Annotated in this window: 81 protein-coding genes and 8 tRNA genes (1 of these 89 cut by a window edge); 28 read left to right on the top strand and 61 right to left on the bottom strand. The window is 40.5% G+C overall.

Features of this window, described 5'->3' with window-relative positions; all coding sequences use genetic code 11:
• Positions 1-438: 438 nt before the first annotated feature.
• From J2S11_RS14720 to J2S11_RS14680, 9 genes are all read right to left on the bottom strand, one after another.
• Positions 439-514, bottom strand: a tRNA-Ala gene (locus J2S11_RS14720).
• A gap of 47 nt (positions 515-561) precedes the next feature.
• A tRNA-Pro gene (locus J2S11_RS14715) sits at positions 562-638 on the bottom strand.
• Between the two features lie 3 nt (positions 639-641).
• Positions 642-718, bottom strand: a tRNA-Arg gene (locus tag J2S11_RS14710).
• A gap of 10 nt (positions 719-728) precedes the next feature.
• Positions 729-817: transfer RNA gene (locus J2S11_RS14705), tRNA-Leu, on the bottom strand.
• A 6-nt stretch (positions 818-823) separates the two neighbouring features.
• Positions 824-898, bottom strand: a tRNA-Gly gene (locus J2S11_RS14700).
• 116 nt (positions 899-1,014) lie between these two features.
• Positions 1,015-1,099, bottom strand: a tRNA-Leu gene (locus J2S11_RS14695).
• A 122-nt stretch (positions 1,100-1,221) separates the two neighbouring features.
• Positions 1,222-1,297: transfer RNA gene (locus J2S11_RS14690), tRNA-Lys, on the bottom strand.
• 16 nt (positions 1,298-1,313) lie between these two features.
• Positions 1,314-1,389: transfer RNA gene (locus tag J2S11_RS14685), tRNA-Thr, on the bottom strand.
• Between the two features lie 78 nt (positions 1,390-1,467).
• Positions 1,468-2,343 (bottom strand): nucleotidyltransferase-like protein, encoded by an 876-nt coding sequence (locus J2S11_RS14680; RefSeq protein WP_307395798.1) that lies wholly within the window; start codon positions 2,341-2,343, stop codon positions 1,468-1,470.
• Positions 2,344-2,583: 240 nt separating this feature from the next.
• Here J2S11_RS14680 and J2S11_RS14675 point away from each other — a divergent pair, with 240 nt between their 5' ends.
• The 3 genes from J2S11_RS14675 to J2S11_RS14665 all read left to right on the top strand — a co-directional run bounded on the left by J2S11_RS14675 (position 2,584) and on the right by J2S11_RS14665 (position 4,905).
• Complete coding sequence (locus tag J2S11_RS14675; protein ID WP_307395797.1) at positions 2,584-2,910, top strand: DUF2614 family zinc ribbon-containing protein; 327 nt, start codon at positions 2,584-2,586, stop codon at positions 2,908-2,910.
• Positions 2,911-3,153: 243 nt separating this feature from the next.
• Positions 3,154-4,014: a helix-turn-helix domain-containing protein gene (locus J2S11_RS14670; RefSeq protein WP_307395795.1), complete on the top strand. Its 861-nt coding sequence runs from the start codon at positions 3,154-3,156 to the stop codon at positions 4,012-4,014.
• 93 nt (positions 4,015-4,107) lie between these two features.
• Positions 4,108-4,905 carry an SDR family NAD(P)-dependent oxidoreductase gene (locus tag J2S11_RS14665; RefSeq protein WP_307395793.1) on the top strand — a complete coding sequence of 266 codons (798 nt, stop codon included), beginning with the start codon at positions 4,108-4,110 and terminating at the stop codon, positions 4,903-4,905.
• A 265-nt stretch (positions 4,906-5,170) separates the two neighbouring features.
• Here the strand turns inward: J2S11_RS14665 and J2S11_RS14660 are convergent, their stop codons facing one another.
• The 5 genes from J2S11_RS14660 to J2S11_RS14640 all read right to left on the bottom strand — a co-directional run bounded on the left by J2S11_RS14660 (position 5,171) and on the right by J2S11_RS14640 (position 9,608).
• Positions 5,171-5,731: a GNAT family N-acetyltransferase gene (locus J2S11_RS14660; RefSeq protein WP_307395791.1), complete on the bottom strand. Its 561-nt coding sequence runs from the start codon at positions 5,729-5,731 to the stop codon at positions 5,171-5,173.
• Between the two features lie 170 nt (positions 5,732-5,901).
• Positions 5,902-7,710: a glycosyl hydrolase family 18 protein gene (locus J2S11_RS14655; protein WP_307395789.1), complete on the bottom strand. Its 1,809-nt coding sequence runs from the start codon at positions 7,708-7,710 to the stop codon at positions 5,902-5,904.
• A gap of 224 nt (positions 7,711-7,934) precedes the next feature.
• The gene (perR, locus tag J2S11_RS14650; RefSeq protein ID WP_307395788.1) at positions 7,935-8,372 is read right to left on the bottom strand and encodes a peroxide-responsive transcriptional repressor PerR; all 438 of its coding nucleotides are present in this window, start codon (positions 8,370-8,372) and stop codon (positions 7,935-7,937) included.
• An 83-nt stretch (positions 8,373-8,455) separates the two neighbouring features.
• Positions 8,456-8,761: a cyclic-di-AMP receptor gene (locus J2S11_RS14645; RefSeq protein ID WP_307395786.1), complete on the bottom strand. Its 306-nt coding sequence runs from the start codon at positions 8,759-8,761 to the stop codon at positions 8,456-8,458.
• Positions 8,762-9,182: 421 nt separating this feature from the next.
• Entirely contained in the window at positions 9,183-9,608 is a 426-nt protein-coding gene (locus tag J2S11_RS14640; RefSeq protein ID WP_307395804.1) for an ion channel, read from the bottom strand.
• 287 nt (positions 9,609-9,895) lie between these two features.
• On the opposite strand from J2S11_RS14640, the gene J2S11_RS14635 reads away from it, so the two are divergent.
• The 4 genes from J2S11_RS14635 (at position 9,896) to J2S11_RS14620 (ending at position 17,652) form a co-directional block, all read left to right on the top strand.
• Positions 9,896-11,191, top strand: coding sequence for a glutamate-1-semialdehyde 2,1-aminomutase (locus J2S11_RS14635; RefSeq protein ID WP_307395784.1), 1,296 nt, complete (start codon positions 9,896-9,898; stop codon positions 11,189-11,191).
• Positions 11,192-11,466: 275 nt separating this feature from the next.
• Positions 11,467-15,996 carry a glutamate synthase-related protein gene (locus tag J2S11_RS14630; RefSeq protein WP_307395783.1) on the top strand — a complete coding sequence of 1,510 codons (4,530 nt, stop codon included), beginning with the start codon at positions 11,467-11,469 and terminating at the stop codon, positions 15,994-15,996.
• A gap of 264 nt (positions 15,997-16,260) precedes the next feature.
• The gene (locus J2S11_RS14625; protein ID WP_307395781.1) at positions 16,261-17,322 is read left to right on the top strand and encodes an FUSC family protein; all 1,062 of its coding nucleotides are present in this window, start codon (positions 16,261-16,263) and stop codon (positions 17,320-17,322) included.
• A 48-nt stretch (positions 17,323-17,370) separates the two neighbouring features.
• Positions 17,371-17,652 (top strand): hypothetical protein, encoded by a 282-nt coding sequence (locus tag J2S11_RS14620; RefSeq protein ID WP_307395776.1) that lies wholly within the window; start codon positions 17,371-17,373, stop codon positions 17,650-17,652.
• A 38-nt stretch (positions 17,653-17,690) separates the two neighbouring features.
• Here J2S11_RS14620 and J2S11_RS14615 read toward each other — a convergent pair whose 3' ends face one another.
• From J2S11_RS14615 to J2S11_RS14585, 7 genes are all read right to left on the bottom strand, one after another.
• Positions 17,691-19,463: a copper resistance CopC/CopD family protein gene (locus J2S11_RS14615; protein ID WP_307395775.1), complete on the bottom strand. Its 1,773-nt coding sequence runs from the start codon at positions 19,461-19,463 to the stop codon at positions 17,691-17,693.
• Positions 19,453-19,998, bottom strand: a complete 546-nt coding sequence (locus J2S11_RS14610; protein WP_307395774.1) for a hypothetical protein — start codon at positions 19,996-19,998, stop codon at positions 19,453-19,455. The genes J2S11_RS14615 and J2S11_RS14610 overlap by 11 nt, the downstream gene beginning before the upstream one ends.
• Before the next feature lie 90 nt (positions 19,999-20,088).
• The gene (locus J2S11_RS14605; RefSeq protein ID WP_307395773.1) at positions 20,089-20,718 is read right to left on the bottom strand and encodes an SCO family protein; all 630 of its coding nucleotides are present in this window, start codon (positions 20,716-20,718) and stop codon (positions 20,089-20,091) included.
• Between the two features lie 45 nt (positions 20,719-20,763).
• Positions 20,764-21,411, bottom strand: coding sequence for a response regulator (locus tag J2S11_RS14600; protein ID WP_307395772.1), 648 nt, complete (start codon positions 21,409-21,411; stop codon positions 20,764-20,766).
• A complete protein-coding gene (locus tag J2S11_RS14595) occupies positions 21,404-22,258 on the bottom strand; it encodes a sensor histidine kinase (protein WP_307395771.1) in 855 nt (284 codons plus the stop codon). Before J2S11_RS14595 ends, J2S11_RS14600 begins: the two co-directional genes overlap by 8 nt.
• A gap of 169 nt (positions 22,259-22,427) precedes the next feature.
• On the bottom strand, positions 22,428-24,179 hold the full coding sequence (locus J2S11_RS14590) for an ABC transporter ATP-binding protein (protein ID WP_307395770.1): 1,752 nt from the start codon (positions 24,177-24,179) through the stop codon (positions 22,428-22,430).
• A gap of 25 nt (positions 24,180-24,204) precedes the next feature.
• Complete coding sequence (locus J2S11_RS14585; protein ID WP_307395769.1) at positions 24,205-24,732, bottom strand: DUF402 domain-containing protein; 528 nt, start codon at positions 24,730-24,732, stop codon at positions 24,205-24,207.
• Positions 24,733-24,958: 226 nt separating this feature from the next.
• Here J2S11_RS14585 and J2S11_RS14580 point away from each other — a divergent pair, with 226 nt between their 5' ends.
• Positions 24,959-25,669, top strand: coding sequence for an AzlC family ABC transporter permease (locus tag J2S11_RS14580; protein ID WP_307395768.1), 711 nt, complete (start codon positions 24,959-24,961; stop codon positions 25,667-25,669).
• Positions 25,666-25,971, top strand: a complete 306-nt coding sequence (locus J2S11_RS14575) for an AzlD domain-containing protein (protein ID WP_307395767.1) — start codon at positions 25,666-25,668, stop codon at positions 25,969-25,971. The genes J2S11_RS14580 and J2S11_RS14575 overlap by 4 nt, the downstream gene beginning before the upstream one ends.
• 88 nt (positions 25,972-26,059) lie before the next feature.
• Here J2S11_RS14575 and J2S11_RS14570 read toward each other — a convergent pair whose 3' ends face one another.
• The 3 genes from J2S11_RS14570 to J2S11_RS14560 all read right to left on the bottom strand — a co-directional run bounded on the left by J2S11_RS14570 (position 26,060) and on the right by J2S11_RS14560 (position 28,067).
• Entirely contained in the window at positions 26,060-26,233 is a 174-nt protein-coding gene (locus tag J2S11_RS14570; RefSeq protein ID WP_307395766.1) for a gamma-type small acid-soluble spore protein, read from the bottom strand.
• Between the two features lie 345 nt (positions 26,234-26,578).
• The gene (mutY, locus tag J2S11_RS14565; protein ID WP_307395765.1) at positions 26,579-27,697 is read right to left on the bottom strand and encodes an A/G-specific adenine glycosylase; all 1,119 of its coding nucleotides are present in this window, start codon (positions 27,695-27,697) and stop codon (positions 26,579-26,581) included.
• 52 nt (positions 27,698-27,749) lie between these two features.
• The gene (locus J2S11_RS14560) at positions 27,750-28,067 is read right to left on the bottom strand and encodes a hypothetical protein (RefSeq protein ID WP_307395764.1); all 318 of its coding nucleotides are present in this window, start codon (positions 28,065-28,067) and stop codon (positions 27,750-27,752) included.
• A gap of 169 nt (positions 28,068-28,236) precedes the next feature.
• Here J2S11_RS14560 and J2S11_RS14555 point away from each other — a divergent pair, with 169 nt between their 5' ends.
• Positions 28,237-28,428 carry a hypothetical protein gene (locus J2S11_RS14555; protein WP_307395763.1) on the top strand — a complete coding sequence of 64 codons (192 nt, stop codon included), beginning with the start codon at positions 28,237-28,239 and terminating at the stop codon, positions 28,426-28,428.
• A gap of 139 nt (positions 28,429-28,567) precedes the next feature.
• Here the strand turns inward: J2S11_RS14555 and J2S11_RS14550 are convergent, their stop codons facing one another.
• From J2S11_RS14550 to J2S11_RS14535, 4 genes are all read right to left on the bottom strand, one after another.
• The gene (locus J2S11_RS14550) at positions 28,568-28,744 is read right to left on the bottom strand and encodes a hypothetical protein (RefSeq protein WP_307395762.1); all 177 of its coding nucleotides are present in this window, start codon (positions 28,742-28,744) and stop codon (positions 28,568-28,570) included.
• A gap of 101 nt (positions 28,745-28,845) precedes the next feature.
• Positions 28,846-29,769 (bottom strand): TIGR01777 family oxidoreductase, encoded by a 924-nt coding sequence (locus J2S11_RS14545; protein ID WP_307395761.1) that lies wholly within the window; start codon positions 29,767-29,769, stop codon positions 28,846-28,848.
• Between the two features lie 50 nt (positions 29,770-29,819).
• On the bottom strand, positions 29,820-30,149 hold the full coding sequence (locus tag J2S11_RS14540) for a DUF1811 family protein (RefSeq protein ID WP_307395760.1): 330 nt from the start codon (positions 30,147-30,149) through the stop codon (positions 29,820-29,822).
• Between the two features lie 106 nt (positions 30,150-30,255).
• Positions 30,256-32,055 carry an SLC13 family permease gene (locus J2S11_RS14535; protein WP_307395759.1) on the bottom strand — a complete coding sequence of 600 codons (1,800 nt, stop codon included), beginning with the start codon at positions 32,053-32,055 and terminating at the stop codon, positions 30,256-30,258.
• 327 nt (positions 32,056-32,382) lie between these two features.
• On the opposite strand from J2S11_RS14535, the gene J2S11_RS14530 reads away from it, so the two are divergent.
• Both J2S11_RS14530 and J2S11_RS14525 read left to right on the top strand, forming a co-directional pair.
• Positions 32,383-32,949 carry an RNA polymerase sigma factor gene (locus J2S11_RS14530; RefSeq protein ID WP_307395758.1) on the top strand — a complete coding sequence of 189 codons (567 nt, stop codon included), beginning with the start codon at positions 32,383-32,385 and terminating at the stop codon, positions 32,947-32,949.
• Entirely contained in the window at positions 32,930-33,829 is a 900-nt protein-coding gene (locus J2S11_RS14525; protein WP_307395757.1) for a DUF4179 domain-containing protein, read from the top strand. The genes J2S11_RS14530 and J2S11_RS14525 overlap by 20 nt, the downstream gene beginning before the upstream one ends.
• Positions 33,830-33,931: 102 nt before the next feature.
• Here J2S11_RS14525 and rpmG read toward each other — a convergent pair whose 3' ends face one another.
• The 3 genes from rpmG to ytxJ form a co-directional block, all read right to left on the bottom strand.
• The gene (gene rpmG / locus J2S11_RS14520; protein WP_307395756.1) at positions 33,932-34,081 is read right to left on the bottom strand and encodes a 50S ribosomal protein L33; all 150 of its coding nucleotides are present in this window, start codon (positions 34,079-34,081) and stop codon (positions 33,932-33,934) included.
• Positions 34,082-34,120: 39 nt separating this feature from the next.
• Entirely contained in the window at positions 34,121-35,323 is a 1,203-nt protein-coding gene (locus J2S11_RS14515) for a GTP-binding protein (RefSeq protein ID WP_307395755.1), read from the bottom strand.
• A 213-nt stretch (positions 35,324-35,536) separates the two neighbouring features.
• On the bottom strand, positions 35,537-35,875 hold the full coding sequence (gene ytxJ / locus J2S11_RS14510) for a bacillithiol system redox-active protein YtxJ (protein ID WP_307395754.1): 339 nt from the start codon (positions 35,873-35,875) through the stop codon (positions 35,537-35,539).
• 148 nt (positions 35,876-36,023) lie between these two features.
• Here ytxJ and J2S11_RS14505 point away from each other — a divergent pair, with 148 nt between their 5' ends.
• Together J2S11_RS14505 and J2S11_RS14500 are read left to right on the top strand one after the other, a co-directional pair.
• Positions 36,024-36,851, top strand: a complete 828-nt coding sequence (locus J2S11_RS14505) for a YihY/virulence factor BrkB family protein (protein ID WP_307395750.1) — start codon at positions 36,024-36,026, stop codon at positions 36,849-36,851.
• A 158-nt stretch (positions 36,852-37,009) separates the two neighbouring features.
• Positions 37,010-37,762 carry a YheC/YheD family protein gene (locus J2S11_RS14500; RefSeq protein ID WP_307395749.1) on the top strand — a complete coding sequence of 251 codons (753 nt, stop codon included), beginning with the start codon at positions 37,010-37,012 and terminating at the stop codon, positions 37,760-37,762.
• 173 nt (positions 37,763-37,935) lie between these two features.
• Here J2S11_RS14500 and odhB read toward each other — a convergent pair whose 3' ends face one another.
• From odhB to phnF, 14 genes are all read right to left on the bottom strand, one after another.
• The gene (gene odhB, locus J2S11_RS14495; RefSeq protein ID WP_307395747.1) at positions 37,936-39,309 is read right to left on the bottom strand and encodes a 2-oxoglutarate dehydrogenase complex dihydrolipoyllysine-residue succinyltransferase; all 1,374 of its coding nucleotides are present in this window, start codon (positions 39,307-39,309) and stop codon (positions 37,936-37,938) included.
• Between the two features lie 45 nt (positions 39,310-39,354).
• Complete coding sequence (locus J2S11_RS14490) at positions 39,355-42,279, bottom strand: 2-oxoglutarate dehydrogenase E1 component (protein ID WP_307395745.1); 2,925 nt, start codon at positions 42,277-42,279, stop codon at positions 39,355-39,357.
• Between the two features lie 372 nt (positions 42,280-42,651).
• Entirely contained in the window at positions 42,652-43,050 is a 399-nt protein-coding gene (locus J2S11_RS14485; RefSeq protein ID WP_307395743.1) for a hypothetical protein, read from the bottom strand.
• A 105-nt stretch (positions 43,051-43,155) separates the two neighbouring features.
• Positions 43,156-43,818 carry an MOSC domain-containing protein gene (locus tag J2S11_RS14480; protein WP_307395742.1) on the bottom strand — a complete coding sequence of 221 codons (663 nt, stop codon included), beginning with the start codon at positions 43,816-43,818 and terminating at the stop codon, positions 43,156-43,158.
• A 4-nt stretch (positions 43,819-43,822) separates the two neighbouring features.
• Positions 43,823-44,797 (bottom strand): 2-hydroxyacid dehydrogenase, encoded by a 975-nt coding sequence (locus J2S11_RS14475; protein ID WP_307395741.1) that lies wholly within the window; start codon positions 44,795-44,797, stop codon positions 43,823-43,825.
• A gap of 343 nt (positions 44,798-45,140) precedes the next feature.
• Positions 45,141-45,986 carry a PHP domain-containing protein gene (locus J2S11_RS14470; protein WP_307395740.1) on the bottom strand — a complete coding sequence of 282 codons (846 nt, stop codon included), beginning with the start codon at positions 45,984-45,986 and terminating at the stop codon, positions 45,141-45,143.
• 24 nt (positions 45,987-46,010) lie between these two features.
• The gene (locus J2S11_RS14465; RefSeq protein ID WP_307395738.1) at positions 46,011-46,757 is read right to left on the bottom strand and encodes a phosphonate C-P lyase system protein PhnL; all 747 of its coding nucleotides are present in this window, start codon (positions 46,755-46,757) and stop codon (positions 46,011-46,013) included.
• A 93-nt stretch (positions 46,758-46,850) separates the two neighbouring features.
• Positions 46,851-48,041 (bottom strand): alpha-D-ribose 1-methylphosphonate 5-triphosphate diphosphatase, encoded by a 1,191-nt coding sequence (locus tag J2S11_RS14460; RefSeq protein WP_307395736.1) that lies wholly within the window; start codon positions 48,039-48,041, stop codon positions 46,851-46,853.
• Between the two features lie 65 nt (positions 48,042-48,106).
• Positions 48,107-48,973, bottom strand: coding sequence for an ATP-binding cassette domain-containing protein (locus J2S11_RS14455; protein WP_307395734.1), 867 nt, complete (start codon positions 48,971-48,973; stop codon positions 48,107-48,109).
• A 14-nt stretch (positions 48,974-48,987) separates the two neighbouring features.
• Positions 48,988-49,830: an alpha-D-ribose 1-methylphosphonate 5-phosphate C-P-lyase PhnJ gene (locus J2S11_RS14450; RefSeq protein ID WP_307395732.1), complete on the bottom strand. Its 843-nt coding sequence runs from the start codon at positions 49,828-49,830 to the stop codon at positions 48,988-48,990.
• A complete protein-coding gene (locus J2S11_RS14445) occupies positions 49,814-50,947 on the bottom strand; it encodes a carbon-phosphorus lyase complex subunit PhnI (RefSeq protein ID WP_307395730.1) in 1,134 nt (377 codons plus the stop codon). The genes J2S11_RS14450 and J2S11_RS14445 overlap by 17 nt, the downstream gene beginning before the upstream one ends.
• 1 nt (position 50,948) lies before the next feature.
• On the bottom strand, positions 50,949-51,578 hold the full coding sequence (gene phnH, locus J2S11_RS14440) for a phosphonate C-P lyase system protein PhnH (RefSeq protein ID WP_307395728.1): 630 nt from the start codon (positions 51,576-51,578) through the stop codon (positions 50,949-50,951).
• The gene (gene phnG, locus J2S11_RS14435; protein ID WP_307395726.1) at positions 51,565-52,002 is read right to left on the bottom strand and encodes a phosphonate C-P lyase system protein PhnG; all 438 of its coding nucleotides are present in this window, start codon (positions 52,000-52,002) and stop codon (positions 51,565-51,567) included. The genes phnH and phnG overlap by 14 nt, the downstream gene beginning before the upstream one ends.
• 67 nt (positions 52,003-52,069) lie before the next feature.
• Complete coding sequence (gene phnF, locus J2S11_RS14430; protein ID WP_307395724.1) at positions 52,070-52,792, bottom strand: phosphonate metabolism transcriptional regulator PhnF; 723 nt, start codon at positions 52,790-52,792, stop codon at positions 52,070-52,072.
• A 409-nt stretch (positions 52,793-53,201) separates the two neighbouring features.
• Between phnF and J2S11_RS14425 the strand changes: the two genes are divergently transcribed.
• From J2S11_RS14425 to J2S11_RS14400, 6 genes are all read left to right on the top strand, one after another.
• Positions 53,202-54,305, top strand: coding sequence for a PhnD/SsuA/transferrin family substrate-binding protein (locus J2S11_RS14425; RefSeq protein ID WP_307395723.1), 1,104 nt, complete (start codon positions 53,202-53,204; stop codon positions 54,303-54,305).
• 118 nt (positions 54,306-54,423) lie between these two features.
• Complete coding sequence (phnC, locus tag J2S11_RS14420; RefSeq protein ID WP_307395722.1) at positions 54,424-55,239, top strand: phosphonate ABC transporter ATP-binding protein; 816 nt, start codon at positions 54,424-54,426, stop codon at positions 55,237-55,239.
• The gene (locus J2S11_RS14415) at positions 55,220-56,014 is read left to right on the top strand and encodes a PhnE/PtxC family ABC transporter permease (protein ID WP_307395720.1); all 795 of its coding nucleotides are present in this window, start codon (positions 55,220-55,222) and stop codon (positions 56,012-56,014) included. Before phnC ends, J2S11_RS14415 begins: the two co-directional genes overlap by 20 nt.
• On the top strand, positions 56,014-56,862 hold the full coding sequence (locus J2S11_RS14410) for a PhnE/PtxC family ABC transporter permease (protein ID WP_307395718.1): 849 nt from the start codon (positions 56,014-56,016) through the stop codon (positions 56,860-56,862). The genes J2S11_RS14415 and J2S11_RS14410 overlap by 1 nt, the downstream gene beginning before the upstream one ends.
• A 247-nt stretch (positions 56,863-57,109) precedes the next feature.
• Positions 57,110-57,502, top strand: a complete 393-nt coding sequence (locus tag J2S11_RS14405) for a GntR family transcriptional regulator (RefSeq protein ID WP_307395716.1) — start codon at positions 57,110-57,112, stop codon at positions 57,500-57,502.
• A gap of 3 nt (positions 57,503-57,505) precedes the next feature.
• Entirely contained in the window at positions 57,506-58,609 is a 1,104-nt protein-coding gene (locus J2S11_RS14400) for a DUF1648 domain-containing protein (protein WP_307395714.1), read from the top strand.
• Positions 58,610-58,633: 24 nt separating this feature from the next.
• Here the strand turns inward: J2S11_RS14400 and J2S11_RS14395 are convergent, their stop codons facing one another.
• Together J2S11_RS14395 and rarD are read right to left on the bottom strand one after the other, a co-directional pair.
• On the bottom strand, positions 58,634-59,077 hold the full coding sequence (locus tag J2S11_RS14395; RefSeq protein WP_307395712.1) for a MarR family winged helix-turn-helix transcriptional regulator: 444 nt from the start codon (positions 59,075-59,077) through the stop codon (positions 58,634-58,636).
• Positions 59,078-59,122: 45 nt separating this feature from the next.
• Entirely contained in the window at positions 59,123-60,037 is a 915-nt protein-coding gene (gene rarD / locus J2S11_RS14390; protein ID WP_307395711.1) for an EamA family transporter RarD, read from the bottom strand.
• Positions 60,038-60,156: 119 nt separating this feature from the next.
• On the opposite strand from rarD, the gene J2S11_RS14385 reads away from it, so the two are divergent.
• Positions 60,157-61,035: a LysR family transcriptional regulator gene (locus J2S11_RS14385; protein ID WP_307395709.1), complete on the top strand. Its 879-nt coding sequence runs from the start codon at positions 60,157-60,159 to the stop codon at positions 61,033-61,035.
• A gap of 271 nt (positions 61,036-61,306) precedes the next feature.
• On the opposite strand, the gene J2S11_RS14380 is transcribed toward J2S11_RS14385, so the two are convergent.
• Positions 61,307-61,924, bottom strand: a complete 618-nt coding sequence (locus J2S11_RS14380; RefSeq protein ID WP_307395707.1) for a 3'-5' exonuclease — start codon at positions 61,922-61,924, stop codon at positions 61,307-61,309.
• Positions 61,925-62,237: 313 nt separating this feature from the next.
• Between J2S11_RS14380 and J2S11_RS14375 the strand changes: the two genes are divergently transcribed.
• Positions 62,238-63,425, top strand: coding sequence for a MalY/PatB family protein (locus tag J2S11_RS14375; RefSeq protein WP_307395706.1), 1,188 nt, complete (start codon positions 62,238-62,240; stop codon positions 63,423-63,425).
• A gap of 108 nt (positions 63,426-63,533) precedes the next feature.
• Here the strand turns inward: J2S11_RS14375 and J2S11_RS14370 are convergent, their stop codons facing one another.
• Complete coding sequence (locus tag J2S11_RS14370) at positions 63,534-64,439, bottom strand: HAD family hydrolase (RefSeq protein WP_307395702.1); 906 nt, start codon at positions 64,437-64,439, stop codon at positions 63,534-63,536.
• 253 nt (positions 64,440-64,692) lie between these two features.
• On the opposite strand from J2S11_RS14370, the gene J2S11_RS14365 reads away from it, so the two are divergent.
• Complete coding sequence (locus J2S11_RS14365; protein ID WP_307395701.1) at positions 64,693-65,349, top strand: GDSL-type esterase/lipase family protein; 657 nt, start codon at positions 64,693-64,695, stop codon at positions 65,347-65,349.
• Positions 65,350-65,452: 103 nt separating this feature from the next.
• Here J2S11_RS14365 and J2S11_RS14360 read toward each other — a convergent pair whose 3' ends face one another.
• The 3 genes from J2S11_RS14360 to J2S11_RS14350 are packed head-to-tail and all read right to left on the bottom strand — an operon-like array spanning position 65,453 to position 67,464.
• Positions 65,453-66,715 (bottom strand): PTS ascorbate transporter subunit IIC, encoded by a 1,263-nt coding sequence (locus tag J2S11_RS14360; protein WP_307395700.1) that lies wholly within the window; start codon positions 66,713-66,715, stop codon positions 65,453-65,455.
• Between the two features lie 9 nt (positions 66,716-66,724).
• On the bottom strand, positions 66,725-67,000 hold the full coding sequence (locus J2S11_RS14355; protein ID WP_307395699.1) for a PTS sugar transporter subunit IIB: 276 nt from the start codon (positions 66,998-67,000) through the stop codon (positions 66,725-66,727).
• Entirely contained in the window at positions 66,997-67,464 is a 468-nt protein-coding gene (locus J2S11_RS14350) for a PTS sugar transporter subunit IIA (protein ID WP_370875526.1), read from the bottom strand. The genes J2S11_RS14355 and J2S11_RS14350 overlap by 4 nt, the downstream gene beginning before the upstream one ends.
• Positions 67,465-67,655: 191 nt before the next feature.
• Here J2S11_RS14350 and J2S11_RS14345 point away from each other — a divergent pair, with 191 nt between their 5' ends.
• Positions 67,656-69,728, top strand: a complete 2,073-nt coding sequence (locus J2S11_RS14345; RefSeq protein ID WP_307395697.1) for a 5'-nucleotidase C-terminal domain-containing protein — start codon at positions 67,656-67,658, stop codon at positions 69,726-69,728.
• 111 nt (positions 69,729-69,839) lie between these two features.
• Here the strand turns inward: J2S11_RS14345 and J2S11_RS14340 are convergent, their stop codons facing one another.
• The gene (locus tag J2S11_RS14340; RefSeq protein ID WP_307395695.1) at positions 69,840-73,280 is read right to left on the bottom strand and encodes an RCC1 domain-containing protein; all 3,441 of its coding nucleotides are present in this window, start codon (positions 73,278-73,280) and stop codon (positions 69,840-69,842) included.
• 159 nt (positions 73,281-73,439) lie between these two features.
• Between J2S11_RS14340 and J2S11_RS14335 the strand changes: the two genes are divergently transcribed.
• The gene (locus J2S11_RS14335) at positions 73,440-76,043 is read left to right on the top strand and encodes a winged helix-turn-helix domain-containing protein (protein WP_307395694.1); all 2,604 of its coding nucleotides are present in this window, start codon (positions 73,440-73,442) and stop codon (positions 76,041-76,043) included.
• Positions 76,044-76,131: 88 nt separating this feature from the next.
• Positions 76,132-76,617, top strand: a complete 486-nt coding sequence (locus tag J2S11_RS14330) for a hypothetical protein (protein WP_307395692.1) — start codon at positions 76,132-76,134, stop codon at positions 76,615-76,617.
• Positions 76,618-76,748: 131 nt separating this feature from the next.
• Here the strand turns inward: J2S11_RS14330 and J2S11_RS14325 are convergent, their stop codons facing one another.
• The 6 genes from J2S11_RS14325 to J2S11_RS14300 all read right to left on the bottom strand — a co-directional run bounded on the left by J2S11_RS14325 (position 76,749) and on the right by J2S11_RS14300 (position 84,158).
• Complete coding sequence (locus J2S11_RS14325; RefSeq protein WP_307395690.1) at positions 76,749-79,274, bottom strand: right-handed parallel beta-helix repeat-containing protein; 2,526 nt, start codon at positions 79,272-79,274, stop codon at positions 76,749-76,751.
• Between the two features lie 231 nt (positions 79,275-79,505).
• Positions 79,506-80,213, bottom strand: a complete 708-nt coding sequence (locus J2S11_RS14320) for an ABC transporter ATP-binding protein (RefSeq protein ID WP_307395688.1) — start codon at positions 80,211-80,213, stop codon at positions 79,506-79,508.
• Positions 80,213-81,013, bottom strand: coding sequence for an ABC transporter ATP-binding protein (locus J2S11_RS14315; protein ID WP_307395686.1), 801 nt, complete (start codon positions 81,011-81,013; stop codon positions 80,213-80,215). Before J2S11_RS14315 ends, J2S11_RS14320 begins: the two co-directional genes overlap by 1 nt.
• Positions 81,013-81,963 (bottom strand): branched-chain amino acid ABC transporter permease, encoded by a 951-nt coding sequence (locus J2S11_RS14310; protein ID WP_370875529.1) that lies wholly within the window; start codon positions 81,961-81,963, stop codon positions 81,013-81,015. The genes J2S11_RS14315 and J2S11_RS14310 overlap by 1 nt, the downstream gene beginning before the upstream one ends.
• Positions 81,964-81,972: 9 nt before the next feature.
• On the bottom strand, positions 81,973-82,851 hold the full coding sequence (locus J2S11_RS14305) for a branched-chain amino acid ABC transporter permease (protein WP_307395683.1): 879 nt from the start codon (positions 82,849-82,851) through the stop codon (positions 81,973-81,975).
• A 128-nt stretch (positions 82,852-82,979) separates the two neighbouring features.
• Positions 82,980-84,158, bottom strand: a complete 1,179-nt coding sequence (locus J2S11_RS14300; protein ID WP_307395681.1) for an ABC transporter substrate-binding protein — start codon at positions 84,156-84,158, stop codon at positions 82,980-82,982.
• A gap of 318 nt (positions 84,159-84,476) precedes the next feature.
• Between J2S11_RS14300 and J2S11_RS14295 the strand changes: the two genes are divergently transcribed.
• Complete coding sequence (locus tag J2S11_RS14295; protein ID WP_307395679.1) at positions 84,477-85,211, top strand: class I SAM-dependent methyltransferase; 735 nt, start codon at positions 84,477-84,479, stop codon at positions 85,209-85,211.
• A 120-nt stretch (positions 85,212-85,331) separates the two neighbouring features.
• Here J2S11_RS14295 and J2S11_RS14290 read toward each other — a convergent pair whose 3' ends face one another.
• Positions 85,332-85,898 (bottom strand): hypothetical protein, encoded by a 567-nt coding sequence (locus J2S11_RS14290; RefSeq protein ID WP_307395677.1) that lies wholly within the window; start codon positions 85,896-85,898, stop codon positions 85,332-85,334.
• Positions 85,899-86,120: 222 nt separating this feature from the next.
• Here J2S11_RS14290 and J2S11_RS14285 point away from each other — a divergent pair, with 222 nt between their 5' ends.
• Positions 86,121-86,654: a DinB family protein gene (locus J2S11_RS14285; RefSeq protein WP_307395675.1), complete on the top strand. Its 534-nt coding sequence runs from the start codon at positions 86,121-86,123 to the stop codon at positions 86,652-86,654.
• A 69-nt stretch (positions 86,655-86,723) separates the two neighbouring features.
• Here J2S11_RS14285 and ytvA read toward each other — a convergent pair whose 3' ends face one another.
• Positions 86,724-86,937 carry the final stretch of a YtvA family blue-light photoreceptor gene (ytvA, locus tag J2S11_RS14280; RefSeq protein ID WP_307395673.1) on the bottom strand. It continues 560 nt past the right edge of the window, so the window shows 214 of its 774 coding nt (coding positions 561-774); its start codon lies beyond the right edge, outside the window — the gene reads right to left on this strand; the stop codon is at positions 86,724-86,726.

The following is an 86,937-nucleotide window of genomic DNA, read 5'->3' as shown; positions in this document are numbered from 1 at the left end:
GTTCGTCCTGAGCCAGGATCAAACTCTCCATAAAAGTTTTATGAAATAGCTTGAAATAAGCTCTCATTACGTTGTTCATTCAAAAGAATTGGACCCGTTCCTTGTTTCCTCGAAAGGAAGGCAAGCAACAGATTTTTTTACGCTTGGCTATTCTTTGTTCAGTTTTCAAGGTTCTGAATTGCAGTATGCACAAATGCCTACGTTTCAACAGGACGTTGAGTATTAGTAGGCCTTCCTTATAGAAGGTGCTAGTGTCGACGTTATCACAGGACGTGATGCTTTTAGTCGACGATTCATTTTTTTGCTTCACCCTTTGATGGGCTTGGCTTATTCAACATGTGTTTCATGTCATTTAGTATGTTGCTGTCTCAGCAGCGACAAGATTCATCTTATCACGAATCACAATGCCTAGTCAACAACTTTTTTAAAAACTTTTTTTGGTGGAGCCAAGCGGGATCGAACCGCTGACCTCCTGCGTGCAAGGCAGGCGCTCTCCCAGCTGAGCTATGGCCCCATAGTCTATTTTCCTCCCTAGCTCTAACGAGCTTGAGTGAAAAAAGATGGTCGGGAAGACAGGATTTGAACCTGCGACCCCCTGGTCCCAAACCAGGTGCTCTACCAAGCTGAGCCACTTCCCGAGATGGCGTGCCCTGAGAGATTCGAACTCCCGACCTTTTGATTCGTAGTCAAACGCTCTATCCAGCTGAGCTAAGGGCACATCCTTATAATGGTGCCGAGGGCCGGACTTGAACCGGCACGATTGTCACCAACCGCAGGATTTTAAGTCCTGTGTGTCTGCCAATTCCACCACCCCGGCATACGATGGAGCGGAAAACGGGGGTCGAACCCGCGACCTTCGCCTTGGCAAGGCGACGCTCTACCACTGAGCTATTTCCGCATGTCACGTATACACTGTATTCAGTTTAAATTGTAATGGTGCACCTGACCGCTTCGCTAGGTACAACGGTTTACGCTCGCTATGAAGTAAATCAACGTAGTATCGCTAGATAATAATGGTGCGGGTGAAGGGAGTCGAACCCCCACGCCGTAAGGCGCTAGATCCTAAGTCTAGTGCGTCTGCCAATTCCGCCACACCCGCATGTTATGGTCGTGAGCCATGAAGGACTCCGACGCGTCAGCTAGTCTCGTTTCCTTACCTTCCCTTATTCAATCAATACGAGGGAACCTGTAAGAAGAGTCCTGCTTACGCTGCTTTGTAAATGGTGAGCCATGAAGGACTCGAACCTTCGACCCTCTGATTAAAAGTCAGATGCTCTACCAACTGAGCTAATGGCTCATGCTTTAAAAAAATCTGGTGCCGGCGAGAGGACTTGAACCCCCAACCTACTGATTACAAGTCAGTTGCTCTACCAGTTGAGCTACACCGGCACATGTTTTTTATCGTCTCATTTTTATGAGGACAAGTGATATCTTAACACGTCTACTTTTGAAAAGCAATAGCTTTTTTTAAGAAGGTTTTACAACTTGATACGCCCTTAAATAAAAATCACCTGTTTGGCTTTCTATGTGTACTTCCTTCACAATTTGTTTTTTAATAAGATGCTCAAGAAGGATACTCAGATCAAAGGAATACTCCACAAGATCTGTTTCAATAAGAAGCTCTTGAATTTCCCAAGGAGTGACCTTCTTATCCATAACTTCAATAAGATGTGTACAAGCTAGGTTTGTTTTTGAAGCCAAGGAAAATTCACTAGCAATAAGTAACAGATCAATTTTTTTCTCCAGAGATTCTTCACCACTCACCAGTTCATCATAAAGCTTATAGACTTCGGCATCAATACTTTTAACCTGTCTCCATAATGTAAGCTCAGGGTGAAAGCCATTCTCAATAACAGCGAGTCTAGCCCAATGATGCAAAGCATGAAGTATATGATTAAAAGCATCTAAATAATGACCAGCCAAATAAAGATCCTTGCCCTCCTGATACCTACGAATAAGATGAGCAAACTCAATACATAGCCTCTTCTTTCTAAGCTCAAAAGGAAAGGCTTCAAGCCTGTCTTTTATAGATGAAATATATTCATTACGGTCAAACAAAATTTTCCCTTGCAGGATCCATTCCACAGCACGACGGTTACTGCCTGCTGCTAGCCAAGTATTAAGCTCTTCTTTGTTAACGGTGATGACCTGTGTTCTTTGTTCCTCATGACGGTAATGGTGTACATACCATTGCTCTTGTATGTTTTGAGAAATCACTAAGAGGATGGCATCAAAGCCGTCTGTGAGAGGGCTCATTGCTTCTTTTTTTTGAATGAGCAGGATTCCTAGCGTGTCGCTTTCTCTTGAGCGTTCCTGATATAAGCTTCGCAGTTGATTATCCATCTTATCCACCAATCCTTCAGCCTTAAATTTAATTTTGTTTATTTTTGTTTATAATGCTAAGACATTGTTAACATAGAATTTAAGTTCTACACATCTGCTAAGAAATCCTTTTCATTTCTAAAAGTTATTCTACAGATTTCTTCATTAACGTCTTTTTCTTTCGACATAAATGTTTCGAATTTATCTCTGCTTTTCATTGAGCCAAGTATGCTATACTATGGTTTCAAGGAGGAATGTACGATGTTTAAGAAGGGAAAAATTAATCTAATCCGCTCGTTTGCTTTAGGATTAGTTTTTGGTGGGATTATTGTTACGTATGGTTCATTTCTAACAAATTCTCCCCTTATATCAGGGTTATTTATGGGACTTGGACTACTCATGGTGTTGTTGAGTACGGTTGTTTATTTCTGGATCGGATTTCTTTCCGCCAAATCAGCTTATATCACCTGTCCCAATTGTGAAAAACCGACGAAAATGTTGGGAAAAGTTGATGCCTGTATGCATTGTAAGCAGAAGCTTACTGTAGATAGAAGCCTGGCAACCGATAACCATTCAGATCAGGCATAGTGATTTTATAAAAAGAAGATTCAAATGAACGCTGGAATTATTGAATGCTAAGAGAACAAAACAGTTATATGCACCTTCCAAATCACCTGAGAAGATGCTATGCTGTTTTTTTTCGCAAATAAAGTCTGATCACCTCTATTTTTGATATAGGAATCTTTTTTTTAAAGAAGGAGAAGAAAAATTATCATTGAATTACTATAATTGATTAAGAATATCGGACGAAAAAAAGGAGACATGGGTTGTATGGAAAATCGTCATACTTCATCCGCATTGGGAGAATTCATTAAATCGCGTCGATATCGGCTTCAGCCTGAAGAAGCAGGGATCAAGTCATTCCCTGGGCGAAGGCGTACCCCAGGACTTCGAAGGGAAGAAGTCGCCTATCTGGCCAATGTGAGTGTAACTTACTATACCTGGTTGGAGCAGGGCAGAGAGAGAAACCCTTCCCTTGAGGTGTTGTCCCATATCAGCCAAGCACTCCAACTGGACGAGGACGAGCGGAAGCACTTGTTCGACCTAGCCACACACAATCCAGTTAGTACCAGTAAGACACCGAAACCAGAAGAAGCCGATGCCAGTTTTCTACAAAGCCTTGTAAATCAATTGCGTTATCCTTCTTTTATCGCGAATGAGGTTGCCGATTTGATTGCCTGGAATCGGGGGGCAGAGCTCGTTGTTGCGGATTTCGGCCGCCTACCGGAAAGTGAACGAAACATGGTGATGCTGTCGTTTCTGGATTCGGAGTACCGAAAAAGGTTGGTCAATTGGGAAGACTTTGCTCGTTACATGACGGCATTGACCCGGGCAAGCTTCGATCGCCACAAAGACAACCCGTCGTACACGGAACGATTGGACCGTTTGAAACGGAACAGTGAGGACTTCGTACGTTTGTGGGATCAGCATGAAATTAGGCAAAAAAGCACGATCCCGATTCGTTATCGCCTTCCCGGCGGACAAGAGCTGGCGTTTACACTCCATTGTGCACCCATCGACAACGATCCTGGACTGCAATGGTGCTTTTTTGTTCCGACTCCAAGTTCGGGCACAGAGGAGAGACTGGCACTCCTGCTGGCACAAGACAGCAAATTGTCAGCGCAATCTTAGCCTGTTAGTTCTATTACTAGTATGAATACACTGTGGTTATCCCCCTCCTGTCGTTGGTATGATCAAGACATTCAACGACAAGGGGGTTTTTTCATGAACCAATATCAATATCAAGGCAAGCTGGCTGTGGTCACCGGCGCTTCCTCTGGAATCGGAAAGGCGTATGCCATAGAGTTGGCGGCACGAGGCTGTCATATTGTACTGGTCGCACGTTCCAAAGATAAGCTGGAAGCGTTGGCTGACGAAATCAAGAGCAAGCATCTCGTACAGGCGTATGCCCTGCCCAGCGACTTGTCCAAAGCTGGTAGCCCACGACAACTGGCGGAATCCATCGCCGAACTTGGCCTGACGGTTGATATTCTCATCAACAATGCCGGCATTGGTACGTATGGTCGCTTTGAGGATATGGACCCGGAGCGCGAGCAGGCAGAGATTATGCTGAACACCGCTGCGCTTGTCGACCTGACGCATCATTTTCTACCCGGCATGCTTAAGCGCAAGGATGGAATCGTCGTAAACGTGGCTTCGATGGCAGCGTTTGTGCCTTGCGCCTACTCGGCCGTTTACGGTGCCACCAAAGCGTTCGTGCTGTCCTTCTCCGAAGCGCTATGGGCAGAAACCCGCGGACGCGGTGTCCGCGTGCTTGCCCTGTGCCCTGGGGCAACTGATACAGGCTTTTTCGATGCGGTTGGCAGCCATGACATGGCGGCAGGCAGCGCGTTATCCGCCCCGGAGAGCGTGGTACAAGCTGGGTTTCGTGGAATCGACCGGGGAAGCAGTTATATCGTCGACGGACGCAACAATTACATGGCTGCCCAGATGGGTCGTTTTCTTCCTCGCCCCAGAGTAGCTCTGATCATGGAACGCGTATCGCGCCCAAAAGCAAACTGAAGGATGTAAGTGGCTAAATACCATTAGCTTTTAGGATACATAAAACAGAGGAGATTTATGAAGCTAAGAAAAACAAGGCGCTTAACATAAAAGCTGCCTTGTTTTCGTTCTCTTGCAATTCTACCTGAACTAAACTAATCCCATACAATACTCTATGAACAAATTGATTAGTCGTTTGTGTCAAAGTGTACCGTGTATAGTCCCCTTGCGTTGTGTTGTAACTATTGTAACAACAGGATGGCAGTCCGTTAAGCATATGACTGGACTAAGTTTGCTTATAGAGCTGTCTAAATTCATCCTCCAAGATACTCATAAAAATAGTGTCATGATAGGCGTGATCATAATACAAAGCATCTCTTAACCTACCTTCAACTTTAAAGCCAACTTTTTCATAAACATGAATCGCTCTTTCATTGTAATCATAAACCGTTAGCTCAATCCTATGAAGGTTCAGCTGCCCAAAGCCATAATCAAGCATAAGCTTTAAAGCTTCTGTTCCGTACCCCCGTCCCTGATGATTATGTTTGTTAATACTAATCCGTATCCCACCACTACGGTTCGTTGTGTCAATATCTTGGAGAGCGATGTCACCAATAATTTCATCGTTTTTTTGCAAGACAATAAAGCATAGGACGGAAGTTGAACTCATGGATCTATCTTTCAAGTATTGGACTACCTGGTCAAATGTAAAAAGAACTTTAGTTCCTGTTAGCTTTCTAGCCTCTGGATCAAATAGTTCATCATAGTATAGATTGGCGTCTTCGCTACTAACTGGACTTAAATAGACAAGTTCTCCTTCCAGCCCCTTCGGTTTTCTTTTATTCATGTTTTCACTCCTTTATTTTAAACAGAAATCCTTCTTCAACTATAACGGTAAGGATATCTGCACTCTAGGTAGAGAACGATTAGAATTATTCTTACCATAATAGCTTTCATTAAAAAAGTCTCTAATCGTAGGAATACTCCCGATTAGAGACTATTGTAACAGGGTGCATTTTATTGAACAGAATGTAACCCCTCTTCAATCACTTCCCAGATCACTGGCTTTTCAAAGCCTCTACGCCAAGACGCCACACCAGCTAAATCATATTTGTGCACCAGCTCGATCCGCTGAGCAACGGAGCGCTCATCCTCTAGCCATATTTTGTAGACAGCCTTCTCTTCTGTATCCTCATATTCGGCATAATGCTGACCGGTTGCCTCATCAAACGTAAAATCAACATCTCTTTCAGCCATCCAATTTTCGATTCCAGACATGGAGAAAGCTCTTGAACTGACCTTTGTTTGACCGTCTTCGCCCTGTTCTTCCTTCCATAGCCTTGTATAGAAAGGAATCCCTAAAAGCACCTTCTCATTAGGCACTTCTTCTAAGACTCCTCGCAGACCATTTTCAACCCAAGGGAGGGAGGCTACTGAGCCAGCTACTGGACTTGATCCCCAGTGCTCATCATAGGTCATGATCATCATGTAATCTACGATTTCTCCTAACGCTGGTCGATCAAGAAACATAGACCACATTTCACTTGTTGATTTGATTGTTACGTCGATAGATACAACCAAACCTAAATCATGCATGTAAGGGGTAAGCTCCCTCATAAACTGGACTACATTTTCTTTATCGGCTAAGTACACATTTTCAAAATCGATGTTAATTCCGTCAAGATCGTATAGCTCAGAAAAGTAAACAAGCTGACGAATCACATTCCTTCGTTTCTCATAGCTAGATAAAATGGTAGTCGTTAGATCAGGATCAAACTCATTCGTCACCAACGCCCACACCTGATAGCCTTGCTGGTGAGCCCAATCCACATAGCTTTTATCCGCGAAATTGCTTAAGCTACCATCCTCATCTTGAAAATGGAACCATGTCGGAGATACTACATTAACTCCGGGCATAGGATCGATGTTGTCAGGATTCGGAGTTCGGCTGACCACATGCTCCCAAGTCATATTAATTTTAGAGCCAATCGGATTCCACGCTTGGAAGGACTCCTTATCTCCATCAAAGCCTGAACCACTTAAATCTGCAATTGGAAGCTTCATGATTCCTGTAAAAACAGCATCTTCTTTAGGAACAAAGCCTAATGCTCCCGCTTCTGTTTGAACATAGTACCAACCACTCTGTTCTGTAATCATTTCAATTTCTGTGTCATGAGCAAGAGCCTCAACGTATGGAGCTTCGACAGTAGGCTCCGTCCGTACATACACATATTCTGGCTCTTTGCCTTCAGCCACCGGAGCATAGGCTCTGCCCTGAACAGGGACATGCAAATTAGAGCGAAGCTCAAGAACATTGGTCTGCTCATGTAAAGTAAACGAAAATGGATAAACGTCGGTAAACGGAGAATATGGAACATAGACCTCACCATCAGCCTCTAAAATAGGAAATTGGAGCTCTGTTGTCTCCCCTTTAATTTCGTTAGTTAAAGCGTTGCTCTTTAACGTAATAACATTATGCTCTGTGGTAAGTATTAAAACCTGCTCCCCAGCATCATAATGTAGCGTTGGATCAATATAAGTAACAAGCATGTCTAAAGGAATGTAAAACTCTTCTCCTTGATGCAACACTTTGTCTTCCTCTAAGACACCTTGATAAATTACGGGATAAAAGGTCCCCAGTTCGTCATGCAGCTCCGGCTCCGGGTACGGGAGCACCCTTTCATCATTCACCTTAACCTGTTGGATAACGATGTACAGAATAAGGATACTTGCCGTTAAAAACAAAGCGATAAGCAGGGCAAGGAATAATTTGAAGCTGACTGAGGATTTTTTTGCTTTTCGTGATGGAAGCTTTTCAACCTGCAACGTTCGTTTCCCCCTCTCTTTCTCACCTTTAATTGTAGCAATGTTTGGAGGAAATGGGGAAATGAATTTTTTTTGACATGTACGAATGGAGCAAAATATTAGGCAATGAATCAAAAAAATAAAAAAGCCTATCTCGAATCCCTCTAGAGATGGGAAATCCTTCACTAGATGTGGGTTCAAGATAGGAATGTTATCAGCTTTTCTAAGCTGTATGTGATATTGAATTAATTAGCCTTTCTTACGGAATGACACTCTTCACATAAGCCATAAACTTCTAAGCGATGGGAATCTACCTGAAAACCAGTTTCCTTTGTAGCCGCTGTTTGAATCTCATCCAAAAAAGGATAATCGAAATCAGCAATTTTACCACATTGGCGACAAATCGCATGGTAGTGATCAGAAACATTGGCATCAAATCGGCTAGAAGCATCGCCATAAGTTAGCTCACGAACCAGATGCGCTTCTTTAAAAAGGCGTAGATTGTTGTAAACCGTAGCTACACTCATGCTTGGAAACTTCTCCTCAAGCGCTTTATAAATATCATCCGCCGTGGGGTGCTCCATCGTTTCAAATAAATAGGCTAATATGGCATGACGCTGAGGAGTCATTCTGACACCAGTGGCTTTCAACTTATCCATGGCCAGACCCAAATGATTTGTCATGTCCATATCCCTCCAATCTTAAGGTGAATTTATTATTACTTTATAATGTTTATAAATAAGTTTAGCTATCAGGAGCTAAATTGTCAATCGTTATGCTTATTCTTGTGGAGCAAGGGCAAAAAATTCTGTCCATTGATCACAAAAGAGGTGAAACGATGTTCTTTAGGCTTCCAGCCTTTCTGTTTCTCTAGCTCCTCCACTGAAGCCTTCATTAACTGTTTCAATTCACTAACATCTTGATTACCTACACCAATCAGTAGTGTATCGTTCCCTTCCTTTAAAAAGCCACCCGTGCTTGCCAGCTTTGTTACTCCATATCCATTTTTACCTAGAGTCTTAATTAAGCTAGAGCCATACTTCTTATTCGTGATGCAAATCATAAGCTTCATGCTACCGTCTCCCCCTTTCTATTTTTATTCTGCCTTATTCTTCTCCATCGAGGACAAAAATTCCTGCAAATCCGCACTCCGAATCTTGCAAATCAGCATTTCAAACCTTGCAAAACCACGCTTCTTACTCATATTATGTACCTTACTCTGCATCGTTCCCCAAAGTATATCACTCTATGCTAAATGAGGCTGTTCCAAAGGAGTTCTACAGCGAAGACTCCATTTCACCCCATTTTCATGTGTGTAGACGGCGTCTTTCAATTGTCTATTTAACTTAATCAAAATTACTCACCTGCAAAAAAAGACACGTTCAACATGAACGTGTCACAAATGGAGGAGGTAATCGTTATTCCCACTTTTAGTTTATGCCGAGAAGTAGCCAAGGTATAGACCTTTACCTAGTCTAATAAAAAATCCACATTTATCCCGATCGACTCCATTTTTGTGTTGATTTTGCTATACCGGATGCTAAGAAAGCAGCTGGCAATAAGTACCCGATTAACGCTTGGGTACTAGCAATAAATTTCCCCAGACCTATGGGGGTTATGTCTCCATAGCCTACCGTCAGCATAGTGACCAAGCTAAAGTAGATTAAGTTGCCAATATATGAAATGGATCCGGGAGTTACACTATAGTTAAAGGCCAGAATCGGATTGCCTAGAAACTCTAAACTGAGATATATAAGAGAAAAACCAACGGTCAAAATTAAATAAGCCCAGATTAACAATAAAAAGTGGGTCCAAGAGAACACAGGACATTGTTCCGTGTTAAAACGAAAAAGTCTTGTAAAGCTAATCGTCATAACACCGATGCAAAGCAACAATATGATATATACAATAAGCTTCATCACCCTCTTGTCCCCCTTCTATGTCATTGTATGAGCAAGAAGGACAGCTTATGTATGACATATCTGTGGGTAACGTGATATACTTTTGATGCTAAAAACATGGTAAACATTTAAACTAGCAGCTTACGTTAGCTTGCATATTAATTAGAAGGCGTTAGCACAATTGTAATTTGTCAGCTGGATCACAGCTAAGTCCTGAGGGAATAGCTAAACTAAAAGGCCATTCCTATTTTAATGAACATTCAATATTATTATTAATACATAATAAACCGAGGAGGAACTACATAATGAAGCATTCTACATCTGAAGAGCTATATGAGAAAGCGTTGGACGTAATTGTTGGAGGCGTTAATAGTCCTTCACGCTCCTATAAAGCCGTTAGTGGAGGAGCCCCTGTTTTTATGGCTAAGGCAGACGGTGCTTATTTTTGGGATGTTGATGGAAACCGGTACATTGATTATTTAGCGGCATACGGGCCTATTATCACAGGACATGCCCATTCACATATCACTGCAGCTATAACTACGGCGGCTCAAAATGGGACACTTTATGGAACACCTACTGAGCTTGAGGTTCGCTTTGCTTCCATGCTTAGAGAAGCCATCCCTTCAATGGAAAAGATTCGTTTTGTGAATTCAGGTACAGAGGGAGTAATGACCACCATTCGAGTAGCTAGAGCCTACACGAAAAGGGATAAGATTATTAAGTTTGCTGGCTGCTATCATGGTCATTCCGATTTAGTATTAGTGGCGGCTGGATCAGGTCCCTCTACTTTAGGAATTCCTGATAGTGCTGGTGTTCCTAGCAGCATTGCAAGCGAGGTCATTACGGTTCCTTTTAACGACATAAAGAGCTTTAGGGCTGCATTAGAACGTTGGGGCCAAGAGATTGCTGCTGTGTTAGTAGAGCCGATTGTTGGTAATTTTGGTATCGTTCAGCCTGAAGCTAATTTTCTGCAGCAGGTGAATGAACTAACTCATAGCGCAGGAGCACTTGTTATTTATGATGAGGTGATTTCTGCCTTTCGCTTTAAGTATGGAGGAGCACAGAATCTCCTTGGCGTCGAGCCCGACATGACCGTTCTCGGAAAAATCATTGGTGGTGGACTACCCATTGGTGCGTATGGCGGTCGTAAGGAAATTATGGAGCAGGTTGCCCCGTTAGGTCCTGCTTATCAGGCTGGAACAATGGCAGGAAATCCAGCTTCAATCTCTGCTGGAATTGCATGTTTAGAGGTTCTACAGGAAAAGGATACGTATGCTTATCTAGATCAACTTGGTCAAAAGCTTGAGCAAGGTATAAATGAATTAGCGCAAAAACATGATATTCACATCTGCCTCAACCGCTTATGTGGAGCCCTCACCGTTTACTTTGGGGTGGATCAAGTAACGAATTATGAAGAAGCAGAACGGAGTGACGGAGAAGCGTTTGCTACCTTCTTTAAAGGAATGCTTATGCACGGCATTAATCTCGCTCCATCAAAATACGAAGCATGGTTTCTTACTATTAAACATACCGAGCAGGACGTTCGAGAAACATTAGAAGCGGTAGACAAGGTCTTCCAAGGCATGTCTCGACGTTAAGAAGAGAAACATTTATGGTTTAAAAAACTACACCTTTTCGAGAAATCGTTGAAGTGTAGTTTTATTATTTTTTAGATTTTTTTATAAAAGCGCTTTCATCCTTGTATAGTGTATACATTCATATAATTGAAATAGCTTGTTTCCTTTGTATAAAAACGCTTACATTTGAATATTCAGTCATATTATCTTGTTTGGTCTGAATTTTCATGCTATTATTGAATTACTTGTCAATAAATCTAACAGGAGGTGAAGGTCAGATCAGCTGACCAGTTGATATGAGAAAATGGACACCAAGTGAATTTAAAAACTTCCATCATGCAGAGCATGATAGCTGTGGGATTGTAGCGATTGTGAATAAGGATAACGCCCCCACACACCAAAACATTTTAAACGCGGTTGACGCGCTGATTAAGATGGAGCATAGATCTGGTTTCATTAATGGCGAAGGTGATGGCTGTGGTCTGTTAACAGATATCCCACGCTCACTGTGGTCAACACGTTTTGAACAAGCCGACTTGCCAGCTAATCTGGTCTACTCCGAGGAGTTTTTTGTTGCTCATCTGTTTATTCCTACACATGTTGATGTAAGGCAAACACAGAAAGAGATTCGTGAACTCTTTGATACTCAGCAAGCAAACATATACTTAGAATTAGAGAATCAAGTGGATTCCTCTGTTTTAGGTCCTAATGGGAAGCAGGATGAGCCGTTATTCTGGCAAATCAGTGGATCTCTATCTTCATCAGGGCATACTAGCGTTGCCCACTCTCTATTTGAGCTACAGATTAGCATTGAGGAAAAGTATGACGTTCATGTCGCTTCATTAAACAATCAATCTTGTGTCTACAAGGTGATGGGAGCTGCAAATATTTTACCTAAGTATTTTAAGGATTTAGGTAATGCTCAGTTTGAATCTACTGTATCTATCGGGCACAATCGTTACTCTACGAATACCTTGTCTAACTTTTTCAGAGTACAGCCCTTTAGTTTGCTAGGGCATAACGGTGAAATTAATACGGTGAACCAGCTACGCCAGGAGGCTCAAATGATTGGAGCACCTTTGGATTCAGCAGGAAGTGACTCACAGGATTTAAATCGTACGATTGAAACGTTAATCCATCGTTATCATTTTAGTTTATTTGAAGCATTAGAAATGGTTTTCCCACCTATTATTAATGAGATTAAGAATCTGAACCCTAAGCTTCAGGATCTCTATGTGGACATTCGTCAAACATGGGGCCACTTTGCTCAGGGACCAGCAGGAATCGTTTCGCGCTATCAAGATGAGTGCGTGTTCAGTATTGACTCTCTAGGCTTAAGACCCCTATGGGTCGTTGAAACAGATGAGCAATTGTTCTTCTCCTCAGAGCAAGGACTTGTACCAGCAACAGAAATGATTGCCGAGCCCAAATCCTTAGCTCCAGGTGAAAAGGTAGGTGTAAAGCTACAGGATGGAATGGTTGTCGTTTACCAGCATCACGAGCTACAAGAGGAGGTCTATGATCGTTATACACAGCGCAAGGCGGTTGATAACTCTCGAAAAATGATCCAGGTTCCTTCCCTACCTTCGACTACAGATGTTGAGGAAGATTTGATTTTTACAGATCAATGGTATGGAGCGTTTGGCTGGGACAGAGACCATATTCAGCTCGCCGAGCAGATGGCTTCTAATGGGGCAGACCCGGTTCGCTCTCTAGGGCATGACGGTCCTCTAGCTGCTTTAACGAAGGAACGCCAGAATATCGCAGATTACCTTAAGGAAAGTGTAGCGGTTGTGACAAATCCAGCAATCGATAGAGAGCGAGAAATGGAGCATTTTTCTACCCGTGTTGTATTGGGCTCACGCTCTGTCATTGAGGAGGAAAGCTCAGAACAACAAACGGATAAGCGAGTTGAGCTCTACTCTCCTATCCTCCTTGAAGGTGTAGTGGGGGAAGCGGCTTCTCCTGAGCTAGAAACGCTTTCCTATGAGCAAGTGATCGCCTACTTTGAAGGACATGTGCACACGTTGGATGTGACCTGTCAGGAGGGTCAAGAATCCTTAGCTCAAGCGATTCAACGTCTACAGCAGGAAGCTGCCTCTGCCGTTATAGATGGAGCACAGATTCTCATACTAGATGATCGCAAGTCTCATGCTGACGGACATTTATGGATTGATCCACATTTAATCGTGTCAGCCATAGATCAGCATCTCGTTCATACAAGGAATGAGCTTGGTATCTCTTTACGTAGAAAAACGAGTATTATTCTACGTTCAGCAGCGATTCGATCTCTCCATGATATTGCTGTGGCCAGTGGTCTAGGAGCTAATGCCGTTAATCCGTATCTTCTATTTGCAACGGTCTCTTCGGCAGAAAATGCGGACGGGGCTCGTCATCTGTTTTCTGCTCTTAATAAAGGCTTAGAAAAAGTGACATCAACAATTGGTATTCATGAGCTGCGAGGCTACAATCGAATTTTCTCAGGGATTGGATTACGTCAAGAGATAGCGGATCTCCTGCAGGTTGTATCCTTCTGTGGATCAGAGCAGATCGGTCTAGGTTTTGAGCAGCTAGAAGAGGATGCTCGCAAACGTGCTTTAGATTTTGCTGATGATAAAACACGTGCTGGGCGTACGTTTAGAATATTCCCTCGTGTATGGAAACCGATTGGTCAAATCGCTAAAGGTGAGCTTGATTATAGTGAATACGCAGAAAAAGTAGCTGAAATCGAGGAAGCGACACCTATTTCTATTCGTCACGTTACAGATCTCAACTTTGAAAAAGCAAATCAAGAGAATTCTCCAGTTTCCGCTGATGACGTCAGTGTAGGTGTCGGTGAGCATGATTTACCGTTTGTGATTAGCTCCATGTCCTTTGGTTCACAGAACGAAACGGCATACCGTGCTTATGCTGAAGCAGCTGAACAGCTGAATATGATCAGTATCAACGGTGAGGGTGGAGAAATTAAGGATATGCTTGGCAAATATCCTCGTACCAGAGGACTACAAGTAGCGTCTGGGCGCTTTGGGGTAAATGTAGAGCTGGCTAACTCCTCCAATTTACTTGAGATTAAAATTGGTCAGGGAGCTAAGCCTGGCGAAGGCGGACATCTTCCTGGTTCTAAGGTAACAGCTAAAATTGCTGCAGCTCGTAATGCTACGATTGGCTCAGACCTTATTTCCCCGTCAAATAATCACGACATCTACTCGATTGAGGATTTAGCTCAAATTATTACAGAGCTTAAGACAGCAAATCATGAAGCAAAGGTGATTGTAAAGGTTCCTATCGTTCCAAATATCGGGACGATCTCTGTGGGGATAGCAAAGGCTGGAGCTGACGTTGTAAGCTTAAGTGGCTTTGACGGAGGCACTGGAGCAGCTCGTATTCACGCCTTACAGCATGTCGGACTGCCAGTAGAGCTTGGTGTTAAGCTAGCTCATCACGCCTTAATTGAAGCTGGATTGCGTGACCAAGTTGAGGTTTGGGGCGATGGTGGAATTAAGAGCTCACTTGATGCCTTAAAGGTTATGCTGTTAGGGGCAAACCGTGTGGGCTTCGGAACGTTATCTATGATCGCTGTTGGATGTACAGCTTGTCGAGGCTGTCACCTTGATACGTGTCATGTAGGGATTGCTACACAAATTGATTCTCAGGATGAAGCGGCAGAAAAAGGCTTGAAACGCTTTATTCCTAGAGAGCTTGATTTAGCTGTTAGCGGGCTAAAAACGATGTTCAGTACGTTTGGTCAGGAGCTGCAGCGCTTGACCGGGTTGTTAGGCTACAAGCATGCTCAGGAGCTTGTTGGACGCTCTGATCTTCTGCAGCAGGTTAGAGAATTGGAGAAGCTTGATTTAACGGCTTTATTAGCAGCTGCTCAAGAAAAGCAAGCTAAGGTTGCAAAGCTCCAGAAGGTAGAGAAAAAGCAGGAGCAGAAGCTAGCTCTTGCTGCTGGAGCAGAACATCAAGTGGAATCCAACCCATATGTTTCCTTTGATCAGCCTCTTGTTCGTGACTTCTCGGATGTCCTCGCCGATCAGAGGGTTCTAGGTAGTCGCTACGCTGGTGAAAGAGTGAAAAATCGCCTAGACGGCAGTTATCTATCCTTACCAAAGGTAGAGCTAAACTTTGATGCTGGGTCTGTACCTGGAAATGGATTAGCCGCCTTTAATGTTGAAGGCATTCATATTCGCGTTCAGGGTGGAGCTCAAGACGGGGTAGGAAAAACCTCCTTCGGTGGAGTAACAAGCATTCTGAAAGCTAAAAACAAAGTGGGGCAATTTATTAATGGATCTGTGGGGAAAGGCTTCTGTTACGGTGCTCAAAAGGGATTATTTATCGTCCAAGGCAATGCCGACTCTAGAGCAGGAATTCGTTTATCCGGAGCAGATGTCATTATTGCTGGCGAAGTAACTTCTCCTCTCCAGGATGAACTTGGGGGAATCGGAGCAAGAGCCAACATCAAAGGATTTGCCTTTGAATATATGACCAACGGACGTGCTCTCGTCCTTGGAGATCCAGGCCCTTGGATTTGTTCAGGGATGACAGGTGGAGTCGTGTATCTAAGATTAGATCGAAAATATGGTCTAGATGAAGCAGCCATTTACCGTAGAATTGCTAAGGCGGCTAAGATCAGTCTTGAATCCTTATCGGAAAAAGGAAAGCAGGACGTCTCAGAGCTACTTGGTGTATATATTGAGGAACTATTAGCTACAGGACAGCAAGAAAAAGCAGCCCAAATTCTTGAGCTGAAAAATACCTGCTCAGAGCACTTTATCCAGCTAGTACCAATTAAGCAGCAGGCTGATCCTTCCGTTTCAACGGAATAGAAATAACACAAACAATGAACAGAACTAGTCATTAAGGGACTGCGAAAAATGCAGTCCCTTCTTCTTGTTATTTTGATGAGGGTTTTAATCAATCTATTTTATTCTTATTGGGTTTAAGATATCTTTCCCCCATGACCATTTGATCATCAGACATATTTCGGGTAAACTAGCATACATACATAATTGGTTAGATTTTTTCACTGTTTGGGGGTAAATTTAAAGTATATAGGAGTAAAGACGACGTTTCGGGAAGGGAATTGAAACATGAAATTAGGAGCTCGTATTATTAAAACGGGGATTGCCGTTTGCTTATCTTTATATATAGCGGCTTTATTACAATTAGAGCCTATTGTTTTTGCTGCATTGGCGTCTGTCTTAGCAATTCAGCCCTCCTTGTATCGCTCATGGCAAAATATTGTTGATCAGCTTCAAGCGAATACTATTGGTGCCGTACTAGCCATCATGTTTGCTTACTTTTTAGGCAATGATCCTTTTGTTGTGGGACTGGTTGTCATTATCGTGATCGCCATCAACCTACAGCTTCGCTTTGAAAAAAGCATTACTCTTTCCGTTGTTACAGTCATAGCGATTATGGAGAGCGTACAAGCTGATTTTCTTATGTTTGCTTTTGATCGCTTTTTACTCATTTTAATTGGAATAGGTGCCTCCGCTGTTGTGAATGTACTATTTTTACCACCAAAGTATGAAGATCGGCTGTATTCCCAAATCCAAGAAGCAAACAACTCCCTGCTTACCTACTTGCGGGCAAGTAGCATGAATGAGTTTGATGATAAAACATATCGAGCAGAAAGCAAACGCTTGAAGGAAGAGCTATCTCAGCTTGAGCATACGTACTCTTTGTATAAGGAAGAACGAACTTATTTCAGAAAAATGAAGTACACAAAGACTAGGAAGCTGGTCCTGTTTCGCAAAATGCTTCAGACGACTAATAAAGCGTTGTATTTATTTAAGCAACTAGAGCGTAACCAGCCTGCATTAGCAATGCTTCCTGAACAGCTACAGCAATTGATTAAGGAAGAAATTGATCTGTTGACCAATTATCAAGAGAAAATCTTCTTGAAGTATGAAGGAAAATTAAAGATCAAGCATCCTCATGTCCCTGAGCCTCAGGTCCTGTTAGGCAGACAACAGGTGCTCGAGAAGTTTATTAAAGAGTATCAGGAAAAGGACAGCTCATTGGAGGAGCGTTGGATTCATATGTTTCCAGCTATTGCCGCTATCATCGATTACTATCACGAGCTAGAACGTCTTGATAAATTAGTTGAAGGCTATCATTCCTTTCATGCAGAGGACTCAGAGAAATAAGAGAAGGTGAAGGTCGCAGGAGAGAGATAAAACCAGAGAGGTGAGATCATGTCTAAAAAAAATCTATTCCTCCTTTGTGTTTTACTAGTTGTTCTTTTCTGGATAGCCTCTAACAGCAACACACCCAACACAGACAATTCGATTAGGCTTTCTAATCACTTAAACGATGATCATACTGGCCATCAAATTGAGGCTCAAAGCAGAGAACTAGTTACACAGCAAAATATACTGATTGATCAGGATATAGATTTAGAAAAGCTTGCTTCTGTCATGAATCAGGGGATGAACCATGTTGAAGTCATCCCTTTTGATTCAGAGGAGTTTACATAAAAGGGTAAAGCCAACGGGGCTTGTCATGGCTTACCCTTTTAATCTCCCATTGCTAAGGTGAATTCTTGGCTTGTACGACCACCCTCTAATGCCTCGTGTTCAACCGTTACGTTAACGGTCCAAACCTTAGCATCTAGTTGTAAAACGGCTTGATACGTGTGATCAGAGGTTTCTTTCCCCTTTGAGCTTTGCACTACACCTCGCTCAGCTAAAACATCCATAAACACATCAAGGCGAATATTGTTCGCATTACAGTAGTTCTGAATATCGGAGAACAAATCCTCGTGCTTTTTATCCCACAAATCGAAGGTCACTTTTGCTCCCTCTAGCCTTTTTCTATCCTTTAAGACAAATCCCTCAAGCATGATTTCGTCAGGGGTTGAAGCTGCTGAAGAATCTAAATGAATATGCACGTCATGATCATGTCTTAAGTGTTCGAGGTCTACAGGGGGGTCGGTTTGCGATAGAATTCCCGAGATAATCGTCACAGCCAAAGCTAACAAAAGTTCAATCCGTAACCCCCATAGAAGTGCGTTTATACCTTGCTTTTTATACTGCTCGCTTTGTACCTTTATTAAGGATGGCCACCATACTAAACGATGTAAAGTAGCAATAAGCAAAACAGGTGTAAACAGCACTAGCTTCCAAAGTAATATCACCCCATAGCTTGTAGAAAAAAGCTTTGTCCATGACCCTACGTACCCAAAGCTTAATAAAAGCCCCGATCCAACAGTAAAAAGCAAAAGGTAAATAGATAACTTTGAAAAAAAAGCTAACCTTTTATGAATATAACTTAAAGCTAATGTATCTGATTTAAGCACAAAGGAATAGATGCCAAAACCTAATAAGCCCGCAAACCAAACAGTTAGAAGCAAAAGATGAACACTGTGAGATACAAATACGTTGCCTAAGTACGCATGCTGACTCCAGGAAAAGCTTATGATAAGGATAACCCCTAAGATAACCTTAAGCCCTTCACGGTACTTAAAAGAATGTAGAAACGTTAAAGCTATCAATAATACTAAACTACATATCCGCACCAGGGCTATTACACCAAACATAGAGGAGGTAGCGACAGCGATGGATAGCTGCAGAACCTCTCTATTGTCCCAGCTTGATCCTAAAAAATCGGCAGATTGTTGGAGAATATGCGTACTATCTAAGAGAAGCATAAGAAGAGCTGATATTATATACAGTCTACGTTCTATTCTCAGCTTCATATGGGAGGCTAATCGAACGTTTCTCTCTCCCTCTTTTGACCAGAACAGATAGTGAAAGATTATCCACCCTGCTACACAAAGCATAATAACTAGCTTTCCAGCTCTACTCAGCATTGATAGCTTAGACTCCTGCTGATCATCTATATTAGAATCATTATTAGAGAAGATGTTATTAAATAGAGTTGCCTCGGTTTCAGCATCTTCATGGCTTATCATAAAGCGAAACGCCCCACCCGTAACTTGTACATCTGTATCTAATACCTGCCAATGAACAAAGTAGGTACCATCCTCAAGCAGGGGAACATCCATTTGAAATGTGCTTCCTTTTTCAAACATTTCCTGTGCTAGTAGGCTACCTTGTTCATCTTTTAAAAGTAGCTGGCCCATGATATTAGGAATGTACTCGGATACCTGTATTTCGATTTCAGCTGGTGCTTCTCGAAGAATAGATTCCGGCTTAGGAAAGGATTCTTCTATAACTACCTGTGCATTCCCTACGCTAGGTGCTACTACTAAGAAAGCAACACTAAAAAGAAGGAGCAACCATACAATCTTTGTATGCTTTGCTCTCTCTACTAACTTATTCAACATGGATTTCATTCGTTCTCATGGAATGATAGCCCTGTCCCGTTACGTGATATTTGATATAATACGTGCCTGTCTGATCAAATGTATACGTAATGGTGTATATTCCATCTCCAATTTCTTCTGCATCTACAAATTCATTACCCGTATCATACATGTCATTACTGGAATGATTATTATGGTCCGTGTGGTCACTATGGTCACCATGATCTCCATGGCTATCGCTTTCATCGCTGCTGCCATGCCCCGTATGCTCATCTCCGTGATCTTCACTTTCTTCCTGACCATTATCCTCATACCAAATCTCAAAACGAGCCTCATCTGCATTAATGACAGGATCACCCATCTGTGAAATATGAAGCTGAAGTTCTACTGGCTCGTTTGCTTTTATTCCCTCAGCTGGATCTGTAGAGAACTTCACATCAATGGGACCCGATAACATGTCCGAGCTCCCGTGCCGATTATCATCTGCTTGACAGGCCGCAAGTAGGAAAATCAGTGTACAAACACTGAAAAGCATGACAGTTATTTTCTTTAACAATTTTAACACTCCTTTTTATCATTCCATATGATCATCAATACGAATCTTATGAGCTTTCCAGCTGTCCAATTTCTCCGTTGATGACGTGTTTTACTCAGATTTTTCTTTAATAAGCGTATCTATATCTCTTAAGATTTTTTCCTGATTCATACTCTCGCTGGCTGAACTCATTGAATAATAAGATCTAACTTGATGGTTTTGATCAACTAAAAACATCGTGGTTGAGTGCATGCCTTCTCCTGTGTCCTCAAAGGCATAGAAGAATTTCAAGTCTGAAGCAATCTGCTCCGTTACTTCCTCTGAACCTCTTAAGAACCTCCAGCCCTTTGAGTCTACATTAAAGTGCTGAGCGTACTCCTGCAAAGCTTCAGGCGTATCACGTAGAGGATCAAACGTAATGGCTAACAGTTCTACCTCTTGTCCAAATTTATTTTGCTCCTTTAATTGATCCTGCAGCTGAGAAAAATCCTGTAACGTCATAGGACATACACCGTCAGGACAGTGAATAAAGATAAAAGCAATTAGTTTGATTTTATCATTGTCAGACTGATAGCTGGTTTCGGTTAGAACCTCATCCAATTCAAAGCTATTGATCTGATCTAAAACGTCTAGCTTTTGATTCGCATCTGAGACATACATCCATAGTAGCCCTATGATTAAAACGCTGAAGATCATCATCCCACATAAAATCAGAAAATATTTTTTTGAAGTCAACTGCATCAGTCTTTTTACACCTCTTTATTCAACCTCTTGTTCGTATTCTTCTTAAGTCATCCATCCCTGCTCGTAAGCATAACGGGTGAGCTGGACTCGATTTTCCAAATGGAGCTTTTGCATGATATTTTTCAAATGATTCTTAACGGTATTCTCTGAAATACTCAGCTTGGTAGAAATCTCTTTATTTGTAGAACCTTCGGCAACCAATTGCAGAACCTCCTGCTCTCTTTGTGATAAGGGAGATTGTTTCTTTGGAGCCTGCTTCTCCACAACGTTAAACTCCTGCAGAATCTTAAGGGCAAGATCCTTAGACATCGGAACCTCATCCTGAGCAAAAGCATAGAGATAATCGTACCAGGTGGAAGGGTGAAGATTCTTTAATAGATAGCCCTGTGCCCCTCTTTTCAACGCCTCAAATAGGTCTGTAACTTCGTCAGAAACGGTGATAATTACAACCTTCACGTAAGGAAATTTGTTCTTAATTACCCTCGTTGCCTCAAAGCCATCGAGCTTTGGCATATTAATGTCCATTAAAATTAAGTCTGGCATAAGCTGTTCCGTAAGCTGGATAGCTTCCAAACCATTTTTCGCCTCTCCAACGATTTCAAAATCATGGTGCTCCTCGATAATTTCCCTAATTCCTTCTCTGGCATGTAAGCTATCGTCAGCAATGAGAATTCGAAAGCGTTTAATCATGCTCCAGCTCCTTTCTAATCTCTAGCTTCGTACCTGTCGCTGAGCTTAAAAGATCGACTCTCCAGTCCATTTCCTTTGCTCTGTCTTGAAGGATTTCAAGGCCGTAGCGTCCCTTTGCAGCTATATTTTCTGGATCAAAGCCTACTCCATTATCCTCTACTGTACAGATCCATCCAGTAGAAGTGATTATACCTGTGACCTTAGCTTGAGACGCCTGTGAATGCTTTCGGATGTTCGTAATACTTTCTCTAAGGCAGGCATAAAGCTCTACTTTATCCTTAACAGACAGCTTCTCTTCAGGAATATCCCAATTAAATTCTAATTCTATACCACTCTCTGCTCTCAAGCTATTCATCAAATCTTGAAGAGATTCTGTCCAGGGAAGCTGATGAACAGACTGAGAGTTTCGTAGATTAAAGATCGACTGTCGTACGTCATCATGCATCTGTTGCACGGTCTTGAGCACCTTTTGATAATCTGTATGTTCATGTAATATCGGTTCTTTGTTCTCCAGTCGGTTTAATTTAACTGATAAAAAGAATAAGGACTGGGCGATTCCGTCATGGAGCTCACGCGCTATTTTTTCTCGTTCCTCGAGCATCATTTTTCTTGTTTTTTCCGCTTCAAGTCTTTTTTGCATATCCTCAAGATAATCGAATAAACGACGCACAAAGAGCATCGTGACTAAAAAAACAATAACTGGTGTTAACCAGTTTCCAGCCTCCATAGATAAATAGCGGAGCATAACAGGCGTGTGGCGAATATATTCCCACAGCCCTACGGCCAGTGTTGGGATAAGTAGAATAAGCCATTTTATTTGTTTATAGGATATCGGTGATTCATTCATACGTTCCACTCCTATTTTCTCAGTACTAGTATAGGCTGAATGATACACAATTAAAATCACTCTTTCGGGCTATTAAAGTGACAACTTCATGACAAATAAGCCTCTTTCTTATTGACTGTCCTTGTTACTCGAAGGATGCTGTCTGAAAGAGGCCTACTATAATTCTGTACTACTGATCTAGCTGCTGAATCTGATATAAATTGTAATAGGCCCCTCGTTTGTTCATAAGCTCGAGGTGAGAGCCTTCCTCTACAATTTGTCCGTTCTCCAATAATAGAATACGATCAGCGTGAGTAATGGTAGATAGACGATGCGCTACAATAAAGGTTGTTCTATCCTTCGCTAATCTTTCAAGGGAATCCTGTATCATTTTTTCTGACTCTAAATCTAAGGCAGATGTCGCTTCATCAAGAATCAGGATAGGTGGATTCTTTAGAAACACCCTAGCTATGGAGACACGCTGCTTTTGACCCCCTGAAAGCTTGACTCCTCTTTCTCCAATTGGCGTGTCATAGCCCTGAGGGAGCTCCATAATGAAATCATGAGCGTTAGCCGCTTTAGCTGCTGCAATCATTTGAGCTTCTGTAGCTCCTGTATTCCCCATCATGATGTTCTCTCGAATGGAATCACTGAATAGGATAGAATCCTGAAAGACCATCCCTATATTTTGGCGCAAGCCTTCAAGCTCATACTCCCTAATATCAACTCCATCAAGTAGGATTGCTCCTTTGCTTACATCATAAAACCTTGGTAGCAGGCTAATTAAAGAAGACTTCCCACCACCGCTCATACCAACCAGAGCAATTTTTTCTCCTGGGGATACATCTAGATTAATCTGGCGCAATACACGCGCTGAATCCACATTATATTGAAAATCGACTTGTTTAAACTGTACACTTCCTTGAACCTTTCTCTGCTCCAGCGTTCTTGGTCCACCTTGAATATCTTTCTCCTGATTCAGAAGCTCGAACACACGATCCATAGACGCAATGGATTGAGTAAGGGTTGTCGAGGAGTTGACCAGTCTTCGCAGCGGCCCGTAAATTCGTTCTAGGTAAAGTAAGAAGGCACTAATCTCGCCAGCAGAAATATTTCCTTGAATGGCTTGATATCCTCCGTAAGCAATAACTAACAAAGGTGCAATATCTGTAATGGTATTCACAACAGCAAATGTTTTAGCATTCCAGCTTGTATGACTCAGTGCTCTTTTCAAGAAATGCTGATTCTGCTTATCAAATTGCTTTTGCTCTTGGTCCTCTAACGCAAAGCTTTGGACAACGGTCATTCCCTGCACACGCTCATGCAAATGCCCTTGCATTTGGGCTAAGGCCTGTGATCTTTCTCTCGTTAAGGCACGTAAACGCTGATAAAAATACTTCACACTGATGCCGTATAAGGGAAAAATAGAGATCGCTATGATGGTGAGCCAGAAATCTAAAGCGTACATCATGATCCCGATAGCAATAATAATCGTAATAAAATCAAGCCATAAGTTCATTAAACCGGTCATGACAAAGTTTTTTGTTTGTTCAACATCATGAATAACGCGTGAGATGACCTCTCCCGTTTTGTTGTTATGATAGTAACGAATAGAAAGCTTTTGCAAATGAGCAAACAAACGATCTCGGATATCATATAAAATTTTATTCCCTACCAGCTGAGCAAAGTATTGCCGATAATACTCAATCGGATAACGAACTACTGTAAAAATAATAAAAACAGCCCCCATCACCCAAGCGAGCTGTATCCCCTTCTCCTCAGAAGTTAACTGATCGGAAAGGATTAAATCATCCACTACGTATTTTAAAAGCAATGGAATCATAAGCGGCAAGCCAAATTTTAATATTCCAATAAACACGGTAACGCCTATCGTCTTCCAATACGGTCTGACGAAGGCAAAATATTGCTTTATACTATCCAAAATGAACTTCTCCTTCTAGTTGCCTTTAAGTATACTGTAAATATCGCTCGTACCATCTCTCAATATAATCAGCCTCAAAAGGTCCCTTCCTTTGGTGAATAAGTGAAAGCAATTCATCGAGACCTCGTTTAATTTCATACATGATCGTGTCTGGATAATTCATTAGTCTGCGATGTTCTTCATATTCGTCCTGATCTAAAATCGTATAGGTCATATCTGGGAACACTTTCACATCCAAATCGTAGTCGATATACTGTAAAGCGTCGTTATGCCAACGATACGGCGAACCAATATTACAATAGTAATGAACCCCATCCTCTCTAAGCATTCCTATCGTATTAAACCATTGCCCCTTACCGAAGGTACAAATAGCTGGCTCTCTTGTTCGCCATTCATTCCCATCTGATTCCTTAACTAGAATCCGATCATTCCCAACGATCCAGCTCGTTGCTCCTGTTTGAAGCACCGTTGAACTATCCCATACCCGGTGTAAAGCTCCGTTATGCTTATAGCTTTTAATTTTAATATCTTGTCCCGGATGAGGATTAATCATGGTCTTCTCCTTCCAATCTATACCTGTTTTTATCTTTTTATTATTATACTCTTTCTTGGGACAAACTTCTAATAGAAACGCTTCAGACAGATATATTTCTTGCTTTCCTTATAAACAAAAATTAAATCTGCTTTGCGCCAATGAACTTGTTTCCATGATGCTGCAATTATGTGATAATAGCTATCAGAAATAATACATAGATTTTTAGCGGAAGTGAGTGTTCTAATTGGATAATAAAAAAGCTTTTTCCAATGGCTGTAGAGACGGTTTACCCATTGCTCTTGGCTACATCCCAATATCTATTACATTTGGAGTCTTATCCGTTGCCGTTGGACTACACCCCGTGGAAGCAACAGCTATGTCTGCTTTTGTTTTTGCTGGAGCAAGCCAATTCATTGCTCTAAGTTTATGGACAACAGCAGGATGGGTTGAAATTGTTCTAACAACCTTTGTGCTTAATCTGAGACATTTACTAATGAGTACCTCCTTATCTAGAAGACTAAACACATCTAGATGGAAGGCCTCTCTGCTATCCTTCGGAATTACTGATGAAACATTTGTCGTAACGTCATTAAAGCATGAAGGCAAAACGATTAAGGCTAGCTACTTACTTGGCATCAATTTAGTTGTATATTTAAGCTGGGTAATCGGTACAATTACCGGTGGTTTGTTTGGCGAACTTTTTCCAAGAGAGATTATTAATAGTATGGGCATAGCCCTATACGCTATGTTTATCGCCCTGCTTACGCCAGCGATCAAAGAGTCTAACAAGAAATTAGTTATAGCTTCATCAAGTGCTGGCCTTTGCACTATTCTATATTTCTTGTTTCCCGGTTTATCACAAGGAATAGCGATTGTACTTTCAACGATTTTTGCCGCTACCCTAGGTGTTCTACTATGGGATCCACAAAAAGTAGGTAAGGAGAATAATGTATGATTTACTGGCTTATATTCGGTATGTTTGTTGTTACATATATCCCTAGGATGTTACCGATGCTATTTATAAAAGGGATTTCCTTCCCTCCGATCGTTGAAAGATGGCTGAGCTATATTCCTTACGCCGCCTTGGGGGCTCTTATTTTCCCTGGAGTATTGACTGTAGATCAAAGCTTTCCCATGATCGGTTTAATGGGAGCCTTAGTTGCTTTTTTATGTGCTTGGAATAGTAAAAATATTTTAATCCCTTTAATCGCTTCTGTACTCACTGTTTATCTTTTTCAACAATACGTATTTGTCTAAGAGAATTGTTTAACATCAAAATCATGTATTTGAGCTTGTTCTATATATAAAAGGGACGGTCCTAAGACCATCCCTGAAGGTTCTATTCTTATTGTTGTTGTTGACCTTTTTTAGCTTGAGATTGCTGGTTTTGTTGACGTACTTCAGCAGCATTTGTTTCAGCAGCAAATTCAGCATTTTGTCCTTGATTAGATTGTTGGTTTTGTTGTCTTACTTTTTGAATATCAGTACCTGCTTGTGATTTGTTTTTGTTGTTAGCCATTTTGGTATCACCTCCACACGTTATAATCTGAGCTAATCGAGGTGAAAATATTCATCTTGCTCATCCCAAGAAAATGGCTAGTTAAGTCATTGTAGCCCTTGTTGTCAGCATTTTAATTAAGCTTTCGTCAATTTTTGGTATCTTAATATAGAGGATTAAGCTGTTTTTTTAATTCAATACCAAAATTTACACTCGTTTCCCTTTACACTGGCGTTATTATTAGCTATACTTAGGTTAACGTATCAAAACGATTACGTTTTACCTTGTTTTACCTAAATAACGTAAACTCTAACCTTTGTTCACTCTCCACAGGCATCTCTATCATGCGCCTGTGGATTTTTCTTTTTATTTTTCTAGAAGTTGCTTTTTTATCTTTTGATGAGAGACAGGAAAAGCATACCGATCTAACTCTTCTAATGTAACCCAAAAGCCTGCCTCAGCGTTTGTCAAAAAAGGTTGTCGCTCTAATCTTACTGGTAGCTGTCCTTCTACAAGCTCGACTTCACCCACTAAATTAAGCTCAAGCACAGTGATATCCCAAATGAGATGTGAAAAAGTGTGCTGTACATGTTCATACCTAGCTGATGTCTCTGTCTGAAAATCATACGTTTGATATAAATATTTACTAATTTCAAGCTCCGCATCTGCTTCCCATTCTAAATTAGGAAATTCATATAACTTAGCTAAAAGTCCTGTCTCAGGGCGTTGGCGAATGAAAACCATATTATTTGCTAATACTACACCTGCGACCATTTTTTTAAGCTTCGGCTTCTTTTTCTTCTGCTTCACAGGTAGCTCTTGTTCAATTCCAAGACTTCTGCCTTGACACATTTCGATTACGGGGCAAAACATACACTGTGGAGACTTAGGTCTGCAAATCAATGCCCCTAGTTCCATAATACCCTGATTAAAATAAGACGTGGAGTTTTCTGGAATCAGACCTCTGATTAGCTCTTCAAAAAGCTTTCTTGTCTTTGGCTTCTGTATATCCTCTTGAATGGCAAAAATTCTTGAGAAAACCCGCATCACATTCCCGTCAACGGCTGGCTCTGGTTTGCCATAAGCAATACTCAAAATAGCACCGGCAGTATATGGTCCTACCCCTTTTAGCTTAGCGATCTCATTAGGCTCATCGGGTACTTTCCCTCCGTATTGTTCTTGAACCTCTTTTACGGCAGTCTGTAGGTTTCTTGCTCTGGAATAGTAGCCTAGTCCTTCCCAGTGCTTAAGTACATCATCCTCTGGTGCCTCTGCAAGTGCCTCTAAACTAGGGAAGCGTTCCATAAAACGATTGAAATAAGGAATGACCGTATCTACTTGTGTTTGCTGTAGCATAATTTCGGACACCCAAATTTTATACGGGTCACGATCCTTTCGCCAAGGCAGATCACGCATGTTTCGCTCAAACCACGAAAGAAGCGCGTCTTGGAACTGTGAAATAGGAAAATCTTTAAGCTCTTTCATTGTTGCAATCTCCTTGAAAAGTAATAACTAGATGTACTAATCTTAAATCATTTTAAGTATACTCACTAAGAGCTGGCTTTTGAAAAGCCCACATGTGAAATTTATGCTTCCCTCCAGCAATATATGGAATAATGTTCTGCCATAGAAAAGCAGGGTCATCTGTTTGTAATTGCTTCTTCCACTCCTCATACTGCTCAAGTGAATCAAGAGTAAGCATCTCTACAAAAATATCGGCTTGGTCAGTACCCTTTAAGAAGGTGTATGTGTTTCCAGCTTTCCTAGCTTCATTTTGAACAGTTTGATAGTGTGTCGATAAAAACTCCGCTTTCAAATGATTCAGTATGCGATATTCAATGAAAATAGTGTACATAGCTCCTCCTTGTACCTAGTCTAATCATGACATTTTTCTTACATCCGTTTAAGATCCTGTATAAACCCCTTGAGTTTTTAGTTCTTTTTCCTTACAATGAATACAGTAGAAAAGTTTAAGCGATCAAAGCGGGTCTTTGATATATTTTGAGAAATCTGAGGTGTTGGTCATGAATAAAATTATGGGATTGGTTATGGCTTTACTTTTCGGCGGCGTGCTTTCACTAGCCTCGAGCTTTGTTATTGCTAGTATTAATGGCTATGAGTTCAACGCAGCTACTTCTCTTCCATACGGCATATTACTAGGTCTAATTATCTTCCTTTTTGCAAACATGATACAAGCAGAGCCAAAAAGCTCTTAATAGCTGAACGGATAAAAGAGTCTACAATGTAGGCTCTTTTTTTATGGTTCATTATTATTTATTCAGCAATACTCATAAGAAAGCTGGCCCTTGCCACACGAAGGAAGAGCCAGCTTATTTGAAGCGAATTTGAAATACTTCAATGCTTCTTCTTATTAGATTTAGGCTCAGCTGTCGCCACTTCATACTCAACACGGAACTTTCCGCTTGCCACGTGATAAATAGCCCAAACGGCTGCTCCAACTATACTAATAATAAAGATAATACCCATAACGAGCATAGAAAAAAATCCCGGACTTGAAAACATGATGGACATGTTCATTCCTCCTCTGTTTACAAGCTTTGCCTGTAACTAGTTCATGATTATCTATCTAGTATTAGTATAACACGCTAGGTTGATAACTCAATCCATCTGCCTTATTTATCGTCCACTTCCTGCGTTGACTTCTTCTGCAAGCTTTGTTTTAGTGCTGGAAGGAGCTTAGGGTATGCAAATGTAAACCCTTCATGCTGAATTTTATCTGCTAACACATGTTGTCCCTTTAATAAAAGGTCAGACATTTCTCCTAAAGCTAGTTGAAAAGCAAAAGAGGGAGCAGGAAGCCAATGTGGGCGATTTAATGCTTGACCAATTGTTTTGCCTAGCTCGTTCATCATAACAGGATGAGGAGCTACTGCATTATAAACTCCTTCTACCTGCTCCTGCTCCAAGGCAAAAGTAATCATTCTAGAAATATCATGAACATGAATCCATGAAACCCACTGCTTACCAGATCCAACGCGTCCTCCGGCAAACATTTTATATGGAAGTGCCATTTTAGGAAGTGCACCACCATCGCCTAGCACCAAACCAAATCGCAGCTTAACTAAACGTATCGGTTGATTTAAGCTTTTAAACTGCTCTGCCACCTTCTCCCAGGCAGCTGCTACTTGAGATAGAAAATCGTTTTGCGGAGGGTCATTCTCCTTAAACTTCTTATTTTTCGATGTCCCATAATAACCTACAGCTGACCCATTAACAATAATCTTTGGTGCGAGGAAACCCTTTTTGATTAATTGCACAACATGATACGTCGTGTCTACTCGACTATGCAAAATCCGCTCTTTTGCTTCTGCCGTCCATCTTTGGTTAATGGTTTCACCTGCAAGATTGACAATCGCATCAATATCCAAATGCTTACGTGACTCATCTAATGGCCACTTCTGCAGCTCGACATCGTAATCTAGGTCATACTCTTCAGGCGCTCTAGTCCATATCTGAACCTGATGGCCCGCTGCAAGTAAATGCTCCGTTAGATGTGTACCTATAAATCCACTTCCTCCAAGAATTGCTACCTTCATGATCTACCTCCTTTTCGCCTGTACTTTTGTGCTTCTATATTTCAATACCCTTATTCGCTTTTCGCAGTTCCACAAGTAACAGGCTCTAATCGTCCTATTGGATAAGCTTCATCCTCTTCTGAATGGGGGAATCTTCCCCAAGCAAATACCCCGTTCAGATATTTTACATGAAAAACACCATGCTCCCCTGCTACATGATATTGACCACCTTTATTTATTTCGTGCGGATTCATCATATATGACTTGGCTAAGTAATATTTTTGCTCTAAAATGTTCGCCTCTGAAATAAAACCTGCCTGATGCTTCTTCCTTGCTTCACCAATCATTTTCTGCATTTCTGAATATAGCTCTAGCTTGCTCATCTCACTATATCTACTCATTAGACATTAACTCCCCTATCTATCATTCATTTTATAGTATCCATTTCCTTTGCAAAACATAATCAATAGTTTCTAGTTTCTATTCTGCTTAATTCTCCTCTTTATATTATAAAGGGAATAGCAAAAGAATCATAGGATAGGCGACAGCAATAACTATACTCGTTAGAGGCAAACCAAGACGAGCATAATCTGAAAATTGATAGCCTCCGGGACCCATGACGAGTAAATTTGATTGATGGGCAATTGGTGTCATAAAAGAGGTTGAGCTACCAATGGCTACAGCCATCAGAAAAGGATCAATAGACAATCCAAGGCTAGTAGCAATGCTAATCGCTATAGGTGCTAATAGGACAGCAGTAGCGGCATTATTAATGACATTAGATAGCAAGGCACAGACTATCAAAAGGGCTAAAATAAGAATACCTGGTCCAAAGCCCTGAGAGAAATGAATGATCGCTTGAGCAAGCAGCTCAGCTCCGCCAGTCTTCTCTAAGGCTGTACCTAATGGAAGCATGGCTCCCAAAAGAATAATAATTGGCCACTCTATCGCCTTGTAGGCCTCCTTAATTGAAATAACTCCACATATAATCATCATTAGGGCTGCTGTTGTAAATGCAACAGCTACGTTTAGCAAACCGAATGTCGTAGCTAAAATCGCACCAATGAAGATAATAATGGTTAACATGACTTTTTTTGGACCACCAATTCGTAGACCACGCTCTGGCAAAGGAAGCCATGAAAACTCATTAATGACCTGTTGAACAGCACTTGTTGGCCCCTGTAAGAGCAACACATCACCTGTTTGTAATGGTACATCCTTCATTCTGCTTGTTAGGGGCTCTCCTTTTCTCGAAATTCCTAATACATTTACTCCGTATTTATAGCGTAGGTGAAGCTCCTTTACCGTTAATCCTTCCATTTGTGAACCACTATATATAACAGCTTCTACAAGAACGATATCGTCGGAAGCAAGCTCCCTTTCATTCATTTTCCCATGGGGAACAAGCTTAACCTTTGCTTTATTTATAAAGCCTTTCATCTCACTTGAGCTTGCCTTAAGCAATAAAATATCTCCTTCATGCAGGGATTCATGCGCACTTGGGGCAGGTATCTTTTCTTTGTTTCTTAAAATTCCAACCACCCACAAATCACCATCAGAAAATTGTTGCACATTCTTTAGAGGCTGATTTATTAACGGAGAGCTTGCTTCGATTAGAACCTCTGATAAATAGTCTTCGATATGAAAGCTATCTTCAACGGTAGCTCTACCTTTTCTAATAGGGATGAGTTTATAGCCTACTATGGATATAAATAGAATCCCTATGATGGAAATCGTTACTCCTAGAGGTGAAAAATCAAACATGCTAAAAGATGCTCCTCCTGCATCACGTCGAAATGTAGATATAATAATATTAGGAGGTGTACCTATAACTGTGATCATTCCCCCAAGCAAAGAGCCGAAGGCAATTGGCATTAACAGCTTAGAAAGTGGCTGCTTAGTTTTCCTAGCCAACTGAATAGCTACGGGTAGCATGATTGCTAATGCGCCTATATTGTTCATAAAAGCAGATAGAAGGGTAACAACAGATGTCAGGATGAGTAATTGAAGAACAAGATGACTACTAAACTTAGATAGCTGATCCCCAATTAAATCTATAATTCCTGAGTTGATGAGTGATTGACTTAAGATTAATACAGAAGCTACAGTAATAACAGCAATATTACCGAATCCAGAAAAGGCTTCCTCTGTAGTGATAATACCGGTAGCTGAAATGACAATTAGGGATAGAACAGCGACAATGTCATATCTCCATTTTCCCCAAATAAAAAAAGCCAAAGTCCCTATAAGAGTTGCAAATACAATCCACTGTTCCAGCACTTCTCCACCTCTCTTAACTCTCGTCATCCTCTAAATATTTGATCTATGATTACTATTAAACTTTTATGTACTATTTCCTGCATCAAATATTAGAATTTAATGAAAAAAGGAATTATTTCTTTGTTCCTTCTTCCTCTTTTTATAAGACTATAAACCTGTTGTTTTTTAGCTATATTTAGATGTAATTCGTTCTATGAAGGAAAACCTAACAAGAAAGAAAATAAACAAAGTATTTTGTTTATGAATTCAGTATAATAGCTTAAAGGGACATGCTTAGGATCGAAAGCTGAACTGTCTAACTCTCGTTACTTTAAAGTACGGACCTCTTACGCATGTAAGAAATGGAGGTTTATCATGTATGATGATAGACAATGTGTAGCCCGTGTTCTCCAAGGTGATAAGGAAGCTTACGGCTATATTATTGAGAAATATATGAATAGAATTTACGCTATTTTATTTAGAATGCTTTACAATAAACAGGACGCTCAGGACTTAACTCAAGAATGCTTCATCCGTGCTTATCAATGCCTTGATAAGTATAATGAAACAGGGAGCTTTGCTTCTTGGCTCTACCGCATTTCTGTTAACCTTTGTTTAGATGAATTAAGAAAAAGAAAACATATCACATTGCTTAATGTTGATGATTATATTTTGAAGGATACGCTAACCCCAGAGGATCAGGTTATTAGAACAGAAGAAATTTTACATATTAATCAGGGAATTGATCGACTTCCTAACAAATACAAAATTATATTAGTTCTCCGATATTCAAGTGAGCTTAGCTATGAAGAAATTAGCGAAGTGCTTCATATACCTGTTAGTACAACACGAATAAGACTACATCGAGCTAAAAAGAAGCTACGAGCCATCTTAGAATCTAATGGTATAGGAGGCAAAGTGAATGAAGTGCATACCTACTAAACGTTTATTTCTTTATATGGATCAGCTTCAGGGCCTGAATGTAGATCAGAAACTGAGAGAAATAGAGGCTTCAGAAATTAAAGAGCATTTAAAGCATTGCCCAGGATGTAAGGCTATGTTTCAACGTCATCTTAATGAGCTAAAAGTATTAAACCTGCAGCCCTCTCCCTTGCCTGATTCTTTCGCTAGTACGGTCTTAAATAAGCTTGAAAGCCATCCCCTGAAACAAGTTGAAGTAACGGGAAAACGCTTTTCGTTTCTCAAAAAGCATTTTAAAGCTTTCAGTGTTAGTTTGTCTGCTCTCATTCTCTTGTTCATAGCATCAAGCTACTCTTTAAACGGTACAGTATATCATCTGCTACATTCCTCTCTCTCGGGGCCATCAACAGATAATGATCTAGCCGTTGTGGAAGAGCTTATACAGACGGATGAAGCCCCGCTTTTTAGAAGCATAGTGGGGGATTCCCCTACTTTTAGTATCGAGGACCAAGGCATTGTTCTATCCATTGAAAAGGTTTATTCTGATGAATCACGTATTAAACTCTACTACACTTTAAAAGAAGAGGAACAAGAAAAATACGCTTCAGTGAACCATAAGCAGGAGATGCAGCTATCCAATCATGCGTCTTCGATACATTCAATAGCAAATTACGGTACTTCCAATAGAATCTACCTAGTCGATCAGGAGGGAAAGGATTTGATGGAATTTACAGAGATAAATTTATCAGACGAGGCTGGTCATCTTGCCCTCTCTGTAATAGAAGAGCTACCCTTAGATACGATTGTTCGTATTGAGCTTAGTCAAATTGGAGCTATTTCAGGAAACTGGCTTCTTGAGGTTCCTCTTACTTTTTCAGAATGGATAGTTGACCACGATTAATTTTAAAGGGCGATCTCTTGCTCTTAATTTAGAGCAAGAGATCGCCTTTTTCAGCTAATGTTATTTCTCGGATTAACTAATACTAGTGATACAAGCTGTTGTTTATTTCGTCTCACGGTGAATCGTGTGCTTTTTTAAACGAGGACTGTATTTTTTTAGCTCTAGTCTTTCAGGATTTGTTCTTTTATTTTTGGTTGTAATATAATTTCGATCTCCTGTCTCTGTACATGCTAACGTTATATTTACTCGCATTTCTAATTCCTCCTAGTCTCTTTAGCTTCATCGAAAAATTTAGGCTTCATTATACTCAACCCACTCAGGCAAAGGATCAGTTAAGGATGACCAGTCCAATTCCATTTCCGCCTCTGTAAGTAAGCAGCTATCTAGAGCAGTAATAATCGTTTCTTTGGGCATATCAATCCCGATAAAAACAAGCTCCGTCATTCGATCCCCCCAGGTCGGGTGCCAATTCTCCTTTAATTCTGGCTCCAAAGCTAATATCTCTTGCTGTTCTGCCTTTGGTACACTTGCCACCCAATACCCTGCAGGTCCAAATTGAATGGAGGGGCCAGCCTGGCTTATGCTACAGGCCATATCATTTCTACTTGCGATCCAAGCCAATCCCTTTGCCCTAACAACATCGATCGGCCATTCTTGAAAGAATTTGGCTAGCTTTTCAGGATGGAAAGGAGTTTGCTTTCGATACACAAAGGAAGAAATACCATACTCCTCCGTTTCCGGAATATGCTCAGTATGTAGCTCTTTCAACCATCCAGCTGATTGACTTACACGTTCAAAATCGAACAATCCTGTATTCAAAATCTCCTGCGGGTCTACCATGCCTTTTGTTGTACGGATTAATTTGGCTTGAGGCTGGAGCTTACGTAAAATGTCTTCTAGCTCCTTTAAATCCTCGGCGTCAACTAAGTCACACTTGTTCAATATAAGGACATCACAGAACTCAATTTGGTCAATAAGTAAGTCGACAACCTCTCTTGTATCCTCCTCTCCTACAGCTTGCTTTCGTTCTAATAAGCTTTCACCAGACGAAAAATCATGCCAAAAACGATTTGCATCTACTACTGTCACCATACTATCTAAACGACAGTATTGAGAAAGATCAATCCCATTTTCCTCATCTTGATAAACAAAGGTTTGGGCAACGGGGATTGGTTCTCCGATACCTGTAGATTCAATTAGGATATAGTCAAATCGACCATCGAGAGCGAGACGTTCGACTTCCTGCAGTAGATCCTCCCTAAGAGTGCAGCAAATACATCCGTTAGACATTTCTACAAGCTTTTCGTCAGTACGAGATAATGCACCATTTTGGCGTACCATATTAGCGTCTATATTCACTTCACTTAGATCATTAACGATTACAGCTACCTTCAGCCCCTGCTTATTCGTAAGAATATGATTTAGAATCGTTGTTTTCCCTGCTCCTAGATAACCACTAAGAACCGTTACTGGAATTCTTGAATTGTTCTTCATAGAATCCTCCTTATTTAATTTAAATAGTAATGATTATGATTTAATAAACATGATATACGTAAACAAACTAACTTGTCAACATAATAATAGGTATTATTCTTATTTAATAAAAATAAAATAGGCTACCCCAATAAATAGAATTTCCTTTATTGGAGCAGCACTTTTGGGACAGCTACATGAAAGTATTCATAAACAGCTTGTTTTTTTATATGATTATAGAGTAGTCACTTCTAACAGCTTACTCTTTTTAATTCTCCAATGAGAATCATTCCATTTTGCTTCTTTATTTTCAATCAGAATAGCTTGAGGGGACTGGTGCTCCACTCCCAAGTCTGCTGCAATTTGATTGGAGACTGGACGCGATTCAATGACTTTAACTAAAACATGAGTAACGTCAGAACTTGCCTCTGCTAAGTAGCTTTTAAATTCATCGTAGGCTGCGGCACTAATTGGACATGTTGTACTATGCTTAAAGACAAATAACTTATTTTCAATAGATTGCTCTAATAGGTTTGCCCATTCCTCTACAGTTGTTATTTCTTGATATTTCATGTCATGTACACCTCTTTCTAATTCATTATTATCATCTTACCTAGATCATGCCTGTATATTCAAGTTAAAAGTCTGAAAAATAGGGAAAAATAAGATTAGTGGTCCAGCAGACAGGTAACAATACTAATACAAGGGGAGGAATACACATATGACAATCACAACTGCAAAAAACTTCGCCGTTGAACTTTTTCGTCGCTTCTCAGCACATCGTGTTCCAGATCTCGCCGCTCAGCTTTCCTATTACTTTTTACTAGCACTTTTTCCTTTCCTCATTTTCACCTTTACCTTATTACCTTATACACCTTTGGCTTCAGAGGACGTTCTAGAATTAATCGCTCAGTATATTCCATTAGATTCTATGGAGATTGTTGAACGAAATGTGCGTAATATTCTTGAAGTAGAACGTGGTGGTTTGCTATCTGTAAGTATTATTGCAGCTATGTGGTCAGCATCAAATGGAAGCTATGCTGTCATTAGAGCCCTAAATCACGCCTATGATGTTGAAGAATCGCGTTCTTTTATTAAAGCACGATTGGTAGCATTTATGCTTATGCTTGCCTTGCTGTTAACCATCTTAATTGCACTAATCTTACCTGTTTTTGGTCGTAGCCTAGGCATCTTTTTATTTTCATTTATGGGGATGTCTGAAACATTTTTAGCGCTCTGGGACGCTTTCCGGTGGATCATAAGTTTTACTGTTATCTTCATTGTTTTCTCATTCCTTTATCTTGTAGCTCCAAATCGGAGTATGAGCCCAAGTCAGGTTTGGGTTGGAGCACTTGTAGCTACGATAGGCTGGCAGCTTATTTCATTAGGCTTCTCCTACTACATTAGCAACTTTTCTAATTATTCAGCTACGTATGGTAGCTTAGGGGGAGTTATTATTCTTTTACTTTGGCTCTTTTTAATGGGGATGCTTATTATTTTAGGGGGAGAAATCAACGCCACACGTGAGGTTTTAAGCAAGAAAAAGTAAATATCTTTAGGGTAATTGGGCTCTTTTTTAGCATCATGTATATCTCTGGATGTTAAAGAGCCCAATTTTTTTAAAATAATAGCAATATGCCCTTCCATCTCCTTTCCCTTCTCATATGATATATGGAATTAAAACGGATATGGAAAGTAGGGAGATACATGGCGGTCAGAGAGGTTGCCAGCAAAATGAAGAAATACAATGCATTGCTTGCAGAAAGCTCTTTAGTGCCTCATTTACCTAGCACAGAATGGTTCGAAAAAGAAACTTTAAGTAGTATGCTTGACGCATACCCTACAGTTTTTGTTAAGCCTGTAGCAGGTACGGGTGGAAAAGGAATCATTCGAATACGTAAAACGTCTGGAGGCTATGAGGTTCGACATGGTGCAGCTAGAACTGTAACAACAAAAGGGAACATATACCGGACCACAAATCGTTATATAAATACGGATAAAAGATATATTGTTCAGCGAGGAATTCCACTAGCATCCTATAAAGGTGGATTATTTGATCTAAGAATTTACATGCAAAAGCCTGAGAATAGCTGGCTGATTTCTGGAAAAATAGCAAGAGTAGCCTCTCCTGGACGTTTTATTACAAATTATCATAGGGGCGGGAAAGGGGTATCGCTAGAAACTGCGCTATCCTTTGTATTTGCTCATGATGCTGATAAAGTAAATAAATGTGTCCAGGACATAGAGAATGTTTGTCATGAAGCGGCTAATGCCTTAGATCAACGCTTTCCAGGCTTACGCACACTTGGTTTTGACATCGGTGTACAAAGCAATGGACATGTTTGGATTATTGAAGCAAACACTCGCCCTAAGCATAATCTATTTAAGCTTGCCACAGACCAATCCATGCACAAAACGATTCTTAAAAATAAGCGCATAATCAGGAAAAAATATAAGTAAAAGCGAAAAGCCCTCTTCACCCGTACGCTATAAACAATCATACGGCACATGTCAAAGTCAGCTTACATGTATAGAAAAGGGCTCCTCTGTTGTTTATTACTTAGCTATTAAGGTTCCACTAGTTGTTTACAGTCAGGAATCTTGGCATTACTTTCAAGAGCTTTTATTTAGGATTATGACCCCTCTATTAATAATGTTTCCGGATCCTCAAGTAGTTCTTTAACTCTAACTAGAAAGCTAACAGCATCTTTGCCATCAACAATACGGTGATCGTAGGATAAGGCGATATACATCATTGGTCGATTTTCGATGTCATCCTCACCCACTGTAACTGGTCTAGTTTGAATTTTATGCATCCCTAGGATTCCGACTTGAGGAGTGTTTAATATTGGCGTGGAGAGTAATGAACCAAATATTCCTCCATTTGTGATCGTGAACGTCCCTCCTTGGATATCTTGGAGGCCTAAGGAGTTGCTTCTTGCTTTTTCAGCTAAAGAAAGGATTTCTTTTTCAATCTCAGCAAAGCTTAACCGATCCACATCACGTACTACTGGTACAATAAGGCCTTCTTCTGCAGATACCGCTACACCGATATCATAGAATTTTTTAATAAGGATATCCTCCCCTTCTATTTCTGCGTTAAGCAATGGAAATGCCTTTAATGCTCCCACTACAGCTTTTGCAAAAAAGGACATATATCCTAAGTTCACATTGTATTTTTCCTTAAACTCACCCTTACGACGTTTACGCAAATCCATAATAGCACTCATATCCACCTCGTTAAAGGTCGTCAGCATAGCCGCATTATGCTGGGCTTCCATCAATCGATTCGCAATCGTTTGTCTACGCCTAGACATTCTTTGACGTTCTATCGGTTTACTATGAGACGAGGTAGCCTCTTTCTCAGTGCTACGTGCCGACGTTGACCCACTACTCTTATTTTGTGAGGTCCTCTCTGTTGATGTCTTAGGCTTTGAAGCTTCATCTTCAGAATTATCGTCTTCAGACCTATGAATATCCTCTACGTTTACTCGCCCTGCTGGATCCTTACTTTGAACCTCTGATAAATCTATTCCCTTTTCTCTTGCTCTTCTTCTAGCGGCTGGCGAGGCTATCGTTTCCTTAGTTTCCTGAGGATTCTTATTTGCATTTTGGATTTGCTGGTCTTCCTGAGTATTTTCATCGTTATTGGTCGAAGTGTTTATTTCTTCAGCTTCTTTGGATACTCTATCTGCTTTATCCTGATTCTCTCCTTTTTCCTCTTGTCCCTCATCTCGTGCAGAACTTGGAGCCGTCATATCCTCTTGAACTTGGCCTTCCTCTAGCAAAGCTATGACCTCTCCTACTTGAACCGTTTCTCCAGCTTGTTTTTTAATTTCCTTCAGGACTCCATCATGCTCAGCGCTCACTTCAAGGTTCACCTTATCCGTTTCAATTTCTAGGAGTAAGTCTCCCTCACTAACCTGCTCACCTTCCTTAAACGCCCAAGTATAGATCGTCCCTTCAGCCATCGATTCCCCTAGTTCAGGCACTTTAATTTCTATCATCAGCCAGACCTCCTTAGCTTTAATTTTAGAGCTTAGTAAATGGTTTTACTGAGAAAGAGCCTCTCGTACAATCCTAATCTGCTCTTTTTTATGGACGTTGGGTTGACCCTCTGCCGGGCTAGATCTCGCCTGACGTCCAACATACTTTACTTGGATAGATTCAGGTAAAAGTGCTTTGAGCTTTGGCTCCATGTAAGTCCATGGCCCCATATTCTGAGGTTCTTCCTGTACCCAGACTACTTCTTGCAGGTTCTTGAAGCGTTCAATGATCTCAGAAACCCTACTCTCTGGGAAAGGATAAAGCTGTTCAATACGCACAATATGCAAAGTAGTATGCTCCTCTGTGTTAAGCTCTGCTTCTAGGTCAACAGCCACTTTTCCGCTGCAAAATAGTAAACGCTTTACCTTTTCTGTTTCTTTCCCTAGACCTTCTTGTTCAAGAATAGGCTCAAATCGTCCTTCGCTAAACGCTGTACTAGGAGAATAAACTCGCTTTTCTCGAATCAAGCTTTTGGGGCTCATAATCACTAGAGGACGTGCTTCATTTTTCTGTAGCTCGGCTGCCTGCCGCCGGAGAAGATGAAAATACTGGGCCGCCTTCGTCACATTCACAACTGTCCAATTATTTTCTGCTGACTGCTGCAAAAACCGTTCTAAACGTGCGCTTGAATGCTCTGGCCCCTGTCCTTCATAGCCATGTGGTAACAGGAGGACTAAGCCTGATTGCTGCCCCCATTTTGCTTTCCCCGCTGCCAAAAATTGATCAAGAAGAACCTGAGCTGCATTCACAAAATCTCCGAATTGTGCTTCCCAAAGGACTAAGCTATTGGCTGCAAAGCTATCATAGCCGTATTCAAACCCCATAGCTGCAGCTTCAGACAAAGGGCTATTATAAATGGAAAATGAAGCTTTCGCCTCTGGTAGCGTGTGTAACGGGGAATACGTCCTTTCATTTTCCGCATCATGTAAGATGAGATGCCGATGAGCAAACGTTCCTCTTTCTGAATCCTGACCAGTTAAACGAATAGCTGTTCCATCTTTTAGGATCGTAGCAAATGCTAATGTTTCAGCTAGACCCCAATCCACATAACCATCTACTAACAAAGCCTCTTCACGGCGTTTTAGAATCCTTTCTAGCTTAGGGTAAATGGTAAAGCCTTCTGGTCGAATTAATAAGTTCTCATTTATCTTCCGTAATGCTTCAATTGGTACTGCTGTATTAATCTTATCTAGCTTTTCCTGAAATTCTGCTGAGGTTGGTTTATAGGTATCCTTAACGTCATACTCTTCTTTGTGCTTTTCTTGTTCTTTGAGCTTTTTATAGGCAGCCTGAATTTGTACTTCTGCCTGTTTTTCCATTTCATCTACAGCTTCAGCACTAATGATCCCTTCTTCCAAAAGTTGATCGGCATAAAGCCTTCGCACAGTAGAATGATTGTTGATTTGATCATATAATTGAAAGTGGGTTGTTGACGGATCATCTGTTTCATTATGTCCGTATCTTCTATAGCCAACTAAATCTATTAAAAAATCTTTTTGAAAAAGCAATCTATACTTACAGGCTAAACGCGCTGCCGCTAAGCATGCCTCTGGATCATCAGCATTCACGTGAATAATCGGGATTTCAAAGCCCTTTGCTGGATCACTTGCGTACTTTGTGGAACGCGCATCCCTCATTTCTGTCGTAAAGCCTATTCGATTGTTAGCTATGATATGGATGCTTCCACCAATCTTATAGCCACGCAGTCTACTAAGATTCAAGGTTTCAGTCACAACCCCTTGACCAGGAAAAGCAGCGTCTCCATGCACAAGGATGGCCAGCGCTTGTTCACTTTTCTGTTCTGGATAGCCCGCTTGATCGCTCTTCTCCTGCGCCGCTCTAGTGAAGCCCTCAACAACTGGATTAACAAACTCTAAGTGACTAGGGTTATTGGCAAGGGTAACCTTAGCGCTAACCTCACTTCCCTTTGTAAACTTCCGACTGGCTCCTAAATGATACTTAACATCTCCTGACCAACCGTAATTGATACCCACAGAGCCTTCTGATGGCACTAGCTCCTGATTAGGAGCATTGTGAAATTCAGCAAATATAGCTTCATAAGGCTTTTCCAGTATATGAGCCAGAACATTCAAACGCCCTCTATGGGCCATTCCCATAAATGTATGCTGAACTCCATCACTTACAGCTGAGCGAATAAGCTCATTGATTAATGGTACAAGGGAATCCAGACCCTCAATGGAGAATCTTTTTTGACCTACAAATGTGCGATGTAGGAATTTTTCAAATGTCTCTACCTTCGTTAAGCTTTGTAACAGCTCTATTTTATCTTCTGTCGAAATTGGCTGATCCAGCTCTCCCGATTCAACCATCTGAGTTAGCCATTCTCTTTCCTTTAAATGGTGAACATGATGAAACTCAAAGGAAATAGGGCCTGTATAGAGCTTCTTTAAGCGACAAATACCCTCAAAAGCATTTTCATTAGAAGCTAAATCATGATTTGGCCAAATCATTGTAGCTGGTAGCCCCTTTAGGTCTTCTTCACTTAATCCGTAGTACTCCGGATCTAACAGACGGTTGTTTTGATCCTTCTCTTGTTTCAAAGGATTAACCTTTGCCTCACAATGTCCATATGTTCTGATGTTTTGAGCTAGCTTCTCCAGCGCTACTATTTTGTCAGCATGAACAGCTTCTATACTAGCTTTGTCTACATGAACGTTCATTTGCTCTGCTTTGCTTATAGCTTGAGTTCCTCTATCAGCTTTCCCCTTAGAGCCTCCGTTAGCTACTCCATTCTTTAAGACTTCAGCTAAGGGTGGAGCTCCCCATTGATCGAAGATTTCTCTTATGTCAGGCTCCACTGTGCCAGGATCTTCACTATATTTTTCATAGAGAGTATTTAAATAGCCTAGGTTAGGTCCATGAAATCTCTTCCAAGGATCGCTTTGGCTTTGTTTATTTTTCATATTCATCCCCCCGTTCAGATAACATTAGTATTCTCTAATCTGCTTCATTTCAATCTAGCTATGATCATCATCCGTAAGTCACTCCATTTTCCTATACCCGTTAATTTAATATGTACTCATTCACTCTAAACAAAGGTGCGGATTCAAAAGCTTTAAAATGGAAGCATGGACAAATAAGAAAAGCTTCTATCGAGGCCTCTCGAAGAGGTTGTCTAGTCCATCATTAGAGGGAAGCGTTTACATGCAGCCAGAATTTATAGAACTTGAAGAAATCATTGTATAAAAATTTTATAAATTCTTAGACTGTAAAAAAGCTGTCCCTAAGTAGAAAGTTACTTAGGAACAGCTCCATGTTTAGCTTAATTCATATTCATTATTTTATATTGCAGCAAGAATTTGATTTACTGAGTCCCTAATCGATTGCATCAGATTTTGAATACCATCACGAATATTGGCCAACAGGGAGTTCTGTGTTTCTAATACATTCGTTTGATCTCGAATGGCCTCTGTTTGCTGATCGATGGATTCTCCAACAGTACCCAACCCATCAGTCAACCAAGAGAATCCAATAAGTAGGACGAACAGAGCAACTACAACGATAATCATCCAGACCCAGCCGCGGTTGTACCAAGGCGCTCTATGTCTCTCTCTTACAGGCTGTTCTCTATGGAAATCATTTGGCTCCTCATGATCTGACCATTCTTCTTCTCCATACGGATCATTATTTCTAGCCCTTCCTTTGTAGTTGGAAGGTTCATTCTCATTGTTTCTTCTCATCTTAATCCTCTCCTCAATAATTAGAGTATCGGAGCAAGTGGCTACGGTCTTGCCGTATACTGTTGATACCCCTTTATCAGGAGATTAAACGTTTGAAAAGAAATTCTATAGCTTTTTACGTAAGGATTCACACCAGCTTTGTGCTAGAGCATCTAGCTCTATTAGCTTGGTTAGCCCTTCTTTACTTGGGTTCTTCTCATTTTTCAATTGATTAGCAAAGGAAACGGAATACCCTGCAGGATGCTTTTCAATTAGAACTAATGTATCTTCTGGTTTAACCATTCCCTCTTTTAAAACCCTTAGATAAAATCCTGAATAGCCAGTCTCAATCACCTGAAGGGGAAAGTCGGCTACATCATGCTTTTTTGAAAGCTTATGACAGGGGTATCTTGGTTGACATACTTGCACAATGGCTTCTCCCAATTGAAAGATGTCACCAATACAGACTTCATCTTCCAACAAACCTGATACGGTAAGGTTTTCTCCAAAGGCACCTACCTGTAAGGGCTTATTAAGACGCTTTTCCCAATATGGGTAATGGTCGTAGGCATACACACAGATAGCTTTATCCCTGCCACCATGATTCACTAAATCAGCTTGCCCATCACCTTCAAAGTTTGTAAAAGAGAGAAATAGTGGCTTTTCTACCCTAGATTTATTAATCCCTGTGCTTATTTCCTTCCCTTGATAGGTTAATGGGGCTGGCTTACCTACGTTTATTGATACAATTGAATAGCTTTTATGTTCTTTTACATCTACATCTGTCATCATGTTATCCCCTTCTCAGTTCAGGAACTAAATTAGGCGGCTCTTTCCCTTGCAAGCCAGCCACTAGATTTTGGGCAGCAAGCATAGCCATAGCTGATCTTGTTTGTTCTGTAGCTGATCCAATATGTGGTAGAGTGACCACGTTGTCAAAGGATAGTAATGGGTTCTGTGTTGAAACAGGCTCTGTATCATACACATCTAGCCCCGCTCCTGCAATTTCTCCCTTTCTCAAAGCATCAATTAGCGCTTGCTCATCTACAACTTGGCCTCTAGAGGCATTAATGAAAATGGCACTTTGTTTCATTTGTTTAAATTCTGCTGCTCCAATGAGATGTGTTGTTTTTGGAGTTAAAGGAGTCATTAATACTATAAAATCTGAGTTAGTTAAAAGCTCAGAAAGGTCTACATACTGCGCCCCAACCTTTTCTTCTACCTGTATTTTCCTTGAGCGGTTATAATACAACACTTCCATATCAAAGCCAAGGCTAGCTCTCTTGGCTATTTGCTCTCCAATACGACCCATCCCAATAATTCCTAAGGTAGTATGATGAACATCGACCCCGAAGAGAGGTCTATCGTTTGCATTTGTCCACTTGCCTTCCTTTACATAACGATCCAGCTCCGGAACTCTCCTTGCTGTTGCTAGAATAAGAGAAAACACTAGGTCGGCTACGGTATCATCTAGAACAGATGGGGTATGTGTTCCCATAATTCCTCTAGCCTGCATAGCATCCAAATCAAAATTGTTGTAGCCAACCGACGTATTGCTAACGATCTTAAGCTTAGGAGCTTGGTCAAATAGTTCATCACCTATAACTCCCCCTGAGGTCAGCAAACCATCGGCCTCTTTTATTTCTGCATAAAGCTCCTCAGTGGATATAGGCTGCTCCTGATTCCATATACGATACTCACAATTCTCGCTGATATAATCCTCTACCTCTTGAGGTATTGGTTTAGAAATAAAAACCCTTGGTTTCATAGTGCTCCTCCTCCTCCTAGCTTTCTAATAAAGCTCTTTATAAATTGCATGTCTTTAATTGCTTTATTTAATTGATATCTATTATAGCACGTAAATGAACAGCTTATTATTCCCAAGGTCATTAAGATTCTGGGCTAGCTTTTGCTCCACACATGTCATATCATTAGAGGAAATTTAAGTTTTCGAGTTCTATTGACGAGAAGCCTAAGCAAAATAAAGGGTGCTTTCTGCCTTGCTTTTCCAATCGAAAAGCTTCAGAAAGCACCCTATAAGTTTCACCTATTGGAATAGGGGGATTCCAATAAGATATATAAGCATTTATCAACCTAACTTTTCAGCCAACTTATTCCTTATGCTTATACAACTCCTGCAATATCTCTTCCGTTACGAAGAAAGAGCCAACTGGAACATCTTCATCCCCATAGAAACCGTGACAATCAGATCCTCCCGTTTTGATTAAGCTGTATTTATTAGCTAATTCCTCAGCCTGTCGTTCATCATCAACAGAATGAATAGGATGCCAAACCTCAACACCGGCTAAGCCTTCCTCCACCCATTCTGGTAGAGCTTCGAAGCTCAGATATTGACCTGGATGAGCTAATATAGGAATGCCACCAGCCTTTCGAATGGCTTGAATCGCCTTAACTGCGTCAATATACGGTATTTTCACATGCGCAAGACCGGGTTCCTGATTACGGCTGCCTTTAAAAAACAGCTTACGATACAGCTCACCGTAAATCTCATTGGTATACCTCTGCTTAATTAAAGCATGCATAATATGCTGCTTATATACACCGTTTCCTGCAGCAGCTAGCTCTTCAACTTCCTCCCAAGTCATTTTATAGCCTTTATCCATTAACCTCGTAACAATTTCATAGGAGGCGTTATGCCTTGCTTCAACATAGGGTTCACAAAGCTCAGTTAATGCTTCGTGTCCGGGTGTAATATATAACCCCAAAATGTGTGCTCGTCTTTCGCGCTTATAATCATAGCCTGAGATTTCAATACCAGGAATAATTTCAACGCCCTTCGCCTGCCCTATTTTCTGAGCTAACTCTATCCCAGCCGTGGTATCATGGTCTGTAATAGCTAGGTGTGTGACACCGTTCTTTTGTGCTTGCTCAATGACCTTTTCAACAGAAAAAGAGCTGTCTGAAAACGAAGTATGACAATGTAAATCCATTTTCATTCGTTTACTCCCTCCTATTCTCTTTTAAGAACCGACTTGGTGCGTGATCTGATTTCCTTCTAGTTTGTCAGTCATTTCTATTAATCCAGCAGATAACTGATACTGACGGTCTACTACAGAGGTCATAAAGTCGAGATCATGAAAAATCCCCAACATGCTCGTTCCCTCATGCTTTAGCTGGATCAGCACCTCCTTTACCGCTTCCTTAGACTGCTGATCTAATGAAGCTGTAGGTTCATCTAGCAATAATATTCTCGGCTTTTTCACCATAGCCTGAGCCAAATTTAAGCGCAGCTTTTCTCCACCACTGAACGTACGTGGAAAGGAGTCCCACAGGGATTCAGGTAGCTTGAAATGCTGTAGCATTTCCTTAGCCTCTCTTTCTGCTTGATGAACAGCCACACCCATTTCTAACAGGGCTTCCACGACAAATTCAAGGGCAGTAATTCGAGGCATGGCGTTAAGAAATTGGGAGACATAGCCTATCTCCTGCTTTCGTAGAGCTAATATTTCCCTCTCCGTTGCTTGAACAAGATCAATCGGACCAAATTGTGTAGAATCATACATGATTTGCCCACCTGATGGGACATACGTACGATAAATGCTTTTAAGAATAGTCGATTTACCTGCCCCACTTTTCCCTGTTATTCCGACAAACTCTTTAGGATAAACAACAAAGCTAACTCCCTTACAGCCCGAGATTATTTTTTCCTTAGCATGATGCAGGGTAAAGGATTTTTCTAGTTGATTAACAAGTAATAGTTCCTTCATTAAAAACTACCTCCTCCATACTCCGCAAGCAGAGTCAAACTGCTGATAAATTCGTACTCATGAGCGTTCTAAGCTATAATCTAATCCTAAGCTTCAAGTGATAGGCACTCTAGCTGGAATCTGGTAATTCAATTGACAGACCACCTTCCCATTCACATAGACACTTTGTAAAATAGGACGGTGAGCGTCAGTCCGAACAATGAGCAGATCAGCCTTTTTCCCGATCTCAAGTGATCCAACATGACCCTCAATGTGTAACGCTTTAGCTGGGTGTAAGGACACTAGATTGACCGCCTGTTGAAGAGGAAGTCCTGTGGAATAGAGCTTAAAAGCAGCATGTAGTAGAGACGAAGGATAATAGTCTGAGCACAGTATATCTACCACATTCTCATGAATGGCTTCCATAGCTGATAGATTATTACTATGTGACTTCCCTAGCATGACATTTGGTGCACCCATCACAACAGACAAGCCCATTTCCTTTGCTTTTTTGGCCACCGCAAGCTCAATAGGGAACTCACAAATGACTGCATGCCAGTCCTTAACAACCTCTAGCTTTTCGACCGTATCATCATCATGAGAGGCAACAGGTATTCCGTGCTCTAAAGCAAGGTCAGCCAAATCTTGAATCAGTTTCGGGTCTAGCTTTTGCTGTGTCCTGTGTGCCTCTATAATTTCATTAGCCTCCGTCTCACTGAAATGGCGATGCTCCATCAACAGTTTTCTATGAATTTCAATGTCTCTAAATTGCCCCTGACCTGGAGTATGGTCCATAAAGGATAGCTGGTGGATATGACCATTTCTAAGGAGCTCTTTTACATCCTCAAGTGCCGTTACATTCGTGATTTCATAGCGTAAGTGAATCTTGTGGCGAATTAAAAACTCTCCCTGTGCTAGCCCATGGATTTCCTTAATGGTGTTTAAAACCGTTCTGTTTTGTCTGACCCATTTTTTAGCGTCCTCATCAAGTAAAGACAAGGAGTGATAGATCGTGGTGATCCCTTCTCCAACAAGCTTTTTCTCTAGCTCGTAAAAGGATACCTCCATCGGAAAGGCGCTGCTTGGTCTAGGCTCAAGCTCCATTTCAATGGCATCACTGTGTGAATCAACTAACCCCGGCAGGACATAGCTTCCATGTACATCGATACATTCTGTTGGTTGAACAGAGCTTTGGATAAGTCCTTCTTCAATGGCTATAATGCGATCCTCTTCAATAAGTATGGAACCGTTCTGAATGACTTTTGTTGGTGTCACGATCTGAGCGTTATAAATAAGGATGGACATTGTCATCTTTCACCTCATATGCTTATTTTGCCTGTCTTATAAGGTTACCTAGGTTAAAAGTCTTTTTACGATAATAGAGAATGAACTAGCTTCTGTGTGTAAGCATGCTGAGGGTCCTCCAAAATTTGATCGGTTAACCCTTGCTCGATTACCCTCCCACCTTTCATGACCATTGTTCGATCAGCAAGCATTCGAATGACACCTAGGTCATGAGAAACAAGGATCATTCCTACATTGAATTGACGCTGAATATTGCGTATTAGGTCGAGCACCCTAGCTTGAACAGACAAATCTAGGCCTGTTGTAACCTCATCAAGCAGTAAAATGGGTGGGTTATTAGCTAAAGCTTTAGAGATTTGCACTCTTTGTTGCATTCCCCCACTAAAATTCTTCGGCTGTTCATTTATCCTAGAAATAGGGATCTCTACATGCTCTAGTAGCTCTGTTGCTCTTGCTCGAATGCTTCCAACGTGATAGGAGCCTGAAGCAATCAGCTTCTCGGCGATATTTCCTCCACTGGAGAAGGACATTTTTAATCCAAGCCATGGATTTTGATAGATCATTCCTAGCAGATGGTTACGAATATATCTCTTTTGCTGAGCGGACTCACTAAATATATCAAGCTCACCATTTTTGTACGCTGCTATATGAGCTGACCCTGAGGTAATCTGATCATCAAAATATAGACATTTCACCAAAGTACTCTTTCCTGATCCACTTTCACCAACGATTCCTAAGATTTCCCCCTGATATAGATCAAAATTAACATCTATACACGCCCAAACACTGCCACAATGCGGACAGCGCTGACCTTCTTCAGCAAGGAAGGTAGGGTCTGTGCATCGGGAGCAGCCCTTTCCATATCTCTTGTTCAGATGCTGTACCTTCAACTGTGGCTGTTCCGTCACTGTAGACCTAATAGTATCCTGCATAACGATGAACTCCTTTACCTTTGTTTTTCAACACAGTATGACGTATCGGAGCATTGATACAGCTTTCTTCCTGTTTGATCACTATAGATCTCATCAAGGAAAGTATCCGTACTTCCGCATAAATGACAGGACTGCCCATCAAACGCTTCAACCTCAAACGGGTAATCCTCAAATTGAAGAGGAGTAACAGAGGTGTAGGGAGGTATGGCATAGATTTTTTTCTCCCGACCTGCTCCGAACAGATAAAGTCCTTCAGATTGATTAAGCTTTAATAAGTCATAGCGTGGAATAGGGCTTGGATTAAAGATGTACCGATCATGAGCCATACTTGGATAGTCAGCACCAATCGTAATTTTTCCCCACTTCACAATATCCTCGTACAGGCGCAGCCACATACTGCTATAGTCCATTTCAGCATGTAAACGTTTCGTTTCTTGCTCCTTTGCTTCCACTCGTCGGAGCGGCTCTGGTAAGGGAACTTGTAGCACTAGAATTTGGTCTGCACGTAACGGTCTCTCCGGGACACGATGTCTCGTCTGGATTAAAGTTGCATCAGCCGTGCTATCAGTCGTTTCTACATTCGTACAGCTTTGCACGAGGCGTTTAATACTGACCGCATTCACGCTATCGTCATGCCCTTGATCGATCACCTTCAAGCAATCTGCTTCTCCAATTAGAGACAGGGTCAATTGAAGTCCTCCTGTTCCCCATCCTCTTCCAATGGGCATTTCTCTAGAGGCAAAAGGTACCTGGTAGCCTGGAATAGCGATAGCTTTAAGAGTAGCTCTTCGTATTTCTCTCTTTGATCCTTCATCTAAAAAAGCGTAATTGTACTTTTGCTCAGTCTGCTGAAACATGCTGTTCATCCTTTCCCACATTCTGTGCTTGATGTTTTCCTGTATTCTGCGCTTGACGGATGCGGTCAAGTGAAGATTGGAAGGTAATATAATGAGGCATTTTCAAATGGGAAACAAAGCCATGTGCCTCAACACTGTCAATATGCAGCAAAACAAACTCTTCATCCTGTGTTGGTGAATGTCCCTGCGTATCTAAGCTTCTTTCCAATATAGCCATAGAAATAGCTTTGACCTCATTCTGTCCCATCGTTAATCCGTAGCCTAGCATAAACTCAACGTCTCCTTGATCGTTCTGAGTAAAGGAATTAATCGTTTCTACCTCGGTTAACAGCATTTCACCGATATAAATAGAGTCCTCCTCATCCTTTCCACTACCATATGGATAAGGGATATATACATCCGTGTACCCTACTCTTAACTCACCAATAGTGGGATGGACAGCTCCGTACCCTCGCATACTGCTGTAAGCAAAAGCGGTCATCGCGCCCGTTTCCCCTCTAGCCAATAGCTGAAGCCTTGCTGAACGTGGAAGTGGGAACGATAGCTTTTCTCTTGTGACATCAAACGGTTCGTCCTCTACAGCTTGACGATCGGCCATTAGCTTTTGATCTTTTAACAATTCAACCACCTTTGGAAAAGAATCAAGCGTTTCCTCAGACTCTATGTCAATCTCTAACTCCTGTAAAAAGCTTATAATGGCCTGCTGATCCTCCTGCCTTAGCTCAAAGTTCAACAAACGATGTGTATAATCATAAGTAGGACCTAATAGCTGCCCTCCGGGAATATCCTTAAAAGCAGAGGAAATTCGGCGTATAACACGCATATTTCCTGGCTCAACCGTTAAAGAATAATGATTCCTTGGTAGGGTTGAACGGTAGGCTCGCAATAAAAAGGCTGCCTCTGATGGATCACCTTCAGCTTGCTTCAAGGCTAAAGAGGCGTATCCTGGCGCATACAGCCCACCTTCTCCCATTACTCGGTCAATAAGTAGTCTCATTTGGCTCCTAATTTCTTCTGTTGGTAAAGCTTGCTTAGCTGCCTGTAAGCGATATAAGTGAACAAGCTTTTCCGCTCCTTCTATCGCCTTCTGACCACCTGTTACGGCAACGTACCCCATGTTATTGATCCTCTCTTTCAACAGATGTCGTTCTCGGTAAAACCATTACATCACCCTCAGCTGTAGCTAGGATCATATCGATACCTAAAGGAAATTCTTGATTACGGATAGCCCTTTCCTCCATCCACTTCCAATTCAAGCCGGTTACGCTACACGACGTACTTTCTTGAATGCCTGGTCCACGTAGACGAAGCCCATAAGCTTCTCCTGTTGAAGAAGATAACTCTTGGACAAGCAGAACCATAGTTGTACTTGTATGAGGATCAATCAATGTCCCTCCATTCACTTGCTGCATGATTACACCCACTTCTTGTTCATCCAGTTCAGTCTCTAGAACAAAAACAAAGTCAGCCTGTTCCAGCTCAGAAGGTTTGCTAAACGTCTTCCATTGTAAGCTTTGCTCCACCAGCTGCTGCTTAGCTCCAGAAACACAAAACGTAACCTCTCGATCGAGCAAGGTGTACGCTATACCCGCTATGGCAGGAGGAAGGTCTGCTTGATGATCTAGCATTTTAATCGAATTGTATAGGTTGTGAATGGTACCAGGTCTTGCTGCACAATCTAATAGCTTTCTGAAAATGTACTGGGTATCATAAACCATACTAAAATCGATCATCTCAGCTTTTGTCATTGTAATCCTCCATCGTGTCAAAATGAACTCGAGTCTGAGCTAGCTTAGCCCATTCCTGTAGCTTTCTATTGTTATTATCCTTTTCCACCTGTACTAGCTCATCCTCCCAGCTAGAAGTAAGTGGCAGCCCCGCATTATAGGCTGCATCTATAACGGCCAACTGATAGGAACGCTCGAAGTCATCCCCCATGATTACACCCATGCCAAACATACCATCAATAGAAACTGTACATTCTGTCACTAATACCTCTCCTAAGTAAAAGGGGGTCTGTGAAACCGAATCGCGCGTTTTGGTCATTACTAATCCTGTTGTTGGTGGAGCTTCAACCTTAACCTTTGCTACTTTTTCAATTTGTCCAGCATATTGTGACAATACGTTACGTTCTGCTTCAATTAATATCTTGGTCAATCTCGCTTTTTTCATAGCTTCTCCTTCCTGTTCTGTACATCTTCCTATTTCTGTTTATTTAATCTACTAGTATAATTACTAGCTAAAACTCAATCATGTATTTATGTCGATCTCCCCGAATTCTGGCTACACTGTATTCAATTGGAGCTCCTCCAGGATGATTCATCAGGCTTTCAATCTGTACTATGGGTACACTTTCCGGGATGTCCAATAGCTTTGCGTCTTTTAATAGAGGTAAACACGCTTGAACAATAGATTTTTTTCGAATGGGACGAAAGCGGTACTGTTCTATAAAAATGCGATATAAAGAGCTAAAGTTAGTCAGATGTGTCTCCAAATCGGGGAACTCTTCCTTTGGCAATACGGTAGAGGTAACAGAAAGAGGATTATCATCAGTTGAACGCATAATCTCTAGCCTGTATACCCGGGCTCCTTCAGCAAGCTCTAAATTAGCTCGCTCTTCATCACCGGCAATCCCTTCCTCCCAGCTTAGTAATTTAGCGGTGTAGGGTAGTCCTTGGCTTTCCATGTTCTCAGAAAATCGTGTTTGTGATGAAAGAACATACTGAATGGGCTCAACCAGTTGGTTGACGTAGCACCCTCTTCCTTGAACAGGTGTAACCCAGCCCAAGTTCGTCATTCTAGCAATAGCTTGCCTAACAACGTGACGGTTGACTTGAAACTGTCTACAAAGGTCATTTTCAGAAGGAATTTTTTGATTCTCTGAAAAAACACCCTGGCGAATTTGCTTAATCAAATACTCGGCTATCTCCAAATGAAGCACACCATCATCCTGCGTTTTCACCCTCACATCCCCCTCTCACACTTAAGTCCTCTTGCTTATTTCAAATCTAACTTATCAACAAGTTCACATGGTTAAGGAGATGTAAAAAATGATTGAAAATTTGTAAATTTTTTTAACTACGACATTGTTACGTAAAGGGGACAGTCATCATTTTTACATTTTAAAATCCAAATTTTCTTTACATAGGTTGTACTCTAAGCTGATTTTGTGCCTCAACTCATGTGATTTTACGCTTTTAGTGGTAGAAAGAAAAAGCCATATACAAGGGGAATCCCTTTTCAAAAAGTTTACAATTTCACTATGGTTCCTTAAAACTGGATTAAACATTGTTGTTTATTATGGAAACCGAATAAGCATTATTTCTTGTAAAAAAACTAATTGATGCTTAGAAAAAGAGGGGAGACTTCACATGAAAAGATCTTACTTATTTTTTGTATTTGCGGTGTTAGCAAGCTTTGCTCTACTTGCTGGATGTTCTAGTTCTTCTGATACAGGAGCAAATGAACCATCAGGCAACAATTCTCAACAAGAAAATCCTTCTACAGGAGCTGAAACTCCTGCAGCAGAGGAAGGTGGTACAATAACAATCGTTTGGTACCCAAATGAATCTGGAGCAGACTTGAAGGATGCGCGTGATGCGATTGCAGAACTAGTTGAGGATGCAACTGGTAAAACAGTCGAGCACAGAACAACAACTGATTACATCATCGCTATTGAAACTATTGCTAACGGAAATGCTGATCTAGCATTTATGGGTGCGGTAGGATACATTGAAGCAAATAATAGAAATAGTAATGTTCTTCCAATTGCTGTTCCAAGTGGTTCATCTGGAACGCTTGATGATGCTGTTTATTACAGCTGGCTAGCTGTGAAAAAAGGAAATGAAGATCAATATAAAGATGGGGATCAATTCTCCATTGAAAATATAGTAGATAAAAGGTTCTCCTTTGTTTCTAACAGCTCAACCTCTGGATTTGTCGTTCCATCAACTGGAATTGTAGATTATTTCAGTAATACAGATGAGTTCAAGGATTTAACATCCGATGATTTACTTGAAGGTGGGGACTTCTTCTCTGAAGTATCCTACGGTGGTTCTCACCAAGGATCAGCTGTTAACCTTCTAACAGATCGTGTAGACATTGCCGCGTTTTGTGATACATGTGTGAACAACTATGTAGAGCTTTTAGAAGGTGAAGAAAATAGACCTGGATCTGTCTACGGTGTTAGAGCTGATGCTGCAGAACCGTTTAACACGATTCCTGGAGAAGAATTCGTTCTTATCTCTGTAACTCCTGTACTTAACGCTCCATTTGTTGCAAACAGAGATAATGTAAGTGATGCTGACTTTGCAGCGATTGTAGCAGCATTTACATCTGATGAGGCAGCTAATAATGAACAAATCTTTGTTCCTAGAGACACAGGAGCAACTGGATTGTTTAGCAAATCAGCTGATGAGCGTTTTATTCAAGTTGAAGATGCATGGTTTAACCCAATTCGCGAATTATCTAATTAATTCATACAGTTAAGCTTTGGGGGTCGGCTAGATGCTAAGCATCTAAGGTTACATAAGCCGATCCCTCCCCCTAATTTTGCCTAGAACAATTTACTCTAGAATAGGAAGGGAGTTGTCCATGACTACATTATTAGAATTCAAAAACGTTTCCAAGCAGTATGGCTCTGATACTGTAGCTTTAGCTGATGTCAACTTTTCTGTACAAGAGGGAGAGTTCGTTTCCGTTATTGGTCCATCTGGAGCGGGAAAATCAACTCTCCTTCGTTGTATTAACAGAATGATTCAGGCAAGTGATGGAGAAATTCAGTTTGATGGAGATAACGTATTATCCCTAAATAAAAAAGGCTTACGACAGCTTAGAACCAAGATCGGCATGGTTTTCCAGCATTATAATTTAGTAAATCGTCTTAGTGTAATTGAGAACGTGCTTCACGGAAGACTAGGCTATAAATCAACATTGGCTGGTGCTTTAGGTTTATACAATAATGAAGAAAAAAATCAAGCGGTGGAGCTTCTAGGCACTCTTGGTCTGGATGAGCAGATTTATAAAAGAAGTGATCAGTTAAGCGGTGGGCAGAAGCAAAGAGTTGGTATAGCTAGAGCTTTAATTCAAAATCCAAAGATGCTTCTTTGTGATGAGCCTATTGCCTCTCTTGACCCTAATGCCTCAAAAACGATAATGGATCACTTAAGAAACATTTCGACAAACATGGGGATTACCGTACTGGTCAACCTGCACCAGGTGGATGTTGCTTTGAAGTATTCAGATCGAATTATTGGCGTGAGCAAAGGACGAATTGTTTATGATGGTTCTCCTAAAGAAATTACGATGGAACAGATCCATGAGATTTACGGCTCACAAATGGGAGAATTAATTATTGATGTAGAAGAAGTAGGAAAAGCAGGAGAAAACAATGCCAAAAACGCCGTCTGATTTTTTCGCTAAAAAGAGAAGAAACACATTACTAGTCATTGCTGCTATTATAGGTATCACATATGGATCTATGATTCTTACAGAATTTGATGTGATTCAAGGAATTACTTCTATTCCTAAGGCGTTTGAATGGGGAGTAAGTCATTTTTATCCCGATGCAAAATCCCTTGAACGGCTACCACGTATTATGGAGAAGCTTATTGAAACCATTCTGCTCTCCATTGCCGCAACAACGGTTGCCGCCATATTTGCTCTGCTTTTTGCCATATTTGGCTCACAAACAACAAGGACAAACAACTTTCTAGCTGTAATTAGTCGTGGAATTGCTACTTTATTTAGGAATATTGACGTTGCAGCTTGGTCGTTAATTCTATTGTTTTCCTTTGGGCAAAGCTCATTGACAGGATATTTTGCTCTGTTTTTTGTTTCTTTTGGTTTTTTAACACGTGCGTTTATGGAATCCATTGACGAGGTAAGTAATAGCTCTGTTGAAGCGCTACGAGCTACGGGGGCAAGCTATTTTTCTATTATTTCTAATTCCGTGATGCCTTCAAGTAGCCCACAGTTAATTAGCTGGATCTTATTTATGGTTGAAACAAATATTCGTAGCGCAACATTAGTCGGTATTTTAACGGGAACAGGAATTGGTTTTTCCTTCGACCTTTATTATAAAAGTTTAAATTATAGTGCCGCTAGCTTGGTCGTTATTACGATTGTACTATCCATTATTTCTATTGAGATTATTTCAAATTACGTAAGAAGGGTGATTCTATAGTGTCTGAGCATAAATCAAGTGGAGTACTCCTTGAGCAACCGTCTAGGCGAATTAAGAGTAAGCCCTTTACAAAAGCAAGATTCGTCACTCAGGTTACGTTATTGGTTCTAGGCTTGCTAACCGTATATGGCTTCTATACGTTTGACTATAGAAATATCACGCTATTGGACGGACTGCTATCGACATTGGTTAACTTTAAAGTAATGTTTACGGAAGCACACTTTCAGCACTTTACATTCTGGGAAGGGCTATATCAAGTATTGATCACTCTAGCTCTGGCTATGCTTACTACTTTGCTTGGAGCCATCATCGCTCTATTCGGAGGACTATTTGCGGCTCAGAACCTATCTAACAAATATGTTTCTAATGCGATTAAAGGGATTATTGCGTTTATTCGAGCTGTTCCTACCGTCCTTTGGGTATTAATCTTTGCCATTGCTGCTGGTCTTGGAAGTGTGGCCGCTGTTATAGGTATGACGTTCCACTCCGTAGGTTATTTAATTAAGGTTTATTCGGAGTCCTTTGAAGAGCTGGACTCGGGAGTTATTGAGGCCCTGAAGGGTAGTGGAGCAAATTGGTGGCAGATTGTTTTTCAGGCGGTCCTTCCCTCCTCCATCACATATATTATTTCTTGGACATTCTTGCGCTTTGAAATTAACTTCGGTGTGGCTATAGCTATGGGAGCAGCTGCTGGAGCAGGCGGTATTGGCTTTGACATGTTTATGGCTAGTGCGTTCTATTATGATATTCGGGAAATTGGTACGATTACGTACTTCATTCTATTCTTCGCTATCTTACTTGAGATGTTTGCCACAAGGATGAAGGGTAAGCTTCGTACTCAGCACTAAAGTAAATGCATAAGTAGAATGCAACTTTACACAGCAATACAAATAAATAAGCGTAATAAGGTTCTCGTTTGACTAGGTTGTTTGTTTAAGCTGGTCAGACGAGTTTTTTGTTATCCATATTTACCTCCTCCCCTGCACTTCTTCTCTTTTACAGCTCCTTTAAATACCTTCAAGAAATTTGGAGTTGCACGTTCATACTATCTGTTATATACTATATATAACAGATAGTTCAAAGAGAGGTGATCTTATGCTGATTCATATTAATCCTCAACTAGAAACGCCCATTTATACTCAATTAGCGAATCAAATAATTGAAGGGATAGCGACTGGTAGGCTCGCTCCAGCTGAAGAGCTTCCATCTGTCCGTTCCCTAGCGGCTGACTTAGGTATTAATTTGCACACCGTTAATAAAGCTTATAACTATCTAAAACAAGAGGGCTTCCTGCAGGTTCATCGTCAAAAGGGAGCCATTGTATCACCTACCCCAATGCCTGCTGCAGACGAATTCTACTATCAAAAGCTTCATGAGCAGCTAAGACCAATGGTTGCTGAATCGATCTGTAGGCAGGTTGATGAAGAAGAATTCTTGAAGCTATGCCGTAGCTTGTATCAAGAATTGGTTACTCAAAAGGAGGAATAAACGATGGAAAACTGGATCATGTATGCTATGCTTTTTATCTTATTTATACCCGTAGGATTAACGCTTTCTTTTATCCCCTTTTTCACAAGAAAAACAGAAAGCTTTGGTATTTCCATTAGTGAATCCATTTATTCAATACCTGAACTAAAGAAATTAAGATGGTCGTATACATGGATTAATCTACTACTCTGGATAGTCATTACTCTAACGGTTCTTGTATTTGCAGGCAGCTTAACGGAGCAACAGCTAGCTTTAAGCATAGGAATCACCATTCCACTTTTTTGCTCTCTATCATTTGTCGTGTATTATCTTCACCATAGAAAAATGAAGGAGCTTAAAGCTATTCATAACTGGAGTTCACCAAAACAAGTGGTTGTGATCGATTCGAACTTTCGAAGTCAAAAGCTAACCTACTCAAGCCTGTGGTTTATCCCTCACTTCTTATTGATTTTAGTGACGTTAGGTATGGCTGTTTTTCTTTATGATCGATTTCCTAATGAAATCGTCATGCAATATGACTTTAGTGGAAACCCTACAAATACCATTCAGAAAACACCAACTAATGTGTTGTGGCCTGTCGCTATCCAATTTTTTATGCTTGTGTTGTTCATATTCATTAATTACATTATAGGAGCTAGTAAGCAGCAGTTGGACGCCGCACAGCCAGAAAAATCAAAACAACAGAATATTATTTTTAGACAGCACTGGTCTCGCTTCACGATTATCATGGGCTTTTTAACCATTAGCTTGTTCAGCTTCTCTTTACTAAGTCAGCTTTTCTCTTTCAGTTACTTGATTATATCTATCTTTCTAATCTTTTTTGTGGCCATTATCATGATCTATACGATCTGGTTATCAGTTAAGGTAGGACAAGGCGGAAGCAGAGTAAGGATATCTAGCAATAACGGAACAGCTGGTGTTGAAAGTATTGATGAAGATCGCTACTGGAAGCTTGGCGTGATTTACTTTAATCCTAAGGACCCTGCCACATTTGTTGAGAAACGCTTTGGTGTAGGCTGGACCGTTAATTTTGCTCGACCATTAGCTTGGATTTCTCTCGGAGGGATCATCCTGTTCACCGTGCTTATTATCATTTTTGTTAGATAGACATTTTAGATCGGAGGGGTGAAGTCACCCTTCCTCCAACTGGCCCAATTTCTTCAGTAGATGGATAACCAGTTGTTTTTCATCATCATTTAAACTGGATAATATAGAATGAAGCCCAGCGCTATGCTTCTGAAAAATATGATCAAAAAAATTATGCCCATTTTCTGTAAGTTTAGCATATATAACTCTTCTATCCTCTTTAGAAGGAATACGTAGTAGTAATCCTTTTTCCTCAAGTTTATCGATGTTATAGGTAATACTCCCGCTAGAAACAAGATTGCTTTGCCAAACCTGCTGTAAAGGGACACAACCCTTTGTATATAAAACCTCTAGAATCATGAACTCAGAAGGAGACATATCATATTTCTTCATATCTTTCTTAGCTAGGTCCATGATGAATTTAGACGTTTTAGACAGGATGATGAATAGTTCAAAGGATACATTATAGTTTTCTACTAATCTAGACATTCTCCCACCACCTTCATTGTATCTATCTCCATATTTTCTACTTTTCTACACTACTTTTTTAATTGGTTCTGCCTTTAAACGCTGCATAAGGTTCAATTGTGAAAATGAAAAAAGGAGTAGTGCACACCAAATCAATGAAAACCCCATAAAATGTGTCCTTGTAAATGTTTCCTGAAAGATAAAAACACCTACGAGAAGTTGAAGTGTCGGATTAATATATTGGAGAAAGCCTAATGTGGTTAATGAGACCTGTTGAGCTCCTTTTGCAAACCATACCAGTGGCAATGCAGTCACAACACCACCTCCGATCAAGAGTATTGTAACAGGAAGAGATAAATGCCCAAAAGAACTATCTCCAGTTCTCCCAATATAGAAGAGATAGAACAGAACAATAGGTAAAATGAACATAGTTTCTAGGGTCACTGAGGCTATAGATTCTACTTTCACAAGCTTCTTAACTAAGCCATATAAGGCAAAGGACGAAGCAATAACAATCGAAATCCAGGGGATCCCTCCCAATTGAAACATGATAACCACAACACCGCCAATGGCAAGCAATAAGGAAATGTTTTTCCAGAGATCCAGCTTCTCTCTCAAAAAAATGATTCCTAAAATAACACTAAAAAGCGGACTTATATAATACCCAAGACTTGCTTCAATCACATGACTCGAGGATACTGCCCAAATAAAAAGTAACCAGTTTGTACTAATAAGAATGGCAGCAATGAACATCCAAAATGTTTTTGCCCCACTAAGCAATATCTGCTTACAATGCTTCCAACCCCCAATGACAAACAATATAACTGATGCGAAAACAAAGGACCAGAGTATACGATGGGCAAATACCTCGATTGCCGGTAGCTCCTTGAGTAAATACCAATAAAGTGGAAGGGTACCCCAAGCAGCATATGCTGCAATGGTATAGGTAATACCCATGCTGTAGCCCGAAGACTTGTTCATCAATAATCACCATCCTACTTTGTTTGAGTTACTTTTAGCATACAGCTTTTTTGTTGCATTAGTAAAATGAATCTTTATAATTATATATATGAATTATATTAATTAAAGTTGGTGAGATCATGACTATTATCCAGATGCAGGTTTTCGTAAAAGTAGTGGAAACAGGAAGTTTTACAAAAGCAGCTGAGGAATTGGGACTAACACAATCCGCAGTGAGCCACGCGATTGCAGGTTTGGAGTCTACTTTAGGATTTCATTTAATTATACGTAACCGCTCGGGTACAAGAATGACGGCTAATGGAGAAAAAATGCTCACTTATATACGTCATATCTTGCATCAAACTGACCTAATGCAGCAAGAAGCAGACAATATCATGGGATTACAAGGTGGTAAGGTGCGTATTGGCACCTTTGAGAGTGTTTCTATTCATTGGTTACCAGGGATCATAGGGCAATTTCAGAAAAACCATCCTCAAATCGACATTGAATTATTAGAGGGCGAGTACCAGGAAATTAAGGAGTGGATCGCTGATGGAACCGTGGATTTGGGGTTTATCCTTGAAGAAGAAAAGCTTTCTCTAGATTTCCACCCTTTGAAAAAAGATCGTTTAGTGTTACTTCTCCCGGATGGGCATTTTCTTTCTGAGGTGCAAGATCCATCCATTGAACAAATTGGAGTACAACCTTTTATTATGCCTAAAAAAGGGTGTGATGAGCACCTCAGAAAGCTGTTTAAAGAAGCAAATGTGCAAGCTAATACACTTTTTACAATAAGAGATGCCCATACTATTGTTGCGTTGGTCCAAGCAGGGCTTGGAATAAGCATTATGCCAGAATTAACCTTACCAAAGCAGATGGATAAAATTAGGACCGCTTATGTTGGCGAAGAAGTGTATAGAACGATAGGTGTTGCTTCCAGTTCCTTCAAACGTTTATCCCCAGCTGTTAAGAGTTTTTTTGAGTTGACGAAATCTTTCGTCCAGAAACAAGCATGTTAGCTTGTTATACTTTAAACCAGCTAATTGAATGTCAAGTCAAGCTTCTTGTAAGGAATAGCTTCTTTTCTCTGTCTTCCACTTCTGCCTTCCACTTCTAAGGTGCAGTTTTGACCGTTAGAGCAAGGATTCGTGTGATTGCGTGAATAAGCCACTTCCCTTCATTCCATATTAAATGGATGGCAGTGGCTTTTTTGTATGATGTAAACTGTTGTATTCACTACTGCTCTTCCGGGATATCCACTTTGTATTCATTCTTCATCTTATGTATTCCTTAGCGAGGCTTGTATCGATTTTCAGTAGGTACTAGAGTCGCATAATCGGGGGTCCATTTAGGAGGACCATATTTTTTAAGATAAGACAATTTGTTCACGTATGTATTCATATCTACTTCCTGAGAAAAGCGTTTAAAAACTTCCCAACAAGCGTGCACATCATTCATAGCTCTGTGAGCTCCCTCTAACGTAACAGCAAAATGATCACAAGTATCCTTTAACGTATGGGGATAGTAGAGTAATTCTCTACTAATTGTTAACGTATCAACAAATGGGTTAGTAAAGCTACGGTTTGCCAGTCTCATGAATGTATAGTGTAAAAAGGCCAAGTCAAACGCTGCATTATGAGCTACCAATAAACTATCCTTCAACAGCCGATTTAGGATTCGAAAGGAGGTATCCTCTGTTAGCCCATCCTGTAAATCCTCATCTTGGATGCCTGTCAGCTCGACAATCTTGGGGGCTAGCTTTCCGTCAAAATAGATTAAAGTAGAAAATTCACTAATAACCTTATCATCTTTACAGCGAATGGCGGCTATCTCTATCACTCTATCCCTTTGTGGATCAAGCCCTGACGTTTCAAAATCAAAAACAGTAACATACGGGTATTGTGACATATAAGCTCCTTCCTTATTTCAATGTGCGGAAATTCAATAAACGAAACTATTATTTCTAGTCTATCATTTTTGTCGATTTGAGAACATCCGACTTCTTCTATTTCCGTGGAAATAAGACAAAATGCTTAAAGATAAAAATTGGATCTAGGGCAAGATGAATTGGCTAACTTAAGGTATTTAGATATACTAAGTAGAGTAGTTTGGTCAATTATCAGGCTTAAAGATCAAGAATTTGTAAGAATAGATAGGATAACTATATTTCATAGTTAGCTTTTAATACACTACTTAAAACAATAGAAATGGAGGGACATATATGCGTTACAACTTCGACGAAACAGTAAACCGTCTACAAACCGCTTCCGTGAAATGGGATGGAGTGGAAAAACATTTTGGGGATAAGGAAATTCTCCCGTTATGGGTAGCTGATATGGATTTCAAAGCACCGGATCCTGTCATAGAGGCTATGAAGAAAAGAGCCGAGCACGGAGTATTTGGTTATACGATCCGCACTGAGGCGTATTATCAAGCAATCATTGATTGGTTTGAAAAAAGACATCACTGGAGCATTGAAAAAGATTGGATTTTGCATTGTCCAGGAGTTGTAACGGCTCTCAGTTTATTAGTTCAAACTTATACGGAGCCTGGTGATAAGGTATTGATTCAGCCTCCTGTGTATCATCCATTCAGTTATGTGATCGAAAGAAACGATCGTGAAGTTTTGAATAATCCTCTTAAGCTAGAGGATGGTCAATATAAAATGGATTTTGATGATCTACGTAGAAAGCTAGATGAGCACCAAGTGAAGCTGTTTATTCTATGTAATCCTCATAACCCTGGTGGAAGAGTATGGAGTAAGGAAGAGCTTAAGGAATTGGGAGACATTTGCTTGGAGTATGGTGTGTTAATCATTTCTGATGAAATTCACTGTGATCTAGTATATGCTGGTCACACTCACACTCCAATGATGACACTTTCAGAGGAATTAACCCAACATACAATTGTTTGTACCGCTCCGAGTAAGACGTTTAATTTAGCTGGACTACAAGCAGCCAACATCATTATTCCTAGTTCAAAGCTACGCAGTGCCTTCAGAAAAACATTAGCTGCTCAATTTATTGAGCTAACGAATACGTTTGGGGCTGTTGCTACAGAGGCTGCCTATAAGTACGGTGAGGAGTGGTTGGAGCAATGTTTAGAATACCTCCAAGGAAATGTTGACTTTCTAATCCATTTTATCGAAGAACGTCTGCCACAATTAAATGTCATGAAGCCCGAAGGAACATATCTAGTCTGGATTGATTGCCGGGCACTAGGTTTGAGCTTTAAGGAGCTTGAGAAATTTACTAGACAGCAAGCCAAAGTAGCCTTTAACGAAGGATACATCTTCGGTGTAGAAGGTGAAGGCTTTACAAGAATTAATGTAGCCTGCAGCAGATCCATTTTAGAGGAAGGCTTACATAGATTAGAGAAGGCTATTCAAGAGCTTGAAATGAATAGATAGATTAAAAAAGGAGTTCTTTAAACCAGTCAATGCTGACAGGTAAAGTTACTCCTTTTAGTTTATTTCATATTTTTCCTTTAGTGTTACAAAATCTTTTTTACTTCTTACTTAACTGAAGCATTTCTTCAAAAAGTGATACACTCCGTTTTCTTGATGAGAAAAGTCAGTCACGATCTGTGTGTGCTCCTTTACATGCTCAGGAGCATTTTTCATAGCCACAGGATGAGAAACTAAACCAAACATAGGTAAGTCATTTTCTCCATCTCCAATGGCAAGTGCATGCTTAGCAGAAAGTCCATAATGCTTTAAAATATACTTAATTCCTGTTGCCTTCGATACGCCATCAACCATAATCTCAACATTATGCTTTGTCGATGAAAAAGTAGAAAAAGGTATTCTAGCCTTGATCTCCTCCAGCTTTTCCTGCCAAACCTGAATCACGCTTAAGTTAGGGCTGAAGAAATAAATCTTTGTCAGCTTTTCAGGCTCAAGCTTGTCCTTCCAGGCTATTTCATCCTTTATAGAACGAACCAAGGAAAACCATTCATTTTCATTTACAGTTGCCGGTCTTGCTTCAAGCATTTTTTCCATGTAGCCTTTATCTCTACTTAAAGCGTAACCACGACCATGCTCTGGATGAATTTCATAAAAAATTCCACGCTCACCTGCTTGATCAATGACCTCTTGAATAAGCTGTGAAGGTAAAAAGTGTTCAATTTGCTTCTGATCCTTAATAAATACAGCCATTCCATTGGCTGTTACCATACCATCTACTTTTAGGTCAGGAGGGCAAATGTCCTTGATTTCATTAATCGTTCTTCCCGTCGCAATAAATACATACATTCCTCTTGCCCTTAGCTCCATTAAGTAGTTCTTAACTTCATCTGTCACTTGATTCTCCTCATCAAGTAGCGTTCCATCCATATCTAAAATAATTGTTTCTATATCTGCAGCTTCTATATTTACATTTTTTATAGCCACATGATCAAATCCTATCCCACTCTTCGTATCCATATCTTTTTATATCCTCCTGTCTGTCTAGTTGTTTTCGACCACTACTATCTATTTAGTATATCATTATACCTTTAAGCTTTCGTAAACAATCCGTTAATCAAGCTTCATGTTAACATGCTATACGAATATTCACTATTTAGAGTGAATTTGGTTAAAAATGCTATGTCGACCATCCCCTGTGCTTAGTACCAGAAAAGTCTATTGCTGAATATGAAATAGTAAACCATGTTTGAAATCAGGTGAGGTGATAGACGTGAGTGTTCAGAAGGAAACAGAAAATCAGCGTCTTCTTTACGTTGCTTTTGGAAATTCATTGACGCTTGGAGTAGGTGCGGGATATGCACCAGGGTTTGTTCAAAGGTATAGGTGTTTGGCAGAAACAGAACTACAGAGGAGGGTAATTGGACGTATCTATGCCAGATCTGGAGCAACGGCTGGTGAAATTGCCACATTTCTCGACTCTTACCAGGCTGAGCAAGCTATTAAGCACGCCTCAATCATAACAATTAGTGCTGGTGGAAATGATTTAATTCTTGCAGCTAAACATTATCTTCAAACGAAGGATAAAAGTAGGTTTACCCAAGCTTTATCTGAAAGCCAAGCAGCCGTTGCTAAAATGCTAACCATTATTTCCACTATAAAAGCCACTCAAGCTAAGCCCTATATCATACGTTTGCTAGGTTTATACAATCCTCTTCCTGAAATTGCGTTAGGGGATAAATGGGTTCAAGCTTTTAATAGTGGGCTACATGGATTCTCCAACAAAAATATACGCGTTGCCAATGTTTTTTCTGCTTTTAAAGGAAATGAACGTGAACTGCTTTCACAGGATCGAGTACACCCTAATGCAAAGGGCTATGAAGTGATAGCGAATACGCTGCATCAACTTGGCTATGCTCCACTCATTTAAAATAGGAGCATTGACTCTACGATATACAAAGACAGCCTACGTCCAACAAAAGACATAGGCTGTCTTTAAGCTCTATGGAATTGGTCCTAATCAAGATAACCCCTTATCGAAAAAATGAAATGATATTGCCCAGAATAATCCCTACAATACCAAAGTCAGCATCTCCAAACGTCGTTCCTTGGAAGCCCAAGGAACCAAGGACAGGTAAGAGTAACGCCGGTAGAAAGCTAATCAGCAGGCCGTTAGCAAATGCTCCAACTATTGCCCCGCGTCTTCCACCTGTTGCGTTTCCAAATACCCCTGCAGCTGCACCCGTAAAGAAGTGCGGGACAAGCCCTGGCACAATCACTCTGAGCCCTAGCATCGGCAGGATAAACATCGCTAGTAACCCGGCCACAAAGCTGGAAAAGAAGCCAATGACAACAGCATTAGACGCAAACGGAAATACTGTAGGCGCATCTAAGGCTGGTATCGCATTTGGGACAGCTTTATCAGCAATTCCTTTAAAGGCTGGAACAATTTCAGAGAGGAGAATACGTACACCGGCTAAAATGATGTACACCCCTGCGGCAAAAATGATCGCTTGAAGTAAGGCATAAACTAAGAAGTTTTGACCATCACTAAGCTCACTTTCTACAAAGCCTGCTCCAGCTGCCACAGCGACAACAACAAATAGAATCGTCATTGTTAATGCTACTGACACTGAGGTGTCTCTAAGGAAGCCTAAAGATTTAGGGACCTTGATTTCCTCTGTCGATTTCTTCGGATCTCCTACTAATTTACCAATAGCACCAGAAACCAAGTAGCCTACAGACCCAAAATGCCCCATAGCTACATCATTAGATCCTGTAATTTTACGCATGTACGGCTGAAGCATCGCTGGTGATAGAACCATTAGAGCTCCTAGTAACAGTGAACCAATAATCACCATAGGAATTCCAGTAATTCCACCTGTGATTAAGATAACAGCAATTAAACATGCCATAAACAACGTGTGATGCCCTGTCAAGAAAATGTATTTAAACGGTGTGAAACGAGCAAGTAAAATATTTACAAGCATTCCGAAAAGCATAATCATGGCCGTTTCGGTACCAAATGTCTCTTGAGCAAGAGCCACAATGGCCTCGTTATTAGGGATTACCCCTTGTAGGTTAAATGCTTGGTCAAACATCGCTCCAAAGGAATCTAATGAACCGATTAGGATTCCTGCTCCCGCCTCTAAAATTAAGAAGCCCATGATCGTCTTTAATGTCCCAGAAACTACATCTGCAATAGCTTTCTTTTGCAGGAGTAATCCGAATAGAGCAAATAGCCCCACTAAGATAGCAGGCGTACCTAAGATGTCTAGCATAATGAAATCAAGCATGCTCATCTATCACCCTTTCTTAAAATGTTCCTCTAATGCCTGCTTAATTTCATCCTGGCTCATAATATTGTTTAGCCCTACAATGGTTCTTTGACCATTATCAAGCTGATCAACAATATCCTTTGACCCAAGATAAATATCCGCTTGTTCAGTCTTACTCGTCGCTAAGTCAGTGTGAGAAACCTCTGCTTCTGCTCCTATTTCACCTAGCGCTTTTTTAACATTCATCTCTAAAATAAAGCTACTTCCTAAACCATTTCCACAGACCACTAGTATTTTTTTCATTGGTCTTCCCCCTCTTCATCTGAATATGCTACTATGTAGCGGCGAATCATCTCTTTATCCGTAGCTTTTATAAGCTTGTCTGTGTTATCACCTTCCGATAAAAGCATAGAGAGCTGTGATAACGCTTTAAGATGACTTTTATCATCCACAGCTGCTAATACAACAATGAGTTGGACCTCATGCTCTTTTTTCTCTGAAAAAGGCACTGCTTCCTTTAGCGTCAAAAGACTCATCCCCATACGCTTAACACCTTGTTCAGGTCTAGCATGTGGTAAAGCAATTTTTGGTGCAATAACGATATAGGGGCCAAGTTCTTCGACACTTCGAATCATCGCTTGAACATACTCTGCTTCAATCGCTCCATTGTCCAAGAGTGGCTGGGCAGCAACTCGAATAGCATCCTTCCAATCCAGTACATGGCCCTTGAGCTGAATAAATTCTTCTTGTAGTAACTGGTCTAGCATTTGCTACTCTCCTTTCATTAGTAAAAGAATATGAAGTGAAAATAGAAGACATTCTTCATACTTAATTATTCTCTTTTTTGTGCATTGATAAACGCTCTGATATTAACATGAACTAAACAAAGACTTCATTTAAAGTTAATACTCACTTGATAAAGTGTAAGAGAAAACTCAACAAGGGAGAGATCAGACAAATGAAGAAATACTTTGTATCTATGACGATATGTCTACTACTTGTAGTCACGTTATTTGCACCATTAACCTCCACACAAGCCGAGCTAGGACTATCTGATATTCAGCAGTCCACCCATAAGGCTCAAATTGAAGAGCTATACCACCTAGGAATCATCCAAGGAACACCAGAGGGAGATTTTCAGCCAACACGTCCCCTAACAAAAGCAGAAGCTGCAACAATGCTGGTGCGTGGGTTTAATCTTAGTCCCATCCATCCTATTGAGAAGAAAGAAGAGACGATGAGTAAAACCACTACATATGCCGACCCACTTGGGGTCATTGATGATTCTTTTTCCATTCCTTCAGCTGATGATATTGAAGGACATTGGGCCTTATCCTCCATTGAAGGTTTGTTAAAAGTAAGAGCTGACCAAGTTAATGATCAAAAGTATCAGCCTACTTCCACCATCTCCAAGAAAGCATGGATTGAAATGCTAGGAAAAATTATATTTGGTGCTGATCAAGCTATAGATTATACGAAGGAAATGGTTGAAGCAGGGCTTGCTTCTTCCCAATTAGCCGAATCATCTGAGTCTATAACTAGAGAGGAAGCAGTAGCAAGCTTACACCGAATTCTAACGAACCCAGAATTTAAAATCATCACGATCTTTGCTACTTCGGATATTCACGCTCATTTGGAGCCTTATGTACCAAACGGTGCAGAAAGTGAGATTGGTGGTCTAGCTAAAATGAGTCAGGTTATTAACGAGGCTCGCCAGACACAGCCTCATACTCTACTCGTTGATGGCGGAGATGCTCCTTACAATACGAACATTGGGAATTTAACAGAAGGTGCTTCAACGATAGATGTCATGAATGCCATGCAATATGATGCCATGGTACTAGGTAACCATGATTTTGATTTCCCATTCGAAGTCCTTGAGCGTAATGCAGGTCATGCTACGTTCCCCTTCCTATCCGCAAACACTTTGTACCAGAAAGAACAACCTGACTTTCTAGCTTCCTCAGTAATTAAGGAGGTCGCTGGATTACGTATTGGCATTGTTGGAGTGACGGATGATAAGTCTCATTACTATACTCACCCTAAGAATGTAGAAGGCATTACCTTTGAAGAGCAGTTTGAAGCAGCACAAAAAGCTGTGGACGAAATTAGAGAAGAAACAGATCTGATGATTGGATTATCTCATCTACATGGGAACAATCAGGTATTACCAACAAAGGTAGAAGGATTAGATATTGTTCTTGGGGGTGGACAGGATATTGTTGACTTCCCGAAAAAAATAGGATCTAGCTGGCTCATTTCACCAGGAAAACATGCTGAAACATTGAACCAGATTAATGTACAGGTGTTGAATGGAGAAATGATCGGCATGAACTTTGCGCACATTTTTATGACCTACAATTTAGAGGAAGATCCTGAGGTAGCTACCATTATAGAACGCTATTCCAATCAAATTGGGGAAAAAATGAAGGCTGTAGTTGGTACAACCTTAATTAATCTAGACGGAGAAAGACAGACTGTGCGGTTGAAAGAGTCTAATTTAGGAAACCTTGTAGCAGATAGTTTAAGAGATTTAACTGGGGCCGACATTGCCCTCCAAAATGGGGGAAGCATACGTGCTAGCATCGGTGTAGGAGAAATGACATTAGAGGACATTTACTCTGTACTTCCATTTGATAATACAGTCGTTATGGTAGAAGCAACTGGTCAGACAATCTGGGATGCTTTAGAGCACGGAGTATCAACATATCCAGCAGCGGCAGGGGGTTTTCTACAAGTATCTGGATTGGAGTATACATTTGATGCAGCACAAGAACCTGGTTCTCGCATTATCGAGGTAACCATTAATGGTACTCCAATAGATAAAGAGAAGACTTACAAAGTCGCTGCGAATGATTTCCTCACTGGCGGAGGCGATATGTTTGATATGTTAAAAGACGAAACAACAGAAATCTTGAAAACTAAGCACTACTTACGTGACGCTTTAACTGAGTATCTAGAGCAAAATCCAACTGTGAATCCTCAATTAGAAGGGCGAATTCATGTATTGAACCCTCAAGAACAGGAGTAATAGAGCTAGGGGCTCTTCCACAAGTAGAATTTTCTACTTAGGGAGAGCCCCTCTCCTTTTATTTTTTCGATCTGACAAGTTCTTTTCTCTCTTTATAAATTGCTTATCATTTTAGTTAATCAAATCAGTTTTAGTTAAAAGCCTGTGAAGTAAGACGGCTGCTTCGGCATTTGTCATTGAGTGATTCGGGTTAACTGTATGACCCCTGCCTTCCACTAGATGATTTCTTATACTAAGAGCGACAGCATGCTTAGCCCATGGAGCAATCTGATGCCCATCGCTGAAGCTTGATATTATTTTGTTAAGCTCTGTTATCTCCATGTCATTATTCATTTCAAGAAGCTTTGCGACTCTATTCATGATCACAATAGACTCCTGACGACTTATCGTAGCAGAAGGGTTAAACATCATATCCGTATAGCCTTGAATGATTCCATACGCTTGAGCTTGACCGATTGCAGCACTATACGAAGATGTTGGAGGAACATCCCTGTATGTGGATACTCCCTTTTCTGGTATACCGAGCCCTCTTATCATTAAAGATATGAATTCAGCACGTGTTATCGGAGAAGCAGGATGATATTCGTTATCCTCTCCACCTTCTATGATTAGCCTGGAAGCTAAATCAGCGATACTCTCTTCTGCCCAATGCCCGCTTAAGCTAGCTATCTGCTGGGGATTCCAGATAAGGGCATAAGCATGATTTGCTAAACCTTTAATGCTAGCTACAATCTTATCTTCTTCTTCAACAATTTTTGTTGGCACATGACGTAATTTTCCACCATCTTCTATCGCAACAGCTGTGGTTATCCCCTCTACCCCATCTACTTCTGTGAGCGTGTGTTTAATCTCTTTCTCTACTATTGCAGGGAACGTATCTAGCTCTAATGTTGTTTTCCCATCGGTAGCACTAAGTGAAAAATAAATAGGATTAGTCATTACTTTTATATCTGAATAATTAAGAGCTTCACCGCTTCCAGGCTTATCTTCATGATCGACAATCATCTGAAGCTTTAATGAGGTCGCCCTTGGTTCAGACAATAGACTAGACTCTTTGGCGAATAAACTATCATTTATTTTGTCTGCTGGAATGGTAAAGCTGCTGTATGGAGTATCTAGCTTAATTGTAGCTCCTTTATTGTGTAGCAGCGCTAATAAATCTCCATCAATGAATAGAGACGTACTGCTTAAATCTATTTCTTCTACAGCAAAGACTATGGAAGGCACAACCTCTTTTTCAAGCCACTTGCTTAGCTCACTTGTCTTTACCTGCAGCTCCAGATTTTTTTTGGACTTATCTGTTGTTGTCCATTTCTCTATGACGATATTACTAATTTCTTGTTGATTCAGCTTCACCTTTGTTTTTAGAACGCCAACTTGATCCACTGGTGGTGCAGGAGGAGGAGGTGAAATCGGATATTCCGGCATTTCCGGTTGCTCAGGTGGATGCTCCGGTCGTTCAGGCGGGTGTACAGGCTCGGTTATACGCTCAATGTAAATGGTATATAAGCTTGTTGCTCCATCTGTTGATTCTACCAGTAGCTTTATGATATTCGTCCCATCACTTAAAGTTAAAGGCTCGTTTTCCTCCCCAATTGAGGAAAGTTGGATTGGACCCATCGTTAGCTGTTCACTTTGATCATAGACACTAGCGGTTACTGTAGCCTCACTATCCACCGTTACGGTATTAATATAAATTGTAGACAGCTGATTCTCTAGTTTAGCTGTATACGTTAATACACCTGGCTCAAAGTGAGGACTTAGGATCATCGAACCATTTTCCGTATTCAAATCTAGTGAATTTAAGTGACTATGATACCCAGGAGTTGGTTCCTCGTCATCTGACTTCCACTTTGCATATAAAGTTGTATCCCTTTCTATCAAAAAAGAGCTTTGTGGTGTATAATCTGTACCTGTTCCATTTTGATTCGTATTCCACCCTATAAACGAATAACCCTCTTTAAATAAATCTCCTTGATCTAAAACGGTCACTTGACCTCTATAATCATATCGAGTTGGATCAACAGGTGGCGTTCCAGTTGTATTCCCATTACCGTCATAGAAAACAGTGTAATGAGATGCTGTTGTCACTTCTTGCATGGTATAAATGCTTTTTAGCCCTACTTTATCGCGTACTATAACATTAAAATAGAAGGTCGTACCAGGTGAAAGGTGTTCAACATCAAAAGTTCCTATATCACTTATGAAATCCTCTAATGCCATTCCGTTTCTTTCTGTAGCTTCTATTGTTGTTAGATTGGGTAATCCGGACATATACAAGCGATACTCTAGCTCAGACTGACGTGTCATATTGTCCTCTGCTTTTTCCCATTGGAGTGTCACGCTGTTTAACGTTATGTCTGTAGCTTGAATTTCGCTCTGAAAAACAATCGGTGAAGTAACATCTAAGATGGCTGAATTTTGTACAGGAGTAATTCTAGTTTCAGTACTTCTGTCCCCTAACTCACCTCCACTATTCAAACCCCAGCTCCATACTGTACCATCATTTTTTAATGCTGTACTAAAAAAAGCTCCTGCTGTAACCTGTCTTATATCCTCCAAGCCCGACACCTGAACAGGGGAGTGACGGTTTGTAGTGGTCCCATCCCCTAATTGTGAATAATTATTAAGTCCCCAGCTCCAAACGCTCCCATCCCTCTTTACAGCTACAGTATGGGATACCCCTCCAGCTATGTGAATAATATCGCTTATTCCTGTAAGCTTCACTGGAGAGCGACGATTTGTACTTGTTCCATCTCCCACTGCTCCCCAATTATTTTGTCCCCATGCCCAAACGTCTCCCTGAGCATCTATGGCTAGACTATGGTTACCACCAGCCGCTATGAAGACGATATTACTCAAATCAGGTATCTGAATTGGAGTATTTGTATTAGTTGTGCCACCATGACCTAATTGACCTTGCTCATTGTGACCCCATGACCAAACCGTACCATCTGCTTTGAGAGCTAAACTAAAGTAACCACCTGCTGCAACCATTACAGTATCCTCTAAACCTGTTACTTCAACAGGGACATTTGAAGAAATATTCGTTCCATTTCCTAATTGTCCTGATGTATTTCTCCCCCAGCTCCAAACCTTCCCTGCTTCATCTAAAGCAAGTGCGTGATAAGCTAATCCGCTTGAAATGTACGTAATGTTCTGGAGGTCAGTAACTTGTACAGGTCGATTACTTCCTTCATTACTTCCAATCCCAAGCTGACCATCATCATTTTGTCCCCAGCTAAAGACACGACCATCATTTAATATGGCATAGCTTTGGTGAACCCCACCAGTAACAGACCTTACACCTATCAGGTCCAAGGTCCTTACAGGAGAAAAACGTCCAACGTATCTCCCCTCACCTAATTGACCATTATTTCCTCTCCCATATGACCAAACCGTACCATCGCTAATCAGTGAAACGGTATGATAGTAACCTGATGCTATTTGTGGTGAGACGGTAGATGCTCCTAAAGCTACTTCACCTTGAGAAATCGGAAGAATTCCAATAAACAATATCAAACAAAGACAAACTTTGAAAAATGCTTTCACTGCCAATCTCCCCTAGCCTAACAATTTTTGTACACCTCATGCTAGCAAAATAAAAAATGACAAACAATTAACCAAAGTTAATTTTTCGCCATTTTTCGTCTAAATCTCGTATAATAAGGAAAAGAGCTTACTCAATGTTACTCTAGATTGAGGTGACCCATGACTCCACATACGGATATGATCATTTTAAAAACAAAACTAATAGCTCCTTTGCCAAAGGAAAACCATGTTATAAGAGAAGACTTACTATCATCTCTTTCAGATGGATTAAAAGGGAGACTTACATGCTTATGTGCACCAGCAGGATTTGGTAAAACCTCCTTGCTAGCTCAATGGTTAGTAAAGGCTGAGCTAGAATGTGCATGGCTTTCACTAGATGATAGAGATAATGATGAGGTACGCTTTTGGAGATATGTCTCGCATAGTCTTACAGTAACCCTTTCCGAAAGCTTAAAAGACGAAGTAATGCGGGTAGCTGAAGCGCTATCAAGTCTATCTACTATTGCCTTTATAGATGAATTAATTAATATTCTGTACACTATCGATCGAAAAATCATCCTTGTGTTAGATGATTATCACAACATTCACCAGCCAACCATTCATCAGCACATGACGTATTTTATTGACTATTTACCTGAATCTGTCCATGTAGTCATTTCCACTCGAACGCAGCTTCCTTTTTCAACGATTAAGTGGGAAGTAAAGGGTGAAAGCTATAGTATTGGCATGACAGATCTCCAATTCTCTGTGTCAGAGGCTGAACAGCTTTATCATAGAGCGCATAAAACGGAACACTTATCACAACAGCAAGTTGAACATTTTACCAAGCTAACGGAAGGCTGGATTACTGGATTACAGTTAATTTTATTTTCTATTAAAAATCATACATCCTTAAATAATATGATTGAAGATTTTAGAAGTAACGGTCATATCTCAGATTATTTGTTTCATGAGGTCGTTGACCAGCTTCCAGATGATATCACTGAATTTTTATATAAAACAGCGATTCTTCGTCGCTTCGACGCATCCATTTGTAAGGACATCACCGAAGCTGATAACAGTGTACATATGCTAGATACGATCAAACATCTTAATCTGTTTTTAGTCCCTCTCGATGGCCAGCAGCAATGGTTTCGTTACCACCACCTATTTGCCAAGTTTCTTCAGAACGCCTTGAAAAAAGCAGATGCAGAGAAGTGGAAGCACTATAATATCGTAGCAAGTCAGTTGTTTGCTCAAAGAGGGCTATTAGGTGAAGCGATTGAGTATGCCATTCACGCACACGACTTCACTTTAGTGCAAAGCTACCTTGAAAAGCATATCCCCGTTGTTCTGCAAAATGGGGAATTTTCAACTCTACTGCACTGGTTTAAAAGTATTCCTAAAGATGTACAGCTCAAACCTGGATTGTCACTAGTATACGCTTTTGTATTAGTTGTAACTGGAGATTTAGAGCAGGCAGAGGAGGAATTAACCCACATTGAACAGCTGCATGACGGGCAAGAACAAACTGAGGGTTGGAAGCAAATCCAAAGTGGAATTTTATTTGTTCGCTCGAACCTTGTCTTCTCAAGCGGTGCTTTTACTAGCTGGCTTGCTTTCAGTGAGAAGCTATTAAATAAATCTTTGCCTAGGAATCCTATCTTTTATAGCTTTAATTTTAATCAAAAGGAGCCTTTAGTGCGAAGAACAGCATTAGGACTAAAAGGGATACTTTCACAGGATACTGAGAAGGTAGGGACTCTGTTTACTCATGTGCTAGAAAAACATGGCTGGCAGGATTCTTTAATTAGCTTATATGTAAAGCAAGCACTTTGTGAAGGCTACTATGAATGGAATAGACTAGATCAATGCGTAGAGCTCATTCCTATTCTCGAAAAAGCAGCGCTTAAGCATGGAATAGCTGGTCTCCTTGTGCCTATACGGATTACAAGATCTCAGATTGAGATTGTAGAACAACGCTATCATCAGGCTCATGCCCTAATCGAGGAGACTCTAGAGGAAATTCAAAAAGAAGACTTGTTACCGTGGCATGATCTACTAAAAGCGTTTAAGGGTCGTATTTACCTAATGGAAGGAAAAGCAGCTCAAGCAAAGAACGAAATCTCTGAGCTAAATCTTTCTTCTAAAAGCAGACCAACATTTAATAGGGAGTATGAATACATGACCCTTATTCGCCTATTAGGTCTGCAAGGAAAAGAAAAGGAAGCTTTAAAATTGCTCGAACAGCTCAAACCCCAGGTGGAACGAGAACAATTAGTTTCTAGTATGGTAGAGGTTAGTATCCTACAGGCTATATTCCAATTTCAGATAGGAAGCAAAGCTGCTGCATTGCCTTTTATTCACGAAGCATTGGTAGTAGGAGAGCAGAATGGGTATATTCGGAGCTTTATTGACGAGGGTTTGAAAATGAAAGAAGTGTTGGACTATTATTTTAATGAGATTCAGCAAAGGGATTTTTATTGGAAAACCACTCACGTCTCGGAGAAATATATACAAAAGCTTCTAGATCTAATTCCTGCTGATCAACTAATATCAACACATCAATCAACCACTCTCGATCCTGTCGTCGAGCCTTTAACAAAAAGCGAATTAAACCTTCTGAGACAGCTTCAAACAGGAGCAACCAACAAGCAAATGGCAGAGGCGCTTGCGTTATCGGAAGGAACTGTGAAGGTCTATCTTTCTCGGCTCTATGAAAAGCTACATGTAACTTCTCGTACTCAGGCTCTTCTTGTTGCTCAGGAGCTGAAGCTCTTATAGTATTCGAGTAGAAGGAACTGAAACTTTTCAGAAGAACCAAGAGGTGATATAATCACAGACACGATATAACTTGATCTGGAGGCCATACATGCTAAGTTTCGAACAAAAAATAAAGCTATTAGAATCCTTTCCTGAATTACAGCGAAAAAATGTATCCCTTAAACGCGTCAACTTCCATTACGATAAAAGTGTACACGACAAAAAAATAGTCGCTTTCCATCTCCATCCAAATGGTAATGGATTTATATACGCTGGATTATTACAAGGCTATGAAACGGATGAAAAGGGCTTCATTAATATACGGGATTTCTCAGAGGAAGAGCTACGAGATCTTGTAACCAAATCCATATACTCCCTTTCCGTACAAAGTGAAGCTTCCTCTAGAACTGAGGATGGTCAAGGAGAACAAAGCAGTCATGAACAGAAATGGAAGGATGAGGAGGGTCATACTCTAGTCCTAAAATTTGAAGATGATTTATGGTATATCTACTCTGGCCTTAGTTTAGAAATGGTATGTACAACACGCGAGGAAGCTGAGCATTACTTAACCGATGAAGGATTCTCTATTCTATAGGAAGCCTAATGAATGAAGTAATCTGTAAAGATAGTAACTCTTAACGTATAAGACGCCTCTTAAACCACATGAATAGTGGGATAGAAGCGTCTTTTTATATGAAGCATATGGATTATACTTTAAGAAACTACTTATGGCTGTGGTGCTATTGGATTGGCAGGGAGAGCTCCAACGTGTCCTCCATTTATACCTCGAGCGTTCAGTAAACTTTTTGGAATTAATCTAAGAAAGTCTCCCCAGATAATTTCCCCATTTTCCCCTCGCTCATAGAAGGGAGGAGCATTTAGATGTACAAAATCTGAGGCGTGTACCACTACACCAGAGCTATTCACCGTTTTTTCTCCGTCAAAAAAGAAGTTTGTGGCGTCCACATCACCAGATACGAAATCCGCTAGCTTACCCTCTGGATTCGTGTGGAAGGATAAATTATTTCTAAAAATACCTTGCTGCTCTGGTGTAAAATACGGATTAATTCTAAAGATAAAGTTAAACCTTTTATTATTAAAGGACGTATTGTTTTCTATTTCTAGCGCTCCTGGATTAAAGTTATCGGAGAAGCCATCCATGTTGTTATCGAAAGCGATATTATTCCGTACGACATGATTGACTGGTAAACCTTCCCCACCCAGTTTAAAGCCGTTTCCTGTATCACCATGCTGATTATAGCCGTTACTTAGCTTTCCATTGGAATAAGAAATGTTCCCCTCAAGCAATATCGGCATATTCGCTCCTTCATTCGTCCTATTATAAAGATCCCAGCCATCATCTATATTATGATGAGCAATGTTACCTCTAAAGACATTGCCTACACCCACACCTAGCTTAGCAGCAAACCCGTCAGCATTAATGTCTGAAGGATCGCGATTATCATGGGATTCACAATTTAAAACAAGATTATACTTCGGCCACAGCTCTGGATCAAAGCCACCTCCACTAATATGGAAGCCCGTATCCCCGTTATAATTAAAGGTCATCATTTCTACGATGTTATGATCCCCACTAAGTCTCATTCCTGTCGTCTGAGCTCGAGTAATTTCAAACCCATATAAATGCCAATAGTCAGCCTGTAGCTGCAGAACATTATTTAAGCTCTCCTGCCCATCAATGATGACTCTTTCCCCATTATACGGAGCAAGGGTTTTTCGCTTGCCCTCTTCACCACTATACTCTTTTCTTATCGTAATCATCGAAGAAGGCGTATAGGTACCACCACGCATAAATACAGTCTCACCAGGGAGCACGTAACGAATAGCTGTCTCTAAGTCCAGAGGGCTATCTACTGTACCGTCACCTTCTGAGCTACCATTAGGGGCAGCAAACAAACCAGCTCCACTATTAAAAATCTTTTTTGTAACCGTTAGATTGGTCACAACGGTAGAATTGGATGGCGCTCCCCTAGGAGAATAAAAGATACGAAACTGATTTTCGTCATTCGCTAATGCTGTATCAAATTCAAAAACCTGATTGGCTTCAATCAATCCGTGCCGCAGGACTGTCTGACCGTCCTGCACAATTCTAATAACTCCACCATAGTTAACAATAGTCTTTAAGGTATATTCCTCAGAACCAGACTGAGGTGCTGATAATAAAGCTAAACTAGCTTCAGGTGGAGCAGGTGGTTCTTCAGGAGGAGATGGCAGAGTATTTGCTGGACTTAAAGAAATACTTGCATTTTGAATAAGCATTTTGGCATTCCTAGCCGCATAAAAACCTACATACATATAATCAGAGTCAATCACTTGAACCAAATCTGCTCCTTCTATGCTTTTCTCAACAGTCACTTCTCCAGCATCAGGATGATTAGGATCGACAAAAGTAGCTGACATGATAAAGTGAGTATCCGTTCTCTCAAGCTTCACTCGAATAGGTGTATCCGTTACTAAACCTATTCCTTGATCGAATCTAGACGCTGTTAAGCGACTGCCTAAGTTCCCCCAAGGATATTCTACACCCGTTCGATAAATAGGACTTATTCCATGACGCATCATGCCTACACCAAAAATGTTAGAAGCGGCAGGAACCTCTTCAAAGCCTGGAATCATAGGATCCTGACGTGCTCCCCCATTAGCATCCCGAACCATGATACCTGCACTGTCCTGTGAATTAGGAGCTACCCCCGTTTCCGGTCCAAACTGTTCAATAATCATATCTGCTTCTAGAACAAAATTATACTCATAAGCATCTACCTTCGTATAATAGAATGTTAATCCATCATGTCCAGAAGCAAGCTTTCCACCTCTGCTTTCTAATACTATGGTTCCTTCTATTGTCCCTGGCACTTCAGGATCAGCATAGTTGGTCCCCACTTTTTCCGGAAGAACATTGGAGGCAAAGTTTAAATCCGTGGATTGTCCAAATGTAATGGATTGCCATTCAAGATCTGCCGCATACCCCTGCTCTTCCTGCTCTGCTACAGTGTCTTGCTCCCCCTTCTCCTCCTCACCAATCTCTTCCTCCGCCTCTTCCTCTTCTACCTCCTTAGGTAATCTCTTGTCGAATTGATCCTTTGTCATTCCTTCTCCGATAGGAAGGTCAACAAGATTCAATGTCGTGTTTGCCTCTAAGGCTGCACCTCGGACAGCATCTGAAACAAGCCCCGGGTGGAACGCTAACATGAATGTGAGCAAAAAAACAAGTGTTTTTGTTACCGCTTTCATAATTCCTCTCCTTTTTCATATTTTCAAGCTTGACCTTGTCCCTTTTTAATTTTTTTAATCGTATTATTTTTCAGAAAAATTGTCAATTGCTGGATTTGTCTTATTATAGGAAGTTTTGTAGAAGCAAAAAAAGGACTATCCCTAAGCAGAAAAATCTACTTTTTTTGGGACAGCCCTGTTCATTTAATGAACTGAACTCTATACATACCATTCGTACATTTGGTCCTTCATTTAATGCCCTCCGAGATAAGCCTCTTTCACCAATTCACTTTCTCGAACCTCCTGTGCGGCTCCAGACAGCACTACATGACCTGTTTCAAGCACATAAGCCCGATTCGCTACAGATAAGGCAATGTTAGCATTTTGCTCGACTAAAAGAATGGTTGTTCCTTCTTTATTAATCTCTTCAATGATTTCAAAAATGGATTTTACAATGATCGGAGCCAATCCCATTGAAGGCTCATCTAGTAATAAAAGCTTAGGCTTCGCCATAATCGCCCGACCAATTGCAAGCATCTGTTGCTCTCCACCAGATAATGTTCCTGAAAGCTGCTTTTTTCGTTCAAATAAACGAGGAAACAGGTCATATACCTTTTTAAAATCCTGACGAATTCCCTCACGATCCTTACGTAAATAAGCACCTAACTCAAGATTCTCCTCTACAGACATATTAGCAAAAACACGCCTTCCCTCAGGAACATGAGATATCCCAACCTTAACAATACCCTGTGCTGGCTTTCCTGCTATAGAAGACCCGAGGTATTGAATATCTCCTTTTTTGGGTTTAATGAGACCAGAGATGGTTTTGAGGAGTGTGCTTTTCCCCGCTCCATTTGCCCCAATTAAAGAGACAATTTCACCTTCATGCACCTCTAACGAAACTTCCTTAAGGGCGTGAATCATCCCATAATAGATATCTAGTTGATCGATCTGTAGCATTATGTGATCTCCTCCCCTAAGTATGCCTCAATAACTTTAGGATCGTTTCTAACCTCTTCTGGAGACCCTTGAGCAATCAGTTGACCATGATCTAGCACATAAATTCTTTCACAAATTCCCATAACTAGGGACATATCATGTTCAATCAGCAATATTGTTAGCTTAAACTCTTCACGAATAAAAGAAATAAGGTTCATTAATTGGTTCGTCTCTTGTGTATTCATACCTGCTGCCGGTTCATCAAGCAGTAGAATCTTCGGCTCAGCTGCTAACGCTCTAGCGATCTCAAGTCGTCTTTGTTGACCATACGGGAGATTTTTTGCTTGTTCATCACGCAAATGATCAAGGCGAAAAATCTCTAGGAACTTAAGTGCTTTTTCTTCAATTTCCTGCTCTCCTTTAAAATGAGCTGGTAATCTGAAAAGTGTGCTCAGAAGTCCGTGCTTTGATAAAGAGTGATACGCTACCTTAACATTATCTAACACAGATAAGTCGTCAAACAGTCTGATGTTTTGAAATGTCCGACTCATCCCTTTTCGCGTAATTTTGTACGGCAGTAAGCCATTTATTCTTTCTCCTCTAAAGAAAATATCACCCTCAGTAGGGATATAAACACCTGTAAGCTGATTGAAGATAGTTGTTTTTCCTGCACCGTTAGGGCCGATTAAGCCCACAAGCTCATTATCATACAGCTCTAAATCCACATCAGATACAGCCTTTAATCCACCAAATCTTATGCCTACTTTGTCTAGCTTCAGTAACGGCTCTTTTAATGGCTCCTTTAGCGGCTCCTTTTCCATTAGCTACTCCCACCCTTCGTGCGCAAACGTTTCTTCCCTAGAAGCTGAGAAAGCTCTACATTCCCCATTAACCCTTTAGGTCGATAAAGCATGATGACTAATAGGATTAAGCTATATAGAATCATACGTGTCTCTGGGTACTCCTGTAGGAAAAGATTAATGATGGTCAGCAATGCCGCAGCAATAATAGAGCCAGACAAGCTTCCTAATCCACCAATAACCACGAAAATGAGAATTTCTATCGACCTTAAAAAGCCGAAGTTTCCTGGTTGGATAAAATAGTTGTTATGGGCAAAAAGTGCCCCTGCTATTCCAGCCAAAAAGGCACCAAGCACAAACGCAATGACCTTATAAAGGGTTGTATTAATGCCCATAGCATCTGCTGCTACTTCATTATCTCTAGTAGCAATACATGCTCTACCATGAGTTGAATTGGTGAAGTTAATAATGATGATAATTGTGAAGAAGGCGAGGAGGAAAACCCATGTCCAGTTCGTCATATGGGACACACGCATCCCCGCAGCTCCTCCTATATAATCGATATTAAGAAAGACGATGCGGACAATTTCACCAAAGCCGAGCGTGGCAATGGCTAAATAATCACCTTTTAAACGGAGTGTAGGAATCCCGATTAACAAGCCAGCTAAAGCAGCAGCTATACCAGCTACAAGTAAGGCTAGCGGGAAAGGAAGACCTAGCTTCATCGTAATAATAGCGGACGCATAAGCACCAATAGAGATAAAACCGGCATGTCCAATAGAGAACTGACCTGTAATCCCAATAATTAAGTGCAAGCTTATCGCGAACATAACGTTAATGCCGATTAAATGTAATAGGTTTGTATAGAAAGGATTAATGATACCTGTACTGATTAGGATCTGTGTGACAACGTAAAAAACAAAGGACAAAAGGATCATGGACCAGTAAAATTTAGAACCACGCTTCTTCATATTACTCACCTACACTTTCTCCCGAATATTTTTACCTAGGAGGCCAGCAGGTTTAAAGATAAGAATAAGGATTAAAACGATAAAAACAACAGCGTCTCTCCACATGGAATACCCTGCAGCACTAACGAGAGATTCTAGCAGCCCTAGCAGTAGTCCACCAACCATTGCTCCAGGGATAATTCCTATCCCTCCCAGAACGGCTGCTACGAACGCTTTTAATCCTGGAATAATTCCCATTAAAGGTTCAATCTTAATATAATATAGTCCAAAAATAACTCCCGCAGCACCAGCCAAGGATGAACCTATAGCAAACGTTGCTGATATGGTGTTATCCACATTAATTCCCATCAGTCTTGCCGCTTCTGTATCATGAGAGACGGCACGCATCGCTTTTCCTACTTTCGTGTGATGAACCACAAGCTGTAAAATGACCATCAGCAATAAGGCTACTCCTAAAATAAGCAAAGCTTGACTGTCAATCGATACACCAAAAACGTCGATTCTCCTACTAGCTACTACATTACTAGGATAGGCAGCAGGCTGTGTGCCTCTAAAGAAAATCATTGTATATTGGATGAGTAAGGAAACCCCGATCGCTGTAATCAAAGCAGCAATCCTTGTTGAGTTTCTTAATCGCTTGTAAGCAACTCGCTCTATGATAACACCTAAGATCGCACAGGTAAGCATAGCTATAATAAGAGCTGGAAAAAATCCTAATTCTAATCCAGCAATAGCATAAAAACCAACAAATGCACCTATCATAAACACTTCACCGTGAGCAAAATTAATCAGTTTAATGATACCGTACACCATCGTATATCCTAATGCGATCAATGCATAGATACTACCAAGTGAAATTCCATTAATGATTTGCTGCAACCATTCCATTCTTTTCTCCCCTCTTATGTTACTTCGAAGATGCTTTGTCAAATGCTGTTTGCCTTCGTGAAGGTTGTGAAGGTCTCCCTTAGAAGCAAGGAAAGGGAGGCGAGCCTCCCTTGTGCTTTAGCGTTTAATCATGGATCTACTTTTGCTCTAAATTTCGCTACCCCATCGACATACTCTAGAATGGTTGCCGATTTAATCGGGTCATGCTTTTCATCAAGAGTCAGGTTACCTGTTACTAGAGCAAGATCAGCTGTACTCGCCATGGCCTGCTGTAATTGTTCAGGATCTGTACCACCTGCACGCTCAATGGCGTCAGCTAGAAAGTATACCGTATCGTATCCTAAAGCGTGGAAGGCATTAGGTGTTTTATTATACTTCTCCTCAAACGCATCTACGAATTCTTGTATCGCTGGTTCAGGATCTTCAGGAGAATAGAAGTTCGTAACGAATGTATTATTCAGTGCGTCAGCTCCAGCTAGCTCAAGTAGTGCTGGAGAATCCCATCCGTCTCCCCCCATCATGGGCACATCAATGCCTAGTTCTCTAGCCTGCTTAACAATCAAGCCTACCTCTCCATAATAACCAGGAACGTATACAACGTCTGGATTCGTACTATTCATACGCGTTAATGTAGAACGGAAATCAGTATCATTGGCAAGGTAAGCTTCCTCCGAAACGATCGTTCCCCCATTTTCCGTAAAGGTTGCTTTAAACGCAGCAGCTAATCCTTTGGAGTAGTCACTGGCATTATCAATGTAGAGGGCTGCCGTTTGGGCTCCTAGATCATTAGTTGAGAAGTTAGCGGCAACTGTTCCTTGGAAAGGATCAATAAATCCTGTACGGAACACATACTCGTTAACCTCTCCATCTGTTACCGTAATCGCTTCATTTGTTCCAGACGGAGTTACAAGAACAACCTTGTTTTCGTTTGCTAAATCAACCTGAGCTAACGTATTACCACTTGTCGCCGCTCCAATAATGGCGACTACATTTTCTTGGTTAATAAGACGCAATGCTCCACTTGTCGTTTCCGCAGCGTCAGATTTATTATCTACTTTTACAACTACTAGCTCCTGACCATTAATTCCACCAGCAGCTTTAAACTCCTCAACAGCAAGATCAATTCCCTCAGCAATAGAGCTACCGTAAGTAGCTACCTCTCCAGAAAGCTCTAGGTTTGCTCCAATCTTGATTGTATCGCCGCTTCCTGAAGATTGACCATCTCCGCCTCCTGTGGATTGTCCACACGCAGCTAGCAGGCCTAGTAAAAAAATAAAACAGGCTACATAAGCAACTGACTTTTTCACTTCATTTCCCCCTAGTTACTAATTTTTTGAAATAGAAATTGTTTTGTTAATTATCATAATATTTTGTTTTAGTTCGGTCAATCCTTTCTTTTGTTCCATTATCTTGAAAACTTGCTCAATATATTAGAATGACAAGCACCAAAGATTTAGAACACAGAAAAAAATATTTTTATTCCAAAGGATTCTTGCTTAATTTAAAAATAAAAAATATGTATAAAATGTTTAATTATGGATGAATTTGACGAAATATGATACTCATAATAAAGTGTGTATAATTAAAGTAAAAACCGTAAAGAAGAAATAGGGGTGTCTTAAGTCATGAAGCAGAATAAGTATGATGATCAGCAATTTTTTTCAGCATATGAAAGGATGGAAAGGTCAGTAAAAGGACTTGAAGGCGCAGGAGAATGGTATGTATTCCAAGCCTTATTACCCGAACTTAGGGATAAAAGCGTTCTTGATTTAGGCTGTGGATTCGGTTGGCACTGCCGTTATGCTCTTGAGCAGCAAGCAAGCACCGTAGTAGGAGTAGATATTTCTGAGAATATGTTACAAAAAGCTCGTCAAATGACAGATGATCCTCGTGTCTCCTATCTGAACACGGCCATAGAGGATATTAAATTTACAGACGCTCAGTTTGATGTCGTAATTAGTTCATTAGCTTTTCACTATGTCGAGTCCTTCCGTGATATAAGCCAGAAAATCTATCAATGTTTGAAAAAAGAAGGGGTTCTCATCTTTTCAGTTGAACACCCTATTTTTACATCCTGTGCCCAACAAAATTGGTATTATGATAACAACGGAAATCGACTGCATTGGCCAGTAGACAATTATCAAATGGAGGGCGAACGGGAAACCTCTTTTTTAACAGATCATGTGCTAAAATACCATCGGACCATTTCAACATACATGAATGATTTAATTCAAGCTGGTTTTAGTCTTACAGCAGTCAAGGAGCCAGCCCCCTCTGACGAAATGCTAAAGAATAATCCAGATATGCAGGACGAGACCCGTAGACCTATGTTTCTAATCATCTCAGCTACAAAAGAATAGAAAAAAGGACTTCCTTTAGCTTAATTAGCTGAAAAGTCCCTTTCTCTGCCTCCTGATGTCATTTACTTATTTATAAGATGCTTTATAGATGAGTAAATCTATCACGGAGGTTTTTGTATATCACTTAAATTGCCTTAAAATTATTCTAAGAAGAATCCATACGATTCCTATTACTAAAGCCGTAAAGCTTACATAAATAAAATTCCATTTAATAAACGTAAATACTGGAGTCATTTCAGCTATAACAGGAGATTGTGACGGAAAACGAGCCATTGTAATCGAAGCAAAGACATTCTCTAGATAGTCAAAAACAAGGCCTCCAAGTGGAAGAAGATTAACCATTCTAAGAAGATTGTTTTTACTACACTTTTTGAAAGTAACACTAAGAGATGTAACTAAGAAAAAGAAATACACCAAAGGCCAAATGACATCAAATGTAAAACGTGAACGTATGTAATACGCTCTCCCTTCCTCCCCATAGGCTTCAGCCAGCCTATACAAATCTGTAGAAGAATAAATATATGAAGAATCTGGTGATTCACCGCTCCCTACAGCCTCTTTTGAGCGTTCTGCCGTCTCTGGAAGTATGAAAAAGATAAAGGAGAAAAACAGGAGGGTAGCTAGGATGAGCACCTTCCAGTTTGATCTATTTGACATCCAAGCTGATACTTTTTTTAATAGTTTCATTTGTCTCCCCCTAACTCTATTGACGGGCTCAGTATAGCTCAGGTTGTTATCCAATTGCTACAGTAAATTATTCTTTATTAGATCCATCCTTCAAGAGCACAGTTCTTTTCACTTTTCACAAAAAAATATTTTATAGATATTATTATAAAACGTTTGATATTATATAGACTATAAAATAAAATATCTATATTATTATGCAAAAAACAAATAAAGGAGTTTTACATGGATAGCTATAATAAATCATTGTTAGATAACATTCAGTTTCAATTCAGTATATCAAAGCAACTATTGAATTATCATCTAAAAACTTTAAATCAAGAAGAGTACATGTGGCGATCTCCGAATAGTGGGCTTTATTTAAAGAATGAAGATGGTGTTTGGAAAGCAGAGCTTCCTGAAACAGAGTCTTATGATTTAGGAACACCGAGTATAGCATGGACGTTATGGCACATTACTTATTGGTGGGAAATGGTGTTTGATTACTCTTTCAGCGAAGGAAGATTGACCTTAAATGAAGTAATAGTCTATGAAGATGTAGCCTCAGTAAAAAAACATTTACATTATCTCACTGAGAAGTGGGAAGAAAAGTTAGCCAATTTATCTTCTGAGGAGCTATTGAGTAAGACACTCACTAAATTTCCATTCGAAAATCAGGTTGAATTCCATAAACTAGCTTCCTGGCTAAACCTTGAATTAATGAAGAATGCTTCTGAAATTGGTTATGCTAGATTTGATTACGCTTCGTCAAAAAAATAATTAAAGCAAAAGGTGCAAACCCCCAAGGACCTAATGTGAGCTTGGGATTCGCACCTGTTAGCAATGTTTTTATATAAGCTTTTCTAACAAAACCTTTAAAGAAGAAGCAGCCTTAATCTCAGTGGCAAATCGGTCATTTAATTGGACAGCGTTAACAGCCATTTCACTAGATAGTCCTGTTAAGTACATCTCAGCTCCAACTAAGGACAGAACAGCCTCAAGTTTGACAATTCCCTCTATATCATAGTTAGTTAGCTTTGTTAATCCTGAAACATCGAGAATC

The organism is Bacillus horti (assembly GCF_030813115.1).
GTDB classification, from domain to species: Bacteria; Bacillota; Bacilli; order Caldalkalibacillales; family JCM-10596; genus Bacillus_CH; species Bacillus_CH horti.
This window is presented reverse-complemented; position numbering and strand designations above follow the sequence as displayed.

Coding starts and splice junctions, on each gene's coding strand:
- J2S11_RS14680 (WP_307395798.1), bottom strand. CDS start 2,343: ATGGATAATCAACTGCGAAGCTTATATCAGGAACGCTCAAGAGAAAGC.
- J2S11_RS14675 (WP_307395797.1), top strand. CDS start 2,584: ATGTTTAAGAAGGGAAAAATTAATCTAATCCGCTCGTTTGCTTTAGGA.
- J2S11_RS14670 (WP_307395795.1), top strand. CDS start 3,154: ATGGAAAATCGTCATACTTCATCCGCATTGGGAGAATTCATTAAATCG.
- J2S11_RS14665 (WP_307395793.1), top strand. CDS start 4,108: ATGAACCAATATCAATATCAAGGCAAGCTGGCTGTGGTCACCGGCGCT.
- J2S11_RS14660 (WP_307395791.1), bottom strand. CDS start 5,731: ATGAATAAAAGAAAACCGAAGGGGCTGGAAGGAGAACTTGTCTATTTA.
- perR (WP_307395788.1), bottom strand. CDS start 8,372: ATGACAAATCATTTGGGTCTGGCCATGGATAAGTTGAAAGCCACTGGT.
- J2S11_RS14645 (WP_307395786.1), bottom strand. CDS start 8,761: ATGAAGCTTATGATTTGCATCACGAATAAGAAGTATGGCTCTAGCTTA.
- J2S11_RS14640 (WP_307395804.1), bottom strand. CDS start 9,608: ATGAAGCTTATTGTATATATCATATTGTTGCTTTGCATCGGTGTTATG.
- J2S11_RS14635 (WP_307395784.1), top strand. CDS start 9,896: ATGAAGCATTCTACATCTGAAGAGCTATATGAGAAAGCGTTGGACGTA.
- J2S11_RS14630 (WP_307395783.1), top strand. CDS start 11,467: ATGAGAAAATGGACACCAAGTGAATTTAAAAACTTCCATCATGCAGAG.
- J2S11_RS14625 (WP_307395781.1), top strand. CDS start 16,261: ATGAAATTAGGAGCTCGTATTATTAAAACGGGGATTGCCGTTTGCTTA.
- J2S11_RS14620 (WP_307395776.1), top strand. CDS start 17,371: ATGTCTAAAAAAAATCTATTCCTCCTTTGTGTTTTACTAGTTGTTCTT.
- J2S11_RS14615 (WP_307395775.1), bottom strand. CDS start 19,463: ATGTTGAATAAGTTAGTAGAGAGAGCAAAGCATACAAAGATTGTATGG.
- J2S11_RS14605 (WP_307395773.1), bottom strand. CDS start 20,718: ATGCAGTTGACTTCAAAAAAATATTTTCTGATTTTATGTGGGATGATG.
- J2S11_RS14600 (WP_307395772.1), bottom strand. CDS start 21,411: ATGATTAAACGCTTTCGAATTCTCATTGCTGACGATAGCTTACATGCC.
- J2S11_RS14595 (WP_307395771.1), bottom strand. CDS start 22,258: ATGAATGAATCACCGATATCCTATAAACAAATAAAATGGCTTATTCTA.
- J2S11_RS14585 (WP_307395769.1), bottom strand. CDS start 24,732: ATGATTAATCCTCATCCGGGACAAGATATTAAAATTAAAAGCTATAAG.
- J2S11_RS14575 (WP_307395767.1), top strand. CDS start 25,666: ATGATTTACTGGCTTATATTCGGTATGTTTGTTGTTACATATATCCCT.
- J2S11_RS14570 (WP_307395766.1), bottom strand. CDS start 26,233: ATGGCTAACAACAAAAACAAATCACAAGCAGGTACTGATATTCAAAAA.
- mutY (WP_307395765.1), bottom strand. CDS start 27,697: ATGAAAGAGCTTAAAGATTTTCCTATTTCACAGTTCCAAGACGCGCTT.
- J2S11_RS14560 (WP_307395764.1), bottom strand. CDS start 28,067: ATGTACACTATTTTCATTGAATATCGCATACTGAATCATTTGAAAGCG.
- J2S11_RS14555 (WP_307395763.1), top strand. CDS start 28,237: ATGAATAAAATTATGGGATTGGTTATGGCTTTACTTTTCGGCGGCGTG.
- J2S11_RS14550 (WP_307395762.1), bottom strand. CDS start 28,744: ATGTCCATCATGTTTTCAAGTCCGGGATTTTTTTCTATGCTCGTTATG.
- J2S11_RS14545 (WP_307395761.1), bottom strand. CDS start 29,769: ATGAAGGTAGCAATTCTTGGAGGAAGTGGATTTATAGGTACACATCTA.
- J2S11_RS14540 (WP_307395760.1), bottom strand. CDS start 30,149: ATGAGTAGATATAGTGAGATGAGCAAGCTAGAGCTATATTCAGAAATG.
- J2S11_RS14535 (WP_307395759.1), bottom strand. CDS start 32,055: ATGACGAGAGTTAAGAGAGGTGGAGAAGTGCTGGAACAGTGGATTGTA.
- J2S11_RS14530 (WP_307395758.1), top strand. CDS start 32,383: ATGTATGATGATAGACAATGTGTAGCCCGTGTTCTCCAAGGTGATAAG.
- J2S11_RS14525 (WP_307395757.1), top strand. CDS start 32,930: ATGAAGTGCATACCTACTAAACGTTTATTTCTTTATATGGATCAGCTT.
- rpmG (WP_307395756.1), bottom strand. CDS start 34,081: ATGCGAGTAAATATAACGTTAGCATGTACAGAGACAGGAGATCGAAAT.
- J2S11_RS14515 (WP_307395755.1), bottom strand. CDS start 35,323: ATGAAGAACAATTCAAGAATTCCAGTAACGGTTCTTAGTGGTTATCTA.
- ytxJ (WP_307395754.1), bottom strand. CDS start 35,875: ATGAAATATCAAGAAATAACAACTGTAGAGGAATGGGCAAACCTATTA.
- J2S11_RS14505 (WP_307395750.1), top strand. CDS start 36,024: ATGACAATCACAACTGCAAAAAACTTCGCCGTTGAACTTTTTCGTCGC.
- J2S11_RS14500 (WP_307395749.1), top strand. CDS start 37,010: ATGGCGGTCAGAGAGGTTGCCAGCAAAATGAAGAAATACAATGCATTG.
- odhB (WP_307395747.1), bottom strand. CDS start 39,309: ATGATAGAAATTAAAGTGCCTGAACTAGGGGAATCGATGGCTGAAGGG.
- J2S11_RS14490 (WP_307395745.1), bottom strand. CDS start 42,279: ATGAATATGAAAAATAAACAAAGCCAAAGCGATCCTTGGAAGAGATTT.
- J2S11_RS14485 (WP_307395743.1), bottom strand. CDS start 43,050: ATGAGAAGAAACAATGAGAATGAACCTTCCAACTACAAAGGAAGGGCT.
- J2S11_RS14480 (WP_307395742.1), bottom strand. CDS start 43,818: ATGACAGATGTAGATGTAAAAGAACATAAAAGCTATTCAATTGTATCA.
- J2S11_RS14475 (WP_307395741.1), bottom strand. CDS start 44,797: ATGAAACCAAGGGTTTTTATTTCTAAACCAATACCTCAAGAGGTAGAG.
- J2S11_RS14470 (WP_307395740.1), bottom strand. CDS start 45,986: ATGAAAATGGATTTACATTGTCATACTTCGTTTTCAGACAGCTCTTTT.
- J2S11_RS14465 (WP_307395738.1), bottom strand. CDS start 46,757: ATGAAGGAACTATTACTTGTTAATCAACTAGAAAAATCCTTTACCCTG.
- J2S11_RS14460 (WP_307395736.1), bottom strand. CDS start 48,041: ATGTCCATCCTTATTTATAACGCTCAGATCGTGACACCAACAAAAGTC.
- J2S11_RS14455 (WP_307395734.1), bottom strand. CDS start 48,973: ATGCAGGATACTATTAGGTCTACAGTGACGGAACAGCCACAGTTGAAG.
- J2S11_RS14450 (WP_307395732.1), bottom strand. CDS start 49,830: ATGTTTCAGCAGACTGAGCAAAAGTACAATTACGCTTTTTTAGATGAA.
- J2S11_RS14445 (WP_307395730.1), bottom strand. CDS start 50,947: ATGGGGTACGTTGCCGTAACAGGTGGTCAGAAGGCGATAGAAGGAGCG.
- phnH (WP_307395728.1), bottom strand. CDS start 51,578: ATGACAAAAGCTGAGATGATCGATTTTAGTATGGTTTATGATACCCAG.
- phnG (WP_307395726.1), bottom strand. CDS start 52,002: ATGAAAAAAGCGAGATTGACCAAGATATTAATTGAAGCAGAACGTAAC.
- J2S11_RS14425 (WP_307395723.1), top strand. CDS start 53,202: ATGAAAAGATCTTACTTATTTTTTGTATTTGCGGTGTTAGCAAGCTTT.
- phnC (WP_307395722.1), top strand. CDS start 54,424: ATGACTACATTATTAGAATTCAAAAACGTTTCCAAGCAGTATGGCTCT.
- J2S11_RS14415 (WP_307395720.1), top strand. CDS start 55,220: ATGCCAAAAACGCCGTCTGATTTTTTCGCTAAAAAGAGAAGAAACACA.
- J2S11_RS14405 (WP_307395716.1), top strand. CDS start 57,110: ATGCTGATTCATATTAATCCTCAACTAGAAACGCCCATTTATACTCAA.
- J2S11_RS14400 (WP_307395714.1), top strand. CDS start 57,506: ATGGAAAACTGGATCATGTATGCTATGCTTTTTATCTTATTTATACCC.
- J2S11_RS14395 (WP_307395712.1), bottom strand. CDS start 59,077: ATGTCTAGATTAGTAGAAAACTATAATGTATCCTTTGAACTATTCATC.
- rarD (WP_307395711.1), bottom strand. CDS start 60,037: ATGAACAAGTCTTCGGGCTACAGCATGGGTATTACCTATACCATTGCA.
- J2S11_RS14385 (WP_307395709.1), top strand. CDS start 60,157: ATGACTATTATCCAGATGCAGGTTTTCGTAAAAGTAGTGGAAACAGGA.
- J2S11_RS14380 (WP_307395707.1), bottom strand. CDS start 61,924: ATGTCACAATACCCGTATGTTACTGTTTTTGATTTTGAAACGTCAGGG.
- J2S11_RS14375 (WP_307395706.1), top strand. CDS start 62,238: ATGCGTTACAACTTCGACGAAACAGTAAACCGTCTACAAACCGCTTCC.
- J2S11_RS14370 (WP_307395702.1), bottom strand. CDS start 64,439: ATGGATACGAAGAGTGGGATAGGATTTGATCATGTGGCTATAAAAAAT.
- J2S11_RS14360 (WP_307395700.1), bottom strand. CDS start 66,715: ATGCTTGATTTCATTATGCTAGACATCTTAGGTACGCCTGCTATCTTA.
- J2S11_RS14355 (WP_307395699.1), bottom strand. CDS start 67,000: ATGAAAAAAATACTAGTGGTCTGTGGAAATGGTTTAGGAAGTAGCTTT.
- J2S11_RS14350 (WP_370875526.1), bottom strand. CDS start 67,464: ATGCTAGACCAGTTACTACAAGAAGAATTTATTCAGCTCAAGGGCCAT.
- J2S11_RS14345 (WP_307395697.1), top strand. CDS start 67,656: ATGAAGAAATACTTTGTATCTATGACGATATGTCTACTACTTGTAGTC.
- J2S11_RS14335 (WP_307395694.1), top strand. CDS start 73,440: ATGACTCCACATACGGATATGATCATTTTAAAAACAAAACTAATAGCT.
- J2S11_RS14330 (WP_307395692.1), top strand. CDS start 76,132: ATGCTAAGTTTCGAACAAAAAATAAAGCTATTAGAATCCTTTCCTGAA.
- J2S11_RS14325 (WP_307395690.1), bottom strand. CDS start 79,274: ATGAAAGCGGTAACAAAAACACTTGTTTTTTTGCTCACATTCATGTTA.
- J2S11_RS14320 (WP_307395688.1), bottom strand. CDS start 80,213: ATGCTACAGATCGATCAACTAGATATCTATTATGGGATGATTCACGCC.
- J2S11_RS14315 (WP_307395686.1), bottom strand. CDS start 81,013: ATGGAAAAGGAGCCGCTAAAGGAGCCATTAAAAGAGCCGTTACTGAAG.
- J2S11_RS14310 (WP_370875529.1), bottom strand. CDS start 81,963: ATGAAGAAGCGTGGTTCTAAATTTTACTGGTCCATGATCCTTTTGTCC.
- J2S11_RS14305 (WP_307395683.1), bottom strand. CDS start 82,851: ATGGAATGGTTGCAGCAAATCATTAATGGAATTTCACTTGGTAGTATC.
- J2S11_RS14295 (WP_307395679.1), top strand. CDS start 84,477: ATGAAGCAGAATAAGTATGATGATCAGCAATTTTTTTCAGCATATGAA.
- J2S11_RS14290 (WP_307395677.1), bottom strand. CDS start 85,898: ATGAAACTATTAAAAAAAGTATCAGCTTGGATGTCAAATAGATCAAAC.
- J2S11_RS14285 (WP_307395675.1), top strand. CDS start 86,121: ATGGATAGCTATAATAAATCATTGTTAGATAACATTCAGTTTCAATTC.